The organism is Pseudomonas sp. H3(2019), from assembly GCF_007713465.1.
Lineage (GTDB): Bacteria > Pseudomonadota > Gammaproteobacteria > Pseudomonadales > Pseudomonadaceae > Aquipseudomonas.
The window spans coordinates 1-115343 of the sequence record NZ_VMSG01000006.1; the positions used below are offsets into that span (position 1 = coordinate 1).

Annotated in this window: 93 protein-coding genes, 2 tRNA genes, 1 other RNA gene and 3 pseudogenes (1 of these 99 running past the window's edge); 53 read left to right on the top strand and 46 right to left on the bottom strand. The window is 57.6% G+C overall.

What is annotated here, in order from left to right; translation table 11 throughout:
• Positions 1–209 precede the first annotated feature (209 nt).
• The 3 genes from recC to recD are packed head-to-tail and all read left to right on the top strand — an operon-like array spanning position 210 to position 9432.
• Positions 210–3662, top strand: coding sequence for an exodeoxyribonuclease V subunit gamma (gene recC, locus FPT12_RS08055; RefSeq protein ID WP_145015560.1), 3453 nt, complete (start codon positions 210–212; stop codon positions 3660–3662).
• The gene (gene recB, locus FPT12_RS08060) at positions 3659–7348 is read left to right on the top strand and encodes an exodeoxyribonuclease V subunit beta (protein WP_145015562.1); all 3690 of its coding nucleotides are present in this window, start codon (positions 3659–3661) and stop codon (positions 7346–7348) included. Before recC ends, recB begins: the two co-directional genes overlap by 4 nt.
• Positions 7345–9432 (top strand): exodeoxyribonuclease V subunit alpha, encoded by a 2088-nt coding sequence (gene recD, locus FPT12_RS08065; RefSeq protein ID WP_145015564.1) that lies wholly within the window; start codon positions 7345–7347, stop codon positions 9430–9432. The genes recB and recD overlap by 4 nt, the downstream gene beginning before the upstream one ends.
• A gap of 65 nt (positions 9433–9497) precedes the next feature.
• On the opposite strand, the gene FPT12_RS08070 is transcribed toward recD, so the two are convergent.
• The 4 genes and pseudogenes from FPT12_RS08070 to FPT12_RS08085 form a co-directional block, all read right to left on the bottom strand.
• On the bottom strand, positions 9498–11036 hold the full coding sequence (locus FPT12_RS08070) for an amino acid ABC transporter permease/ATP-binding protein (RefSeq protein ID WP_145015566.1): 1539 nt from the start codon (positions 11034–11036) through the stop codon (positions 9498–9500).
• 99 nt (positions 11037–11135) lie between these two features.
• A complete protein-coding gene (locus FPT12_RS08075) occupies positions 11136–11936 on the bottom strand; it encodes an ABC transporter substrate-binding protein (protein WP_145015568.1) in 801 nt (266 codons plus the stop codon).
• 42 nt (positions 11937–11978) lie between these two features.
• Positions 11979–13037, bottom strand: coding sequence for an isopenicillin N synthase family oxygenase (locus tag FPT12_RS08080; protein ID WP_145015570.1), 1059 nt, complete (start codon positions 13035–13037; stop codon positions 11979–11981).
• A gap of 12 nt (positions 13038–13049) precedes the next feature.
• Positions 13050–13901, bottom strand: a pseudogene (locus FPT12_RS08085) (sugar phosphate isomerase/epimerase family protein).
• 352 nt (positions 13902–14253) lie between these two features.
• Here FPT12_RS08085 and FPT12_RS08090 point away from each other — a divergent pair.
• The 3 genes from FPT12_RS08090 to FPT12_RS08100 are packed head-to-tail and all read left to right on the top strand — an operon-like array spanning position 14254 to position 16603.
• Entirely contained in the window at positions 14254–14829 is a 576-nt protein-coding gene (locus FPT12_RS08090) for a YfiR family protein (RefSeq protein ID WP_145015572.1), read from the top strand.
• Complete coding sequence (locus FPT12_RS08095) at positions 14826–16094, top strand: diguanylate cyclase domain-containing protein (protein WP_145015574.1); 1269 nt, start codon at positions 14826–14828, stop codon at positions 16092–16094. Before FPT12_RS08090 ends, FPT12_RS08095 begins: the two co-directional genes overlap by 4 nt.
• 5 nt (positions 16095–16099) lie before the next feature.
• Positions 16100–16603 (top strand): OmpA family protein, encoded by a 504-nt coding sequence (locus FPT12_RS08100; RefSeq protein ID WP_178098648.1) that lies wholly within the window; start codon positions 16100–16102, stop codon positions 16601–16603.
• Positions 16604–16720: 117 nt separating this feature from the next.
• Here FPT12_RS08100 and FPT12_RS08105 read toward each other — a convergent pair whose 3' ends face one another.
• Positions 16721–17284: a histidine phosphatase family protein gene (locus FPT12_RS08105; RefSeq protein ID WP_145015576.1), complete on the bottom strand. Its 564-nt coding sequence runs from the start codon at positions 17282–17284 to the stop codon at positions 16721–16723.
• A 519-nt stretch (positions 17285–17803) separates the two neighbouring features.
• On the opposite strand from FPT12_RS08105, the gene FPT12_RS08110 reads away from it, so the two are divergent.
• The gene (locus FPT12_RS08110) at positions 17804–18622 is read left to right on the top strand and encodes a cyclase family protein (RefSeq protein ID WP_145015578.1); all 819 of its coding nucleotides are present in this window, start codon (positions 17804–17806) and stop codon (positions 18620–18622) included.
• 7 nt (positions 18623–18629) lie between these two features.
• On the opposite strand, the gene FPT12_RS08115 is transcribed toward FPT12_RS08110, so the two are convergent.
• Together FPT12_RS08115 and FPT12_RS08120 are read right to left on the bottom strand one after the other, a co-directional pair.
• A complete protein-coding gene (locus FPT12_RS08115; protein WP_145015580.1) occupies positions 18630–20516 on the bottom strand; it encodes an ATP-binding protein in 1887 nt (628 codons plus the stop codon).
• 384 nt (positions 20517–20900) lie between these two features.
• On the bottom strand, positions 20901–21848 hold the full coding sequence (locus FPT12_RS08120; protein WP_054594129.1) for a LysR family transcriptional regulator: 948 nt from the start codon (positions 21846–21848) through the stop codon (positions 20901–20903).
• Positions 21849–21998: 150 nt separating this feature from the next.
• Between FPT12_RS08120 and FPT12_RS08125 the strand changes: the two genes are divergently transcribed.
• Together FPT12_RS08125 and mmsB are read left to right on the top strand one after the other, a co-directional pair.
• A complete protein-coding gene (locus tag FPT12_RS08125) occupies positions 21999–23522 on the top strand; it encodes a CoA-acylating methylmalonate-semialdehyde dehydrogenase (RefSeq protein WP_145015582.1) in 1524 nt (507 codons plus the stop codon).
• 10 nt (positions 23523–23532) lie between these two features.
• On the top strand, positions 23533–24420 hold the full coding sequence (gene mmsB / locus FPT12_RS08130) for a 3-hydroxyisobutyrate dehydrogenase (protein WP_145015584.1): 888 nt from the start codon (positions 23533–23535) through the stop codon (positions 24418–24420).
• Positions 24421–24533: 113 nt separating this feature from the next.
• Here the strand turns inward: mmsB and FPT12_RS08135 are convergent, their stop codons facing one another.
• The 3 genes from FPT12_RS08135 to FPT12_RS08145 form a co-directional block, all read right to left on the bottom strand.
• The gene (locus FPT12_RS08135) at positions 24534–24878 is read right to left on the bottom strand and encodes a cupin domain-containing protein (protein WP_071551926.1); all 345 of its coding nucleotides are present in this window, start codon (positions 24876–24878) and stop codon (positions 24534–24536) included.
• A 104-nt stretch (positions 24879–24982) separates the two neighbouring features.
• A complete protein-coding gene (locus tag FPT12_RS08140; RefSeq protein WP_145015586.1) occupies positions 24983–25354 on the bottom strand; it encodes a MerR family transcriptional regulator in 372 nt (123 codons plus the stop codon).
• 53 nt (positions 25355–25407) lie between these two features.
• Positions 25408–25983, bottom strand: a complete 576-nt coding sequence (locus FPT12_RS08145) for an NAD(P)H-dependent oxidoreductase (protein ID WP_178098650.1) — start codon at positions 25981–25983, stop codon at positions 25408–25410.
• A 220-nt stretch (positions 25984–26203) separates the two neighbouring features.
• On the opposite strand from FPT12_RS08145, the gene kynB reads away from it, so the two are divergent.
• On the top strand, positions 26204–26869 hold the full coding sequence (kynB, locus tag FPT12_RS08150; RefSeq protein ID WP_145015588.1) for an arylformamidase: 666 nt from the start codon (positions 26204–26206) through the stop codon (positions 26867–26869).
• The gene (gene kynA, locus FPT12_RS08155) at positions 26866–27735 is read left to right on the top strand and encodes a tryptophan 2,3-dioxygenase (protein ID WP_123584889.1); all 870 of its coding nucleotides are present in this window, start codon (positions 26866–26868) and stop codon (positions 27733–27735) included. The genes kynB and kynA overlap by 4 nt, the downstream gene beginning before the upstream one ends.
• A gap of 65 nt (positions 27736–27800) precedes the next feature.
• On the opposite strand, the gene FPT12_RS08160 is transcribed toward kynA, so the two are convergent.
• The 4 genes from FPT12_RS08160 to antA form a co-directional block, all read right to left on the bottom strand.
• Positions 27801–29201, bottom strand: coding sequence for an amino acid permease (locus FPT12_RS08160; RefSeq protein ID WP_145015590.1), 1401 nt, complete (start codon positions 29199–29201; stop codon positions 27801–27803).
• A gap of 77 nt (positions 29202–29278) precedes the next feature.
• The gene (antC, locus tag FPT12_RS08165) at positions 29279–30301 is read right to left on the bottom strand and encodes an anthranilate 1,2-dioxygenase electron transfer component AntC (RefSeq protein WP_145015592.1); all 1023 of its coding nucleotides are present in this window, start codon (positions 30299–30301) and stop codon (positions 29279–29281) included.
• Between the two features lie 18 nt (positions 30302–30319).
• A complete protein-coding gene (gene antB / locus FPT12_RS08170; RefSeq protein WP_145015594.1) occupies positions 30320–30811 on the bottom strand; it encodes an anthranilate 1,2-dioxygenase small subunit in 492 nt (163 codons plus the stop codon).
• A 2-nt stretch (positions 30812–30813) separates the two neighbouring features.
• Positions 30814–32202: an anthranilate 1,2-dioxygenase large subunit gene (antA, locus tag FPT12_RS08175; RefSeq protein WP_145015596.1), complete on the bottom strand. Its 1389-nt coding sequence runs from the start codon at positions 32200–32202 to the stop codon at positions 30814–30816.
• Between the two features lie 385 nt (positions 32203–32587).
• On the opposite strand from antA, the gene FPT12_RS08180 reads away from it, so the two are divergent.
• Entirely contained in the window at positions 32588–33601 is a 1014-nt protein-coding gene (locus FPT12_RS08180) for an AraC family transcriptional regulator (protein ID WP_145015598.1), read from the top strand.
• 22 nt (positions 33602–33623) lie between these two features.
• Here FPT12_RS08180 and FPT12_RS08185 read toward each other — a convergent pair whose 3' ends face one another.
• A complete protein-coding gene (locus tag FPT12_RS08185; RefSeq protein ID WP_054594119.1) occupies positions 33624–34097 on the bottom strand; it encodes an Lrp/AsnC family transcriptional regulator in 474 nt (157 codons plus the stop codon).
• A gap of 176 nt (positions 34098–34273) precedes the next feature.
• On the opposite strand from FPT12_RS08185, the gene kynU reads away from it, so the two are divergent.
• Both kynU and FPT12_RS08195 read left to right on the top strand, forming a co-directional pair.
• Complete coding sequence (kynU, locus tag FPT12_RS08190) at positions 34274–35524, top strand: kynureninase (protein WP_145015600.1); 1251 nt, start codon at positions 34274–34276, stop codon at positions 35522–35524.
• 73 nt (positions 35525–35597) lie between these two features.
• Positions 35598–37010: an amino acid permease gene (locus FPT12_RS08195; protein WP_145015601.1), complete on the top strand. Its 1413-nt coding sequence runs from the start codon at positions 35598–35600 to the stop codon at positions 37008–37010.
• 36 nt (positions 37011–37046) lie between these two features.
• Here FPT12_RS08195 and FPT12_RS08200 read toward each other — a convergent pair whose 3' ends face one another.
• Positions 37047–37964, bottom strand: a complete 918-nt coding sequence (locus FPT12_RS08200; protein ID WP_145015603.1) for a LysR substrate-binding domain-containing protein — start codon at positions 37962–37964, stop codon at positions 37047–37049.
• Positions 37965–38183: 219 nt separating this feature from the next.
• Here FPT12_RS08200 and FPT12_RS08205 point away from each other — a divergent pair, with 219 nt between their 5' ends.
• Positions 38184–38948 carry a sulfite exporter TauE/SafE family protein gene (locus FPT12_RS08205; RefSeq protein ID WP_145015605.1) on the top strand — a complete coding sequence of 255 codons (765 nt, stop codon included), beginning with the start codon at positions 38184–38186 and terminating at the stop codon, positions 38946–38948.
• On the opposite strand, the gene FPT12_RS08210 is transcribed toward FPT12_RS08205, so the two are convergent.
• Entirely contained in the window at positions 38938–39252 is a 315-nt protein-coding gene (locus FPT12_RS08210) for a putative quinol monooxygenase (protein ID WP_145015607.1), read from the bottom strand. The two genes, FPT12_RS08205 and FPT12_RS08210, sit on opposite strands and share 11 nt — an antisense overlap.
• A gap of 201 nt (positions 39253–39453) precedes the next feature.
• Here FPT12_RS08210 and FPT12_RS08215 point away from each other — a divergent pair, with 201 nt between their 5' ends.
• From FPT12_RS08215 to FPT12_RS08235, 5 genes and pseudogenes are all read left to right on the top strand, one after another.
• Positions 39454–40044, top strand: a complete 591-nt coding sequence (locus FPT12_RS08215) for an NAD(P)H-dependent oxidoreductase (RefSeq protein WP_145015608.1) — start codon at positions 39454–39456, stop codon at positions 40042–40044.
• Positions 40045–40102: 58 nt separating this feature from the next.
• Complete coding sequence (locus FPT12_RS08220; protein ID WP_145015610.1) at positions 40103–41014, top strand: LysR family transcriptional regulator; 912 nt, start codon at positions 40103–40105, stop codon at positions 41012–41014.
• Positions 41015–41019: 5 nt separating this feature from the next.
• A pseudogene (locus tag FPT12_RS08225) lies at positions 41020–41097 on the top strand (MurR/RpiR family transcriptional regulator); the annotation flags it as partial.
• 1 nt (position 41098) lies between these two features.
• On the top strand, positions 41099–42556 hold the full coding sequence (locus FPT12_RS08230) for an amidohydrolase family protein (RefSeq protein WP_145015612.1): 1458 nt from the start codon (positions 41099–41101) through the stop codon (positions 42554–42556).
• 120 nt (positions 42557–42676) lie between these two features.
• Positions 42677–43045, top strand: coding sequence for a glyoxalase superfamily protein (locus FPT12_RS08235; RefSeq protein ID WP_145015614.1), 369 nt, complete (start codon positions 42677–42679; stop codon positions 43043–43045).
• Between the two features lie 95 nt (positions 43046–43140).
• On the opposite strand, the gene FPT12_RS08240 is transcribed toward FPT12_RS08235, so the two are convergent.
• From FPT12_RS08240 to FPT12_RS28295, 6 genes and pseudogenes are all read right to left on the bottom strand, one after another.
• Positions 43141–45963 (bottom strand): RHS repeat-associated core domain-containing protein, encoded by a 2823-nt coding sequence (locus FPT12_RS08240; protein WP_145015616.1) that lies wholly within the window; start codon positions 45961–45963, stop codon positions 43141–43143.
• The gene (locus tag FPT12_RS08245) at positions 45960–50450 is read right to left on the bottom strand and encodes a SpvB/TcaC N-terminal domain-containing protein (RefSeq protein ID WP_145015618.1); all 4491 of its coding nucleotides are present in this window, start codon (positions 50448–50450) and stop codon (positions 45960–45962) included. Before FPT12_RS08245 ends, FPT12_RS08240 begins: the two co-directional genes overlap by 4 nt.
• Positions 50447–54304 carry a neuraminidase-like domain-containing protein gene (locus FPT12_RS08250; protein WP_145015620.1) on the bottom strand — a complete coding sequence of 1286 codons (3858 nt, stop codon included), beginning with the start codon at positions 54302–54304 and terminating at the stop codon, positions 50447–50449. Before FPT12_RS08250 ends, FPT12_RS08245 begins: the two co-directional genes overlap by 4 nt.
• A gap of 33 nt (positions 54305–54337) precedes the next feature.
• Positions 54338–56920, bottom strand: a complete 2583-nt coding sequence (locus tag FPT12_RS08255) for a Tc toxin subunit A (RefSeq protein WP_145015622.1) — start codon at positions 56918–56920, stop codon at positions 54338–54340.
• A gap of 224 nt (positions 56921–57144) precedes the next feature.
• Positions 57145–58008 carry a methyl-accepting chemotaxis protein gene (locus tag FPT12_RS28290; protein WP_371922530.1) on the bottom strand — a complete coding sequence of 288 codons (864 nt, stop codon included), beginning with the start codon at positions 58006–58008 and terminating at the stop codon, positions 57145–57147.
• Between the two features lie 42 nt (positions 58009–58050).
• A pseudogene (locus FPT12_RS28295) lies at positions 58051–59064 on the bottom strand (methyl-accepting chemotaxis protein); the annotation flags it as partial.
• A gap of 258 nt (positions 59065–59322) precedes the next feature.
• Between FPT12_RS28295 and FPT12_RS08265 the strand changes: the two are divergent.
• Positions 59323–59997: a histidine phosphatase family protein gene (locus FPT12_RS08265; RefSeq protein WP_145015626.1), complete on the top strand. Its 675-nt coding sequence runs from the start codon at positions 59323–59325 to the stop codon at positions 59995–59997.
• A gap of 113 nt (positions 59998–60110) precedes the next feature.
• Here the strand turns inward: FPT12_RS08265 and FPT12_RS08270 are convergent, their stop codons facing one another.
• Positions 60111–61565: a glycosyltransferase family 39 protein gene (locus tag FPT12_RS08270; RefSeq protein ID WP_145015857.1), complete on the bottom strand. Its 1455-nt coding sequence runs from the start codon at positions 61563–61565 to the stop codon at positions 60111–60113.
• 167 nt (positions 61566–61732) lie between these two features.
• Positions 61733–63142, bottom strand: a complete 1410-nt coding sequence (locus tag FPT12_RS08275) for a DUF2252 domain-containing protein (RefSeq protein ID WP_145015627.1) — start codon at positions 63140–63142, stop codon at positions 61733–61735.
• A gap of 232 nt (positions 63143–63374) precedes the next feature.
• On the opposite strand from FPT12_RS08275, the gene FPT12_RS08280 reads away from it, so the two are divergent.
• The 3 genes from FPT12_RS08280 (at position 63375) to FPT12_RS08290 (ending at position 65846) form a co-directional block, all read left to right on the top strand.
• Complete coding sequence (locus FPT12_RS08280; protein ID WP_145015629.1) at positions 63375–64286, top strand: YeeE/YedE thiosulfate transporter family protein; 912 nt, start codon at positions 63375–63377, stop codon at positions 64284–64286.
• A gap of 107 nt (positions 64287–64393) precedes the next feature.
• Positions 64394–64963: a type IV toxin-antitoxin system AbiEi family antitoxin gene (abiEi, locus tag FPT12_RS08285; protein ID WP_145015631.1), complete on the top strand. Its 570-nt coding sequence runs from the start codon at positions 64394–64396 to the stop codon at positions 64961–64963.
• Positions 64950–65846 (top strand): nucleotidyl transferase AbiEii/AbiGii toxin family protein, encoded by an 897-nt coding sequence (locus FPT12_RS08290; protein ID WP_145015633.1) that lies wholly within the window; start codon positions 64950–64952, stop codon positions 65844–65846. Before abiEi ends, FPT12_RS08290 begins: the two co-directional genes overlap by 14 nt.
• A 115-nt stretch (positions 65847–65961) precedes the next feature.
• Here the strand turns inward: FPT12_RS08290 and FPT12_RS08295 are convergent, their stop codons facing one another.
• From FPT12_RS08295 to FPT12_RS08310, 4 genes are all read right to left on the bottom strand, one after another.
• Complete coding sequence (locus FPT12_RS08295; RefSeq protein WP_145015635.1) at positions 65962–66216, bottom strand: hypothetical protein; 255 nt, start codon at positions 66214–66216, stop codon at positions 65962–65964.
• Positions 66213–66905 carry a helix-turn-helix domain-containing protein gene (locus FPT12_RS08300; protein WP_145015637.1) on the bottom strand — a complete coding sequence of 231 codons (693 nt, stop codon included), beginning with the start codon at positions 66903–66905 and terminating at the stop codon, positions 66213–66215. Before FPT12_RS08300 ends, FPT12_RS08295 begins: the two co-directional genes overlap by 4 nt.
• 336 nt (positions 66906–67241) lie before the next feature.
• Positions 67242–67499, bottom strand: a complete 258-nt coding sequence (locus FPT12_RS08305; protein ID WP_145015639.1) for a hypothetical protein — start codon at positions 67497–67499, stop codon at positions 67242–67244.
• Positions 67500–67534: 35 nt separating this feature from the next.
• Positions 67535–67828, bottom strand: coding sequence for a DUF6124 family protein (locus FPT12_RS08310; RefSeq protein WP_145015641.1), 294 nt, complete (start codon positions 67826–67828; stop codon positions 67535–67537).
• A 249-nt stretch (positions 67829–68077) separates the two neighbouring features.
• Here FPT12_RS08310 and FPT12_RS08315 point away from each other — a divergent pair, with 249 nt between their 5' ends.
• Positions 68078–68515, top strand: a complete 438-nt coding sequence (locus FPT12_RS08315; protein WP_145015643.1) for a YciI family protein — start codon at positions 68078–68080, stop codon at positions 68513–68515.
• A gap of 84 nt (positions 68516–68599) precedes the next feature.
• On the opposite strand, the gene FPT12_RS08320 is transcribed toward FPT12_RS08315, so the two are convergent.
• Together FPT12_RS08320 and FPT12_RS08325 are read right to left on the bottom strand one after the other, a co-directional pair.
• Positions 68600–69895: an NRAMP family divalent metal transporter gene (locus FPT12_RS08320; protein WP_145015645.1), complete on the bottom strand. Its 1296-nt coding sequence runs from the start codon at positions 69893–69895 to the stop codon at positions 68600–68602.
• 149 nt (positions 69896–70044) lie between these two features.
• Complete coding sequence (locus tag FPT12_RS08325; protein ID WP_145015647.1) at positions 70045–70617, bottom strand: LuxR C-terminal-related transcriptional regulator; 573 nt, start codon at positions 70615–70617, stop codon at positions 70045–70047.
• A gap of 151 nt (positions 70618–70768) precedes the next feature.
• Between FPT12_RS08325 and FPT12_RS08330 the strand changes: the two genes are divergently transcribed.
• The 3 genes from FPT12_RS08330 to FPT12_RS08340 are packed head-to-tail and all read left to right on the top strand — an operon-like array spanning position 70769 to position 74874.
• The gene (locus tag FPT12_RS08330; protein ID WP_145015649.1) at positions 70769–71947 is read left to right on the top strand and encodes a thiolase domain-containing protein; all 1179 of its coding nucleotides are present in this window, start codon (positions 70769–70771) and stop codon (positions 71945–71947) included.
• Positions 71948–71949: 2 nt separating this feature from the next.
• On the top strand, positions 71950–73491 hold the full coding sequence (locus FPT12_RS08335) for a class I adenylate-forming enzyme family protein (protein WP_145015651.1): 1542 nt from the start codon (positions 71950–71952) through the stop codon (positions 73489–73491).
• A 12-nt stretch (positions 73492–73503) separates the two neighbouring features.
• Positions 73504–74874, top strand: a complete 1371-nt coding sequence (locus FPT12_RS08340) for an MFS transporter (protein ID WP_178098653.1) — start codon at positions 73504–73506, stop codon at positions 74872–74874.
• Between the two features lie 96 nt (positions 74875–74970).
• Here FPT12_RS08340 and FPT12_RS08345 read toward each other — a convergent pair whose 3' ends face one another.
• Positions 74971–75825: a DUF1460 domain-containing protein gene (locus tag FPT12_RS08345; RefSeq protein WP_145015656.1), complete on the bottom strand. Its 855-nt coding sequence runs from the start codon at positions 75823–75825 to the stop codon at positions 74971–74973.
• An 88-nt stretch (positions 75826–75913) separates the two neighbouring features.
• Entirely contained in the window at positions 75914–76696 is a 783-nt protein-coding gene (locus FPT12_RS08350) for a helix-turn-helix domain-containing protein (RefSeq protein ID WP_145015658.1), read from the bottom strand.
• Positions 76697–76815: 119 nt separating this feature from the next.
• On the opposite strand from FPT12_RS08350, the gene FPT12_RS08355 reads away from it, so the two are divergent.
• Positions 76816–77700 carry an EamA family transporter gene (locus FPT12_RS08355; RefSeq protein ID WP_145015660.1) on the top strand — a complete coding sequence of 295 codons (885 nt, stop codon included), beginning with the start codon at positions 76816–76818 and terminating at the stop codon, positions 77698–77700.
• A gap of 148 nt (positions 77701–77848) precedes the next feature.
• Here the strand turns inward: FPT12_RS08355 and FPT12_RS08360 are convergent, their stop codons facing one another.
• Positions 77849–78700 carry a LysR family transcriptional regulator gene (locus FPT12_RS08360; protein WP_145015661.1) on the bottom strand — a complete coding sequence of 284 codons (852 nt, stop codon included), beginning with the start codon at positions 78698–78700 and terminating at the stop codon, positions 77849–77851.
• A 121-nt stretch (positions 78701–78821) separates the two neighbouring features.
• Between FPT12_RS08360 and gstA the strand changes: the two genes are divergently transcribed.
• The gene (gene gstA, locus FPT12_RS08365) at positions 78822–79481 is read left to right on the top strand and encodes a glutathione transferase GstA (RefSeq protein ID WP_145015663.1); all 660 of its coding nucleotides are present in this window, start codon (positions 78822–78824) and stop codon (positions 79479–79481) included.
• A 135-nt stretch (positions 79482–79616) separates the two neighbouring features.
• Here gstA and FPT12_RS08370 read toward each other — a convergent pair whose 3' ends face one another.
• The 8 genes from FPT12_RS08370 to FPT12_RS08405 all read right to left on the bottom strand — a co-directional run bounded on the left by FPT12_RS08370 (position 79617) and on the right by FPT12_RS08405 (position 90215).
• The gene (locus tag FPT12_RS08370) at positions 79617–80969 is read right to left on the bottom strand and encodes an OprD family outer membrane porin (RefSeq protein ID WP_145015665.1); all 1353 of its coding nucleotides are present in this window, start codon (positions 80967–80969) and stop codon (positions 79617–79619) included.
• 730 nt (positions 80970–81699) lie between these two features.
• Positions 81700–82093: a transfer-messenger RNA gene (gene ssrA, locus FPT12_RS08375) on the bottom strand.
• Positions 82094–82186: 93 nt separating this feature from the next.
• Positions 82187–82462 carry a hypothetical protein gene (locus FPT12_RS08380; protein ID WP_054594084.1) on the bottom strand — a complete coding sequence of 92 codons (276 nt, stop codon included), beginning with the start codon at positions 82460–82462 and terminating at the stop codon, positions 82187–82189.
• 164 nt (positions 82463–82626) lie between these two features.
• Positions 82627–85437: an FAD-binding and (Fe-S)-binding domain-containing protein gene (locus tag FPT12_RS08385; RefSeq protein WP_145015667.1), complete on the bottom strand. Its 2811-nt coding sequence runs from the start codon at positions 85435–85437 to the stop codon at positions 82627–82629.
• Complete coding sequence (locus FPT12_RS08390) at positions 85434–86105, bottom strand: lactate utilization protein C (RefSeq protein ID WP_145015669.1); 672 nt, start codon at positions 86103–86105, stop codon at positions 85434–85436. Before FPT12_RS08390 ends, FPT12_RS08385 begins: the two co-directional genes overlap by 4 nt.
• Positions 86105–87559 (bottom strand): LutB/LldF family L-lactate oxidation iron-sulfur protein, encoded by a 1455-nt coding sequence (locus FPT12_RS08395; RefSeq protein ID WP_145015671.1) that lies wholly within the window; start codon positions 87557–87559, stop codon positions 86105–86107. Before FPT12_RS08395 ends, FPT12_RS08390 begins: the two co-directional genes overlap by 1 nt.
• Positions 87556–88380 (bottom strand): (Fe-S)-binding protein, encoded by an 825-nt coding sequence (locus FPT12_RS08400; RefSeq protein WP_145015673.1) that lies wholly within the window; start codon positions 88378–88380, stop codon positions 87556–87558. The genes FPT12_RS08395 and FPT12_RS08400 overlap by 4 nt, the downstream gene beginning before the upstream one ends.
• 146 nt (positions 88381–88526) lie before the next feature.
• Positions 88527–90215: a lactate permease LctP family transporter gene (locus FPT12_RS08405; protein ID WP_145015675.1), complete on the bottom strand. Its 1689-nt coding sequence runs from the start codon at positions 90213–90215 to the stop codon at positions 88527–88529.
• A gap of 261 nt (positions 90216–90476) precedes the next feature.
• On the opposite strand from FPT12_RS08405, the gene FPT12_RS08410 reads away from it, so the two are divergent.
• The gene (locus FPT12_RS08410) at positions 90477–91244 is read left to right on the top strand and encodes an FCD domain-containing protein (protein WP_145015677.1); all 768 of its coding nucleotides are present in this window, start codon (positions 90477–90479) and stop codon (positions 91242–91244) included.
• Positions 91245–91392: 148 nt separating this feature from the next.
• Here the strand turns inward: FPT12_RS08410 and smpB are convergent, their stop codons facing one another.
• Entirely contained in the window at positions 91393–91875 is a 483-nt protein-coding gene (gene smpB, locus FPT12_RS08415; protein ID WP_019691770.1) for an SsrA-binding protein SmpB, read from the bottom strand.
• A 118-nt stretch (positions 91876–91993) separates the two neighbouring features.
• Here smpB and FPT12_RS08420 point away from each other — a divergent pair, with 118 nt between their 5' ends.
• The 3 genes from FPT12_RS08420 to FPT12_RS08430 are packed head-to-tail and all read left to right on the top strand — an operon-like array spanning position 91994 to position 94149.
• Complete coding sequence (locus tag FPT12_RS08420; protein ID WP_103318585.1) at positions 91994–93397, top strand: sodium-dependent transporter; 1404 nt, start codon at positions 91994–91996, stop codon at positions 93395–93397.
• 7 nt (positions 93398–93404) lie between these two features.
• A complete protein-coding gene (locus FPT12_RS08425) occupies positions 93405–93839 on the top strand; it encodes a type II toxin-antitoxin system RatA family toxin (protein WP_145015679.1) in 435 nt (144 codons plus the stop codon).
• Positions 93832–94149 carry an RnfH family protein gene (locus tag FPT12_RS08430; RefSeq protein WP_145015681.1) on the top strand — a complete coding sequence of 106 codons (318 nt, stop codon included), beginning with the start codon at positions 93832–93834 and terminating at the stop codon, positions 94147–94149. Before FPT12_RS08425 ends, FPT12_RS08430 begins: the two co-directional genes overlap by 8 nt.
• A gap of 60 nt (positions 94150–94209) precedes the next feature.
• On the opposite strand, the gene FPT12_RS08435 is transcribed toward FPT12_RS08430, so the two are convergent.
• Complete coding sequence (locus FPT12_RS08435) at positions 94210–94737, bottom strand: outer membrane protein assembly factor BamE (protein ID WP_054594074.1); 528 nt, start codon at positions 94735–94737, stop codon at positions 94210–94212.
• A 97-nt stretch (positions 94738–94834) separates the two neighbouring features.
• Between FPT12_RS08435 and fur the strand changes: the two genes are divergently transcribed.
• Positions 94835–95239: a ferric iron uptake transcriptional regulator gene (gene fur / locus FPT12_RS08440; RefSeq protein ID WP_019691775.1), complete on the top strand. Its 405-nt coding sequence runs from the start codon at positions 94835–94837 to the stop codon at positions 95237–95239.
• Positions 95240–95314: 75 nt separating this feature from the next.
• Here fur and recN read toward each other — a convergent pair whose 3' ends face one another.
• The gene (recN, locus tag FPT12_RS08445; protein WP_145015682.1) at positions 95315–96988 is read right to left on the bottom strand and encodes a DNA repair protein RecN; all 1674 of its coding nucleotides are present in this window, start codon (positions 96986–96988) and stop codon (positions 95315–95317) included.
• A 248-nt stretch (positions 96989–97236) separates the two neighbouring features.
• Between recN and grpE the strand changes: the two genes are divergently transcribed.
• From grpE to FPT12_RS08485, 8 genes are all read left to right on the top strand, one after another.
• Positions 97237–97803 carry a nucleotide exchange factor GrpE gene (grpE, locus tag FPT12_RS08450; protein ID WP_145015684.1) on the top strand — a complete coding sequence of 189 codons (567 nt, stop codon included), beginning with the start codon at positions 97237–97239 and terminating at the stop codon, positions 97801–97803.
• A 102-nt stretch (positions 97804–97905) separates the two neighbouring features.
• Entirely contained in the window at positions 97906–99822 is a 1917-nt protein-coding gene (gene dnaK / locus FPT12_RS08455) for a molecular chaperone DnaK (protein ID WP_145015686.1), read from the top strand.
• Between the two features lie 297 nt (positions 99823–100119).
• A complete protein-coding gene (gene dnaJ, locus FPT12_RS08460; protein ID WP_145015687.1) occupies positions 100120–101244 on the top strand; it encodes a molecular chaperone DnaJ in 1125 nt (374 codons plus the stop codon).
• A gap of 10 nt (positions 101245–101254) precedes the next feature.
• Entirely contained in the window at positions 101255–102061 is an 807-nt protein-coding gene (gene dapB, locus FPT12_RS08465) for a 4-hydroxy-tetrahydrodipicolinate reductase (protein ID WP_145015690.1), read from the top strand.
• 259 nt (positions 102062–102320) lie between these two features.
• Complete coding sequence (gene carA / locus FPT12_RS08470; protein WP_145015692.1) at positions 102321–103457, top strand: glutamine-hydrolyzing carbamoyl-phosphate synthase small subunit; 1137 nt, start codon at positions 102321–102323, stop codon at positions 103455–103457.
• A gap of 139 nt (positions 103458–103596) precedes the next feature.
• Positions 103597–106818, top strand: a complete 3222-nt coding sequence (carB, locus tag FPT12_RS08475) for a carbamoyl-phosphate synthase large subunit (RefSeq protein ID WP_145015694.1) — start codon at positions 103597–103599, stop codon at positions 106816–106818.
• A 2-nt stretch (positions 106819–106820) separates the two neighbouring features.
• The gene (gene greA / locus FPT12_RS08480; protein WP_071555727.1) at positions 106821–107297 is read left to right on the top strand and encodes a transcription elongation factor GreA; all 477 of its coding nucleotides are present in this window, start codon (positions 106821–106823) and stop codon (positions 107295–107297) included.
• A gap of 28 nt (positions 107298–107325) precedes the next feature.
• Positions 107326–107730: an MFS transporter gene (locus FPT12_RS08485; RefSeq protein ID WP_145015696.1), complete on the top strand. Its 405-nt coding sequence runs from the start codon at positions 107326–107328 to the stop codon at positions 107728–107730.
• 9 nt (positions 107731–107739) lie between these two features.
• Here FPT12_RS08485 and FPT12_RS08490 read toward each other — a convergent pair whose 3' ends face one another.
• Positions 107740–108048, bottom strand: coding sequence for a YhbY family RNA-binding protein (locus tag FPT12_RS08490; protein ID WP_019691785.1), 309 nt, complete (start codon positions 108046–108048; stop codon positions 107740–107742).
• A 105-nt stretch (positions 108049–108153) separates the two neighbouring features.
• Here FPT12_RS08490 and rlmE point away from each other — a divergent pair, with 105 nt between their 5' ends.
• The 10 genes from rlmE to nusA form a co-directional block, all read left to right on the top strand.
• Positions 108154–108783 carry a 23S rRNA (uridine(2552)-2'-O)-methyltransferase RlmE gene (rlmE, locus tag FPT12_RS08495; protein WP_020299918.1) on the top strand — a complete coding sequence of 210 codons (630 nt, stop codon included), beginning with the start codon at positions 108154–108156 and terminating at the stop codon, positions 108781–108783.
• Positions 108784–108985: 202 nt separating this feature from the next.
• Complete coding sequence (gene ftsH, locus FPT12_RS08500) at positions 108986–110887, top strand: ATP-dependent zinc metalloprotease FtsH (RefSeq protein ID WP_054594064.1); 1902 nt, start codon at positions 108986–108988, stop codon at positions 110885–110887.
• 8 nt (positions 110888–110895) lie between these two features.
• Complete coding sequence (gene folP, locus FPT12_RS08505; protein WP_145015698.1) at positions 110896–111747, top strand: dihydropteroate synthase; 852 nt, start codon at positions 110896–110898, stop codon at positions 111745–111747.
• Positions 111748–111763: 16 nt separating this feature from the next.
• Positions 111764–113101 (top strand): phosphoglucosamine mutase, encoded by a 1338-nt coding sequence (gene glmM, locus FPT12_RS08510; RefSeq protein ID WP_145015699.1) that lies wholly within the window; start codon positions 111764–111766, stop codon positions 113099–113101.
• Between the two features lie 66 nt (positions 113102–113167).
• Positions 113168–113923, top strand: coding sequence for a triose-phosphate isomerase (tpiA, locus tag FPT12_RS08515; RefSeq protein ID WP_145015701.1), 756 nt, complete (start codon positions 113168–113170; stop codon positions 113921–113923).
• A gap of 4 nt (positions 113924–113927) precedes the next feature.
• Positions 113928–114311 (top strand): preprotein translocase subunit SecG, encoded by a 384-nt coding sequence (secG, locus tag FPT12_RS08520; protein ID WP_145015703.1) that lies wholly within the window; start codon positions 113928–113930, stop codon positions 114309–114311.
• 22 nt (positions 114312–114333) lie between these two features.
• Positions 114334–114419: transfer RNA gene (locus FPT12_RS08525), tRNA-Leu, on the top strand.
• Between the two features lie 96 nt (positions 114420–114515).
• Positions 114516–114592: transfer RNA gene (locus tag FPT12_RS08530), tRNA-Met, on the top strand.
• 139 nt (positions 114593–114731) lie between these two features.
• Positions 114732–115190, top strand: coding sequence for a ribosome maturation factor RimP (rimP, locus tag FPT12_RS08535; RefSeq protein WP_024265126.1), 459 nt, complete (start codon positions 114732–114734; stop codon positions 115188–115190).
• Between the two features lie 47 nt (positions 115191–115237).
• Positions 115238–115343: the 5' end (the start) of a transcription termination factor NusA gene (nusA, locus tag FPT12_RS08540; RefSeq protein WP_019691793.1), read on the top strand. The gene runs 1376 nt beyond the window's last position; the window shows 106 of its 1482 coding nt (coding positions 1–106); its start codon is at positions 115238–115240; its stop codon lies beyond the right edge, outside the window.

Here is a 115343-nt window from a genome sequence, read left to right on the forward strand (position 1 = left end):
ATCGCCGATGGTAGTGTGGGGTTTCCCCATGTGAGAGTAGGTCATCGTCAAGATTAAATTCCGAAACCCCTATCTGCGTATGCAGGTAGGGGTTTTGTTTTGCCTGCGAGAAAGTTCGTACGGCAACATCGGACAGCTCCCGGCTGTCACAGTCACCTGACAATGCTAAGGTTCGGCCCTAGCTTTTGCATTTCTCCAAGGAAGCCCTTATGGCGGACGCCTCGTTCCTCAGCGCTGGTTTTATGGTGGTTCACGGCAACCGCCTGGACGAACTGCGTAGCCTGGTGGTCAGTTGGATGCGGCGTTATCCGCTTGCGCCCCTGGAAAATGAAATCGCTCTAGTGCAGAGCAATGGTATTGCCCAATGGCTGAAGCTGGCATTGGCCGAAGACCCTGAAGATGACGACATGGGCGGCTGTGGCATCGCTGCGGCCATTGATGTGCAGTTACCTGGCAGCTTTATGTGGCAACTTTATCGATCAGTGCTCGGGCGTGATGAAATTCCAGCGAAGTCGTTGCTGGACAAGGCCCCACTGACCTGGCGATTGATGCGCCTGTTACCAGAGCTGATTGATCAACCGTACTTCGAACCGTTACAACGCTTCCTGACTCACGATACCGACCTGCGTAAACGCTATCAGCTCGCTGAGCGGCTTGCGGATTTGTTTGACCAGTATCAAGTGTATCGGGCGGACTGGCTGGAGGATTGGGCCGCGGGTCGCCATCAACTGCGTAACGGTAGAGGTGAGAGCAAACCGCTCACACCGGCCAACTGTTGGCAGGCTGAGCTGTGGCGTGCGCTGTTGCTGGATGTTGGTGAGCAAGGCATGGCGCAAAGCCGTGCAGGTGTTCACCAACGCTTCATCGAAACAATCACTGGCCTGGACATCGCACCTAAGGGATTACCTTCGCGGGTGATCGTTTTTGGCATTTCTTCGCTACCCGCTCAAGCCCTGGAAGCACTCGCAGGATTGGCTCGCTTCAGCCAGGTTCTGCTCTGTGTGCACAACCCATGTCGTCACCATTGGGCAGACATCGTCGCCGATAAAGACCTTTTAAGGCATCAGTACAAGCGACAGGCGCGCAAGACCGGCATGCCGGTCGTACTTGACCCACAAACCCTGCATCAACATGCTCACCCGCTGCTGGCAGCCTGGGGTAAGCAGGGGCGCGACTACATCAACCTGCTCGACAGTTATGACGACCCCAACAGCTATCGATCAGCTTTTCGCGATGGACGTATCGATCTTTTCAGCGAAAGCCAGCCGCTGAACATGCTCAATCAATTGCAGGATGACATCCTCGAGTTACGCCCGCTGAATGAAACTCGCCTGCTCTGGCCTGCGGTCGATCTGAAGCAGGACGAGTCGATCCGTTTTCACATTGCTCATAGCGCACAGCGTGAAGTGGAGATACTCCACGATCAGTTGCTCGCACGCTTCAGCGCAGAGCCGCAGTTGCGCCCACGCGATGTGATCGTGATGGTTCCGGACATCGACAGTTACGCGCCACACATCCGGGCCGTATTTGGTCAACTTGAGCGGGAGGATCGGCGCTTTATCCCGTTTACGCTGACCGATCAGGGCCAGCGTGGTCGCGACCCGTTGCTGATCGCGGTCGAGCATTTGCTCAAGCTGCCTGACAGCCGTTTTCCGGTCAGCGAGATCCTCGACTTGCTGGACGTTCCGGCATTGCGCGCGCGATTCGGAGTAGAGGAGCGCGACCTGCCGACCTTGCATCGCTGGATCGAAGGGGCTGGTGTTCGCTGGGGTATGAGCGCGGAACAGCGCGCCGGTCTAGGTTTACCTGATGAGCTTGAGCAAAACAGCTGGCGTTTTGGCTTGCGTCGCATGCTTTTGGGGTATGCCGTTGGCAGTGGCCATTCCTGCGATGGCATCGAACCTTACGATGAAATCGGCGGACTGGATGCGGCACTGATTGGCCCATTGGTAGCTTTACTCGATGCTTTGCAACTTGCTCATAAGGAGCTCTCACAACCGGCATCGCCCGATCAATGGGGTGTGCGTCTGCAAGCATTGATGCAGCTATTTTTCCTGGCCAGCAATGAGCATGACGACTATCTGCTGGCCCAACTCGAGTTGCTCCGCGAAACCTGGCTGGAGACTTGCGAATCGGTTGGCTTGCAGGACGAACTGCCGCTGACGGTGGTCCGTGAAGCCTGGTTGGCCGGTCTCGATCAGGGGCGTTTGTCTCAACGTTTCCTGGCGGGCGCAGTGAACTTTTGTACGCTGATGCCGATGCGTGCGATCCCGTTCAAACTCGTTTGCCTGCTGGGCATGAACGACGGTGATTATCCGCGTGCGCAACCGCCACTGGATTTCGACTTGATGGGCAGCGATTACCGCCCCGGTGATCGGTCACGGCGAGAGGATGACCGTTATCTATTGCTCGAAGCCGTGCTCTCGGCGCGGGATCAGCTTTACATCAGTTGGGTCGGGCGCAGTATTCGTGACAATAGCGAGCGCCCCGCATCGGTATTGATCGGTCAGTTGCGTGACCACCTGGCTAACGGCTGGAAACTCGCCGAAGGCACTAAAGAACTCCTTGAAGCGATGACCCAGGAGCATCCGTTACAACCCTTCAGCGCTCGTTATTTCCATGAAGGCGATCAATTGTTCAGCTATGCCCGGGAATGGCAGCTGTTGCATGAGCAACATGACAACACTCCAGCCTTGGAAGTACTTGATGCTTATGTTCAAGAGGAGCCGCTGAGTCTTGGTCAACTACAGGATTTCCTGCGCAATCCCGTGCGGCATTTTTTCAGTCAGCGTCTCAAGGTGTTTTTCGAAGCGGCTGAAGCGCCTTTGGCAGATGAAGAGCCTTTCGTGCTTGATGCGTTGCAACGCTACAGCCTGAGCGACAGCTTGCTTGAAGCTGCACTGGCTAGTCCCGCTCAACCAGAACAAGCTCTGCATGCACAGGCCAAAAGGTTGCAGGATAGCGGCTTGTTGCCGATGGCCGGTTTCGGCGAGTGCTTGCAACGTGAGTTGATCGAGCCGCTACCGGATCTGCTGCAACGTTATCAACAGTTGCTGGTTTTGTGGCCAACACCGCAAAACAGTGCTTTGCCGGTGACGCTCCAATTGCAGGGAGTGAGCCTGGAAGGCTGGCTCAGCGGTCTTCATCAACGCAGCGATGGCGGGTTGCTGGCTGTCACTACGATCCCCAACAGCATTGGTTCGATCAAGACCCGCAAGTGGCATCGTTTGACTCGTCCTTGGGTTAACCACCTGGTGGCTTGCGCGAGCGGCTTGTCGATGACCACCGGGTTGGTGGCCAGTGACGATACCTTGCTGCTCGCCCCTATCGAGCAAGATGCCGCACTGAAGACCCTGGGTAATCTGTTACAGGCCTGGCAATCAGGTATGCGCCAGCCATTGCCCATAGCGGTAAAAACGGCTTTCGCCTGGCTGGGGCAGACTGATCCGCTCAAAGCCGAGGCTGCCGCTCGCAAGGCCTATGAAGGCGACGGCCAGACCACCGATGGCGAGCGCCGCGAAAGCCCTGCACTGGCTCGCCAGTTTGCCGATTACAACGCCCTGGTTGCCGACGAAAACTTTGTCGATTGGTGTGACGCGCTCTACCGCCCGCTGCTCGAAGCCCCTTGGTGCTCATTGACCAGTGAGGAGTCGCACTCATGACAGCGAAAGTCCCTCTGGCATTAGCCTTCCCGCTTCGCGGTAGTCAACTGATCGAAGCCAGTGCCGGCACCGGCAAGACGTTCACTATTTCCGCTCTCTATCTGCGCCTGGTGCTTGGCCACGGTGACGAGTCTGCCGGTTTTGGTCGTGAACTCCTGCCACCGCAAATTCTCGTGGTGACCTTTACTGATGCCGCGACCAAAGAGCTGCGTGAACGGATCCGTACACGTCTTGCCGAGGCTGCGCGGTTTTTCCGCGACGAAACGCCAGCACCCGACAGCCTGATTGCCGAGTTGCGTGGGCAGTTCAGTCCTGAACAGTGGTCTGGCTGTGCGAACCGTTTGGACATCGCAGCACAGTGGATGGATGAGGCGGCCGTTTCGACGATTCACAGTTGGTGCCAGCGGATGCTGCGCGAGCACGCGTTTGACAGTGGCAGTCTGTTCACCCAAACCCTGGAAGTTGATCACAGCGATTTGCTCGGTGAAGTACTGCGCGATTACTGGCGGCTATTTTGCTACCCGATGCAAGGTGATGCGTTGAACTGGGTTCGCAGCCATTGGGGCGGTCCGGCCGCATTGCTGTCGAGGGTACGCGGATTGTTCGCCAGTGAGCGTGACAGCGATGAAGGGAAAGAACCTGCCGAGCTGATCACGGAGTGCCTGCAAGCTCGACGTGACGCGTTGATGGAGCTCAAGGCTCCATGGCGACAATGGGCGCAGGAGCTGCGTGAGATCTGTCTGCAAGGCGTGGCCAGCAAGTCTGTCGACGGACGCAAGATGCAAGCGCGTTACTTCGAGCCCTGGTTTGAGAAAATCAATGCCTGGGCCGAGGATGACAGCGTTGAGCAACTGGATATCGGCACCGGCTTCAATCGTCTGACACCTGATGGCATGGCTGAGGCCTGGAAAGGTCAGGCACCGAGTCACCCCGGCCTGGATGCCATGCCCGGTCTGAAAACCAGTCTCGATGCATTACCGACCCCTGATGCTGCTGTCCTGAAACATGTAGCACAGTGGGTGGGGGCACGCTTTGAAGAAGAGAAGCGTCGGCGTGCTGAAATGGGTTTCGACGACATGTTGCTGAGGCTCGATGCCGCATTGCGAGCCGAAGGGGGGGAGCGTCTGGCGACGTTGATCCGCGAGCAGTTTCCAGTCGCATTGATCGACGAATTCCAGGACACCGACCCGGTACAGTACCGGATCTTCGAGAGCATCTATCGCATCGAAGACAACAACCCCGAATGTGGGCTGTTTCTGATCGGCGACCCTAAACAAGCGATCTATGCCTTCCGTGGCGCCGATATCTACACCTACTTGCGCGCGCGTCAGGCAACGAGTGGCCGCTTGCATACCCTGGGCACCAACTTCCGCTCCAGTCACGGGATGGTCGATGCGGTGAACCACGTGTTCCAGCGTGCAGAAGCCCGTGAGCAGGGGCGTGGAGCGTTTCTGTTTCGCGAAAAAAACGGCGTAAACCCGGTTCCATTTCTGCCGGTCGAATCGCAAGGCCGTAAAGAGTCTTTGCAGATCAACGGTCAGGCCGTACCGGCGCTGAATATCTGGCAACTGTCCAGCGAGCAACCGTTGTCCGGTGTTGTGTACCGACAGCAACTGGCTGCAGCTTGCGCCAGTGAAATCACTGCATTGCTCAATGGCGGGCAGCAGGGGTGTGCGGGTTTTGTCCGGGGGACAGGGGATCTACAGGGGCTGCTCCCGGCAGATATCGCGATTCTGGTACGCGATGGTAAAGAGGCCCAGGCGGTACGTAACGAATTGTCCGCGCGGGGTGTGCGCAGTGTTTATCTATCGGACAAGGACTCGGTGTTCGCGGCCCAGGAGGCTCACGACCTGTTGAGTTGGCTAAAGGCCTGCGCCGAGCCGGATGTCGAGCGACCGCTGCGTGCAGCGCTGGCCAGCATCACCTTGAACCTGTCACTGACAGAACTGGAGCGCTTGAACCAGGATGAGCTGGCCTGGGAGAAGCGCGTCATGCAGTTTCGCGAGTATCGGGTGATTTGGCGCAGTCAGGGCATCCTGCCAATGCTGCGCCGGTTGCTGCATGATTTCGAACTGCCTCAGGCCTTGATTGCCCGAAGCGATGGCGAGCGGGTACTGACCAACCTGCTGCATCTCTCGGAGCTGTTGCAGCAAGCCGCCGCCGAGCTCGATGGCGAGCAAGCTCTGATTCGTCATTTGTCCGAGCATCTGGCGTTGTCCGGGCAGGCCGGCGAAGAGCAGATTCTGCGTCTGGAAAGCGATGAGCAACTGGTCAAGGTAGTGACCATCCACAAGTCCAAAGGCCTTGAGTATCCGCTGGTTTTTCTGCCGTTCATTTGTTCGGCAAAACCGGTGGATGGCAGTCGCTTGCCATTGCACTACCACGACGCGAACGGGCAAGCGCAGATAACGTTGAGCCCAACCCCCGAGCTGATTGCCTTGGCGGACGATGAGCGTCTGGCTGAAGACTTGCGTCTACTCTATGTGGCCTTGACTCGTGCCCAGCATGCTTGCTGGCTGGGTGTCACCGATCTCAAACGCGGTAATAACAACAGCTCGGTACTTCACCTGTCGGCATTGGGCTATCTGCTGGGCGGCAGCGAGAAGCTGGCCGAATCGACGGCGCTGAAGCGTTGGCTGGAAGACTTGCAGCAAAACTGCAGCGCTTTGAGCCATGGCGAGATGCCTGAAGCCACAACCGAACGTTTTCTCCCGCCACGCAATGAGGCAACGTTGCTCGCACCGCTGATACCGAAGCGCAAGGCGGCCGAGAACTGGTGGATCGCTTCCTACAGTGCGTTGCGCATTGGAGATAGCCTGAGCACTGGCAGCGACGAAGCGCCGGAAAGCCCGCAAGCGCAAAAGCTTTTTGACGACGAGCGACTTGATCCCGATGCGCCACGCGAAGTGCTTGCGAGCGGTGGTGATATCCACTGCTTCCCGCGCGGGCCGAATCCCGGGACATTTCTCCATGGATTATTGGAGTGGGCGGGTGATGAAGGTTTCACCGCAGACCCGAAGTCCATCGAAAACGCCATTGCGCGCCGCTGCAACCGCCGTGGTTGGGAGGGCTGGATCAATACCCTGAGCGACTGGCTGCAGCACTTGTTGCAAGCGCCGTTATGCATTGGTGCCGAGCAACCACCCGTGGTGTTCGAGCAACTGACCGAGTACCGGGTCGAAATGGAGTTCTGGTTTGCCAGCCATAAAGTCGATGTGTTGAAGCTCGACGAACTGGTGCGCCAATACACCCATGCCGGCGCTTCTCGTGTCGTTGCCGAGCCCGTACTGCTGAATGGCATGTTCAAAGGCTTTATCGACCTGACGTTCGAGCACGCCGGGCGTTATTACGTTGCGGATTACAAGTCCAACTGGCTCGGTGCTGACGATTCGGCCTATACCGAGCAGGCCATGGAACAGTCGATGCTCGATCATCGCTATGACCTGCAATACGTGTTGTACCTACTGGCGCTGCATCGCCAGCTCAAGGCGCGACTCGCCGATTACGACTACGACCGGCACATGGGCGGCGCCTTGTACCTGTTCCTGCGCGGCACCCGGGCACCAGGCCAAGGCGTGTATTTCACTCGTCCGCCACGGGAATTGATCGAACGACTGGACCGGCTGTTCCAGGGAAAACCAGAACCCAAGCCTGAACCGGCCTGGGAGCAGGGTGTATTGCTATGAGCCGTTCCTTTGCCGATTTGTTACCCACACCGTTGACGGCCGAGAGCCTTGCGCAACTGACGCCGCTGAGCCGTGCCGAAGATCTGTTGCTGTTGCTCGAACGCTGGGTCGAGCGTGGCTGGCTTCGGGCGCTGGACAAAGCCTTTGTCGCCTTCCTCTACGAACTGGCACCCGATGGAGATCCGCTGGTGCTGCTGGCGGCAGCCTTGACCAGCCATCAATTGGGGCACGGGCATGTGTGCCTTGATCTGTTCGAGACGCTGAAGGAGCCGGACTTCGCGCTTTCCCTGCCGCCTGAAGGCGATCTTCAGACCGGTACCCTGTTGTTGCCGTCGCAATTGCTTGAAGCATTGGAGGGGGCACACTGGTGCAAGGTCCTGGCGTCCAGCAGCCTTGTCGCGCTGGCCGTCGATGAGCGTGACGAAACGCTGCAGCGCCCATTGGTATTGTCCGGCAAGCGATTGTATTTACGCCGTTACTGGACGTACGAACGACGCATCGACAGTGCGTTGCGACAACGTCTTGTCAATCATGAGCCAACGCCTGATGACCTGTCTGAACGCCTGAGCGGCTTGTTTGGCCCGGCCAGTTCCAGCGCGCAGATCGATTGGCAGAAACTCGCCTGTGCCCTGGCCACCCGTGGTGCATTCAGCATCGTCACCGGCGGGCCCGGAACCGGCAAAACCACCACGGTCGTGCGTTTGCTGGCCCTGCTCCAGGCGCCAGCCGTGGAGGCGGGCAAGCCACTGCGGATTCGACTTGCCGCGCCCACGGGCAAGGCCGCCGCGCGACTGACAGAGTCCATCAGTCAGCAAGTGCGCACACTGCGGGTTGCCGATAGTGTCAGGGGCAAAATCCCCTCTGACGTGACCACGGTCCACCGTCTGCTCGGCAGTCGGCCGGGTACCCGGCATTTCCGCCATCACGCCGGCAATCGCCTGCCGCTGGATGTGCTGGTGGTCGACGAAGCCTCAATGATAGACCTGGAGATGATGGCCAACCTGCTTGATGCATTACCGACGCATGCCCGGTTGGTCTTGCTCGGTGACAAGGATCAGCTGGCGTCGGTGGAGGCCGGCGCCGTTCTCGGTGATCTGTGCCGCGATGCCGAGGCCGGTTGGTACAGCCCGCAGACCCGTGACTGGCTGGAGGCCGTGAGTGGCGAAGAGCTCGGTTCCAGCGGTCTGCAGGAAGACACCGACGCCACTCACCCGTTGGCCCAGCAGGTCGTGATGCTGCGTCACTCGCGGCGATTTGGTGAAGGCAGCGGCATTGGTCAACTGGCGCGCTGGGTCAATCAGCAGCAGGCCGATGAGGCCCGCAAGCTGCTGGTTGCCCGCAGTCATGCCGATCTTTTTTCGCTGTCCCTCAAGGGGGAGCAGGACAGGGCGCTGGAGCGTCTATTACTCGAAGGCCAGGGCGAAGGTCCGCAGGGTTATCGGCATTACCTGAGCCTCTTGCGCAACCAGCGTCCGTCCAGCGACTCACGTCCCGACGATCCCTGCTGGATCGAGTGGGCGCGCAATGTCTTGCAAGCCTTCGACGCTTTCCAGTTGCTGTGCGCCGTGCGCAAGGGACCGTGGGGTGTCGAGGGGCTGAATCAGCGGATTACCGGTGCGTTGCTCAAGGCGCGGCTGATCGACAGTGATCAGCAATGGTACGAAGGGCGTCCGGTGCTGATGACGCGCAACGATTATGGCCTGGGTCTGATGAACGGCGACATCGGTATCGCGCTCAAATTGCCTGAGCGCGATGGCCAGGAGGTTGGGCGCCAGGTGTTGCGCGTCGCTTTTGCGCGTAACGATGGTCAGGGCGGTGTCAGGTTTGTTTTGCCCAGCCGACTCAATGACGTGGAAACCGTCTACGCCATGACCGTGCACAAGTCCCAAGGCTCCGAGTTCGCCCACACGGCGTTGATCCTTCCCGATGCGCTGAACCCGGTGCTGACCAAAGAGCTGATCTACACCGGAATCACTCGCGCCAAGAACTGGTTCAGCCTGATCGAACCACGTACCGGGATTTTTGAAGAAGCCGTACGACGCAAGGTCAAGCGCTTGAGCGGGTTGATGCTGGAACTGGGGTGAGCGGGTGCAGTGTGGTGGCGAGAGGTTTTGACCTGTCGCCACCAAGACCAGGTCTACTCCGAGGTCTACTCCGCTGCCAGCAGCATTTCGGTCTGGGCGGTCAGGCCCATGAAGCGCCGGACTCGTTCCCCGGCCCGCGCATTGCGTATGGCGTACGGGCTCGCATCCAGCTGAATATTCCCGTTTTCCATGAAAATCACCCGATCGGAAATCGACATCGCGAAGTCCATCTCGTGGGTCACGATCAGCATGGTCATGCCTTCTTTGGCCAAATCGCGGATCACATTCAATACATCTCCCACCAGTTCCGGATCGAGCGCCGAAGTCGGTTCGTCGAACAGCATGATCTTCGGTTCCATGGCCAATGCTCGGGCAATCGCTACCCGTTGTTGCTGACCGCCGGAAAGCTGATGCGGGTACTTGTGCGCGTGAGCCAGCAGTCCGACCTTGTCCAGCAGCGCATAGGCGCGTTGTTCACTCAAGGGTTTTGCGCTGCCGTGGAAGCGCGGCGCCAGAGTGATGTTGTCGAGAATGCAGCGATGGGGAAACAGGTTGAAGTTCTGGAATACCATCCCGATATGCCGCACGCCACTACGAACCTTCGCGCTGTTGGGGGTGTCGTTGGAACCGATGAAGCTTTCGCCAAATAGCATGATCTCGCCTTGATCAATACTTTCCAGTCCATTGATGGTGCGAATTAACGACGTTTTACCTGAGCCTGACGGGCCGATGATTGAAATCACCTGGCCACTGCCGACTGTCAGGTCGATGCCCTTGAGCACTTCATGATTGCCATAGCGCTTGTGGATCTTCTCCAGTTGTAGAACCGGAACCGCACTGCGGTTGACTGGGAGGCCGGCAGTGCTGGTCAGCGGTTGGGATTGGGCCTTGAGTCGGCTCACGGCGGTTTCGTCGAGGGTTTGCGGCTTGCGTTGGTTCAGATCCAGATGGCGTTCCAGTCGCTGCAAAAACCAGCCGAACACGCTGACGATAAACACGTAATACACCGCTACCGCGGCAAGGGTTTCCATGACCAGGAAGTTCTGTGCGTACAGGCGCTGGCCGACGGTCAGCAGTTCGGTCAGGGAGATCACCGAGATCAGCGACGTCAGTTTCACCACCGTGATGTATTCGTTGATCAAGGTCGGCAGGGAAATGCGAAAAGCCTGAGGAATCACGATCAAACGCTGCAAGCCCAGGAAGCCGATACCCAGCGCGCGCCCGGCCTCTTTCTGACCCTTGGCGACCGAAATCAGGCCACCGCGATGGATCTCTGCCATATACGCCGCTTCGGTGATCACCAGCGCGAACAACCCGGAGTAGAACGGGTTGGACAGGACCGAGCCGGTCATCGGGAATAACTGTGGCAGGTTGTAGACGAAGACCACCAGCACCAGCAGCGGAATACTGCGGAAGAACCAGATATAAGCGGTCGCCGGAAGTCTGAGCCAGACCGAAGTCGACAGTTTGGCCGAGGCCAGCAGAAAGCCAAGAAGCATACCGATGAACCAGGCCAGGGCACTGAGTTCGATTACGGTGACGCAGGCTTGCCAGAAGGCGGAGTCAGCGAACAGGGAGAAAAAGTACGACCAATCGAATTGCATAAGTACCTCGAACCGCATTGAAATCTTCGCGGGTAAGCCGCTCCCGAACAGGGAGCGGTACTTTTGTAAGCGTGTGCTGGCCCGCGAAGGGGCGTCGCCTTAGTTGGACGCTTCTTCCAGGTTGTACTTCTTCAGAATAGCTGCGTAGTCACCGCTTTTTTTCGCGCCATCAAACGCCTTGAGCAGCGCCTGATAGGTCTCCTCGTTGCCTTTCTTGACGAAGATGCCGAGGGTTTGCGGGTAGACTAGATGCTGGGAGGTGACCACTACACGACCGTTGGTGTGTTCGGCGATCATCTTCGCTGCGCCGGCGATTTCCATTTGGGCCTGGATGTTTTTCGACAGCAGGGCCTGGGTCACTTCCGGTGCCGATGGGAACTCGCTGACAGTGATGGCGCCCTTGTTGTTCGGCACGCAGTAGTCGGTCGAGAGTTTCTTCAATTGAGCGACCCAGGTGGTGCCTTGTTCCAGTCCGACTTTCAGGCCGCAGAGGTCTTCTGGGGTTTGTGCATTCAGCGTGCTGTCTTTTGGCGCCATGATTGCCGCGCCCGTTACTGCGTAGCCAATGGTCATGGCTTGAGTCTGACGCTCTGGCGTGATGTACATGCCGGAGATGATCGCGTCGTAGTGCCCGGAGTTCAGGCCGGAGATCAGATTGGGGAACTTGGTATCGACGAACTCCGCCTTCGCTTGCATCTGCTTGGCCAGGGCTTGAGCCAGTTCCGGATCGGAGCCGACGATATTTTTCTGGCTGTCATAGGATTCGAACGGCGGGTAGGTGATTTCCATGCCGATCTTCAATTGGCCCGGTGTGGCGGTGGAAGCCATGCTGGCGGTTGCGCAGAACAGGCTGGCGGCGAGCAGGGAAAAACGGGCAGCACGGTTATTTTTGTAAAACATTTTCGGTGACTCCGATTAGAAAGTAGTGGCCGACAGCAATGATCAGGACGGTTGTGTCTGATTTTTCAGGTGCCCGAAGCTCGAAGGCTTACGCGCCTTCTCCGGCAACGTGATTTCTCCGTTTTCCACCCGCTTGCGCAGGTATTGGTAAGTCTGCAGCGCCTGGCTGTACATGTGTTCGCCAATGGCGATCTGCTCATACTCTTGCCCGGTCTTGGCGAAGCCCGGCAGGGGTTTGATCTGGGTATGGAAGTCGCAGGCATAGAACAGCGGGAAGGAGTAGCGCTCTTCGCTGACACTGCGGACACGGTGAGCCGTCGCAACGAATGCACCCGCGGTCATGACTTCGAGCATGTCGCCGATGTTCACCACGAACGCCCCTGGAATAGGCGGTGCATCGATCCACTGGCCAAGATTGTTCATCACCTCCAGCCCGGGTTTGTCAGCCAGCAAAATGGTAAAGCACTCGTAGTCGGTGTGTGCACCAATCCCGGGTGCATCCTGAGCCGTGCCGTCGAACGGGTAGTGGATCAGACGCAGCTTCGAGGGCGGCCGGGTGACCATGCTGTCGAAATAGTCTTCCTCCAGGCCCAATGCCAGGGCGAAGCCACCGAACAGCCGTCGACCGAGGGCGAAGATCGCGGCGTAGTAGGCCTGCACGGCTTCCTTGAAACCTGGCAGCGCCGGCCATTCATTCGGCCCGAGCAGCGGAGTGTTAGCCAGCACCAGCGGATCGTTTTCCGGGACTTCGAAGCCAATGTCGAAGGCTTCCTTATGATCCGGTTTGCCCTTGGCGTAAACCTCTTCACCTTCCGGGACAAAGCCCTTGTGAGTCTTCGAGGTGCCGATGTAGTGCTGCATCTTGGTTTCCAGGGACTGATCGAAATAGTCCTTGGCTGCCTGGCGCAAGTTGGTGATCAGCTGCGGATCGATGCCGTGGCTGGTGATATAGAGAAAGCCGACGTCACTGGCGGCCACCCCGAGCTGCTCTGCGACGACCAGCCGATGTTCCCGTTCGATGCTGAACAGACCGGCGATATCCACCACCGGAATGCTCTTGAAGTTCGCTTGGGGCGTAGTGTTATTGATCTGCTCGGACATGTTGCAAGCACCTCACGCGAGGGTTGAGTGATTGAAGCGATTGAAGTGCTCGCGCTCTGTGTTGGCCATCCAGATATTCAGCGACCACAGGTCGGCGACCGGCACATTGGTGAAGGGCAAGTGATGCAAATAGCCGTCGGCACCGAACTCAGGCGTCAGGGTGCTGACCTGATAGCCGCGAGCCTGCTGGGAGCGCCAGATGGCTTCCCAGTGCTGTTGATGGAAAACCAGTTCCCGGGCGTATTCCGGGGCCGCAGGATGGGGAACCTGCGGGCCTTGGTCATAGCCGACGCGGGCCTGGATATGGTGTACGCGCTCGACGAAGGCACTCAGATCATCCGCCGGATCATTCAACAATCACTCGCACGTCACGACCCAATGGCTGATATCGCTGGTGAACCGCAGGTCGGGTAGCTGCCGGATCAGTTCAAGCGTCAGCCAAGGGTTGAACAGTGAACGTGAGCGGTGGGTTTCGAAGCTGCAGAATTGCCCGTGCTTGCGTGCAAGCGCCATGGCCTGGCCGAAGAACTCCACCTGCTGCGCCAGCGGCCAACGGTCATTGCCGGCCAGCACATTGACGAAGCGTGGATTGAGCTCGGCAGCCCAAGCGAGTTTTTTGTCCAGATCAAGAAGGTGTTCGGTGGGCGACGCGGATTGTTCCGGCAGCACGTCATAGGCGGTAAACACGGTGCTGATGTAAGCCAGTTCATTGGCCTTTAGAAAGGCGCCGAACTCGGCTCGCTCGCGGGCTTCCAGTGGCAGGCGGGCCTCCATGCCGCCGAAGCCGGCTTCCAGCAACTCATCGAGTGCCTGGGCCTTGCTCGCGCTATAGCCCCAGAGGGTACGGAATATTTCCAGTTTCATCGGTGAACCTCCACGACGCCTTCAACTACTCAAGGCTCGACGCCGGCGCATGACCGAATCGAGCTGTTATGGCAGTAGCAAAAGGTGTTCATGAGTCGGATCTCGGTGGATCCGTTCTCACTTACGTCGCTGTCAGCTTTTATTGTTATTAGGACCGCAGTGCGGGTTACAGGTCACGTTGGCGCCGATGGTAGGCATGGGGTGAAACAGAGAAAAATAGGAAACCCCAAATTGTTACTTCAGGATTTTATAAACAAATAGGCGCCTATCAATGCTCGCTGTTTTCGTGAGCATTTCACCGGATATGCTATCGTTGCGGCATCATCCACGACGATCAACGAGAGTTCCCCGCATGAAGCTGGCTGTCTGGACGACAGAACGCATTGCTGGCTGGAAGCAGCTACTGCTGGCCGGCCTTTTCTGTTTGTGGAGCCTTCCTGTTTTCGCCGAGCCGCAGGCACTAGTGAGCATGGCTGATCAGCGCGCCATGTCGGTCACTCAAGTGGTGTTGGGAATCCTCAGCTACGCTCGCTGGCCGGTGGAGCCAGCGCAATTGCGTCTATGCGTGATCGGTCCCACCGAGTACACCGACGATTTGGTCAAAGGCACCACTCAAGCCACGGGGCGCCCGGTGGTCGTTCGGCGACTGTTGGCCAATTACCCGGCGATCGCCAGTGAGTGTGACGCGATCTACATCGGTAAACTGACCGATGAAGAGCGCAGCACGCTCTTCGCTTCTTTGACAGGCCATCCGGTGCTGAGTATCAGCGAGGGGGGCGATCAATGCACGGTAGGCAGCCTGTTCTGCCTGCGGGTCAGTGACCATCAAGTCTCGTTTGAGGTCAACCTCGATTCGGTGGCGCGCAGTGGTGTACGCATTCACCCCAGCGTCTTGCAACTCTCTCGCCGTAAAGTGGCGGCCCCATGAGCCTGTTCAGGTCCGGCAACCGCCCAACTTTGCAATCGGTCATTGGCCGTGGACACCTGATTGTTGCGCTGGTTGGCGTGGCCATGGCCAGTCTGTCCCTGACCCTGCTTGGGGTACTGGCTTTGCGCGTGTATGCCGATCACAACATGCAGTTGATTGCCCGTTCGATCAGTTACACCGTGGAAGCCTCAGTGGTGTTCAACGACAACGTGGCGGCGACCGAAGCGCTGGCGCTGATCGCGTCCACAGAAGAAGTGGCCGATGCCCAGGTGTTCGATGAAAAGGGCCAACTGCTCGCTCGTTGGCAGCGACCGGAAACCGGTCTGGTTTCCGAACTGGAAATGCAGATCGCCCGATCACTTCTGGAAAAACCGATCAATATGCCGATCCTCCATCAAGGTCAGGAAATCGGCAGCATCCTGCTGACCGGGCATGGCGGCAGTCTGATGCGCTTTTTGCTTAGCGGTCTGGCCGGGATTGTCTTATGTACGGCAGTCAGCGCCTGGGTCGCGTTGTATCTGGCACGCCGTCAGCTACGCGGGATTACCGGCCCACTGCGCAGCCTGGCCGAGGTCGCTCACGCAGCGCGCCAGGAGCGGGTCCTCGATCGTCGTGTGCCGCCAGCACGCATTGCCGAACTCGACAGTCTGGGCAACGACTTCAATGCCTTGCTTGATGAGCTGGAGTCCTGGCAAACCCACCTGCAAAGCGAAAACGAAACGCTGGCCCACCAGGCCAGTCATGACAGCCTCACCGGTTTGCCGAATCGGGCGTTTTTCGAAGGTCGACTGATTCGCGCGTTACGCAATGCCAACAAACACGATGAACGGGTTGCCGTGCTGTTTCTCGATAGCGATAGGTTCAAGGGTATCAATGACAACTTCGGTCACGCCGCTGGCGATGCCGTGCTGATTGCCGTGGCAACCCGAGTCCGGGCGCAATTGCGTGAAGAGGATCTGGTTGCGCGCCTGGGGGGCGATGAGTTTGCTGTGCTGTTGACGCCGTTGCACAAAACCGAAGACGCCGAACGAATTGCCGAAAAGATCATCACCAGCATGGAGCTACCGGTTCAGTTGCCGGGCGATACCCAGGTGTTGACCTCACTCAGCGTTGGCATTGCCATTTATCCGGATCATGGCGCCACACCCGGTACCCTGCTCGATGCCGCCGATGCGGCAATGTATCAAGCCAAACGCCTCGCCCGAGGCGGGCAATACACGGCAGGGTCGGAGCACCTTGTCGCCAACGTTCAAACCAGGAGTTAACAGCCTTGTTTTCACTGACCCAGCGTTCCCTGCGATTCTTTACCTTTACCTTGCTCATGGCCGTGCTGGCATTGACTGGATGCCAAACTGCACCGCAAAAAGGCCTCACACCGGCGCAGGTTGCGGTGCTCAAGCAACAGGGTTTCGAATTGACCGAGGAGGGCTGGGCCTTCGGTTTGTCGGGCAAGGTGCTGTTTGGCAGCGACGTTGATCACCTGAACGCGCAAAGTACCGAAATCGTCGAGCGAATCGGCAAGGCGTTGCACAGCGCGGGAATTGAGCGCGTGCGGGTCGATGGTCACACCGATACATCGGGTAAAGAAGCCTATAACGAGCAGCTTTCCCTTCGCCGCGCCAAGAGTGTCGGCGCAGTGCTGACCAGCGTTGGCGTGCGCGAGGAGAACATTCGACTGCGCGGCCTGGGCAGCGCCGAGCCGGTGGCATCCAACACCACCGTCGCCGGACGCACCGAGAATCGCCGGGTGTCGATCGTGGTGATCGCGGACTAATCGGCGAAGTGCATCGTGCGGGTTTCCCCCATCAATAGCGCCTGATTCTGCTCAGTCACTTCACGGATGCATTTGCATGTCATAAGCCGGGTGTGTCCCGGTTACTATCGACGTGCCTTAACTCTGATTCATTCGATAGACCATTGCGCTCCAGTAACGGCTGCCATTGCGTTTCTCGCGAGTCCATCCGGCAGCCTCCAACTGCTTGGCGATCATTCGATTCATGACTCCATGACCGAGCAACAGGACCGGGCCTGCACTCGCAAGGGATCGAAGTTGTTGAGCGGCCTCGTTGGCCCGAATCTTGGCCTGACGGAAAGACTCGACCGTCCCTGAGAAGCCGCATAACCATGAGACTCGAAGGATAAATGCCCACGTAAACGGTGAAAGACGCGGCAATGTCCAGCGGCCATGGGGCAGCTGCGCCTCGCAGAAAATCGCATCTACCAGTGTGGGCTGAAGGCCCAGCGCCCGAACGGATGTCAGAGCCCGAGGCGCGCTGCTCGATACGATCACTTGGGCGGTAGCGGCCAATTGCACACTCGCCTCCGGGGCGGGCTGGTTGATGATTTCGGATAGGTTGTATTGCTCGATCCAGCGTTTCATATCAAGCGCTGAAACCTTGTTGACCACGGCCAGATTCGGCTGCCCATGGCGCATCAGGATGATCTCCCTGCTCACAGTGTTTACGTCCTTGTTTTACTGCCCCAGGAGTGCAGAGAATGCACCCGGCGGGCATTTGAAGCATGGTAATCGTGCCGGTATAAACCGCACATTGAGGCGTGAGAGTATCATCTGGACGTTAGGTGAAGGGGGCGACAATTGCGGCTTGCGTGAACGAGCCCCATACCCCCAAAGGCACCTGCCACTTCATTTCCCTGGGGGAACACTTCGTTGAGGCGGATAATCACGGCCGATTTTTCCCGGCCACTTGCCGCACCGGCAATGTCGCCAAGTCGAGATCGTCCAGACAGTAGGCGTAGACGCTGTACAGATCAGAGTTCATGCGGCGTCTGTTGAGCGTATAGATTCCGCGTCGTCTGATTAATCGCTTTACGGAGGCCGGTGATGTATTGAAAGGATTGATATTGATACTCTCCAATACAGAAACCTCTTTAAGATTAACGAGCATAGAATAGACGGACACAGCTGGACGCGAGGACTGGAAATCATAAATGACAGGGAGCGTGCGCAATCGTCATGGCTACATCAACGCAAAACAAGCGCTATTTTAAACGGGTGTCTATTGGCATACTGACCGCTTTGCTGTCGGTCGGTGTCGCTGAAAGTTTCGCAGAGGATAAGGGAGACAAAGGAATGCAAAGTATTCAGTTTCGAAAGGTAATTGACCTCAGTCACATCATTACCCCATCCATACCACTTTGGCCTCACGACCCTCCGGTCACATTCGATGTGGTGGCCTCCCAGAAAAACGACGGTTACTACCTGCGGAGCTTTAGTATCGGTGAGCACAGTGCAACCCACATGAACGCGCCCAATAGTTTTCACCCCAATGCTATTGGGATTGATGGTTATCAGCCGGAGTCCCTGGTCCGACCGGCTGTCATGATTGATCTACGAACTCAAACCCGGGATAACCCTGACTATGTGATCGGCATTCAAGATCTCGAAAAATGGGAGCACGATCATGGTCGCATCGACCAAGGTTCTGTTGTGCTGTTTTATACCGGGTGGCAAGCCCTGTGGAACGATCCTAAGCGCTTTATCAATCAAGATGCTCAAGGCCCACACTTTCCGGGTGTCGGCGCCGCAACGGCAAAATTTCTGCTTGAAGAGCGCCAGGTTGCGGGCGTCGGTATCGATACGCATGGAGTTGATCCAGGGCAGGACACGGTATTCGCCACTAATAGCCAGGTTCTGGCGAAAGATGGAATCGTTCTAGAGTGTCTGACTAACCTGGATCAGCTTCCAGCGAAAGGCACAACACTGGTCATTGGCGTGCTTCGGCTGAAAGATGGGTCGGGGTCTCCTGCTTCCGTGATGGCGTTTGTACCCTGAGCCCATTTTAACTTGAGATCATATCAACTACCGGAGTGTTGGCGTGGAACTGCTGTTGGCAGATGGTTGCGCGCTGAAGCACCTTGGTCAAGGTCTGAAAGCTCGCCGGTTTAGTTAAAATATCATTGGCACTAGCGCCCCTAAAACGTTCTGTCTCGCTCGAAAAAGCGCTCGCGGTGAAAGCAACGATGTAGCACGTATCGCCCAGTGGTAGTTTTCGGATTTCACGGATGGCTTCCAGTCCATCCATAACGGGCATGTTGATGTCCATTAAAATGACATGCGGAGTTGAAGTTTTATATGCATTGATCGCCTCTAGACCATTTGACGCAAGGTTGGGCCTATAGCCCAACTTCTGTAACATCGCCATGGCAACTTTCTGATTCACCGGATGATTCTCCACCAGCAGGATATCGAGCGGGTAATGACTGGCAAAAGACGGGTCGAAATCAACCACTGTATGCCCATCACCAATGGGTATTTCTGAGACTGAAAAAGGCTCCATTGGGAGTGAGAAGGAGAAAGTCGAGCCGACGCCCAACTGACTGGTAAAGGATAAAACCCCATTCTGCGCCTCGACCAGATTTTTGCAGATGGAAAGGCCGAGCCCACTCCCTGTAAAGCGTTGATTGGTCGCCCCTTCAAATTGAGCAAAGGGCTTGAACAGACCGTCTTGCAGTTCTGCAGGGATACCTATGCCGGTGTCGCGTATCGAAAAGCTGAGTCGCGCTTGAGGACCGTATCCGCTGGCCGTGACCGAGAGCGCTACCTTTCCGGTTTCGGTGAATTTGAGCGCATTGCCCAGTAAGTTGATCAATATCTGGCGAAGACAATCGGCATCGGTTTTAACCATGAGAGGTACATCCGGTGAGACCTGGACTTCAAGCACTATGGGTTTGTCCTGGATATTTTGTCGGACTATTTCAATACTGGACAAAACCAAGGTTCGCACTTCGAGTACGCGAGGCTTTAATTCAAGTTTTCCCGCTTCGATTTTTGCGAGGTCAAGAATGTTATCAATAAGAGATAGCAGGGTTCGTCCGCTCGTATGAATCGTTTTGAGCAGACTGCTTTGCTCCGGATTCAAGGAGGGGCCAGCCAGCAACTCGCTCGCACCGATGACACCGTACATGGGCGTGCGGATCTCATGACTCATGGTGGACAAAAATCTGGTTTTTGAACGATCGGCATCCTCGGCGGCGTTTTTTGCCTGCTTCAATACCTCTTCGTTTATTTGCAGTTGCTGGAGATGAGCACGAACGCGTATTAAGTCGATCACGAACAAGAGACTGAAGGCGAGAAATACCAGAATGGCCAGGATGATATGGTGCAGGGAGTCCTGATTAAGTTGGTGGTGGTATTCCGCCAACGTGATCTCCGCGCCGGCAATATATGTCGTACCGTCCTGCGACTTTAATGGGATGAAGACGGCGCGAAAGTTTCCCCAATGATCCGAGTAATCGATCCAGGTGGGTTCGGTGCGCTCAAAGCTTTCGACCAAAGCCTGGCTGGCATCGGGATAGGGATCAAAAAAGCGTACGAAATTCTTATCTTGGATCTCTTTTTTTGATGCACTGGAGCTGACCAGATAAGCTACTCCCGAGCGTTTAACTACGGTGTAGACAAAGGCAGTACTCATTGAATCATTAAACTTGGAGAGTCGTTGAATAGCATCCAAATCTTCCGCTTCCGATTTGGACTGTTTATTGATCAAGTTGTCATGGTAGCGGTCGCCAAGGATCGCCGAAGCGCCCAACGCTGCATCCAGCAGCTTGTTGTTAATGTTTTCAGTGAGGAGTCCTTTAGTCTCAACGTAGAGGTAGTAGATATAGCCACTGACACCCATGATATAGACCAACAGTAAAACCCATGTTTTCCGTCTGAGTTTGAACATACATCAGAGCCTCCATGCTCTCAAAGCCCGAGCATCGAAACTGTGCTCTGGGCGTCCATGATGCGGAGCATAATTTGAGTGGTGACGGAAAACCATTTTTTATTTTTCATGGCTTTCCGAGGACGGCAGCCTTCATTTTAGAGGGGAATAGGCTGTATTTTTTGCGGACGTGTCCATAGAGCCTCCTGCCACTACAAATCCAACTGTGTGGTCAGTACGAGCGCAAATGGATGGTCAGATGCAACGCAATTGAGTGGTCAAGTCCACGCCATTACGCAACGAAGACAAACAGATGATCCTTATCTGCCTGAGTTAGGGTTCGATTAGCATAAAGCCGAGCAATTGTGTCCTACTGACGCCACTGCCTGATTCCTTGGAAAACTGTCAGTCAGCGAAGTGCATCGTTCGGGTTTCCCCCATCAATAGCGCCTGATTCTGCTCGGTCACGGCGCGAATGTAATCCCACAGCAATGTGATCCGCTTGAGCTTGCGCAGGTCCTCGCGGCAGTACATCCAGAACTGCCGGGTGATGTTGATTTCCTCCGGCAGCACCGGCAGCAGTCGTGGATCCTGGGCCGCCAGGAAGCACGGCAGAATCGCCAGCGAGCGGCCTTGCTGCGCGGCCACGAATTGCGCAATTACGCTGGTGCTGCGCAGGTTGGCGCTGGCGCCGGGCAGTACATTCGCCAGGTACAGCAGCTCCGAGCTGAATGCCAGATCGTCGACATAACTGATGAATTGATGCTTGCCCAAATCGGCCGGGCGGCGGATGGGTGGGTGTTGGTCGAGGTAATCCTGGGTCGCGTACAGCTGCAAACGGTAGTCACAGAGTTTGCAGCAGACATAAGGGCCGTGTTCCGGGCGTTCCAGGGCGATGACAATATCTGCCTCGCGCTTGGACAGGCTGATGAAGTGCGGCAACGGCAGGATATCCACCGAAATCGCCGGATAGGCATCGACGAAGTGGCTGAGCTGCGGGGTGATGAAAAAGCTGCCGAAACCCTCGGTGCAGCCCATCCGCACATGGCCGGATAACGCCACGCCCGAGCCGGACACCTGCTCGCACGCCATGTGCAGCGTGCTTTCTATGGATTCGGCATAACCCAGCAAACGCTGGCCTTCGGCAGTCAATACGAAGCCATTGGTCCGTGATTTTTCGAACAACAACGTCCCCAATGCACCTTCCAGCGAACTGATCCGCCGTGACACGGTGGTGTAATCCACGGCCAGGCGTTTGGCAGCGCTGCTGGCCTTGCGGGTGCGGGCGACTTCGAGGAAAAACTTCAGGTCGTCCCAGTTCAACGAGCCTAACGATGTGATGTTTTTTTGCATGTTGGACCGGCTTTTATGTGCGTTCTTATTAGAAGTTTGCACATCTATACTCCAAAAACAGTCCGACAACCAACTCGCGACACACGCCTCATTACAAGGCGACTTTTCTCGCCTTGGCTCCCTGCATAACAACAAGTCCAGGAGACCGTCATGAACGCATCGCTCACGCCAGAAACCACTGTGCAAAAGGTCAAGCTGTTGATCGACGGCCAATGGGTCGAGTCCCAGACCACCGAGTGGCACGACATCGTCAATCCGGCGACCCAGCAAGTGCTGGCTAAAGTGCCGTTCGCTATGCCTGCGGAAGTCGACGCGGCGATCAGCGCCGCTCATCGTGCCTTCCAGACCTGGAAGCTGACACCAATTGGCGCGCGGATGCGCATCATGCTCAAGCTTCAGGCGTTGATTCGCGAGCACTCCAAGCGCATCGCCGTGGTTCTCAGCGCCGAGCAGGGCAAAACCATCGCCGACGCTGAAGGCGATATCTTCCGTGGCCTGGAAGTGGTCGAGCACGCGTGCTCCATCGGCAGCCTGCAAATGGGCGAATTCGCAGAAAACGTGGCAGGCGGTGTTGATACCTACACCCTGCGCCAACCGATCGGCGTTTGCGCGGGCATCACGCCGTTCAACTTCCCGGCGATGATCCCGTTGTGGATGTTCCCGATGGCCATCGCCTGCGGCAACACCTTTGTGCTCAAACCGTCCGAACAAGACCCGATGTCGACCATGCTGCTGGTGGAACTGGCCATCGAGGCTGGCATTCCTGCCGGCGTGCTCAATGTGGTTCACGGCGGCAAGGATGTGGTGGACGCGCTCTGCACCCACAAAGACATCAAGGCTGTTTCGTTCGTCGGTTCGACTGCAGTCGGTACTCACGTCTACGACCTGGCCGGCAAACACGGCAAACGCGTGCAATCGATGATGGGCGCCAAGAACCACGCGGTGGTACTACCCGATGCCAATCGTGAGCAAGCCCTCAATGCGCTGGTCGGTGCCGGTTTCGGCGCCGCCGGTCAACGCTGCATGGCCACCTCGGTGGTGGTGCTGGTGGGCGCGGCCAAGCAGTGGCTGCCAGACCTCAAGGCATTGGCGCAAAAACTCAAAGTGAATGCCGGCAGCGAGCCAGGCACCGACGTCGGCCCGGTGATTTCGAAACGGGCCAAGACGCGGATTCTCGAGCTGATCGAAAGCGGCATCAAGGAAGGCGCAAAGCTGGAGTTGGATGGTCGTGACATCAGCGTCCCGGGGTACGAAAAAGGCAACTTTGTCGGCCCGACCCTGTTCTCCGGCGTGACCACCGACATGCAGATCTACACCCAGGAAATCTTCGGTCCGGTGCTGGTGGTGCTGGAAGTCGAGACCCTCGATCAGGCGATTGCCCTGGTCAACGCCAACCCGTTCGGTAACGGCACCGGCCTGTTCACCCAGAGCGGCGCGGCGGCGCGTAAATTCCAGAATGAAATCGACGTCGGTCAGGTCGGCATCAACATCCCGATCCCGGTGCCGGTTCCGTTCTTCAGCTTCACCGGCTCCCGTGGTTCCAAGCTCGGCGACCTCGGTCCGTATGGCAAGCAAGTGGTGCAGTTCTACACTCAGACCAAGACCGTCACCAGTCGCTGGTTCGACGATGACAGCGTCAATGACGGTGTGAACACAACCATCAATTTGCGTTAAGGAGCCGGACATGAAAATCGCTTTTATCGGTCTCGGCAACATGGGCGCGCCGATGGCGCGCAACCTGATCAAGGCAGGCCATTCGCTGAATCTGGTCGACCTGAACAAAGCCGTACTCGCCGAGTTGGCGCAACTGGGCGGCACCATCAGCGCTTCGGCGCGTGAGGCAGCCCAAGGTGCAGAACTGGTGATTACCATGCTGCCAGCGGCGGTTCATGTGCGCAGCGTCTGGCTGGGTGAAGACGGCGTGCTGGCCGGGATCGCCAAGGGCGTTCCCGCCGTGGATTGCAGCACCATCGACCCGCAGACCGCCCGCGATGTTGCCGCCGCTGCGGCCAGGCAAGGTGTGGCCATGGCTGATGCGCCGGTTTCCGGGGGTACCGGTGGCGCTACGGCCGGGACGCTGACCTTCATGGTCGGCGCTACGCCGGAGCTGTTCGCCACCCTGCAACCGGTATTGGCACAGATGGGCCGCAATATCGTGCATTGCGGTGAAGTCGGCACCGGGCAAATCGCCAAGATCTGCAACAACCTGTTGTTGGCGATTTCCATGGTCGGCGTCAGCGAAGCCATGGCCCTTGGCGATGCCTTGGGCATCGACACTCAGGTGCTGGCGGGGATCATCAACAGTTCGACCGGTCGTTGCTGGAGTTCGGAGATGTACAACCCGTGGCCGGGCATCGTCGAAACAGCACCGGCATCGCGTGGTTATACCGGCGGTTTTGGTGCCGAGCTGATGCTCAAGGACCTGGGGCTGGCCACTGAAGCCGCGCGTCAGGCGCACCAGCCGGTGATGCTCGGCGCGGTGGCTCAGCAGTTGTATCAGGCGATGAGTCAGCGTGGCGAAGGCGGCAAGGACTTCTCGGCCATCATCAACAGCTATCGCAAACCCCACTAAGGGTTTTTCCGGGAACCCGCGTCGGGCGGGTTCCCGGTTTTTTATTCGTCGAAAAAAAGATCGCAGGCTACGGCATCTGTAGGAACTGCCGTAGCCTGCGATCTTTTGTTCTATCAGGCGAAAACGAAATACTTGCGCACGGTCTCGACCACTTCCCACGTACCGGTCATCCCCGGCTCAATCACGAAAATATCACCGGCGCGAAGATGGATGGGCTCCATACCGTCGGGCGTGATCACGCAGTAGCCTTCCTGGAAATGGCAGTACTCCCACTTCACATACTCGACGCGCCATTTACCCGGCGTGCAAATCCAGGTGCCCATGATCTTGCTGCCGTCTTCGCTGGTGTAGGCGTTGAGGTTGACGGTGTGCGGGTCACCTTCGAGTTTTTCCCATTTGCAGGCATCGAGCACCGGCAGTGGATGGGTATCGCGAAGAACGGTAATGGGTTTGGACATGCTGACTCCGAGCGTTAGGCAGGACTGAAGTCGCACCCTATAGCGCCCGGCACGGTGTCAGTTGTCTGTGCTCGACACTCAGCTGTCCAGAAACGCGCTATCGATCAAACCCGCTCAAGCGGACACTCAGATTGAGCTTGCATCAGGCTGGCTTCGAATTCAGTCAATTGCACGTATTGGCGGGCCAACGCGGTAATTCTGTCCGCCAGCTCCTGCTTTTTATCGGCAATCGCCTGATGCGCCAGATGCCACGGCAGTGCCTGCCCACGTTGGCCCTGAAGCACCGCCTGCAATTCCTTGAGCTTGAACCCCAGTTGCTGAGCGCATTTGATGAAGGTCAGCAGCTCGACGCTCTGTTGGTCATAGAGGCGGTATTTGCCCTGGCGTTGCGCGGGCGGCAGGAGGCCGATGTCCTCATAGTGGCGAATGCTTTTGACGGTCGTGCCTGACAGCTGCGCGGCTTTGCCGATGAACATGAAAAATCCCTTTTGCGAGTGTCTCCGTTGATGCGCGCAATTATCCGCGAGATTCAGCCAGCACCGATAGCCTGCGCTTGCATGAGCCAGCGTTCCCTTTGATGCTCAGTTGAGCCCAGGACCGGGCCGAAGGTCAGGGTATTGAGTGGCGTGATGCCACAGAACGCCAGTGTGGTTTTGCGCATCTGATGCAGTCCGGGCATGCGATAAATCCAGCGGTAGTACCAGGGCGGGGTATCCATGGTCACCAGCAGGTCGGCCGTGCGCCCGTGCAGGAGTTTGTCCGGGAAGGCTTTGCCCTGGCGGTACTTGAAGGCGAAACCGGGAAGAAATGTTCGGTCGAAAAAGCCCTTGAGTAACGCCGGAATCGCCCCCCACCAGATCGGATAGACAAAGGTCAGGTGTTCCGCCCAGGTGATATCCGCCTGAGCCTTCAGCAGATCGTCTTCCAGCGGCTGAATTTGTTGATAGCCCTCGCGCAATATCGGGTCGAAACTCAAGGTTCCCAGGCGTAACTCACGGACCTCATGTCCGGCGTTTTTTGCCGCCTGTACATAGCGGTCGGTGAGGGCGCCGCAGAAACTGTTGCTTGATGGATGGCCGAGAATCACCAGTATTCGTTTGCTCATCACTTCGTCCCTGGGTAGCAAAACGACAAGGATAAAGTCGGCCCCTTGGGGGAGAGTCAAGCGTCGCCAGGTGCCTGTTTCGCGCATTGAAATTTTCACCCGCTAAACTTCAGGTTCTTGGCATTAAGTGCGAAACATTTGGGTGTTCCCGACGGTTTTCGCAAGAATCTTCACAGGCATCACTCGTATCATTCACGCGAGAGTTGTCGAGAGCTATGCAATGAATAAAACAATGTCGTGGTGGGATATCAGCCCGCCCTTGAGCACCGCAACACCGACGTGGCCGGGCGATACGCCGTTTCAGGAAGAGCGCGTCTGGACCTTCGGGCCTGAATGCCCGGTGAATGTCGGTCGTATCACCCTGTCTCCCCACACCGGCGCCCATGTCGATGCACCGTTGCACTACAGTGCCGACGGTGCGGCCATTGGCGATGTATCGCTGGATGTTTATATCGGTCCGTGTCGCGTCTTGCATTGTCTGGACAGCGATCGGCTGGTTCAGCCCGGGCAACTGGAAGGGCGCCTTGACGATCTGCCCGAGCGCGTCTTGCTGCGCACTTATCAACAGGCGCCGCTAACGGCCTGGGATCCGGACTTCACGGCTGTAGCCAAAGAAACCGTCGACCTGCTGGCGAGCCTTGGCGTGCGGCTGATCGGTATCGATACACCGTCGCTGGACCCTCAACAGTCCAAGACCATGGATTCGCACAACGCAGTGGCCCGCCATGGCATGGCGATTCTCGAAGGCATCGTGCTCGATGACGTGCCGGAAGGCGACTATGAACTGATTGCGCTGCCGCTGCGGTTTGCCAACCTGGACGCGAGTCCGGTCAGGGCTATTTTGCGTCCACTGAACAAACCGCCACTTGAGGAGCCTGCTCAATGAGCCAATGTCCCTATTCATCATCAAATCAGTCATCTTCAAACCAGCCGGAAGAATGGCATAACGCCGAGCTGAATTTTTCCGACTCCATGAGCTATGGCGATTACCTGGATCTGGGGAAGATTCTCAGTGCTCAGCACCCCTTGTCCCCGGACCATAACGAGATGCTGTTCATCATCCAGCATCAGACGTCCGAACTGTGGATGAAGCTGATGCTGCACGAGCTCAAGGCGGCTCGTGAGCATGTCAGGCTGGGTGAGTTGCCACCGGCGTTCAAGATGCTGGCGCGGGTGTCGCGGATCTTCGATCAACTGGTGCATGCCTGGACGGTGCTGGCGACCATGACGCCGACCGAATACCACGCGATCCGGCCGTTTCTGGGACAGTCATCGGGCTTCCAGTCGTTCCAGTACCGCGAGATCGAATTCATCCTCGGCAACAAAAGTGCAACGCTGTTGCGTCCGCATGCCCACCGGCCCGAGCTGTTGGCGGAGCTGGAAAAGGCGATTGCCACGCCGTCGCTGTATGACGAGGCGATTCGGTTGATGGTCAGTGCAGGGTTGGCGATTGATCCGCAGCGCTTCGAGCGCGACCCGGCCAGCCCGACCGCTTATGACGCCTCGGTCGAAGCCGCCTGGCGTGTGGTCTACACCGACCCTTCGCGGTATTGGGATCTGTACCAGTTGGCGGAGAAACTGATCGACCTTGAAGATTCGTTTCGTCAGTGGCGCTTCCGCCATGTCACCACGGTCGAGCGGATCATTGGCTTCCAACCGGGCACCGGTGGCACGGAAGGTGTCGGCTATCTGCGCAAGATGCTCGACACCGTGCTGTTCCCGGAATTGTGGCGCGTGCGTTCGACCCTCTGACCCAAAATACAAAAGCCCCGGCATTCATCGAATGTCGGGGCTTTTTTTCGACTGGCTGAAGGCTATTAAGCGACCGACAACGAGCGCGTCCTGGCCAGGCGAATCCGGTAGAACACAAACAGGATCAACACCCAGACCGGAATGGCATAGACCGACGCACGCACCCCGGGAATCAACAACATCACGTAGATGATCATGGCCATGAACGCCAGGCACAGGTAATTGGTGTACGGCGACCAGAAGGCCTTGAAGCCCGGGACGATGCCGCGTAGGCCCATGGCCTTGCGGAACTTCAGGTGAGTCAGGCTGATCATCGCCCAGTTGATCATCAACGAGGCGACCACCAGCGCGAACAGCAACTCAAGCGCTTCATGCGGGGCGACGTAGTTAACCAGCACGGACAACATCGTCATCAGCGCCGATACGCCCAGCGCCCGTAACGGCACGCCCCGTTTGTTCAGCTTCATCAGTGGCTTGGGGGCATCGCCCTGTTCCGCCAGGCCGTAGAGCATGCGGCTGTTGCAATAGACGCAGCTGTTGTAGACCGAGAGTGCTGCGGTGAGCACCACAACGTTGAGGATCTGCGCCGCGGTGTCGCTGCCGATCAAGGCGAAAATCTGCACAAACGGACTGCCGCTGTAGGCATCGCCGGAAGCGCCCATTGTTTGTAGAAGTTGGTCCCATGGGTACAACGACAGCAGCACGGTGAGTGCGCCAACGTAGAAGATCAATACGCGGTAAACCACCTGGTTGATCGCCTTGGGAATGACTTTTCTCGGCTCGCTGGCTTCGGCGGCGGTGATGCCGACCAGCTCCAGGCCGCCAAAGGAGAACATGATGAACGCCATCGCCATCAGCAAACCGTTGGTGCCGTTGGGGAAGAAGCCGCCGTGGCTCCACAGGTTGCTCACCGAGGCCTGCGGGCCGCCGGTGCCGCTGACCAGCATGTAACAACCGAGGGCGATCATGCCGATGATCGCCACGACCTTGATGATAGCGAACCAGAACTCCATTTCACCGAAGACTTTAACGTTCATCGTGTTGATCAGGTTGACCAGTACGAAGAATACCGCCGCGCTGGCCCAGGTGGGGACCTCGGGCCACCAGAACTGCACGTACTTGCCAACGGCGGTCAGCTCGGCCATGCCTACCAGCACATACAGCACCCAGTAATTCCAGCCGGACAGGAAGCCGGCAAAACTACCCCAGTAGTTGTGCGCGAAATGACTGAAGGAACCGGCGACCGGCTCCTCGACAATCATCTCTCCCAGTTGGCGCATGATCAGAAAGGCGATGAAACCGGCAATGGCATAGCCGAGGATCATCGACGGGCCGGCCGATTTGAGCACGCCGGCGGAGCCGAGAAACAGCCCTGTACCAATCGCGCCGCCCAGCGCGATCAGTTGAATATGCCTGTTTTTCAGCCCCCGCTTCAGCACGCCCTGTTGCAATTGCTCATCCGCCATCTGGATACCTTCTAGTTGTTATGGTCAGGCTTTGTTGCAGGTCGACAGCTTATTCAATTGGCACGCGTTTGTGAGCCTCAGACGTTACTTTCAGTGAACTTTTCGTAATACAGCTGCACGTTGTCCAGGGTTTGATCCTGCAACCAGCTCTTGATCGACTCGACCATCGGCGGTGGCCCGCAGACATACATGTCGACAGCGGCATCACGCAGTTCGCTGGCATCGAAATGCTCGGCGATGTAGCCGCGCTTTCCCTCCCAGCCCGGTGATGGATCGCTGACCACCGGCGTATAGCGAAACCCTGGAATGCGTTGAGCATAGGCACTGATCCGTTCGCTTTCGCACAGATCGGCTGCGTCTCGTACACCGTAGTACAAGTGCACAGGCTGCTCGCAACCGCGCGCGACGATTTCGTCGAGCATCCCCAGCAGCGCGGACAGTCCGGTGCCGCCGGCCACCAGAGTCAGCGGCCGGGCGATGTGGCGAAGATAGAACGCGCCCAGCGGTGCTTCCAGAGCGATTTCATCGCCGACCTGGCAGCGTTCACGAATGTAATTGCTCATCACCCCGTCGGGTAACAGGCGAATCAGGAATTGCAACTGATTGCTGCTGCTCGGGCGGTTGGCAAAGGAGTAGGAGCGCTTGCTCGTGGTCCCCGGAATCAGCAGGCGGGCGTATTGCCCCGGCAGGAAGTCCAGTGGCTGGGTGGCCGCGTCCAAATCCAGATGGAGGATCGCGGTGCTGGCCGAGACCTGACGTACATGCGTGACCGTACCGCTGAGCTGTTCAGGCCCTGCGGCATTGCACAGGCTGGAAGCGAAGTCGAAGTAAAACGCGGCGTCGGACTTCACGCGGGTCTGACAAGTGAGCATCTTTCGTTGTTGCAGGTCTAGGCTGGAGAGGGCTTCCTCATCCACATAATCCTGGCTGTAGTCGCCGGATTCGCAGCGGCCCTGACAGGTTCCGCAGACACCCTCGCGGCAATCCAGCGGAATCTTGATGCCGTTGCGCAGGGCGGCATCGAGCAGTATTTCATTGGCCTGCACGGGAAAAAACAGTGTTTTGCCGTCGGCAAAACTGAACGCAACCTTGTGGTTCATGCCCCGGTCTCCGTAGTTTCAGAGGTGGTAGAAGTCGAGCACCGAGTTGATGGTGTCGTTGAGCAGCAACACGTGTTTGCGGGTGATCACCCAGCTGTCTGCGTGAGGCTTGAGGCGATAGGTCGCGTTCCCGTAGAACTGCTCTGAGGTGGCCAGGCGATAGAACAAGGTGTGCCAGTTCAGCCGCACCTCCAGCTCACTGCTCGCGAGTTCGCTGATCCGCACGTTGTTGATCAGGTGCAGGGTGCGCGGCATCGGCGTGGCCGACGCGGCCTTGCCGGTGCGCAGGCGGAACACGCGGTCTTCCAGGCCCGAGCGATTGGCGTAGTAGATCAACGACATTTCGCGCTTGGGGTCGCGGGTGTAGACGTGCTCGGAGTCCCATTGCGGCAGGTGAAACTCACTCTGCTTGTCGAAGAGCTGGATGTAGGCGTCCCAGTCCTTGGCGTCGCACAGTTCGGATTTGCGGTAGAAAAACTGCTCGATCTGGTACTGCAATTGCGGATTCATGTTCACACCTCACGTAGCTTCAGGGATTTCGCGTCCAGGCCGTCGAGCAAAAACTTCTGCCAGTTGCTGTGCTGGTTGACGTAAAGCCCTTCGTGGGTGAATTCGGTGCCGGTCATGGCCGGTGCGATGCCGATCGCCTCGCTGTTGGGCGTGGCGCCAGTCGCCCATTGGTGGCTGCCACGAGAAATATCGCTCCAGCGTTCCAGTCGAGCCTGGAAACCACGCTGGGCTTCACGGAACTCCACCAGGTCATCCGGGGTGCCGAGTCCCGAGACGTTGAAGAAGTCTTCGAACTGCCGGATCCGGTTTTCCCGATCCGCGTCCGACTCGTTTTTCACACCCAGGCATTGGCTGATGATCTCGGTCTTGTTCCAGGCCACCGGGCGGATGATCCGTAGCTGCGAGCTGATTTGATCGAGGAAAAACAGGCTCGGATAGATGTTCAGGTTGCGCAGCCGATGCATCATCCACTCGGCTTTTTCCTGACCATGCTCCTCGATCAGGCGCGGCATGATCGTCGCGTAGCCGGAACGCACCGTCGGGTTGGGCATATCACTGAACAGCACACTGTGGCCGTTATTGAAGGCGAACCAGCCGTCATCGGTATTGGCGTCGCCGGCCCCCAGTTTGCTGTAGTCGAGCGTGCCGCTGGCGTGGGTGCCGTTCTCAGTGTCGACCTGCTGGCGGTGTTGCACCGTGGCCACATAGTTATAGTGGACCGTGCTGACGTGATAGCCGTCCAGGCCGTTCTCGTTTTGCAGTTTCCAGTTGCCGTCGTAGGTATAGGCCGACTTGCCGGGCAGTACTTCCAGTTCACCGGTAGGCGATTGGGCGATCATCATGTCGAAGAACACTTTGGCATCGCCGAGGAAGTCTTCGAGGCTGTTATCTGCGTGAACATCCAGGCTGATGAACACGAAGCCCTTGTAGCTCTGGATGCGGGCCTTTTTCAAACCGCGTGTGGCTTTGTCGAAACCTTCCGGGTATTCGCCGGGGGCCTTGACCTTGACCAGGCGTCCGTCGCTTTTGTAGCACCAGGCGTGGAACGGGCAGGTAAAGGTCGATTGGTTACCTTTGCCGACGCGGGTCAATGTTGTGCCGCGATGCTGGCAAGCATTGATCAGCGCGTTGAGTTGGCCGTCGCCGTCACGGGTAATGATCATCGGCTGGCGACCGGCGCGCAGGGTGATGAAGTCGTGGTTATTGGCCAGCTCGCTTTCGTGACAGGCGTAGATCCAGTTCTTCTCGAAGATCAGCTCCATCTCCAGATCGAACAGTTGCGGCTCGGTAAAGATATCCCGAGCGATGCGGAATACGCCTTCTACCGGACGGAAGTCCAGGCAGCCTTCAATGAACGCTTTCCACTGCTCGACGCTTTTTTCGCCACTCATGGGTGTGCACCTTTTTTATTCGGGTCAATCGGTGCACTCATTAGAGAGAGTGGGGCGGGCAGGGGTCTATCCGGTTTGTCGACGAAGGCAGTCCACAAAGTTCGAGGGGTAACACCCATGCGCTGTTCTGGGCAGGTAATACTCAAGGCCTTGCACCATTCGATGAACGGCCGCCTCTGTTTGCAGCATTGAGTTACTGTCTTGGGCAGCCTTGAGCGTTGTTCGAAGGTGAGCCCCGGTCCCGGAATCGCCGCGTTATCCACTTAGTCGATGATTGCTATCCACTGGGTTGGCGCAGGCGTTCAGTGGTCTGGAATTTGCTCGACTCAAGTCAGAGGCGCGCCGTCAGAGCGTGCTGAAAAAATATTGCCGTGGGTGCGCCGTGATGAGTAGCAAAGCCGATCCGCAGTTTCGCGATATTCGTATCGATCACTATGACCTTGAGGGCGCGCGGACCTGGATGTCGGGGATCTGCGGGCCGCACCGTCTCGAAACCGCGACGCCTGAGCGGATCCGTTTTCATCACACCGCCAACGTCTTCAAGTCGATGGCCACGACTCTGGGCACTATCGAATACGGCACCGACGTGACCGTCGATATCGAAGACGCCGAGCACTTCAGCAGCTACAGCCTCAGCCTGCCGTTGGTCGGCGAGCAGGAGCTGAGCAAGAACGGCACGCTGCTCAAATCCAATCGCGATCAAGGCGTGATCATCTCCCCGAATGAAAACCAGATGCTGGCGATCTCCGGTGACTGCCGCAAGGTCCAGGTGGTGATCACTCGGGCGGCCATGAGCGAATCCCTTGAGGGGATGTTGCAGCGCCCACTGGATGCACCGCTGCGCTTCGAATCGGTGATGGACGCGGTGGACGGTGCGTCGGCCTCGTGGTGGCGCATGGCGCGGTATTTCATCGGCGAACTTGAGCGCAGCAGCGCGCTCTTTGAGCAGGTCGTCTTCACGCGGGACATCGAAAGCTCATTGATCAAAGGCCTGATCCTCGCCCAGCCGAACAATTACTCCGAGGAGCTGCGGGACGTGTTGGGCGTGAAGTTGCCGCATTACCTGATCAGGGCCAAACAGTACATTCACGACAACGCCCGCGAAGTGCTGCACCTGGAAGACATCGAAGCGGCAGCCGGGGTTTCGCGGTTCAAGTTGTTCGAGGCCTTCAGAAAATACTTCGCCCTGTCGCCGATGGCCTATCTGAAAAAATACCGCTTGAATGCGGTGCGCCAGGACATTCTTGAGCAGGGGCTGGCGCGCAATATCTCGGAGATTGCCATGGGCTGGGGGTTCACCCACATGGGGCGTTTTTCTGCCGAGTACCGCAAGTTGTTCGATGAAGCCCCGAGCGCCACCTTGCAGCGCAACGAGGCCCGGCGCATGCGTGGTTTTTGACGCAGAGGCCGTCAGTAACGGCTTATTTGCGGGCGACCAGATCCAGCAGGTCGTCTCGTTCCTTGATTTTCTGCAGGACGATTTCCGAGCGAATATCGGTGACGCCCGCGGTGCGATTGAGCTTGTTGACGATGAAATCCGAGAAGTGTTTCAGGTTGCGCGCCTGAACCCGCAGCACATAGTTGCTGGCGCCGGTAATCACGTACGCGGTGGCGACTTCCGGCCACTCTTGCACCTTCTTGATAAAGGTCTCGTGCCAGTCTTCGACGTCCTGTCGCAACGACACATGGACGATAGCTTCCAGCTCGATGCCCAGTCGTTCGGCGTTCAACACCGCTCGATAGCCGGTGATGATTCCCTCACTTTCCAGCAGCCGCAAACGCCGCAGGCAAGCCGATGGTGACAGCGCGACTTTCTCCGCCAATTCCTGATTGCTGATACGCCCGTCCTGCTGCAAGTAATGCAGGATCCGCAGGTCTGTCGAGTCGAGGGTCATGGTTTGAATAAATCCGCGTTTTTTGGAGTTTGATTCGAATTATCTTCGAGGTAATTACTATATGGCCGTCCACTTTGCACGAAAATTCTCCAAGGCTTCGTTCATTATTTGCTCATTGTGCCGGCGAAAAAATACCCAAAACACGGCGGCACGCCATCTAAAGAACGGGACCGACAATGATCACAAGAAACGATTGCCTGGCACTTGATGCACAGGATTCCCTGGCGCATTTGCGCAATCAGTTTGCACTCCCCGAAGGCGTGATCTACCTCGATGGAAACTCTCTCGGCGCTCGCCCGATTGCGGCGCTTGAGCGTGCTCAAGCAGTGATCGCCGAGGAGTGGGGCAATGGCTTGATCCGCAGCTGGAACAGCGCGGGCTGGCGCGACCTGCCGGAGCGTCTGGGCAATCGACTGGCCGGGCTGATTGGCGCCGGTGAGGGCGAAGTGGTGGTCACCGACACCACCTCGATCAACCTGTTCAAGGTCCTCGGCGCGGCCTTGCGCGTGCAGGCCACGCGGGCGCCGACGCGGCGGGTGATTGTCAGTGAGTCGAGCAACTTCCCGACCGATTTGTACATCGCCGAAGGGCTGATGGATTTGCTCCAGCAGGGCTACCGCTTGCGTCTGGTCGACAGCCCGGAAGAACTGGCGCAGGCGATTGATCAGGACACCGCGGTGGTCATGCTCACCCACGTCAACTACAAGACCGGCTACATGCACGACATGCAGGCCGTGACTGCGCTGATCCACGAATGTGGTGCGCTGGCGATCTGGGACCTGGCGCATTCCGCCGGTGCGGTTCCGGTCGACTTGCGTCAGGCCGGCGCGGACTACGCCATCGGTTGCACCTACAAGTACCTCAATGGCGGCCCCGGTTCGCAAGCGTTTGTCTGGGTTGCGCCGCAGCTGTGCGATCTGGTCACGCAGCCGTTGTCCGGCTGGTTCGGTCATTCCCGACAGTTCGACATGGCCTCAGGCTACGAGCCGAGTCGCGGCATCGCTCGCTACCTGTGCGGCACTCAGCCTATCACTTCGTTGGCCATGGTCGAGTGCGGCCTGGAGATTTTCGCCCAGACCGACATGGCCAGCCTGCGCCGCAAATCCCTGGCACTGACCGATCTGTTTATCCGGTTGGTCGAGCAGAGCTGCGCCGCTCACGATCTGCAACTGATCACCCCGCGCGAACACGCAAGGCGTGGCAGCCATGTCAGCTTCGAGCACCCGCAAGGCTACGCGGTGATTCAGGCCTTGATCGCCCGGGGCGTGATCGGTGATTACCGCGAGCCGCGGATCATGCGCTTCGGATTCACGCCGTTGTACACCCGCTTCAGCGAAGTCTTCGATGCGGTGCAGATCCTTGGCGAGATTCTCGATCAGAAAACCTGGGCGCAAGCGCAGTTCCAGGTGCGCCATAGCGTCACCTGATCAAAAGATCGCAGCCTGCGGTTTTATCAACGATGTGCTCTCTAAAAAAACACAATATTCAGAGGACAGAGAAATGACCGACACTCTCGGTTTTGAAACCATCTCCAACCGTGAGCATGGCCTCAGGCGCCAGCTCACCTCGGGGCAGATGAGCATGATCGCGATTGGCGGTGCGATAGGCACCGGCCTGTTCATGGGCAGCGCCTACGCCATCGGCTATGCCGGGCCGAGCGTGCTGCTCAGCTATGCGATTGGCGCGGTCATCACGCTGCTGTTGATGGGCTGTCTGGCGGAAATGACCGTGGCCCACTCGACCTCGGGTTCGTTCGGCGCGTATGCCGAGTTCTATGTCAGCCCGCTGGCCGGGTTCCTGGTGCGCTACGCCTATTGGGCGGCGATTGTGTTGGCGGTCGGCACGGAAGTGACGGCGGTGGCGATGTACATGAAGTACTGGTTCGCCAACGTGCCTGAGTGGATCTGGATCGTCTCGTTTTCGAGCATTCTGATCGTGCTCAACGCCATCAGCGTGAAGACCTTCGGCACCTTCGAGTACTGGTTTTCGACCATCAAGATCGGCGCGATTGTCGGCTTCATCATCCTCGCGGTGTATGTGGTGTTTGGCTCGGGCAACCCGGATTACGGCGTGCATCACTACACCAGCCACGGCGGATTTTTTCCCAATGGTTTGCAAGGGATGTGGGTGGCGGTGATCGTGTCGATCTTCAGCTACCTGAGCGTGGAAATGATCGCGGTGGCAGCCGGTGAAGCCGAAGATCCGGAGCGGGCGGTGAAGAAAGCCTTTCGCGCAACCATCGTGCGGCTGGTGGTGTTTTATCTGCTGACCCTGGCCCTAATGCTGGCGATTGTGCCGTGGGTTCAGGCGGGTCATGCGCAGAGCCCGTTCGTCACGGTCATGCAAACCATCGGCATTCCCGGTGCCACCGGGGTGATGAATTTCGTGATTCTGATTGCCGCGTTGTCGGCGATGAACAGTCAGCTCTACATCACCACGCGGATGATGTTCAGCCTGTCCCGTGGCGGTTACGCCCCCAAGGCGATGGGCGCGTTGAGCAAGAGCGGAATCCCGCTCAATGCCTTGCTGCTGTCGAGCTCGGGCATTGCGCTGGCGACGTTGTTGAACGTGATGTACCCGGAAAGCTCCTTCACCTTGATGATGGCGATTTCCATGTTCGGCGCAATCTTCACCTGGTTCATGATCTTCCTCACGCACTACTGTTTCCGTCGCTACCACGAGCGTCACGGTGAGCGGAAACTGTCGTTCCGCATGCGCCTGTTCCCTTACACCACACTGTTGGGGCTGGTGCTGATGGGCGCGGTGATGATCACCACCTACTTCACCGACGCGTTCAAAATGACCTTGGTGTTTGGTGTGCCGTTCCTGTTGATTCTGTCGTTGGTCTACGGGGTGTTCTTCAGAAAAACCAAGGCGTTGATCGGTAATCTCGATAACGCCCCGGCCCCGTAGGAGCAAGGCATGCCCGCGATGGCGATTTTGCGGGTGTCATCGCGGGCAAGCCTTGCTCGGGTTTGTGTCAGTGGTTTCGGATAACGCGTCAAGCAGGGCTTTGGCGTAAAGGGGCAGGCCGTCAAACGAGCGTGCGCACAGCAGCAGTTTTCGCTGGGCCCATGGCTCATTCAGAGCGAGACGTTTGAACGCTTGCCCGCCGGCCCAGCGCTCGACCGCCGCCAGCGGCACAATCGCCAGCCCGGCGCCATGGGTGACCATCCGAATCACCCCGTCGAAGCCATCGGCGCGAATGCGGATCTGCATGCGCAACCCGGCGTGTAGCGCTTGCTCCTCCAGATAGATCGCCAACGCGCTGTTGGCGCTCAGCCCAACGTAATCGTGCGACAAGGTCTGGCTGAAATTCGGTGCTTCCCCTTCGGCCAACGGATGATCACTCGGCAGGATCAGCACCAGCGGATCATCGCGGAATGCTTGGGTGTCGAGGTCATGGGTGTCGACTGCGTCTGAAACGATACCGAGGTCGGCTGCCCCCTGACGCAAGGCATGGGTGATGCGCAGGCTCGGCAGTTCTTGCAGGTCGATGTCGAGGTTGGAGTGTTCGCACAGAAAGTCCGCCAGCAACTCGGGCAGGTATTCAGTGATCGCCGTGGTGTTGCCCAGCAACCGCACCTGACCTTTGACTCCTTTGGCGTAATCCGCCAGATCCTGTTGCATGCGTTCGGCCTGTCGCAGCAGGACCCGGGCATGTTGGGCCAACGCCTTGCCGGCCGGGGTAGGGCTGATGCCCCGGCGTCCGCGCTCGAAAAACGCGGTGCCCAGCGACGCTTCCATCGCCCGGATTCGCGCACTTGCCGCCGCCAGTGACAGATGGCTGCTGGCCGCGCCGGCGGTAATGTTGCCGGCGTCGAGGATGTTCAGGTAGAGCTTGAGATCGATCAGGTCGAAGTGCATGGGAGTTCCTAAAGATCGTTAAAGATCGTTCCCACGCTCTGCGTGGGAATGCAGCCCGTGACGCTCCGCGTCACATTCCGAAGTGGACGCAGAGCGTCCAGTGAGGCATTCCCACGCGGGAGCGTGGGAACGATCAAGTAACTAGGCTCTGTCAAAACAAGAGGCAGGCTCAGTATATGGCAGATTTTCAGGGCCGCCGGGAACGCTCAGGATGACGCCATGAATACACTTCTCGCGTTCTATCAAAATCTCGGTCTTGCCTTGTCTTTATTGGTGATCGCCACCTTTCTGATGGCCGGTATGATCAAAGGGGTGATCGGCATGGGATTGCCGACCGTTGCCATGGGCTTGCTCGGTCTGGCTATGGCACCGACGCAGGCTGCGGCGCTGCTGATCATTCCGGCCACCCTGACCAACGTCTGGCAACTGGTCTTCGGTGGGCACTTGCGTCCGTTGATCAAACGGCTGTGGCCGATGCTGTTGGCGATAGTCATCGGTACCGGCGCAGGCTCGTTATGGCTGGGAGTCGACGGTGGGAAGTGGGTGGTGCGGGGACTGGGCGCGGTGCTGCTGCTCTATGCCTTGAGCGGCTTGTTGCTGCCGACCTTGCGGGTTGGCAGCACCACCGAACGCTGGCTCGCCCCGCTCTGTGGCGTGCTGACCGGCATCATCACTTCGGCCACCGGGGTCTTTATGATTCCGGCGGTGCCCTATCTGCAAGCATTGGGGTTGAACAAGGATCAACTGGTGCAGGCGCTCGGTCTGTCATTCACCGCGTCGACCCTGGCGCTGGCCGCCGGCCTGATGTGGCGCGGTGCGCTGGGTGGCGGCGAGTTGAGTGCGTCGCTGCTGGCGCTGATTCCGGCGTTGCTCGGTATGTTGCTGGGGCAATGGCTGCGAGAGCGGATCAGCGCCGTGCTGTTCAAGCGAGTGTTCTTCGTTGGCGTTGGATTACTCGGCGGCCATCTGCTGATCAGCAGCTAGCCGATGACGGGCTGAGCATGTCGATGCGGCGGATATCGAAATCGCGTTCCAGGTAATCCATGCGGTTCTCGAAAAACTGCTGCATGTGCGGCAGGTTCGCGTGCACGTCCAGATGAGCCCGGGATTGCCAGATCTCGTAGAAGATAAACAGCGTCGGGTCTTGCTGGTCGCGCAGCATGTGGTACTCGATACAGCCAGGTTCGGCGCGGCTGGGTTCGACGTAGGCGCGGAACAGGGCTTCGAAGGCGTCGGCTTTTTCCGGGCGGGTTTTGGCGTGCAGGATGAAACCGTGTTGTTCGCTCATGCAGAACTCCTCAAGTCAGGGTTGAGAAAATTCTATGGCAACAATCAGCTGGTGATTCGTGCGTTTTTGTCAAATGTATTTTGCCGGCTTCGGGCTTATTCATGGGAAGGGTCATCGATACCCTGCCGCCATCACATTTGAAACTTCTCGATCCCGCGACTTATCCACAGCGTGGCGGGTCGGACCCTGATGAGGCTTTCCATGAAAAAAGTTCTGTTGCTCAACGGTGGCAAGAAATTCGCCCACTCCGATGGTCGCTACAATGCCACCCTGCACGAAGCCGCCTTGAGCGTGCTGGATCGCGGCGGTGTCGACGTGAAAGTGACCCATATCGACGAGGGCTACGACGTTGCTGAAGAAGTCGCCAAGTTCCTCTGGGCCGACGTGATCATTTACCAGATGCCGGGCTGGTGGATGGGCGCGCCATGGATCGTGAAAAAGTACATCGACGAAGTCTTCACCGAAGGCCACGGCAGCCTCTACGCCAGCGATGGCCGGACCCGTTCCGATGCTTCGCAGAAATACGGCAGCGGCGGCCTGGTGCAGGGCAAGCAGTACATGCTGTCGCTGACCTGGAACGCACCGCAGCAAGCCTTCGACGACCCGACCGACTTCTTCGAAGCCAAGGGCGTGGACGCGGTGTACTTCCCGTTCCACAAGGCCAATACCTTCCTCGGCATGAGCGGCTTGCCGACCTTCCTGTGTGTCGACGTGATGAAGCGGCCGAACATTGAAGCCGACGTCGTGCGCTACGAACAACACCTCAAGCAAGTGTTCAACTTGGCGGCTTAACCTGCGTTATGCCTCGCATCCGGCTACTATCAAAGCTGTTTTGATTTAAGGGGCATACGTGAAAGCCAGATCCGATGAGTTGCAGATTTTCGTCTGCGTGATCGAGTGCGGTTCGATTTCTGCGGCGGCTGAACAGGTCGGGCAAACGCCTTCGGCGGTCAGCCGCACGCTGTCGCGTCTGGAGGCCAAGCTTGACACCACGTTGATCAATCGCACCACGCGGCGCATGGACCTGACCGAAGAGGGCAAGTACTTCTTCGAACAGGCCAAGCTGATTCTCGACCAGATGGACGAGCTCGAAGAGCGCCTGTCCTCGCGCCACAAAACACCTTCCGGGCGACTGCGGATCAACGCCGCGTCGCCGTTCATGCTGCACGCCATCGTGCCCTACATCGATGAGTTCCGCCGTCTGTACCCGGACATCCAGCTGGAACTCAACAGCAACGACCTGATCATCGACCTGCTGGAGCAAAGCACCGACATTGCGATCCGCATCGGGCCTTTGGCGGATTCGAGCCTGCACGCGCGCTCGCTGGGGGGCAGCCCGCTGCACATTCTCGCCAGCCCCGCGTACCTGGAAAAACACGGCACGCCGACCACCGTTGCCGAACTGGCCGGCCACTCGCTGCTGGGCTTCACCCAGACCGAAAGCCTCAACCATTGGCCGCTGCGTCATGTGCACGGCGACCGCTGGCAGATTCAGCCGAGCCTCAGCGCCTCCAGCGGCGAAACCCTGCGTCAGCTGGCGCTGGAAGGGCAGGGGATCGTGTGCCTGTCGCACTTCATGACCGTCAATGACATCAAGGCCGGACGTCTGACGTTGCTGCTGGCGCAGGCCAACAGTGGCTATCGCCAGCCGATCAATGCGGTGTACTACCGCAACTCGCAACTGGCCTTGCGCATTCAGTGCTTCCTGGATTTCATACAGAGCAAGCTGGCCGGTTATGCGGGCGAGGTGTTTGAAGGCTGATCCTTCAAGAACGTCTGCGGCGGATCAAACTCGCCCTCGACGACTACCGTGGCGGCGATGATCATCTGCCGCTGGGAGACTGACATGCGCTACCACACGCTGATCCGCAACGCCTTGATCATCGACGGCAGCAACGCGCCGGGTTATCCCGCCGACGTGGCGATCATGAACGGGCGTATCGCGCGCATCGGTGATTTGCAGGAGGCCAGCGCCGATGAGGAAATCGACGCGACCGGGAGAGTGCTGGCGCCAGGCTTCATTGACGTACACACCCACGACGACACGGTGGTAATCCGCCAGCCGCAGATGCTGCCCAAACTCAGCCAGGGCGTGACCACGGTGATCGTTGGCAATTGCGGGATCAGCGCCTCACCGGTGAGTTTGCGCGGCGATCCGCCGGATCCGATGAACCTGCTGGGAACATCCGCAGCCTTTGTTTATCCGCGTTTCAGAGATTACCGGGCAGCAGTCGTAGCCGCCAATCCGACCTTGAACGTGGCGGCACTGGTCGGCCACACGGCGCTGCGCAGTAACCACTTGGACGACTTGTTTCGCACCGCCACACCCAGTGAAATTGCGGCGATGCGCGAGCAACTGCGCGAGAGCCTGGAAGCCGGCGCGCTGGGTTTGTCCACAGGCCTGGCCTACGCCAGCGCCTTCTCTGCGTCTACCGATGAAGTCATGCAACTGACTGAAGAGCTGACAGCCTTCGGGGCGGTCTACACCACTCATTTGCGCAGCGAGTTCGAACCGGTGCTGGAGGCGATGGACGAGGCGTTCCAGATCGCTCGCCACGCGAAAAGTCCGCTGATTATTTCCCACCTCAAATGCGCTGGCGCGGGTAACTGGGGGCGCAGTCCGCAGCTGCTCGCGTCGCTGGAACGGGCAGCGAAAACCCACCCGGTGGGCTGCGATTGTTATCCGTATGCGGCGAGCTCCTCGACCCTGGACCTCAAGCAGGTGACGGACGCGTTTCGCATCACCATCACCTGGTCGACGCCACACCCTGAAGTGGGCGGCCGCGACTTGATGGATATTGCCGCCGAGTGGGGCGTGCCGCTGTTGGACGCGGCCCGTCGCCTGCAACCGGCCGGGGCGGTCTATTACGGGATGGACGAGGCGGATGTGCGGCGCATTCTGGCCCACCCGTTATCGATGATCGGTTCCGACGGTTTACCGGAAGACCCGTTCCCGCATCCGCGGTTGTGGGGTGCATTTCCACGGGTACTGGGGCACTTCAGTCGGGATCTCGGATTGTTCCCGCTGCACACGGCGGTGCATAAGATGACCGGGCTGTCGGCGGCGCGTTTCGGCCTGAAGGAGCGCGGTGAAATTCGCGAAGGGCATTGGGCGGATCTGGTGCTGTTCGACCCTCTGACCATTCGCGACGTGGCCGACTTCAATGATCCGCAACGGGCGGCAGAGGGGATTGATGGGGTTTGGGTCAATGGGGTGCGCAGCTATATCGATGGTCAGCCGAATGGACGTCGGGAAGGGCGGTTTTTGGCGCGTGAAGGAAATCTCGGTTCAGGTTTCAGGTAACAGCAATCTGTGGGGTTAATCACAATGATGGCACTGTGCAATTAAAGAATGCCTTCCCCAAGCCGAAGCGCTGTCATGCAACCCACTTAGAGTGGGACCTTTCAGTTTGGGAGTAGCGCAATGAGCTTCGGTAAAACCACCCCGATCCTGCGGATTTTCGATGAAGCCAAAGCGCTGGAGTTCTACGTCGACTTCCTCGGTTTCAAACTCGACTGGCAGCACCGTTTCGAGGCGAACTTCCCGCTCTATCTGCAAGTGTCACGGGGCGAATGTGTGTTGCACCTGTCCGAGCACCACGGCGACGCAACGCCGGGTTCGGCGCTGCGCATCGAGATCGATGAGCTGGAAGCATTCCAGCAGCAATTGCTGGCCAAGGAATACCGCTTCGCCCACCCACAGATTCAGGCCATGCCCTGGGGGAGCCAGGACATGACCATCAGCGATCCGTTCGGGAATCGGTTGGTATTTAGCAATGCGATCAGTGCGTGATTGAGCTCGGTAAAAAGCGAGGTCTATCGGTTGCGTGATAGACCTCGTTGGCTTTTGATCGGGGTTGACCCTGTGTTAAATTTTAGTTGTATAAGTTATCTGCCTAATGATTTGTTGTGTTCATTAAGCCTGAACAATAGTTCCCTCCCTCGCTGTATCGTTGCACGGGTTTTGGTTATCTCGAGTTGTATTTTTGTGCGGCTTAATGTGTTGGAGTCCGCATTACCTACATTGTTGGTAATAAGGTCTTGGGCTTGATTTAGATGTCCTTTCACGCCGTTGGCATAAAATTCCTCTACCCCCAAAGTATCAAAAGCAGCATTGATGGCGTTGGAGTCGTGTTCCAGATGTTCATCGAGTACAAGCAGTGCGTTATTCAATCGTTCGAGTTTCTGCGCGGGGATGCCGTTCAAGGCTTTGGTTGCCTGGGTGGAGGCTTCGAAGTTTGGAGTCCATGCGCCGCGAACCCCTCCTACGAATGCCATAAACGTATTGGTGGCGGCTGTTGATAGGTTTTTTTGTGTTTTATTGTTGCGTGGGTCAATATCTTTTTTGAATTTTTTGAATTTTCCCTTTGGGTTGTCAAGAGTTGCTCTTGCGCTTTTTTCTATATCTTTTGGGGATAGCTCGGTAACTTGTGGATAGATCGAGGCGCTTAGATGTCGCGTGGCATCAAATTTGTTTGCGATAGAGTCAAATGTCAAGGAGATGGCTGTTGCTGCACCCGCTGCTCCGAGCATACTAGGTGCTGCTGCTAAACCGGCGGCCAGAGAGGCCGCGTTCTTGGTTGCATTATAGGTGTAGTGTTGAAAGAGTCTTTTGACTATGCCTTTTTTATCGATGCTGTTGTAGAGTTGGTAATTTAATATATCTACCCTGTTGTGTACTTCGGACAAAATATTCGGGTAGGTCGCGATTTCTTTCTTTATGTTGAACTCTTCTTTATTGTTGCCGTGTTGATCGGTGTAGCGCAGCGGGTTATTCCCCACCATGCAATACAGATTCAACCCATCAACCGTCCCCGCCGGATCGGGACTGATCCAGCGCTGCAACCACGGCGCGTAATACCGGTGCCCGTAGTAATAAAGGCCGCTGGCATCACGCTCCTTGCCGGAATATCGAATGGTTTTGTAATCCGCTTCCACTGCCGAACGGGATGCCGTCCACGCCGTTCCTCCATAGGGCAAGTAACTTTCCTGACTGATCAACCAGGCCTGGTCGTCGAGTTCCAGTGAGCTGGAGCCCAGATGGTCGTCAAGGCTATAGCGCAGTTGACCGGCTGCCGGGATGCCCGACGGCTGGCCTTCGGTCCAGTGCAGGTAACGTACGCTACAGCGACCGGCTTGCAGGGTAATGACCTCCAGACGTTCGTTATTGCGGGTGCGGATTTCCACGCCCGGCAGATAACGGACTTCCCGAGTGTGAGTGACCGACGCCGCATAGGTTGTTTGTATTTTGCGTACGCGTTGGCCGCCGCTGTCGTAGTAGTAACGTTCATTGTCGTTACGACCATCCTCACGCTTGACCAACACCACGCCGGCGAGCTGATTGTGAGCATTCCATTGCAGCGACTGGCCGGGTTGCAGTGCTTGCAAATTGCCGTTTGCATCGAATGTGGCAGCAGCGTCGGGCGTTGAGTCGCCCTGGTTCCAGGACAGGAGTCGATTGCTTGCGCAGGCAATGTTCAGGGTCCGGGTATAGTTATTGCGATCGCGAACATGGCGCAATTCAGTCAGGTTACCGCCGACGTCGTACTCGTAGTGCTCGGCAAAGTTGAACAGTTGCCGGGCGTCAATCGGTGTCCTGCTGGAGGTGGGAAGCTGGGGTTGGCTGTTCGGTCCCGCCGCTTCACGTCCCGTCGCGCTGGTCAGTTGGTAGAGGGTGTCGTAGGTGAACGTGCTGACCGCTTCGACCTTCTGGTTGCTGCCAAATTGTACGGGTTGGGCTTTATCCTCGATTTTCGTCACATTGCCCACGGCGTCATAGGTGTAGTGCAGAGTCTGTAGCGTGCTGCCGGATACGGACGCGGTGAGCGAGGTCAATCGGCCGCTGGCCGGATCGAATACGGCGCGGCTGATAACGTCATTCCCGGCCGTCTGGGATTCAACCTGGCCAAAGGCGTTGTAGGCGAGATCCTTCACCATGGTTTTTTCGGTCTCGGCGCCTTTTATTTTCAGGCTAACGGCCTTGAGCTGGCCGGCGACATCAAACGAGAAGTGTTGGCGGTGCTCACCGGCATCGATCTGCTGGATGGGTTCTCCGAGTGCGTCGTAGCGCCAGATCGTTTTGTGGCCATCCCCCTTTTCAAGCAGGACATCGCGATCCTTCTCCTCTGTTGGCCAATGTGGCTGTTCGGGATCAAAGAGGAAGCGCCGTGTCTGGCTAACCGGTTTGGCGCAGAGCGCATATTCATTGATGAGTAGGGTACCGGCGCTGTCATCGTGGCGGGTCAGTGCACCACACAGGTTGCTCGCCGCGGATGTTGACGAACTATCGCCGTAGAGGAAGCGTTCGACCATGCGTAGTTTTTGGTCTGACGCTTGCTCCTGGATTTCGGTTGGCCTTAGCTGATTGTCGTAGGTCGTTTGCCAATGGCTGCCACGTTGATCCCAACTGCGCAGTGTCTGTCCGGCGTCTCCAGGCAAGTTCAGGCGCCACCCGGCGTCGACGCTGTCCACCAACAGCGGCTTGCCGGACAGGCTGTAGACGGTTGTCAGGTTAGCTTTCGGGGTTTTGTCGAACAGTCGCGGGTCCCACTGCGCAACCTGGCGTCCGGTAGTGTCGTACTGCTGACGGGTAATGCGTGTCTGCGCAGCCTTGGCTGCGTCGTTACGCCAATAAGCGACCTGCCGGACCGTCAGGCCTCGGCTGTCGGCTACGTTGATTGTCGGTGTCTTGCGATTTAATTGCGCGCTCATGCATCACCTCCTGCCATTGAAGGTTCTTTGGGCGTTATTTCCTCGAGCGTATCGTTTTCGTCTTCATCCACGGTGTACCAGGGATGACGGGTGTGCCGCCGCATATAGGAGCGATCACCTTGCTTGGCGAGTTGTGTGTGAGTCGGCCGCCCCAGCGGATCGTAAAACTGCAGATCGCAGTGGCCGAAATGCCGTAAAGACACATCGTTGATGTAGCGGTGTTGATCGGCGAAGTAGGGGCGGTAGGTCCGGATCGCCAATCCCTTGTTGTTGTATTCGACCCGTTCACTGACGCGCCAGCGTTGTGCGGCGACTTGCTGGCGTGCTGTTGATCCATCGAGTGTCAGCTGTCCCTGGTCGTTGACGACATAGGCCACTCCTGGCTCGACCTTTTGTTTGTGTTGCAGCGTCCGACCGAAACCATCGAAGTCGGTAACGCTGATACGGATTTGCCTCTGGTCGTCATCGGGGAACCGATCAGCGATCAGTACGGCAATGTGCACGGGTTCACGTGTCGAGGCATCGAGTTCGTTTTTCAGTTTCACCTCGTCGGCGGAGAGTGTTTGAAGACCCCGCAGCCGGGCTCGGGCCGAAGCGCAGATATGCCCGGTTGGCAGTAAGTCACGCTTGACCACGCAACGCGCTAGCCAGTCTGTGTCTGCCAGTGCTGCGGTCGATACGCAACCCATCCAGCTGAAGGGCGCGTACCAGGTGGCAGTGGCGGCGTCTTGCAGAGCGTCTTTGTCCTGTTTGATTGCATCTGCCGGGCTTTTGAATAACAGTCGTTTGTACTCTGCGACAGGTTTGAAACCGACGAGCGTGTTGCCCTTGTAGCTATAAACGCTGGTGGCCAGCACTTGGCCGAACGCATCTACGAGGGCTTCTTGTACGTTGCCGTTGGGATCGGTCACGCTCAGGGGCAGGAGGGAGCGGTAATCATAGGTGACCTTGGTGACGCAGCCATCGGGCAGTTTGAACCCGCTGATGAAGCAGTGGTGGTTGTCATAGCTGACCTCGGTCAGACCCAGGCTTTTGCTCGCTTGCAAGGTCTGTGGCCGGTAAAAGCCTTCCAGCAGGGCATAGGTCACGAAAGCGCTTTTAACGGACCAGAGTTTTCTGGCGGTCGTGGAGGCCGGGAGAAAATCGCTCATGCGGTGATAGCCACTTCGTTCGAGCAGTTTTCCCTTGGGGCGAGTCGCTTGCGACAGTACGTCGTAGGCTTTCAGGGCTGTTTCGTCCAGCTCGGCTGTTTCCAGATGGTCGGGCAAGGCTTCGAAGTGAGCGACACCGCCCGGCAGGGTTTCTGCGCTGGAGGTGTGCTTGTAGCGTTGTACGGACAGACCTGTCAGCACGCTCTTCGTCGTCCAGCTGGTGTCCTTGACGAGTTCGATGAGCTTTTCGTAAGTGATGTCCTTTGTGTCCAGTCCTTCGGCTTCGGGCACCTTGGGTCGTTGCAACGCATTGGTGCGCTGGCGATAAGGCAGACCCAGCCGCCATCCTTGGGCGCTATCCAGATGAATGAACTCGGCGCGGGTTTCGCCCAGGTAATAGAACTGTTGGGCCGGATCATGAGCATCGCGCCACCATTGTTGCTGGTCGACATCGCGGAACGGCGGGGTATCGCTGGCGGTTTTGCGTCGGGCGTAATGCACGTTCACGCCGTGGGTCAGTGCGCCGTATCTGTCGTGCTGCAGATTGAGGATGTGTTGGCATTGCGGATCATCGGCAATGCCTTCGTACTGATAACGGATGGACTCCAACGGTAGAGGCAACATCCGGGCGTAATGCCGACTTCCCCCTGGGGGTTGTAGCAAACGTACCCGATAGCGGTTTTCCTGAACCGAATAAAGCGTTCTGGTTTTCAGCCGCTTATCGATTCCGAGGGTCTCACTGCGCAGTAAATGACCGCTCAGGGCGCGGGCCATTTCAAGGGTTGTCGCCGTGTCCGGGGAGGTGATGAGTGTGTCGCTCTCGGTCTCAGGCTGGTATTGGCAAAGCAGTGCCTTACCCAGTGCCACGGCGTCTTTGTCAGCACTGTGATAACCGGTTCGGGGCAGGTCCACCGCTTGTCCGGTGTGGAACCAGCTCTTTTTCAAACACGGCATCGTAAAACTCTGCGAGTCGCCATCGCCGGAGTTGGTTTCGCTGTCGGTTTGCCGTAATAGACCGAAGCCGCGAAACTCCCGTTCGATACCGTCGTAGTAGCCTTGGCGATAAGAAAAACTCTGGGTCAGTCGATTGTCGGTAATCTCGTCGAGCTGGGTCTGTTTCGAGACCAGATGCAGGGCAAAGGGCACATGACAGGTGAGGGGCTTGCCAGCTTTGATTTTCTCCGCTTTCTCATCCAGCCACTCCTGCGCTGAACTGCGGTAGCGGATGCTGCCGGTGGCGCCCATGTTGTTATGGGTGCCGGTGAGTAAATACGGTTTTTCACTGATGAAGTCGTAGCGCCAATGCCGGGGAGCCATGTGCGGTACGCTGAGTATCAGGCTGGAGCAACCAAGTCCTTGTAGGTCAGCGACGCTCACCTGGCAGAAACGGTCGTAGCGCACACCCTCAGGCCAGGGCAAGGCAATTGACCGGTCGAAGCCATTGCCACAGCGGTTCATGAAAATCTGCGCATGGTCTGCGTGCAAGTAGATCAGATCGGCGGCGCCGGAGCCGTCCAGATCTGCCAGGCGAATACGTGAAGCGTCGAATGTCTCGTAGTCAAGTTTCGGCGAACCCAGCTCGATCCCTTTACCGAAACGTCCACGGCCCAGATTTGGCCAGCACTTCACTTCGTTGTGGCGAATGCGCACCAGGTGCGGTTGACCGCTGCCCAGCACATCGCTGAAAGCCACCAGCTCGCTGGACGAAGAAGTGAGTGAGGGAAGGGCGTCTTCGTCCTCTTCACGAGCCACTTCGCGCGCTGCGCCAAAGCCTTTTTCTCGCTGATTGGCGTACAGACGAATGCTGCGCGGGCCTATCAGCGTCAAGTCGCTGAGCCCTTCGCCCATCAGATCGGCCAACTGCCCTTGCGGATTGAAAAACTCCGTAGGGAACGCGTCGAGTGTGGCGAAATCAGACCAGCTGCGATCAGGCTTCTGAGAAAAAAATCCATTCAAACCAGGTCGCGCAATCACCCAGTCCAGTCGTCCGTCGCCTGTGAGATCGCTCAGTGACGGCCGCAGAGGTTGGGCAGTGGCAGTGCTCGGGACAGTCGGCAAGGCGCGCCACTGATCGTAAGTCACTTCATTGCTGTTGGCTTTGGCGCGTAGGGGCTCGCGGTAATACCAGGTGTTTTCGCTGGAGTGCAGCACCCCTGGCAGCCCTTCACCGTACAGGTCTACCAGTTGATAGCGTTCGCCGTCGTTGAGAGCGGGCATATTCTGAAACGGCTGCCAGGTGTGGACCTCAGAGGAGAGCTTGAATTCGTTGTAGCTGAATTCAACGGGAGGATGATTATCAGCCGTTGTCGAGTGGCTATACGCCTGATCATGGGCCGCGCTCAGGTGGTGATAGCCCAGCGGTGTCTGACGGTAATCAAGCAGCAGGCGTCGCACCAGAACGGGGGCGGTACCCAACTCAACGGGAAAGCGGTGAAACATCAGCACCTGGCGGCACAGGCGTTCTGTGCGTATTTCAAAGCCATAGGCGAAACTGGAAAACCCGTCGCTCCGGCTTTGCCACTGCTGCCCGGTATACGCCGGTTTTTGTTCGTATCCGGTATTTCGTTCGCCGTAGTCGAACAGCAACTCGAAGTGCCACTGCACAGCGTTCAGCCGGTCTGATTGCCATAGATAGAGATGAGCATCGGCCTTGAAGTTGCCATAGCTCACGTGGCTCAAGTAGCGCTGGGCTGTGGTGCTATCCGCCTTGTACTGATAGAGGATGTGCTCGCCATGGGCGTTGAGACTTTCCTCCAGCAACCATTCGCCGACATGCGTCGAATTCTGCGGATCGACACGACGCGATGCCAGGCTCTTTCCGTACAGGTGAAGGCTGCCATCGGCGCCGTGCACCAGCCAGAAACCCGGTTTGTCGCTTTCCGAGGACCAATGTTCAATTCGCTCGAAGGTGCTTTCGACTCTGGGGAAGTGGCGCACCACGGTATAGGTCGTGCCCAGTTTCAGATCGTTGTAATCGCCGAAGTCAGTTCGAATGATGGCGCCTTTCGAATCGCGTTCGGGCATCCACACGACGCCGTTCGGGCCAACGATCTCGTCATCCTCGGTATAGGCCGGCACACCCTTGCTGGTGCGTCGCGCTACAGCGGGCAATGACATCCCCCAGCCGATACCGAACACGCCATTGCCGACTGAACTGCCATAGCTCAGCGATAACGACGGTGCGAAGCCTCGGCCCGGCGAAATGGGTAACGCAAGCTCATACGAAGCGGCTCCGTGTGAGCCGATGGCGCCCATCCCTTTGCCGATGCTTTGAATGGCGCCGCCTCCTTTGGGCAGCGACGGCGCGCTGACAGGCAATGCGGTTTGTTCACTCATTGCGAACCTCCGCCTGCTCTGGCCGTGTAGCTCACGTGCACGATGATGTCGGTCAGTGACTCCAGCATGACTTGCTGCGCTTCGGGGTTCGGGAAGGTCAGACGCCAGGTGGAGATAGCGCCGGTGTATTCGAAGGGCAGGTAGCGTTCATCGTTGAAGTTCAGGGTGAACAGGCCGTTATCGTCGAGTCCGGTAGAAAGGGCGATTTGCTGACTGGCCCGCAGGTTCTCCCTGCTCGATCCTGAGCTACCTGCGGACATGAACACCTTGCTGGAGGTTTGAGTCAGCGTTGCCCTGACGTTTTCATAGGGCCCCAGTACGGCTGGCAGAGAGACGCTGATGGTCTTGATGCGCCGCAGGTAATGGTTCTGGTCTTTGTAGTCATCCTCGAACATCTTATGGGTCAGCTCGAAATCGCAGGCCCCGTTCTTCAGGTCGATCTGAATGTCTTTCCACTCTTTGTTGATTGAGCCGGAGCTGTCCTTTGCCTTGAGCTGACGCAGCGACACCGTTTTACGAATTTCCAGCTCTCGCTCGTTGCGCTGCATGTATTCGGCCTGCATCTTCAACAGGCTCAGCTTCAACTGCTCGCCGGCTCCAAGCCCACGGTAAGTTGTATTCCAGGCCCCGGGTTGAACAAGCCGCGTGGTGAAATCGGCACGCTCGTATTGCCAGCAGGCTTCGGCGGCCAGGCACAAGGCCAGCGTCGCGTCATAAGCCTGGTAATACAACGCGGCAAACTGGCTGTTCAGCCATTGGTACAGTTGCATTTTGGTAAAGCGCTTACCGAGAAAGTCATAGTTGGCTTTGGTTTGGCTCAATGTTGTTTCAGCCAGGCGCAATTGCAGGCGGGTGGCGGTTTCCTGCTCAGTGAAGTGCGCCAGTTGTGCGTCGATTTGTGCGAGTTCGAGGTGTGCCTGATCACGGGTCAGGGTCCATTCTTCACGGCGTCGGTTGAACTGCGCCGTTCGGTCGAGACTCGAGGCCATGGTACGGTCCACTATCGCCTTGCCTTGAGCAAGCGCAGTGGCAGCGTGCGCTGCTCCTTCCCAACGCATGCCGCCATTGCTCAAGCCAAAAATGTTGGGTGCAACCATCAGGCCGCCAGCGACGACCTGGGATGCCGATGCAGCCACCTCGAATGCACCGCTGCTCAAATACAATTGACCGGCCAGTGTCTCTGTTTCACTGACATCCTTCTCCAGCAGCTGTTGGTAGTGGCTGACTCGGCCCTGGACAATCGCTTTGCTGGCCAGCAGTGCCTGGCGGTTTTGGCGATCGATGCGCAGTGCCTGGGTTTGCAGGTCGACGGAGATTTTTGCCAGGTCCCAGGCTTGCTGTTGTTGTAACTCCTGTAACTGAGCCTGTTCTTTGCGCTCGATCAGCGACAGCAGTGTGGCGCCGAACTGGCTGACGCTTTCCACTGCGCTCAGGGCCAGGCTGTGCATGACAGTGAAGCGATAATGGGGGATCTGCGAGGTCGGCAAACTCGAGGCTACGCCGCTAGAGGCACTCGATGCGTTGGCGGCAAGTAAACCACGCGGGTCCAAGGGTGCCGCGAACAATGGCAAATGCAGCGGTTTGCCGGTGATATCGAGGTTATGCCGCAGGTTGTACAGGCGGCTCTCGGCGATGTCCCAACGCTTGAGCAATTCCGGGTTGAACGGCAAATGCAGATGCGGAGTATCGATAGGTGGCAGTGACGTTTGTGGATTGCCTTCACGGATTTGCAATGGGCCAGTGGTGCTTAAACGGCTCAGAGCGCTCTCGAACGTGCGCAGGTTTTCACTGGGCGTCTCGCTCAATGTTTGCAAGCTGACGGATGACCACTGATCGACCTGTTGAACAACCGGGCGCGGACCCAACAGATCCAGTGCTCGCACATACCAGAGCTTTGCCTCACCGAGACTATCGGGTGTCAACGCGCGGTACGCCGCATCGCCTCGGTTGATCAGAATGTCGAGGTACAGGAAGTACAGCGCCTTGCGAAAGTGCACGGGATGGCTGAGGGCGATCTGGTGGGGATCATGAGGCGCTCGGTCGGAATAGGAGGTGACGCCAGCACCGGTCAAGGGGACGGCCTTCCAGAGCTCGGATTGCTGACGGCCTGGATCGAAGAGATACCCGATCCAGCGTTCAGCCTCGTCGTATTGCTGTTCCGCGTTTAATCGATGGGCGATCAACCACGGCAGGTCGAGGAACAACTCTGTGAAATAGCGGCCGTTGGGGCCATGGAAGTCCATGGTTTTATCGGGATCTGTGCTTGAGATTTTTGGCTCTGGCAGAAGTTGTGTCTCCCGGCTGAACAGTTCATCCAGGCTGTTCTCGGCGCGGTGGGTCATCTCGGTAGCAAGTGAGGTGTTGAGTCTGATGAGTTGGCGGTTGTCCTTGCCGTTATCGCTGAGCGAGATCGTTGAGTCTGAGAAATCGAGAAACTGCACCGCATCCTTACATGAGATTTTTGGAGTTTTGAACCTGGATTCGCTCTCGTTTTTTACTGATGTTGATTGTAAGTAAGTAACAGGGTGGGGTGACTCATTTATGGGGTGTTTAAAAATGCTGTATGTAAGTTTATAAAGGGTGAGCTTTAATGGTTCTTTTACGTTGAACTCCGCTGAGGGTTTCCCTGGCGTGTATTTAAAATTTTTGTCTATGCTGGCGGTGTTCAAAAAAATAGGTGAAAAGTTGTAGCGTTGAGAGCTCTCATTGCCCGAACCATAGATTATAGGAGAATAACCATCTCTTAATAGCAGTAATTCTCTTTGTTCGGGAAACAAGGCAATGGCAATCAATAGAACGTCCTGCGCGTCCTCCTGATGCTGTACGGCAACAGTACCTATCCGCGATTTTATTAAGTCTGGATGCAGCGTGTACAGTGGTGCCTCATCCAAGCTGCGCGGAGCCTGATTGCCCAATGATCCATTTTCAATAAAGCATTTCAAACGTGTTTGTGGCGCACTCCAAGTGTCATTGGTTTTTTTGTAGCAATAACTCACGAGCAGTTGCGGGTTTGATTTTATTGTTGTTGCGTCACCACTCGCATTAGCCGGGTCTGTATGAATGCACTGTGCCCAGATAACGAACAGTCGATTATTGAACCAGACCGGACGAATGGTGTGCTCGATGGCGTCGTCCGGAATAGGGACGTCGGCTTTCTTCCAGTCCGACCACGCGTACGGGTCGGGCTGATCCTGTTTGGTTGAGTTGGCACCTGCGGCTTGCGTTTCAGTGAGCGGCCGCTGGGCCATGTTCAGCGAGCGCCAGAAGTAAGTGTGCTCGGAGCGGGATTTGGCGATGAAGTAGTAGGTGCTGTTGGCAAAGTCCTCGCCATCGATGTAGCCATTGAGGATGTTCAGGTTGGCGACTTCCTCGAATCGCGTCAGGTAGGACAATACGGCTGACTGAACCGCATCGGGCTGGATCCGGTTCTGGTTGAGTTCGTTTTCCAGTTGCCGGAAGTTGTCGCTCTTGTTGTTCCTCAGGCTTGGGTCCAGATACATCGCGGGGAAGTACAGCAGCTTTTGATGGGCGGCCCAGATCGGGTACTGATGCAGCTCGTTGCGCCAGGTCTGCACACGCTCGGGTGTGATCGTTGCCGAGTCGTAGCCGGTCTCCATGTTCATCAGGATGCGATTGATATAGTGCTGCAGGCTGGCAATCGCGCAAGCCACGGGTGTGGTCGGCACATCCTGGCTGACCAGCACATCGAGCAACCAGTATTCGTAGAGGTCCTGGACGGTCTTGAGCTTCAGTGTTTTTGTCGTGGCGTCAGCGGGCACGACTTTGTCCAGGTAGAGCGCCAACAGGGCATCGCGCAGGCTTTCATCAAGCTGCTTTTTTATGGCAACGGTCATATTCAATCCTTGAATGTTGAAGAGGGGGGCGCGTCAATGACGGGCAGCGATCAGCGCTTCACCAACGGCTTTCCAGTCCGATGTCGAGCTGTTGGCTGTCAGGCTGGTGGCTTTAAGCAGGAGTCTTGCTGATAGTCCTGTGCCCTCGCAGCAGGCTTGGCAGCGTATGACCCAATCCACTTCTTCCATTGTCCTGGCATGCTTTTTCTCTAATTGCGCTGTCAGGCAACTCACTTCTTCGATGGTCCAGTTCAGGAGGTTGGCCAGCAGGCCGTTGGCTTCTTCCACTGGTTGTTGCGTCGTATTGGCGAGACGCAAGTAATGCAAAAGGTTTTCTTCTGACTGTGCCTGATGGCGGGCGCAATGACTGAAGCGCTCGAGCAAATACAACGTCTGGGGCGTCAGAGCTCCTGAGCTGTTCGAGGCTAGGCACTTCGGATTGCGCATCAACACCTGTAGCGTGCGGCTACTCAGATGCAGTCCCTGGCAAGCTTTGGCAGCAAGCAGCATCTTCGCCAATGACGGAGGTATTTCACCTGGGGTGAGGTTCCTGATGTCCGCGTAAACCGCTGTTACGGAGGTACCGGCCAATTTCATCACGCTGGGGACGTATTCTGCGGATAAGTCGGCGATGTCGTGCAGCAGGATTTCTACCTGACGCGTTTTCTGGTCATCTGTGGGATTGTCGTCGGCTTGTAGTGCCCTCAGCCGTTTCTGCAAGTCCTGGATCCGCGGTAAGTCGTTCTTTGCTGTATCGAACAGACGACGCAACTGCTCCACATCCCGGTTGCTGTGCTTGAACCAGTCAACTGCCCAATCCATGGCCATCAGCACATCGAGAATGTCGCTTTCCGTGGCCTCCGGATTTCTTATCGTGCCTGTCACCAACAGCTTGCAAAACGTGTCCCCTCCCAGTAGTCGCGCCAGTTCCGTGCATTCGACGGGCGACAGACCAAGCATCCGGGCGATGCGTGCCTGGCGGTAGAGTGAAGAGACTGTGGGTAAATCATGCTTGAGCGAAGAAAGGTGCTCCTTGGTCTGTTTCGCGAGCAGTAACAACGAGTCCTGCGTGACGGGCAACCCTAGTCCGGCACTGAGGTAGCTCAGGGTCGGTTGCGAATCCACGGCCTCGATATCAAGGTCCTGCCCCTGCTTTTGCAGCAGAGGACTCGCGAGCAACTGGGTGCGGTGGAACACTTGATCGAACAACGGGACACGATCACCGCAAGCGGAAGTCGGAATGTTGTGAAGTAGTGAGGCAAACTCTTCGGCTGGGATGCCATAGCGCTTGTTCAGGTATCGATAGACCCCCAAGGTACGCAAGGTGTTAGTGTTGAGTTCCAGTGTTCTGGTGTCTTCTGATTGCCCTGTGTTGACAATCAGTATGTCCAGCTCGACGAGGGGAATACCGGTCCAGCGGTGCAGTCGGAGCATCCGATGCAGGCGGGCGGAACGTTTTTCTGACCCCCCGCTGATGACCCGCTGCGTATCGTTGGCTGCGTTTTTCTGGGGGGCGACAATATTCAGATCATCTCCCGTCTCCAGCCCGTTGATGTAACCAGCCCCATAACGGAGCTGAGGGAACGGTGGACTGTTGGTTGAGGTTCGTGGGCTGTATTTACCCTGCGATAACACCTGCTCAACCTGCTCTGTCGCCAGCCCGGTGCGTTCCTTGAAGAACTCAAGTTCATGCAATCGGTTGATGCTTTTAGTGCCGTAGGCCTTCTCCAATGCCTTGAGGTCGGCATCTGTGACAGGCGACACAATCAGTATCCTCTGCTGCTCCGGACTCAGGCCAGACAGCAGTTTCTGTGCCTCAACAGGGGCGTTCGAAACGTGCCCGTAACCCGTACCGCCCTGCGAGAACGGCAGCTTCAGGCTGACCCGATAATTCAATTCCCCCAGTGCCGGTTTGTCCGCTCCCAGCCCAAGCAAGCATTGTTGGTGATGGAGGTCGTAGGGCAGCGAGAACGGGTAGTGTTCGCTGGCCAGCATCTCGTGAACGGTCTTCGTGGCATTGGTTTTTGTCAGGTGTTGTTGGATATGACTGTTCAAGGTGTCATTGACGATGCTCAGCATGGGCCGCGCAGCGAAGGCACTTTGTTGGTCCAGCATCAGTGCCTTGAGGTCCGGGCGTCGTTTCTCCAGGGTGATTTTGTCCGCTTCTGAGGACGACTTCTCGAGTTGTCCGGCAAACAGATACAGCGCCCGCAGATAAGCCACGGGCGAGTCGATCGCAGCGATATCGCCGTCTTTGCAAAACTGCTCCCAATTTTCGTTGAACAGCGCTTGATAGGTGGCGGGCTCCGTCGTGGAGTCGGAACCAGGGCTGCGCCGGACACGCCGTTTGGCATCGCCGGAAGACACCTGATGCTCCTGATAGAGACGGCTGATCTGTCGGGCGTAGCTCACCGCATTGTCATAAGCCTGCTGCGCATCGGCATCGCTGTGTCGGGCGAGCTCACGGGTGAATTGCTCTTTGGTCATGCGCACGATGTCGAACACTGACTCCAGCCCCATGCGCTGCATGGCTGTCTTAAAGTCGGCGTGTATACCGTCCTGGCTGCCTGGGGAGTCAACCAACCTGTGTAACAGCAAGTCGTTGCTTACGTCCATGTGTTGTCAATCTCCTGTTGGAACGGAATGTTCTTGGGCAGAAGAAAACGTACAGGAGTGGGTAAGGAATGGCGGTAGGTTGGTTGGGAATTGGATTGTATGAAAAAGCAATCCGCTGTTCGGATTTTTCGTCGGGAGGGCGCCGGTATTCAGCCCCATACCAGTTGCTGGAAAGGGGCTGAGCAGGAGAGCGCTACAGGTCGCAAGGACTGCTGGTTAGCAGGTCAGACCCTGAAGTGACTCACCATCATCTGCAACTGGTTACCCAACCGTGCCAGCTCAACGCTGGACGCGGCGGTTTCATCGCTGGCGGCGGCAGTTTGTTCGGAGACGTCGCGCACGTTGATGATGCTGCGGCTGATCTCTTCGGCCACGGCGCTTTGCTGCTCGGCAGCGGCGGCGATCTGCTGGTTCATCGACTGAATGTTCGACACCGTGCGGGTGATGTTTTCCAGTGACACACCGGCCTTGCGGGTCAGCTCGACGCTGCTGTCGGTCAGGCTGCGGCTGTTGTTCATCACCGCGGCCACTTGCTGAGTGCCGTTCTGCAGGCCGGCGACCAGACCTTCGATTTCTTCGGTGGATTTCTGCGTGCGTTGGGCCAGGCCACGCACTTCGTCAGCGACCACGGCGAAACCGCGGCCGGCTTCACCGGCGCGTGCCGCTTCAATGGCGGCGTTGAGCGCCAGCAGGTTGGTCTGTTCGGCGACGGCCTTGATCACGTCCATGACGCTGCCGATCTTGTCGCTTTCCTTTTGCAGCACCGTCATGGCTTCGGTGGAACGCACCACTTCGCTGGCCAGGCGTTCGATCTGAGCGATCGCTTCGTTGACCACCTTATCGCCTTCGCGGGCTTCACCGTCAGCCGCTGCTGCCGCTTGCGACGCTTCTTCGGCGTTGCGCGCGACTTCCTGCACGGTGGCTGTCATTTCGTGCATGGCGGTGGCGACCTGATCGGTTTCGATCTTCTGGCTGTTGACCCCGGCACTGGTTTGTTCGGTCACGGCCGACAGCTCTTCGGCAGCGCTGGCGATCTGAGTGACGCCATCGCGGATGCCGCTGATCAAGTCGCGCAGGGTGACGCCCATCCGTGCGATGCCTTGCTGCAACACACCAAGTTCGTCACGACGGGTGACGTGGACATCATGGGTCAGGTCGCCGCCGGCGATGCGCTCGACCACCGCCAGGGTTTCGCGCAGTGGGCGGGTGATTTGTCGGGTGATGATCACGGCCGCGAGAACGCCGACCAGCAATGCCAGCAACGTACTGATCAGTTGCAGGGTACGTGCCTGAGTGCTTTCGGCGTCACGGCGATCCAGCTGGATCTGATACAGCGCGTCACTGCGCGTAACGATGTCATTGCCCTGGACGGTCATTTCCTGGCGAGCCACAACAGCGTCGTTGTTGGCCGCTTTGTAGGCCTGCAATGCGTTGCGGTAATTGAGCAAGGCGCTTTGCAATTGGCGCAACGCATCTTGCTGGCTGTCGGCGAAATGCGTGTTGAGTGTTTTCAGGTTGGCGATGGCCGTGTCCATTTGGGCGACGGCTTTTTGCTCGGTGGCCGGATTGCTGTCAGCGATGTAACCGCGAACCTCGTAGCGGGCGAGCTGAAACTGTTCCTTGGCTTCGGTGATGGCCTGGAATTGTTCGAAGCGTTGGTCGCTCAACGGCATCTGGCGCACGCGGGTGTCGATGTCATTGATCAGCGTGTTGGCGCTTTCGGCATTCTCCCCCATGGTCTGACGCACGCTGCTCACGGTCCGATAGGCGCTGCGCATTTTGTTCAGCGACTGCTGGTAGGCATCGATGACTGCGCCCTGCTCTTTGAGCAGTTTGAGGTTTTCCGGGCTCTTGAGGCTCGACAGCAGTTTTTGCTGCTGGGCCTTGAAGCCGTCGAGGGCGGTTTGCACGGTCTGCGCCACGGTTTCGTCGCCGTCGGCCAGCATGTACTGCAAACGGGTAACCCGCAGTTTGGTCAGACCCGCATTGAGCTGAGTGATATCGCTCATCCAGTTGCTGCGGTCGATCAGCCCACCCAAGCTGGTCCAGCCGGTCAAGGCGAGAATGCACGTAAGGGCCAGCACCAGGCCGAAGCCCAGGCTCAGCTTCAGGTTGACGCTGATGTTGGCGAACCAGCTATTCATCAAAAAATCCTCCAGGAACGTTGCGCTTCTTATCGTCAGTTGGCTGGAAGATTATTGTTTTTGGAGGCCAGCAGAATGTATTCGTAGAGGGTGTATCGGCGGCAGGCTCGATAGCTGAACCGTTCTTTGTAACAAGAAAATACGGAGGCATGCCCGTCGGTTGAGCATTTTTTCACATTCATTTCACTGGGTACTTACGCATCGACTTTTAATGTTGCCCGTACAATGGGGTATTCGTGTGTCCGAGGCGGTGTGAAGGTGGAGTCAAGATGGGGTCTTGCGGGTATCAAGCGTTCACTGAACTGGGGTGGGCTCACTCGCGCTAAATACATTGCCCTTGCACTACTGGCATCACTCTTTGTTATCGCGTTGGCATTCTGGCTGCTGCGTCCAGTCGGACCGGCGGACCTGGCCCATGGCAACATTGCGGGGGACAAGTCCCTGATGGCCAGTTGGGCCAAGGGCGATACGATTGTGCTGATCCGTCATGTTGAGCGATGCGACCACTCCACTGCCCCTTGCCTGGACAGTGCCGATGGCATTACCGAACGTGCGCGTGCGGTCGCTGCCGGGATTGGTTCGCAATTCGCACGCTTGGGCCTGATTAACGCCGACATCTACAACAGTCCGTTGACGCGGACCGTGCAAACGTCGCGCTACATGTTCAATACGCTCGGCAGTGCCCAGGATTGGCTCTTCAACTGCAAAGGCACGATGCTGCGTGACGTGCTGGCGCACAAGGTTGCCGGCCGTAACCTGGTGCTGGTCACCCACAGCGAGTGCATGGCGGATCTGGAGAAAGAACTGAAGTTGCCAGCATCGACCCCTGGGTATGGCGCCTCACTGTTTTTTACGCTGGATACCGCGCAAACCCAGCCGAAACTACTGGGGCTGATCGAAGCCTCTGACTGGCAATCAGTCGATATCAAGTAAGCCACCCCAAACACAACCAGTCACAGGTATTGGGCTGAGACTCAACGTCGCCACTTTCCCCGGACAATAAAAAACGGCACCTGTATCCGGTGCCGTTGTTTTTGTTGGCCGTCTTAGAGCGTGACGAAGTAGTACACCTGACGCCCCACCAGTATTTGCTTCACTATTTTCAACGGTGCAGTGGGTTCTTTATCGCCGGCAAGCAGCGCCACATTGTTTGGGGAGGCGGCGAGAAACGCCGTCAGCTCGGCGTCGGTTTCCAGGTCCTTGAGCAGGCTATGGGTGTAGAACACGGTCGCCCCGGCAGTCCGTTCGTTCGCCTTGAACAGCGCAACTTCCTGACCGTTGGCCTGCATTGCCTGGATTTGATCGGTCAATGGCAGGAACGACTCTTTGCGGTCAGCACGTGGGAACGCCCATTGGGCCGCGGACAGATAAGCGACGACGAACAGACTGATGATGCCGATCGCAATACCACGACGGTTGCGGGCGATTTTACCGACCAGGGTCGACGCTTCGGTGTGGTGGCGCAGGCGCTCGAACAGCACGGCGGCATATTCCGCTGCGATTACGGCGGCGGCTGGTGTCAGTGACATCAGGTATACCGTGCGCTTGCTCGACGCCAGGGTCAGCATCAAGAACTGTGCAAGCAGCCACAGCGTAAAGAACAACAGATAGCGATTGTTCGCCAGGCTCTTACGGAAATGCCACAGCCCCAGATACACCAGGATGTTCCACGGCAGGAAGGCTTCCGGCAGTTTGGTCAGATAGTAATAGAACGGCTCGTAGTGACCAGCTTGAACGAACGAGCCGTTGAAGCGCCCGACGCTGTTGGTCAGGAGCACTTCGGCCAGTGCCTGCGAGCCACCGCGCTGATAGAGCATGAAGAGCCAGATCACCAAGGGGATCAGCCCGAGCAGGGTTGCCAGTGCCGGGCCTATCCAGCGCGCAAGGCTGAAGCGTTTGTCGATCAGGCTCTCGCTCAGCAGATAGAAGAAGATCACCACGCCCGGCATCGCCAGTCCGAGCACGCCTTTGCTCAACGTGGCGATGGCGATGCCGACAGCGAAAAGCAGCCAGCTGCCCAGGGCTCCACGCTGTTCGGCGTGTTGGCGATGGGCCTGATAGAACGAAAGCAGCGCCAGGGTTACGCCGAGGCTCAGCAGCGCGTCTTCACCGACTCCGCGAACGTTGCCCCAGTAACTGGCCATGGTTGCCAGCATGATCCCGGCGACCAGGGCGATGGTCGTTGGGCGACCGAACCGACGCAGCATGGTGTACAGCAGCATCACACTGAACAAACCAGCGAAGGCCGACGCCAGCCGCACGGCCCATGGCGTGCCACCAAATGCACGAATCGCCCCTGCATCGAGCCACAGACTCAGCGGCGGTTTCTCCAGAAAGGGCTGGCCAAACAGGCGCGGCGTCACCCAATCGTTATCCAGGTGCATTTCCATGGCGATCCCGGCAACCCGGGCTTCGGTGGAACCTTGCAGCTGGTGATTGCCGAGGGCGAAGAAGAACAGCAGGCAGGTGAGTAGAAACAGGAGTGGGGCAGGGCGTGACATAGGCATCAGGCTACCGAAGGATGAGGGCCGAGAGTAAAACAGGACTCGAAAGTATACGAGGCCACTTCTTAACAAATTGTGAATTGGAAACATTATTGGTAAGGGCGACCGGTTTATAGCTCAGTAGAACCGGGTCGGTCACCCTTTGCATTTATTGAGGTGCATGCCTACGGTAGATGATCAGCGGCAAAGTCGGTTTCCGAACGGGCCTGTAGCTTGCCTTTGCGGCAGGCTCGTTGAAAGCGTTCGAAGTCGCGCTCGTTCTGGTCGGAATAGGCCTTGGCGTACTTGAACAGTGCATTGGCCATGTCCTCGCTCTTGCCAATGTATCCGCTGATTTGTGCAGCTTGACCGGAGGCTTTGGCATGGGCTCGAGCCAGGGCTTTACCGCAGATGTGGCCATACGCGGAAAACGTTTCGACATCGAAGGTTTCCAACTCCGCCGATATTTTCATGTCCCGTAGCTGGCGCACGTAGAAGTGCTGGCCGTTGGGGCTGGTGGTCCAACCGAGAAACAGATCGCTGGCCGACTGCATCAGGCGCTGGCCTTCAACCACGCGCTGGCCGTCATGGCGTATCCGCGATTTGGCTTTGACGTAATCGGCAATCACCGACCGGCGTGCTTCCTTGAGCTGCAAAAACAGCGGTCGCTCCTGATCGTCGGTCAGCAGAGCAACCAGGCAGCGCGTCCCGACGCTGCCCACCCCAACGACTTTGAACGCCAGGTCCTGGACCTCGAAGCGCGCCAGCAAATCGCGACGATCGCCCATCAGCGTGGCTCGGTAATCGTGCATGAGGCTGTCGTACGGTAGTCGCCAATCGTCCACGCGCATCCAGTCATCATTGGCGTCCAGTAGCGTGGAGTCTTTGTGCAGATGGAAGATATATGGCAGATCATCACGGATCAGCAAGCGGCCGTGTTTATCGCGCTGGCATATCTTGGGCAGCAGTTCCGCGTGGGTGCGATGCTCAGCTTTGTTAATGGCGTTTTTCACATGCTCCAGCGTGCTGGTGGAGGGTTCCTGTTTGAGCAATTCGTTGTAACCGAGGGCGTCGTACCAGATTTCCAGGGCACTCTGTTCGGCGCATTCGGCCATGCTCTCCTGATAGGCTGAGACCACACGGCGACAGATGTCTTCCTCCACTGACGCAACGTGGCGCAGGTCGCGAATGGCGACCAGGAAGCTTGCCACCAGCCGTTTCAGGTCCCATTCCCATGGACCCGGGTGAGCTTCATCGAAGTCGTTGACGCTGAATAGCAGGTTGCGTTCCGGCGTGCCAAAACCACCGAAGTTCATCAGGTGACAATCGCCACAAATGGTTGAATGCAGCCCCATGTCCGGCGTCCCGGACAGGTCGTGGGCATGCAGCAGAGCGTTGCCACGATAGAAGGCGAACGGCGAAACCAGCATGCGTCCGTAGCGCAACTCGACCAGCGAACGGATTCGCCCTGCACTGGAGGCTTTGATCAAGGGCACTGGGTCGCGATCAGTCTTGCCGAGCAGCGCCTGAGCATTGCGCGAGCACTGCTTGCGCGCATCCTTGCCCTGCTTCAGACGGTCTTTGAGAGTGGTCATGAGGTCCCTTTCGAGGTGGGCTGAATGGCTGGCGCAGACAGAAAAGGCACCGCTGGGCGAAGTGTAGAACTCGCTTGAAAGCTAGCAGGAATCCCGCTGTTAGCCAGTCTTTGCGTTGGCTGACAACATTGAGCGGGTCGATACGATGGCGTAGTTGTCGCCTTGGCGAGCCCACTGAAAAGCCGACTAGTCTTTAATCCATCGATGGGCCTGCCGAGGTGTGAGGAGGCGTGTGCTTTCGTTGCTGATCGCGTTGTTGCTGGCATTCCTGATTGGCTGGGTTTCGCAGCGGATGGGCATGTGCCTGGTCAATGCCAGCGCTTTGCTGCTCAAGCGTCGGCCCACCTTGTTCGTGGCACTGGTTTCCTGCGGGCTGTTCGGCCTGCTGCTGGCACCGATTTATCGCCATTTCGGCATCAGCCAGCCATTGTTCACGCCAGAAGTCGGGTATCCGTTGCTGATCGGTGGCGGACTGCTATTTGGCGTCGCCTCGGTGCTCAACGACGGTTGCAGTGTCGGCACCCTGACCAAACTCACCTGCGGCAATCTCAATAAAGCCTTTACGATTGTTGGCTGGGTGCTGGGGATTGTGCTCTGGTATCGGCTCAACATGTTGCCCGAGCACAGAACCCTGCTGATGCCCGAAATCTCCAGCAGCCACTATCTGCTCACCCTGGGTGTGGTGCTGATGGCGTTGCTGTTTCTGGCTTATGTTCACGGCGACAAACACCTGGTGTTCTCCAGCATGTTGCTAGGGGCGCTGACCAGCGCGCTGTACACCTTCGAACCGCAATGGACGCCCAGCGTGTTCTTCTACCACCTGTCACAGCTGTTCTGGATGCCCGAACAAACGACCATCACCGGCCAGCGCGTCGTGGTGTTCGTGATGTTGCTGGTGGGCATGCTCAGCTTCACCCTGCGCCGCAAAACCTTCAGCTATCAACCCTTCAACCTGTCGAAGGCGAGCACGCATTTGCTGGCCGGGGTGCTGATGGGCACTGGCGCGTCGATGATGCTCGGCGGCAACGATTCACAGATTTTGCTGGTGTTTCCGACGCTGAGTTTGACCTCGACGTTGCCATTGGCCTCGATTGTCGTGGGGATTGTGGGGGCGTTGTGGGTAAAGCGGTGGTGGGTGGGCTGACGGGGGGGCTTTTTGGCTGCTGAGGTAAGATCAATCAAGCAGGTTCAGTTGCGGGCTAGCTCTACAGTAAGTTACATTAAGTGAAACCTTTCGTAGAGTGGTGCTGCATGCAGCCCTATACAAAATCGACGCAGCCCATGGGGCGTCTCTTACGAAAACTGACCAATCTGGCCAGCGAAGAGCGCTATCTTTTTACTCCGGACGACCTCAGGGTTCTTGTGCCGGATATCTCCGAAGGTGCCTATAAAACCTTGTTGAGCCGTGCTGCTTCGGAAGGCCATCTGGCGCGGGTGTGCAGAGGGCTTTACCTGTTTGAAGGGGCCAAACCCTCCAGCGGTCTGGTGTTGTTTCATGCCGCCGCCAGACTGCGTGCCACGCAGTTCAACTACATCAGCCTTGAAACGGCATTGAGCGATTGCGGGGTTATCTCACAGATTCCCATCAACTGGATCTCGCTGATGTCATCCGGGCGCAGCAGCATCATTTCATGTGGACGATGGGGCACCATCGAGTTCGTACATACCCGTCGACAACCCCAGGACCTGGTGGGTCAGGTTCATTACGACGCGCGATGCCGACTATGGCGAGCCACGCCGCAGCAGGCATTACGTGACATGAAAGTTGCGAAACGGAACATGGATTTGATTGATTGGAGTGTCGCCAATGAGTTTGTTTGATGAGCTGGTCGATGAAGCGCTTAAAAACCAGCAAAACCTGGCGCCGTTGCGAGTCGTCGTGGAGAAGGAATTGCTGCACCACGACATCATGCTGGCGTTGAGCTCTGCCGGCATGCTCGCAAAACTGACTTTTATCGGCGGTACTTGTCTGCGTGCTTGCTACGGCTCGAATCGATTGAGCGAAGATCTCGATTTTACCGGCGGGGCTGACTTCAATCGTGAAAGCCTGACCGAACTGGCTCAGGTACTGGTCGATACTCTGAAGACCAAATATGGTCTTGAAGTCGAAGTCGGCGAACCGGTTCGTGAGGAAGGCAATGTCGACACCTGGAAGTTGAAAGTTCAGACCAGACCGGGACGCAAGGATCTACCTGCCCAGCGTATCAACATCGACGTCTGTTCCATCCCGAGTTATCAACCACAGCCCATGCTGCTGCTCAATCCGTACGGGGTCGACATGGGCACCAGCGGTCTGATCTTGCAGGCTGAAACTCGCGAAGAAATCTATGCCGACAAGATCGTTGCGTTTGCCCTGCGCCCTAATCGAATCAAGAACCGTGACCTGTGGGACATGGTCTGGTTGCGCCAGCAAAGCGTAACGCCACAGCTGGATCTGGTGGCAAAAAAGCTCGCTGATCATCACTGCGAGCAGGGTGAGTTCTTGAGACTGTTCAAGGAGCGTTCAGCGGTGCTTGATACCGATCCGAAAATCGTCGCCGAGTTTCGCAAGGAAATGGGTCGGTTCCTACCCGGCGAATTGGTGACACAAACCGTTAATGAACCAGCGTTCTGGACGTTTTTGGTGGGGCATATACGTGATTTGTATGTGAAGACTGAGCGCGTGTTGGGCGGGGATGAGGGGGCTCAGGATTTCAGGATGTGATGGCAGACCTGTAATGGGGGTAATCGATAGTCATTTTTCCGCTCCAACTGAAATGGGCGACCTTGATGAGAGGCCGCCCATTTTCTTTTGTGGATGAAAAGACTAGGGCCGGGCTTTAGATTTTCATCTGATCAAGCTTTCCATGAGTTGCGAACTTCCAAGGTACGCGGAACGCAGCGCCTCCTCTAATCAAGTCTGAGATAACTGCCCATCCACCTTCTTCACTCAATGTTGAAATCCATGTCATATCACTCGTACTCTGCGGGAATTTGTCCCGCAGTGGCGTCACGGTGTGGCCTTCGGATTTGGAGAGTTCGTTAAGGGCGCGGGCCAGAGCGGGAGGGAGGTTGTTGTCCAGCAGGAAATTCAAGCCGCATTCCTAAGCTCGAAATTAACTGCCGCGTCTACCGCGCTGGCAGGTATCTCGTAAAGTTGAGCAACGCGCTTGGCATCGTTCCCTTCGGCTTGATAAGCACTGAAAACAGTTGCTGTGTCGATCCCTGTAATGGAGAGCACAGGTTTCCCAAAGTTTCTGGAAGGGTCGAGAACGATGGCCTTGCTGCGTTTGATCGGATACCAGCGTTGGGCGGCACCTGAGCCTGTGTAATCAATGCCTTCATAGAGCGATGGCGTGATGACCTGTTTGAAGGCGTATTGCCTTTTGACCAGATCGAGCATTGCGTCATCGCCGAGTTCATCGAGAACAGTGGCGAAAATACTCCGTCCGTCGGTTTCGAATCGTTTGCAGGTAAAGGGATAGGCCTGATCAAACATTGCTTTTGCTTGCAGCGAAGCGCTGCGAATAGCTTGCAGGCTAACGCCGTGTTTACGGAAAGCGTGGACGAAGCGAATTTCGAGAAGGTCCTGAAAACCCAGGATGGGCTCACCCAAATCAGCCAGCTCGGAGGGCCACAGGCCAGGATGCAGAGCGCCGTGGGCGGTATACCCGGACAACCAGCGGCGGATGTCAGCGGCCGGAATGCCGGTGTAAAGCGCGGCTTCTGCCGGGGTGTACAAGCCGATGCCAACAAGGTGGCTGGGTAGCGCAGTGCGTTGCATGTGGCCTCCTTGTCAACGGGTAGTGCGGAAGGTGGAGTCTGGTGGCAGTGGCTATCTCGATCAATCGGTTTGAGACGAACCGTCTGTGTCGCCTGCCCAGATTAGGTTTGCAGCTCATCCCGCACAAGTTCACCCACGACGCTTCGGCTTGCGGGAATTGTCTGACCCTGACCACGGAAGGAGCGGTGCCGAGGCAGTTTTACGAAGCGATATCCACGGATTGGGTCGACAGAAAGTTACGTTAAGTGAAACCTTCCGTTGAGTCAGCGGCATATCGTGAGCATCGCCCGGATTAACTCAATTGCTAAAAGTGGCCCGCGAGGGCCACTTTCTTCTTCAAGACGACAAAACCTGCGCCTGCAATCGTCGCCCAACAACGTCCAGCAAATCGCAGCCATCACGCAGTGAAACCACCAACGCACGCGCCAGCTCACTGTGAATCCCCTCGCCGGTGGCAACGTTTTCCAGCAACTGGGTCGCGGTGCGGATGCGATAGGTGGCTGTTTCATGCAGCACGTCGAGCGGCGCCTCGGTGTCGATCAACAGGGATGCGACGGAGCAGTCGATGCCGGTAATGGGCATGTATCGAGCCATGGCAGAACCTCCATTCATGAGCAGAACGTGACTACTCAGTGGTGAGCGGCGGGCTGAGGTTCGTGCGCTGCATCCGGCGTGTCGAAGTGCTCCAGCGCCCGGTTCACCAGCAACTCGCTCAGCACGATCAACTGCTGAATCGCTAATGCGACGTTACGACGCAAGTCTTCGAGCTGGAAGGCCAGGTCGGTGGTCATGGCGTTGAGCGAGGCGAGGGTTTCGGAGGTGTGGATCAGCAGGGTTTCGGTGTCGATGTCGGGACAAAGGGTGAAGAGCTGACGTGCGGGATTGGTGTTTTTTTCGAAAAGATCGGGGGTGAACTTTTTCATGGTGGAACTCCGGTAGTCTCGAGAGGCCTACACGTTTACGGCCTGTCACAACCGGTCGCTCATTTGCAGCAACTGCACAAAGGTATCGTCACGACGAGAGGCTTTCCAGTTCATCAATGACGCCGCAGTGTGCGGGAAATCTCCTAGGATCTTTTGGCGGCGTGGCAAAAAAGAAATGAAGGGCTGTCGATTTGCGGCGCTACCGTTCGACAAGGTAGTGAGTAGTTCACATCCAACGGAGAGACGACGATGCGATTCATGATCATTATAAAAGCCAGCAAGGATTCCGAAGCCGGCGTGATGCCCACCCAGGAATTGTTGACCGCGATGGGCAACTACAACGAAGAGCTGGTCAAGGCCGGCATCCTCCTCGGCGGCGAAGGCCTGCACCCCAGCAGCAAAGGCACCCGCGTGCGCTTCTCGGGTGAGAAACGTACGGTGATCGACGGCCCGTTCGCCGAAACCAAGGAACTGATCGCCGGCTACTGGCTGTGGCAGGTGAAGTCGAAGCAGGAAGCTATCGACTGGGTCAAACGCTGCCCTAACCCGATGCCAGGCACGGAGGCCGAGATCGAGATTCGTCAGGTGTTCGAGGCAGAGGATTTCGGCGCCGAGTTCACGCCGGAGCTGCGTGAGCAGGAAGAGCGTGTGTGGGCGCAGGCGAAAGATCAGGCGAAGAAGTGCTGAAACGAAAAGGGGGGCTGATTTATTTTGATTTGAGGCGAGTGCTCGACAATAAATCTGCCCCCACTGCGTTGGTGCTGAATAGGATCAACCGGCGAGCATTCCCCAAAACATCGCGACGACCGCCAATGCCATCGCCAGCGAACAACACCAGCCCAGAATCCGCAAGCCTGGGTGAATGACGAACTCACCCATGATGTCCTTGCGCGATGCCATGAACATCATGGTGAACATGATCGGTACGGCCATGACGCAGTTGATCACGGCGCTCCACAGCAAAGCCTTGATCGGATCAATGGGCGCAAAGCACAGCAGAACGCCCAACAGCGTTGCCGCCGCAATGACGCCGTAGAAGCCTTTGGCGGTTTTTGGCTCGTCGGCCAGGCTGTTTTTCCATTGAAACGCCCCCGCCATTGCGTAGGCGGCGGAACCTGCCAGCACCGGTATGGCCAGCAAACCGGTGCCGATGATGCCGGCACTGAACAGCCAGAAGGCAAACTCTCCGGCTATAGGGCGCAGGGCACTCGCCGCTTGTTCGGAGGTCTGGATATCGGTCAAGCCGTGCATGTGAAGGGTGACGGCCGTGGTCAGCATGATGAAAAACGCGATGACGTTGGAGAATGCCATTCCAATGATCGTATCGATTCGGATCCGCCGGAAATTGACCTTTGCTTGCTCTGGAGCCTCAATCAGCGAGTCTGCGTCGGGACGAGTCTCCATTTCTTCCACTTCCTGGGAGGCCTGCCAGAAGAAAAGGTAGGGGCTGATGGTTGTGCCGAAAATGGCCACGACGATGGTGATGTATTCCGGCTTCCAGGACAGATGCGGCCATACCGTCTGCAGAGCGACCTTGCCCCATGGGATCTGCACCGCAAAAATTATGCCCACGTAAGCCAGCAATACCAGGGTCAGCCACTTGAGTACGCGCACATAGCGGCTGTAGGGAATGAACATCTGCAGCAGTAACGAAACTACCCCGAAGCCAACGGCGTAGAAGTGAGTCGGCCCACCGATCAACAACTTCGTCGCATTACCCATTGCGGCGACGTCGGCGGCAATGTTTACGGTATTGGCGATCAGCAGTAGCCCGACAATGGAGAGTAGAAAGGGCTTGGGGTAATGATGGCGAATATTGGTTGCCAGTCCGTGACCGCTGACCCGACCGATTTTGGCGCTGATGACCTGAATGCCGACCATCAGGGGGAACGTCAGTAATAACGTCCAGAGCGTGTTCAGACCAAACTGCGCGCCGGCTTGCGAGTAGGTTGCGATACCACTGGGGTCGTCGTCGGCGGCGCCAGTAATCAGCCCCGGTCCCAGTTTTTTCAACCATGAACCATGAGCCCTGACCGCTGGCTTGGAGACAAGCTCTTCGTTGTTCATTGTTGTCGGCTTCGCAGGGCGGCGGGATGCCACATATAGCTGTGACTGGAGGCTTTTGCGGGGAGTTCCCTGAGCGTATTCCTCCACTCTCGACCTCTGCGCGAATACTGAACGGACTTCTGCTTATGGTGTGTCTGGGGGCTCGTCCGTCAACTCACAAAAATAATCTTCGACACCAACTCCGCGCTGTTCTTGGCCTGTAGCTTTTTCATCAGGCGGGCGCGGTGGACTTCCACGGTTCGGTGGGAAATCGCCAGTTTTTTGGCCACTTCCTTGCAGGTCAGGCCGTTGACGATGTGCATCGATATTTCGCGTTCGCGGGGTGTGAGATTGACCGTGGCGTGGTGCGGTCGGTCCATGCGTTCGAAGTGCCAGACCATCAGTTGGAACGGATCGTCGGGGGTCAGGCTATAACCGTGCGACCTGGCCCAGAACACTTCGCCGCTTTTGTGTTGCATGAAGCGTTCGTCGGAATAGGATCCGCTCTGGCTGTTGCGCAACCAGGTCTGGCTGCGATTGCCGATGGCTTTGTAGTCCGCCTGGGAGGGATAGATCAGCAGGGTCAGATGGCCCAGAAGCTCTTCGCGCTGGTAGCCGAACAGTTCCAGAAATGCCTCGTTGCAGTCGAGCATCACGCGGTTGCCGGTGATGAGTTGCGGGGCGGGCGACACCTTGAATGCCAGGCGCTCAAGGTCTTTCAGTTGATGTGCGAAAACGGTCATTGGGCATCCTGCCTCGATTTAAATCCGCTGCTGACGACACCGTGTATCAGTTCGGTTACTTATTCATGTACGTAGTTGCACGAACTGGCGGACGATCCGGACGGTAGGTCATTGTAGGGAATGCCTGATCCAAGCACAGAAGAAAATCACCATGCCTCATGATTCCGTATCCATCGTCGCTGCCGCTCACTCCCGTTTTGGCCGTCTGGAGGATTCCACGCTGGAAGACCTGATCGTTCAGGTCACCCGCGAAGCCCTGGAAGACGCCGCCATTGACGCCTCAGCCATCGACGCGATGTTCCTCGGGCATTTCAATTCGGGGATGGTTGCGGATGGTTTTCCCGCTTCATTGATGCTGCAAGCCGACCCAGGCTTGCGCTTCAAGCCTGCCACCCGCTGCGAAAACGCCTGCGCCTCGGGTTCGGCAGCGATTCACGCGGGGATCAACGCGATTCGCTCAGGCTCAGCGGAACTGGTGTTGGTCGTGGGCGCCGAGAAGATGACCTCCAACTCCACGGCGGATGTCACCAAGGCCCTGGCCGGTGCCGGTTATCAGAACGACGTCATCGATGCCGGGCTCAGTTTTCCGCAGTTGTTCGGCCTGGCCGCGCAACAGTACCGTGACCGCTACCAGTGCCCGATGGCATCGATGGCCGCCATCGCCAGCAAGAATCACTCCAATGCCATGGCCAACCCCTTGGCGCAGATGCACCGGGTCATGGATTTCGAACACTGCAACAATGTGTCCAAGAGCAATCCGTACGTGGCAGACTCGCTGCGCCTGACCGATTGTTCGCTGATCAGCGACGGCGCTGCCGCCATTGTGCTGGCCTCCTCCAGGCGTGCCAGGCGGTTTCGTCGTGACGTGCTGATTCGCTCGGTGACTCAGGTCAACGATTTCCTGCCGATTGCCCAGCGCGACATCCTCGCGTTTGAAGGCCCGCAGCGTGCGATCCATTCGGCCTTGCGCGGGGCCAATATCACCCTGGCCGACCTGAGCTTCGCCGAGGTGCATGACTGCTTCACCATCGCCGAACTGCTGATCTACGAAGCCATGGGCCTGGCGCCTAAAGGCGAGGGGCATCGGGCGCTGGATGACGGTATCGTGTGGCCGTGCGGGCGTCTGCCGGTGAACCTGTCGGGCGGGCTCAAGGCCAAGGGGCATCCTGTGGGCGCTACGGGGGTGTCGATGCACGCTATGGCCTTTCGGCAATTGACTGGCGAGCCGATCGGCTTGGCGGTGCCGAATCCCGAGTTCGGTCTGTTGTTCAACATGGGCGGCATGGCGGTCGCCAATTATGCCTCGGTGCTTCAGGCGCGAAGGGCTTGAGCATGAATATCGCCAACTGGTTGAACGACGCCGGCCGACGCTGGCCAGAACGTCCAGCGTTGTTTGAGGGACCGCAGCAAGTCGCTGACTACGCCACGTTTGCCGTCCGTGTCCGTAGCCGTGCAGCGCAGCTTATAAACGAGCACGGCATTGCGCCCGGCGACCGTGTGGCGCTGTTCATGAAGAACAGTTGCGAATACCTCGAACTGCTTTATGCCGTCTGGTGGGTGGGCGCGGTGGTGGTGCCGATCAACTGCAAGCTGCACCCTGCTGAAGCCGGCTGGATCGTCGATAATGCGCAAGCCCGGCTTATTTTCACCGATGGCGGCAAGGTGTTCTCGCCCGAAGCGTTGCCGCAGGGCTGTCGAGAACTGAATGAAGCGGACCGTCTGGCGTGCGCTTCGGGCGATGCGATGAGGTTGGAAGATCCCTGTCCTCGTGATGCCGATGACCTTGCCTGGCTGTTCTACACCTCCGGCACCACTGGGCGGTCCAAGGGGGTGATGCTCTCTCATGGCAACCTGACGGCCATGTCGCTGTGTTATCCGCTCGACGTTGATCCGGTCAGCCCGGATGACGCAGTGGTGTACGCGGCCCCAATGTCCCATGGCGCCGGTCTCTACAATTTTATCCATGTGCGTTGCGGTGCTCGCCATGTTGTCCCCGTATCCCGTGGCTTCAAGGCCGACGAGCTGTTCGAGTTGGCAAGCGGGCTGCGCAATATCACCCTGTTCGCCGCGCCGACCATGGTCAAGCGGATGGTTGAGCAGGCCCGTCGTCAAGGCTATGACGGTGATGGGATCAAAACCATCGTCTACGGTGGCGCGCCGATGTACCTGGCGGATCTGCAAGACGCGGTCGAGACCTTTGGCGCGCGACTGGTGCAGATCTATGGTCAGGGCGAGAGCCCGATGACGATCAGCGCCTTGTCGCGAGAGCTGATTGCGGATCGCAACCGCCCCGACTGGGCCTCGCTGGCCGCTTCCGTGGGGCGGGCACATTCGTGTGTGGAGATCAGGATTCTCGACCCTGAGCACCGACCATTGCCACCCGGCCAGTCGGGGGAAATCGTCGTGCGCGGACCCACCGTCATGCAGGGCTACTGGCGCAACGACGCCGCGACGCGCGAGACTTTGGTGGATGGCTGGCTGTTGACCGGCGACATCGGCTTTCTTGATCACGCGGGTGTTCTGACGCTCACCGATCGCTCCAAGGATGTGATCATTTCCGGGGGCTGCAACGTGTACCCGCGGGAAGTCGAGGAAGTGCTGGCGCAACACCCGCAAGTCTTTGAAGTCTGCGTGGTCGGCGAGCCGGATGTGCAGTGGGGGGAATCAGTGGTAGCGTTTGTCGTCCCCCGCAGTGCAGGGGCGCTCGACGAGTCTTTGCTCAATGCCTGGTTCATCGAACGCATGGCGTCGTTCAAAAAGCCGAAAAAGTATGTGTTTCGCGCAGAGCTGCCCAAGAACAGTTACGGCAAGATTCTCAAGACCGACTTGCGCCTCTGGTTGAAGGGGGTCGCGAGCGGTACTGCAGTTCCCTGAGATGTGTTTTCCATGGATAGAAATCAGACAGGAGTCCCTCACGTGGGCATTCAACAGAAAAACCCGGCCCGGCAACGGCGCCGGGCGTTTATCGGTGCAACGTCCGGCCACCTGATCGAGTGGTACGACTACGGCGTCTATGGCTTCCTCGCCGTCTATATCGGCAAGGCGTTCTTCGTTTCCGACGACCCGACCACCAGCCTGCTCGCCAGTTTTGCGGCTTTTGCCTTGAGCTTTTTCATCCGGCCGCTGGGGGGGCTGTTCTTCGGTCCGCTGGCGGACAAGATCGGCCGACGCAAGACTCTGATCACGGTGCTGGTGATGATGGCTGGCTCTACCGTTCTGCTCGGGTTGTTGCCGACCTATGCCACGCTGGGTATCGCCGCGCCGATCCTTCTGGTGCTGATCCGCTGTGTGCAGGGCTTCTCGGCCGGTGGCGAGATCGGCACCATCACCAGTTTCATCTCCGAGTACGCCGGGCCCGGGCGACGCGGGTTTGCGACGTGCTGGTTGATGGTAACCGCGGTGCTCGGCCTGTTGCTGGGCGGTGCGGTGGCCAATGGCATGACCTGGGTGATGGGCGCTGACCTGATGCAAGCCTGGGGCTGGCGCATTCCGTTCCTGATCGCGGCGCCGCTGGGCCTGATCTCGATGTACATCCGCCTGAAGCTCGAAGACAGTCCCGAGTTCCTGGCGTTGCAGCGCGCAGGGGAAACCTCCAAAGCCCCGCTGCGAGAAGTCTGGCAGTGGAAAAGGGCGATTGCCCTGGTGTTCTTCATCATTACCCTGCACAGCTCGATCTTCTATCTGGTGCTGACTTTCGCCTCGACCTACATGTCGAGCATTCTCAAGTTCGACAGCGGCACGACCTTGCTCTACGTCTTCGTTGCCAGCCTCTCGGCCGCAGTGGTCATGCCGTTCGGCGGTGCATTCACTGATAAATATGGGCGCAAGCCGTTTTTGTTGGTGATCGGCACCCTGGCCACTTTGGCGATGTATTGGCTGTTCAAATCGGCACCCACGGCGACGCCGGCTTCGTTTATCTACCCGTTGATGGCGGTGGCGATCCTGTTCGGCCTGTATGCCTCGTCGACTTACGCATTGATGAGCGAATTGTTGCCCACCCGCATCCGTTCCACTGGCATCGCGGTGGCGTACAACATTCCGGTGGCGGTATTCGGCGGTAGCGCACCGCTGATTTCTACCTGGCTGATCAAGGTAACCGGCGACATTACCTCGCCCTGGTACTTTTACATCGGCACGGGCGTGGTATCGCTGATCGCGCTGGTGCTACTGCGCAAGGAAGATTTTATCGCCTGCGCAAGTCCCTCCGAAGTGCCGAATACTGGGCGAGCCAATCTGGCGTTGGCGCCCACGCCTTGAGCAGGTAAGTAATAGACAAAGCCCCAGATGCAACAAAGCCCGCACAAGACGGGCTTTGTTGATGAGAGGGTTCGCACAAGACGGGCGAACCAGAATTCATTGACTCTCTGGCACAGATTGCCGCGCTCGTAACACCACGATCCCTGGCGTCTTCGCGATGTAGTCCCTGAAGGGAGAGTCTACGACTTCCCGGTTCTTTTTCTTCGAAGAGGCATTACGCAGCACAGGCCCTTCGTCGTTCTTGATAAAGAACCCGGTATGGGTGACGTCGAGGCCGGCGAGTTGGGTGTAGATGCCAACGTAATCGCCAGTCTGCAAACGGCTGATCACATGGTCGTTAACAAACGCGCTAGGGATATAGGTAATAGTGCGTTCGATCATGGGCACGCCTGGCAAGTAGGCGCTGCCATCGGCTTTTCGGTTGAGGCGCTTAACCACGGTTACCGCATGAGGGCTGATTTGAGCGGTGACGTCGTCGGCGAGTTTTTGCTCGGCCTGCGACCAGTCGGTGAAGAAATGCCGGCGATGCAGGAAATCGAGATTGCCGTTCACATAACGCGTCTGAATAAGGTTTTTGAAGAAGTCCGCTTCATTGTTGGACTTTCTCAGCGCTTCGACGTAATCCAGATAGGTGAAACAGTCCAGGCCCCTGAAGTCGACGACCAGTTCTTCCGGCGTGGTAGCAGAGCCCTGCAACCTGTTCGCAGAATAGGGCCGTCCCAAAAACTCCCGTGAAATCAGATTGTTCATCTGCCCTATGTCTTCGGGGTTGATCGCTGAGCGTTCTTTGAGCAGGGCATCCAGTTTGCTGGCGGTATAACCATCCATGTTCAGTGGGGCGTGCCCATTCGCGGACGCGACGTTCTCCACTGCTTTCGTTTTCTCGACGGGCAGCCCAGTCCCGCACGCTGTCAGCATGGATACCAAAAGAAATACAGCAGACCTGCGCATTCGAGTTTCCATCGTTTTCGGCTGTTACGTCGTAAATGGTAATGTTTATTGATAGGTCCGTGGGGATTTTGAGACTGTCGGAGGAAGTTCAAAGCGTTTTTTTCGGGAAATACCGACTGGGTGCTTCGCCCAGTACTCGACGGAAAACACTGGTGAAGGCACTCGGGCTGCTATAGCCCAGATCAGTTGCCACCCGCGTAATTGCCTCTCCATTACCCAAGCGCACCACGGCCGCCAACAGACATGCCTGCTGACGCCATTCGACAAAGCTGATACCGGTTTGTTGGCGAAACAGCCGGGTAAATGTGCGGCGGCTCATCCCGACTTGCCGGGTCATATCATCAATTCCGGTTTCCAGCGACGGTTGCTCCAGCAGCTTTCGACAGACGTGCACCAGCCGTGGTTCGCTCGGAAGAGGCGCATTGAGCGATAAGGGCGACATGCCGGCTATTTCGTGGAGCAGCAAGGTCATCAAATGGCCGTCCAGATCTTCCTTGGCATACAGTGCCGGAACGTCCATGGCCCGGATCAGCAGTTGTTTGAGCAATGCCGAGACGCCGAATACCTGGCAGTGCGCAGGCAAACTGAGTCGAGCGGCGGCGCGGTTACGGATGTAGGTATTAAGCATGGTCACCGGTCCGCTCATGCTCATCTCATGGGGGACGCCCGCCGGTACCCAGATAGCTCTTTGTGGGGGGACGACCCAGTTGCCCTGGCGAGTGAATACCGTGATGACGCCACAGGCGGCGTAGGCAAACTGGCCACGTCGGTGCGTATGCAGAGCAAAGTGTTGGCCATCCAGATAGTTATTGGCCGTGACCACTGCATCGCGGGGAGTGTTTTCGTAGGGATCTATTTCAGTTTCGCGCATGGCCCGAATTTAATGATCTATGACCTGATAGTGCAAGCGAGCCATTGCCCCTGTTGCGCATAGTGACGTCGTGGTTGGGGCATACAGCTGCCGGCCCGGCATACTGGAAATAGAACTTCATGCAGAAAAAACACCTTATCCTGGCCGTGTTGGTGACGGCTGTCTGGGGTCTGAACTTTCCCATCACCAAACTGGGTCTGGCGGCAATTGATCCACTGCTGTTGACGGCTCTTCGCTTTACGCTGGCGGCGTTGCCGTGGGTGTTTTTTGTCCGGCGACCGTCGATCGCCATGGGGTGGTTGGCCGCCTATGGATTGATTTTCGGGGTCGCGATGTGGGCGTTGATCAACCTGGGCATCGAACTGGGTGTGCCACCAGGGACCGCAGCCCTGTTGATTCAGTTCAGTGCATTTTTTACCTTGGGTTGGGGTGTGTTGCTGTTTCGCGAGCATTTGAGTTTTGGACAGATTCTTGGAGTGGGGCTTGCAGCGCTGGGTTTGATCAGCATTATTTTCAACAGCCCCGGCCATGCGACAACAGTGGGTTATGGCTTGTTGCTGGTGAGTGCATTTAGCTGGAGTGTCGGCAACATCATCATCAAACAGTCAAAGGTTCGGGAGATGTTTGCCTTTGTGGTGTGGGCCAGCCTGTTTCCACCGATTCCATTACTGGCACTCACCTGGCTGGCACACGGTTCCGCTCCGTTTACCTCCCTGGTCACACACCTTGAATGGGTGTCAGTGTTCTCGCTGTTGTTTCAAGTCTACGCAGCGACGCACTTCAGTTATTGGGGCTGGAATCTATTGCTGCGAGAGTACCCGGTTTCCAGGGTCGCGCCGCTGTCTTTGCTGATACCGGTATTTGGCGTCGCAGGCTCGATGCTGATGCTTGGGCATCGGGTTGATTTCAACGAAGGGATTTCGATTGCGTTGATCCTGTCGGCGCTTGCGGTGGGGTTGATGAAGGGGCGCGAGCCGGTGCGGATTGCACAGGCTGGTGAATAGGCGCGGGGGAGCTGGCGATGTTTGAACGAACGCCATGAAAGACAGAACACCGTTTCCGGGCTCCCATTTCGGTAGGTCAGGTGTCTCGACACAATCGCACCTGACGACAACGTGCCGCTACGAATCTGAGTTAACCAAGCTCCAGCACCTACCCCAGTTCATGGCCCAGTAGATCGATAAGATGATCCATGGTGACGCGAACAGCGGGGGAGCGCCGTACGTCAGCATGAACAGACATCCAGATATCCCGCGCTGTCGGTTCGTCATCAAGCTCAATCTTGGCCAGCGCCGTGTCTCGATCAGCGAGAAAACAGGGAAGTATCGCCACGCCGATGCCTGCTCGTGCGGCAGCTAGCTGCGTTGCGACATCGCTACTTTGAAGCACGAAGGGGCGCCCATCTGCAAAGCGTTGTATCCAGCGCTGTTGGGGAATTTGATGGAGCGCCTCCTCAAAGCCAATGAATGTCCAGGTCGGTGAGGGCCTCAACGCATACGCTGGGCTGGCATAGAGGCCGAGCTTCATTGAGCCTACCTTGCGAACAATGCGACCGGATGTTTCAGGTCGTACGAACCCGATGGCGACGTCTGACTCCCCCTTTTCAAGCGAAGCAACACCTGAGGCCGCGCTGAGAATGACCTTGAGGGCCGGATAGTGCGAGCGCAAGCGGGTGAGACTCGGTGCTATCAATGCACTAGCCAGAATTGGGAGGGCGCTCAGTCTCACGGTCCCTGACAAAGGAGCCGTACCACGTGCATGACGGCCTATCGCATCGGTGATGGCTTCCATCGGCATGGCAATCGCTGCCAGCGCCAAGCCGTCCTCCGTGAGTCGCGATGAGCGTGGCAGACGCTCCACCAGTTTCATCCCGAGAGATGTCTCAAGGGCCGTAATACGTCGTCCCACTGTTGCGTGATCGACGCGTAACTCTTTCCCCGCGGCAGTGAATGAGCCGAGGCGAGCAACGACAACAAAATGGTGCAGATCTTGCCAATTCATCATGAGTGCAATTTCGCACACTTGAGTTGCGCCAGCACGCGTTTTCCGGTTTTCCCCGTAACCCTATAGTCCCTGCATGCATCATCAGGCTTACCGCCCTGTGAGCAAATACGGGAAGACAATCATGATTCTGTTCTACGCGGCTGGGGCCAGTTCCCTCGCTCCTCACATTCTCCTGCGCGAAGCAGGCGCCTCCTTTTCGCTTGAGAAAGTTGATCTGATGAGTAAGCAGTGGTCCGGCGGAGATTACGACCTGATCAATCCGAAGTCGTACGTGCCGACCCTGAAAACAGATGATGGGGCGATCCTGACCGAGTGTGCCGTCATTCTGCAGTACATTTCGGATCTGCACTCGGAGCGCAATCTTCTCCCGGCTCAGGGGCGCTTTGAGCGCTATCGCGTACTGGAATGGCTTGGCTTCATTTCGACTGAGGTACACAAGAACTTCATCACGCCCGAGCGGCATGGCGGGGTAAGCGCAAACTTTCTGGCGAAGACGATCGAAGGGCAGAGCGCGACGCGGCGCTTGGTTTCGCCACGGTTAGCATATGTCGATCATAGGCTGCGCGAGAGGGACTATCTGATGGGGGACGGGTTTTCCGCCCCTGACGCCTATCTGTTCACAATGCTAACGTGGGCCAAGCGATTAGAAATCGATCTATCGGCATGGGACAATTTGCAGGCCTATTTCCAGAGGGTCAGTGCAAGGTCGGCAGTGGGCGAGGCATTGAAGGTTGAAGGGCCTCCACATTCTTTGCGTCCTTTACATAACGTTTCCCCCTAACCGCTCCTGGCAAGGAGTCGAGTGGTGTCGTTCAAACATGGGCCAGCCCCGGCGAGGGCGCTTACGCGCAACGCGCCATGCCTGGCACACGTATAAAAAAGCCCGCATTTGCGGGCTTTATTGCACTATCAGTGCTTACCAAAGCGGTATGACATAACTCACGTAGAGCCGGTTTTCATCCTGCTTGGTCTGGCCCGTCAGGCTCGGGTTGGCTTGGGCGTTTTTCCAGGTCACGCCCAGTCCCTTCAACTTACCATCAGGCACCTGGTAGCTCAGCGCCAAGTCGCGCTCCCATTCGCTGTCGCCGCCTTTAGTTACTTTGATCTTATCGCCGTGCGCGTAGGTGGCCAGAAAGCCAAGGCCTTTGATGCCCAACTGACCGAAGTCGTATTTGTATTGAGCCATCCAGGTTTCTTCGCCAGCATGCTGGAATTTGTTCAGTTGCAGGTTGGTCAGTGCCGGTGTATCAGCGCCGGAGCCAGGACCTTGTCGGGCATCGCCACTGTTAAGCCCGGAGTCCAGGTAAGGGAAGTCACTGTCACCGGTGTTTTTCTGGGCCCCCAAGCCAATGGTGTGGCCCGCCAGGCTGTAGCTTTCCATCAGGCTGATAGTGGACTGGTTAATACGCCCCTTGGTCAAGCCGTCACCGTAAGAACCCGCGGTGGCAAAGTCGCTGTCGCCATTCGCGTTGCCGCCTACGCCCAGGCTGCGGTAGGCGCGAAAATCACTGAGGAGGCTACCGACCGGCAGCGCGGTGGTGTGCTTGGCGCCGATGAAGGCTTGTTGGTAGTAGTCCTGAAGATTGGAGTACCACAGGCTTAAGGTGGTGTCGGCCAGGCCTGTATAGTCAGCACCGCCATAGAGGAAGCGGTCGCTGAGTTTCGCACCGCCGCCAGTGGTCATGTCACTGTCGTTGCTTTCATTGCGAATTTTCGTCCGGATGATGTCGCCACCCGTGAAGGTGAAGTCGGACAGGTCTTTCGACACCAGTTGCACGCCGGTGTTGGTCTGGTGGTACAGACGCCCATCGGTGTTGGCCAGCATCGGGTTATTTTGGCTGAGCATACCAACGCGCAACTCATCCTTGAGGAAGCGCATCTTGAAGGTCGGGCTCAAGACACTAAAGTCATTGGCGGATTTCCCATCATCCAGCGGGAACATGCTGCCGGGATAACGACTCTGGTGATCCTTGTTATTCAGGTCACCACCAGAGTCGAGCTTGAGGCCGTAAAACGCCTCAAGATCGAGGCCGAAACCCACCGCACCGTCGGTATAACCGGAGCGGAAATTGAACTGGAAACCCTGTCCCCAGTCGCGGTAACTCTTGGCCTTGGCGGTGCTGCCCACCACGTCACGGCCTTGTTGATTGAGGTAGCGGTTGAGCAGGGTCAAGTCGGCATGGCTGTCGTCGATGAAGTCCGCATGGGCAGGCAACATCGCGCCTCCCAGCAAAGCGCCAGCGAGGGATACGGCTAGTTTCTTGATCATCATGGATCTCGTTCACAGGGTAATTCACCCTGCCGACGGACTTGTTCATCCAAGGCAATCCGTTACCCATGCATCGGCAGTTTTGCAGCGCTGATGCCAAACATTTGAATCGCTGCAATATTTTGAAACGCATTAGGGGCTTCGAATATGACAATTCGGTTACGCGATCTTTAGATGTTCGTTGCATTGACCTGCGTATAAAAAAGGCGCTAAAGAAGAAAACGAAGTGACAGGATTTTCATTTGATAGCGCTTTAGGCCGCATGTATTTTGGAGAAGGGAACAGGTTTATTTTTGGCGCGTGTCCCCGATGGAGTTCAGCTAGGGCGTAGCCAGGAAACAGGTTTGGACTGCGCAGCGAATGACACCGGTGAATGCGGTAATCGATCATTTCTTTTGCTGACCAGGTCTGGCATCGCGAAGAGCACGGCGTAACCAGTTTCAAATGCAGTGGTTTATGAGTCGCGGCGTAGCCTTACTTGCTCGCATTCGGGTTGCGGAGGATATCGAGGGGTGAGGTGGGAGCTGGCTGGCGAGCTGAAAGTTGTTTTCAAGCTGGGCCTGATCCGGGGTGAGTATCGCGAGGTTGAGCTGCTGGCACGGAATGGAAAACAACGTAATGTCGCGTTCCGGGGTGGCTTTCAACAAAGAGGGCTTGCGCAACAAGCTAGAAACCCCAAACCCCAGATGCAACAAAGCCCGCGCTAGGCGGGCTTTGTTGATGCTTCGTTTGGTGGAGCCGGGGGGATTTGAACCCCCGTCCGCCAGTACTCCGCTGTCGGTACTACATGCGTAGCCGTGTCTATTAAGTTAACCCTCAGCGACCCGACGGGCAGGGTGCTTTGGGCGAGTTGTGTAAGTTTTAGCCGCTTCGTCCACAACGTACTGCACGGCGATTCTGTTCTATATGACAATCACTTTGGGTTTACAGACATCCCCTGATGATTGCTGGACCCGAAGGTACCAGGAGGGAAGGGCTAAGGCTGCTTACGCAGCGAGAGCGTATTCCCCGTAGGTTTCGTCATTGGCAACTATAGGAAGTTGCAACAGTGGATTTACGAGTTCTGTTACCAACTCGGCATGCACCTAAAGTTTCGCAACCGGCGTCGAATCCTAAACGGCCCCGAACCTGCTATGTGTAACCAGCAGGTGAACACAGTGTACGCCAATGCGTGGAGCGAGTCGACCTTCTGTCCGCGCTTGCGTGTCAGGGCCGGGTTACTGGCTGTTCTTGTGGCTTTGAACCGATTGCAGCGCCTGCTGCGTCAGGGCTACGCATTCCCGATCGTTTTTCGCGTCATAGGCAGATTTGGCTTGCTGGAGTTTGCTCGTGGCGTCGCTTTGTGTGGCGGCATCGAGCTTGGTCGCATTGGCCAGTTCGCTGGTGAGTGTTTGAAGGTTCCTCGCGCACATATCGCTCTCGTTTGAGGCAAAGGCGTGGGCGGTTGTCAGTGTTGCGCAGATAAGCAGTCCGGCCAGGGCGGATCGCTTCATGGGGTTTCTCCTTGAACAGCGTCGGGAACCAAGGGGCTTGGGCTTAACAGATAGACTGTGGCGGCGCACAAGGGTTCTTGTGGTGTGGGAAAAATAGCGTTGTATTTCGTCGGCAGGAGAGTACAGCAAAGGGGCAGAGTGCCCCTTGCTGGATTGCGTCGATTTCAGATCGTTTTGGCTTGGGTCACCCGGTCCACCAGGTAAACCAGCCCGTGGTAGTCGATCCCGCCATGCTGGCTTAGGCCGATTTCACAGGTGCGGCTGGTGGAGATGCCTTCGCTGCAATGCTGCACGGCGTCTTTCAATGTGCGCAGTGAGTGAGCGTTCAGTTCAGGCGTGGTGAAGCCCTTGTCGCCGGCAAACCCGCAGCAGTGAATGCCTTCCGGAATCACCACGTTCTTACTGCAACGTCGCACCAGATCGATCAACGCCTGGCTCTCGCCGAGGTGCTGAGTGCTGCAGGTGACGTGCACTGCAATTGGCGCTTCCTGGGGCGTGAAGTCCAGTCGGTCGATCAAATGCGTGCGAATGAAGCGCACCGGGTCGTACAGGTCCAGGCGCACGTCGCCGAGGTCCTGCACCAGGCGCAAGGTGCAGGGGCTGGTGTCGCAATAGATCGGGTCGAGCCCGCCGCGACTGGCGTGCAGCAGCGCGCCGATCAGCTCCTGGCGTTTGTGTTCGGCTTGTTCGGCATAGCCTTTGGAGGCGAATGGCTGACCGCAGCAGAGGTTGTCCTGATTCTCCGGCGAAACTACTTGGTAGCCAGCTTTTTCCAGTAAACCGCGGGTCTTGTCGTAGAGCGACATTTGCTCCTTGTCACCGGCCGCCAGGCCCATCACCCTCGACACGCACGCAGCCAGATAGACCACGCGCGGGCGCTCGTCGGTCACTGTCGGGCTGAAGCGTATCGCGCGTTCAGGCTGTGGCATGGCGTTGGTCCACTGCGGGATTTGCCCTTTCGACAGCTTGGTCAGCGCAGCAGAAATTTTCGTCAGCCGTGGCGCGCCCAGCAGCATCCGCGCACCGTTGGCCACGTGCAGCGTGAAGCGCGCGCCTTGCAGTGCAGTAGCAAAATTTCCTTCCAGCCAGTTGGCGGTTTTCGTTCGGGTTGCGGTGCGGCTACGGAGTTTTTTCACCAGTTCGCCGGTGTTGATTCCGACGGGGCAGCGTTGTGCGCACAGTCCGGTGGCGGCGCAGGTGTCGAGACCTTGATATTGATAAGCCTCTTCCAGCTGGGAGGTATCGATGCCTGCGCGTTTTTTTGCCTGAATGTCACGCCAGATCACGATGCGCTGGCGCGGGCTCAAGGTCAGGCCCTTCGATGGGCAGACCGGTTCGCAGAAACCGCACTCGATGCACTTATCCACAATTTCGTCGGCGGCCGGCAGCGGTTTCAGGTGCTTGAGGTGGATCTGCGGATCTTCGCTGAGCACCACGTCCGGGTTAAGAATGCCGTTCGGGTCGAGCAGGCGCTTGAGCTGCCACATCAACTGATAGGCATCGCTGCCCCATTCCAGTTCGACGAAGGGCGCCATGTTGCGTCCGGTGCCGTGTTCGGCTTTCAGCGAACCGCCGAACTCGACGGCGACCAATTGCGCCACGTCGTCCATGAACGCCTGGTAGCGTGCGACTTCTTCCGGGCTGTTGAAGCCTTGGGTGAAGACGAAGTGCAGATTGCCTTCCAGCGCATGACCGAAAAGTATCGCTTCGTCGTAGTGATGTTTGTCGAACAGCTCGATCAAACGGTTCACACCAGCCGCCAGTTGCTCCACCGGGAAGGTCACGTCTTCGATAATCACTGTGGTGCCGGTTTTGCGCACCGCGCCGACGGCAGGGAAGGTGTCTTTGCGGATCGCCCACAGCTTGGCGTTTTCTGCCGGGTCTTGCGTGAAGTCGATCTGTTTCTCCACCGGGAACGCGGCCAGTGAATTCATGATCTGCGCCAGCTGTTCGTGCAACAACGCAGTTGATGCAGCGCGGGATTCGATCAGCAAGGCGCAGGCGTTGGCCGACAGTTGCTGGACGAAGGCCGGCATTCCGGGTTTGTCCTGCACCGAGCGCAGGCTGCGACGGTCGAGCAATTCCACGGCCGAGACCGGTTGGGTTTTCAGCACCGTCACGGCGTTGCAGCAGGTTTCGACATCCGGAAAGACGATCAGCGCCGAGGCTTTGTTCGGATGGTCGATCACCGTGTCGTAGGTCACCGCACTGATAAACCCCAGCGTGCCTTCGGAGCCCACCAGCAAGTGGCTCAAGATATCCACAGGCTCGTCGAAATCCACCAAGGCATTGAGCGACAGGCCGGTGGTATTTTTCAGACGGTATTTGTGGCGAATCCTTGCGGCCAATTCGGTATTGGCGCGGGTCTCGCGGCCGAGTGTCGCCAGACGTTCCAGCAGCTCAGCGTGGCTGTTGCGAAAAGCCGCGACACTGGCGGCGTCCTCGGTATCGAGGCGACTGCCATCAGCCAGCACCAGGCGAATGCCGGCCAGCGTGTGGTAGGTATTTTGCGCGGTACCGCAGCACATGCCGCTGGCATTGTTGGCGACGATGCCGCCGATTTTACAGGCATTGATTGACGCCGGATCGGGGCCGATCTTGCGGCCAAACGGTGCCAGCCAAGCGTTCGCCTGTGCGCCGATCACGCCCGGTTGCAGGCGGATTTGTGTGCCCTGACTGCGGATCTCGCGACCGTTCCAGTTGTCGCCAAGGACGATCAGCACCGAGTCGCTGATGGCCTGGCCAGAGAGGCTGGTGCCTGCGGCACGGAAGGTCACCGGCACCCGGTCACGCTGGGCCAGTTTCAGCAGGGCAACCACTTCGTCTTCAGACTCGACACGAATCACCAGCTTCGGGATCAGTCGATAGAAACTCGCATCGGTGCCGAAGGCCAGGGTCGAGAGCGGGTCGTCGAAACGCCGGTCCTGTGGAATCAGTTGCTGCGCATCGTGCAGGAACGCGGCCGGTAGACTCATTGGTCCTCCAGGATCAGCACCACCAGGTCTTTCGGGCCGTGGGCACCGTAAGCCAGGACTTGCTCGATGTCGGCGGTTTTCGACGGGCCGGACACCAGCAAGGCGTTGGTCGGCATGCCTTGGGCCCACTCGTACTCTTGTTGGACCTGATAGAAGTTGTCGCGAATTTCACTGGCCTTGAGCAGGGCGAAATGTACCGGCGGCACCAGGCTCATCAGTCGTGGTTCTTCGCGGGTCGGCCAGATGATCAGGCTGCCGGTGGCGGCGATCGCTCCGAGGGTGGTGGTCAGGCTGGTCGGGGTGTCATTGAACAGCTCGGCTTTCCATTCTTCTACCGGACGGTCGTAGGCCTTCAGCGTGGGCAGGTCAGGGTTATTCGCCCAATGCTGTGTGACACGTTGCCCGTGCGGTGTAGTCGGTGCGATCAGCAGGCTCGGCAACTGACGGTCGCGCAGCAATTGCGCGAGCAACTCGGGCCAGCCTTGCTCGCTGGTCAGGTGGATTTCGGTGTGCACCGCTTCCATCAGTTTGCGCAGTTGCGGGATGCGTTGTTCCGGGGTGTAGGTGTAAGGCTCGGTCACCAGCGCTTCATCGAAGTTGTCAGGCACTGGCGTGGTGCCGGTCAGACTATTGCGCAGTTTGGCGAGGATGTTTTGCTTGGCGCTCATCAGCGATCTCCCTGTTTGGCCAGATGCTCGCGGGCCATGTCGTGCAGTGAGCGAGCGGCGGGTTTCGGTGCGCTGTGGTTTTGCGTCCACGGGCCGATGTTGCTTGGTGTGAGGGCGCGCAGGCGAGTGGCGAAGAAGCCGAACAGCCGATACAGCGTCGGCGAGCTGTTGAGCTTGGCCCAGGCGTTCCAGATGAAGCGCTCTTTGCGCGAGTACTTGCTGCCCTGGCCGCGCATCACTTGATGAGGGCTGTCCGGGGCTTTGACGTTTTCTTCGCGTAGGCGGCGCAGCAGTGCCGGAATCGGAATTTTTACCGGGCAGACCTCACCGCAGGCGCCGCACAGCGACGAGGCGCTTGGGTGGTCCGGGACTTTCGCCAGGCCAACCATGTGCGGGGTGATGATCTTGCCGATCGGCCCCGGATAAACCTCGCCATACGCGTGGCCGCCGATGCGTGTGTAAACCGGGCAATGGTTCATGCAGGCGCCGCAGCGAATGCAGTTCAGGGTCTGGCGCAATTCACTGTCGGCAAACGCCTGGCTACGACCGTTGTCGAGCAATACCAGATGCATTTCTTGCGGGCCGTCGAGTTCATGTGCCTTGCGCGGGCCGGAGATCATGTTGACGTAAGTGGTGATCGGCTGGCCGAGGGCCGAGCGTGTCAGCAAGGAGAGCAGGGGTACAACGTCGCGCAGGTTTTCGACGACTTTCTCGATCCCGGTGACGGCAATGTGTACCGGCGGCACGGTGGTCGACATGCGGCCGTTGCCTTCGTTTTCCACCAGCAGCAGGGTGCCGGTTTCGGCCACGGCGAAGTTGACGCCGGAGACGCCGATGTCCGCTTCGAAGAATTTCTGCCGCAAGACTTTGCGACCGATCTGAATGAGTTGGTCAACGTCCTTGGTGTATTCCACGCCAAGTTTGTCGTGGAACAAGGACGCGACCTGACCGGCATTCTTGTGGATCGCCGGCATAATAATGTGTGAAGGCTTCTCGTGGTCGAGCTGGACGATGAACTCGCCCATGTCCGACTCAAGGCATTCAATACCTTGTTCAGCGAGGACATGGTTCATCTCCATTTCTTCGCTGACCATCGATTTGCCCTTGATCACTTGCCGCGCCTCGTGAGCACGGATGATCGATAAGACGATGCCATTGGCCTCGTCCACCGTTTCCGCCCAGTGCACTGTCACACCGTTGCGGGTCAGGTTCTGTTCCAGTTGCTCGAGCAGGTCGGGCAACTTGGATAACGCGCGGGCACGGACTGCATTGCCCAGGACGCGTAAGTGTTCTCGCTCAAAGGCATCGCTGAAAGACGCTGCCCGCTTTGCCATCAGTGAATCCATTGCGCTGCGGAAGTTGTTTCGCAGTTGCTTGTCGCCCAATGCCTCGTGAGCCCGGGTGCGAAAATCTTCTTCAACCGCTACCGTTGGAATCAGCGTGGAAGTGCTCATTTTGCACCTCCGGTTCGCTGCCAGAGGAAGCTGGCCAAGTGTTGGCCGCGCAACACTTCATTGTGTTTTTCCAGCGAACCGTTGATGTTCATCAAACAGCCGCAGTCGGCACTCAGCACTGTGTGTGCGCCGGATTCCTTCAGGGCTTTGGTCTTGTCAGCGACCATCGCACCGGAAATGTCTGGCATTCGGACGCTGAATGTCCCACCAAAGCCACAGCATTCACTTTCGTGGCTGTGGTCGACCCGTTCCACGTTACTCAGTTGCGACAACAATTCGCGGCCATGCAAGTGAGTGTTCATCTCACGCCGTGCCGAGCACGAGGTGTGCAACGCCACTTTGACCGGCTTGCCGCCATCCTTGAGCTGCACCTTGCAGACGAACAGCAGAAACTCGGCCAGCTCATAGGTCCGTGCCGCCAGGGCCTGAACCTGTTTCAACGTGTCCGGCTCGTCCTTGAACAAGTCGGCGTAATGTTCACGCAGCATGCCTGCGCAGGAGCCCGAAGGCACCACCACCGGATAATCCCCGGCAAACAGCGCCAGTTGCGAGCGCGCCACGGTCCGGGCCTGTTCGGTGTAACCCGAGGTGTAGGCCGGTTGTCCGCAGCAGCTTTGCCCTTGCGGGTAATCCACGCGAATGCCTTCGCGTTCCAGCAGGTGAATCGCGTCCATCCCGGCTTCGGGATAAAACAGGTCGACCACACACGTGCCGAACAGGTAGACCCGCTGCGGTTTCTCGCTGGGGTACTGGCGCGGTTCAGGCAGTGGCGGGGCGACACGGGTCGCGTTCGGCACAGCGTTGTAAAAAAGCTCGCTCATCAGGCGTGTCTCTCGGCCGGTTATCCGTCCGCTGAGGCTGCTGACTATAAAGCGGGACGCTTTCAGCAGCCTTGCAGACCGGGTGGTGAGTCGCTGACGCCAGGGCCAAAGCCCGGCGTCGGTTTTTTCGATGTTTCGCGTAGCGTTTAGTGCACCAGCATGCCGGTAAACCAGTAGGCCTGGGCCAGGGTAATCAGGCCGACGATAGTGGCAAAGAATAGGCTGTGCTTGAGAGTGAAGCGGAACAGGTCGGATTCCTTGCCCACCAGGCCAGTCGCGGCGCAGGCCACGGCGATCGATTGTGGCGAGATCATTTTGCCGGTCACGCCACCACTGGTGTTCGCTGCCACCAACAGCACGTCGTTGACGCCGATCTGGTGTGCGGTGGTCGCTTGCAGCGAGCTGAACAGTGCGTTGGACGAGGTGTCCGAACCGGTCAGGAACACGCCCAGCCAGCCAAGGAATGGCGAGAAGAACGGGAAGGCCGCGCCGGTGGCTGCCAGTACCAGCGCCATGGTTGATGACATGCCCGAATAGTTGGTGACGAAGGCGAAGGCCAGCACCATGCCGATCGACAAAATAGGCCAGCGCAGTTCAAAGAAGGTTTCTTTAAAAGTGGTAAGACCAATTTTGAAGTTGATCTTCAGGATCAGCATCGAGATCAGCGCGGAGAAGAAAATCGCCGTGCCGGTCGCCGAAATCGGATCGAGTTTGAACACCGCCGGAATGGCGGTCGGGACGGCTACGATCGGGGCCGTCTTGATCACCAGTTGGTCCAGGTGCGGGATGGCGAAGTTGAACACCCAGCCATACATCGAACCGCCAGTGGCGAACATCGCCTTGAAAGGTTTCAGGGTCCAGAGGGTCACCAGCACGGTGAGGATCAGGAATGGCGACCAGGCTTTGAAGATCTCACCGAAGCTGAACGGCGAAGGCTGGGTCGTACGCGGTTGGCCGAAACCTCCGGCGCTTCTCACGGTTGCGGCACCGACGCTGGCGGTCGCTTCGGCGAACGAACGCTTGGGCTGCCAGACCTTGAGGAACAGGGTCAGGGAGACCAGGCTGACCAGTGCCGAGGTGATGTCCGGCAGCTCGGGGCCGATGAAGTTCGAGGTGAAGAACTGGGTGACGGCAAAACTCAAGCCGGCTACCAGCGCTGCGGGCCAGGTTTCCCGAACGCCGCGCAGGCCGTCCATCATGAACACCAGCCAGAACGGCACGAATAGCGACAGCAGTGGCAGTTGGCGACCCGCCATGGAGCCGATTTTGAACGCGTCGATTCCGGTTACCTGGCCGGCAACGATGATCGGAATTCCCAGTGCGCCGAAGGCTACCGGCGCGGTGTTGGCAATCAGGCACAGGCCGGCGGCGTACAGCGGGTTGAAACCCAGCCCTACCAGCAGCGCGGCGGTAATCGCCACCGGTGCGCCGAATCCGGCGGCACCTTCCAGGAACGCGCCGAAGCAGAAACCAATCAGTAGCACTTGCAGGCGTTGGTCGTCGGTAATCGACAGCACCGAGCTACGGATCACTTCGAACTGGCCGCTCTTGACCGTCAGTTTGTAGAGGAACACTGCGGCCACGATGATCCAGGCAATCGGCCACAGTCCGTAGGCGAACCCGTAGCCCGCCGCGGCGAAGGCCATGTCGACAGGCATCTGGAAGGCAAAGATCGCCACCAGAATCGACAACGCCAGGGTAATGCTCCCGGCGACGTGTCCTTTGAGGCGGAACACGGCCAGAGCCAGGAAGAAAAATACGATGGGGATAACGGCCGCGAGTGCGGACAAGCCGAGGCTGCCGAGCGGGCTGTAGAGCTGTTGCCAGGTTTGCATATGGGGTGGCCCCTAATTGTTGTTGGTCAGGCACTGGTCAGCGTTTTTGGTTAATTGGTAATACCAATTTACAATCGCTGTCGGCTAGGGTAAAAGCCTTGGGTGTGGTGTGTCAATTTGCCGCCCTGAAACTTTCGTCGAATGAGCGGTGCAGAGGTCATCTGATCTGTTCGATCAAACGCCGCCTGGTAGGTGCTGGCGCAACGCCAATAGGCCAGAATAGAGAGCCCGGCGAGCCGTCGGGATCGTGGAGAATGAGTTATGGGGTTTGATCAGATTCGTCAGCGCCGTTTGTCTGACGATATTGTCGAGCGGCTCGAGGGGATGATCCTTGAGGGTACGCTGAAGTCCGGTGAGCGATTGCCGGCGGAGCGCGCTCTGGCGGAGCAGTTCGGTGTGTCGCGCCCTTCATTGCGTGAGGCGATCCAGAAACTGACGGCTAAAGGGCTGCTGGTCAGTCGCCAGGGCGGTGGCAACTATGTGATTGAATCGCTCGGTTCAACCTTTAGCGATCCGTTGCTGCACCTGCTGGAAAGCAATCCCGAAGCCCAGCGTGATCTGCTGGAGTTTCGCCATACGCTGGAAGCTTCATGCGCCTATTACGCTGCATTGCGCGCGACGGATGTTGATCGTGAGCGACTGACTGCGGCATTCGAAGAGTTGCAGGATTGCTACTCGCGGCATGATCAGGTGAGCCGTGCGGAAGAGGGGGCGGCGGATGCGAACTTTCACCTGGCCATTGCCGAAGCCAGTCACAACGCGGTGCTGTTGCACACTATTCGCGGGCTGTTCGATCTGCTCAAGCGCAACGTGGTGACCAACATCGGTGGCATGTACAAGCAGCGCTCCGAAACCCGCGACATGCTGATCAGTCAGCACCGGGAGTTGTATCAGGCGATTATCGACGGGCGTGCAGAGCAGGCGCGAGAAATTTCCAGCCGACACATTTTGTATGTGCAGGAAGTGCTCGAAGAAGTGCGTCAGGAAATGCAGCGCATGGCTCGGGCGGAGCGGCGCAAGGGGATGTAGTCAGAACTGATCGTTCCCACGCTTTGCGTGGGAATGCCGCCATGGACGCTTTGCGTCCGCTCCGGATGTGACGCAGAGCGTCACGGGATGCATTCCCACGCGGAGCGTGGGAACGATCGGCGACAGTGGTCGCGTTCAGGCTGGAAAATTAATCTTCCTTGCCCTTGTTCCGCACCGCACGCTGCAACTCGCGACCGGCATCGCGTTCGCGTTCGGTATCACGCTTGTCGTACTCCTTCTTGCCCTTGCCCAGAGCGATCTCGCACTTGATCAAGTGCTTGCTCCAGTACAACGACAGGCAGACGCAGGCGTAACCCTTCTGTTGCACGGCGGCAAACAGCTTCTCCAGCTCGCGCTGGTTGAGCAGCAGCTTGCGCGTGCGCGTCGGGTCGGCGATGACGTGGGTGCTGGCGGTGGTCAGCGGAGTGATATGACTGCCGAGCAGCCACGCCTCGCCATCCTTGAGCAGCACATAACTGTCGACCAGTTGTGCCTTGCCTGCACGCAGACTCTTTACTTCCCAGCCGGCCAGGACCATGCCAGCCTCGAATCGATGTTCGATGAAGTAATCGTGTCGCGCCTTTTTATTCTGCGCGATGGTCCCTTCGGGGTGTTTCTTCTGTTTAGCCATAGGGGCGGCATTATAGGGAGTTGCGCGCGAGTCGGCTACGGTGAACCTGTGTGCTTGAGCGCATTGAGTGAATCCCGGACAATGCGCCCTCTTTTTTGATCGGTTGGGCGTGTTCAGGATGTCGTCAGACAAGGTTTCAGTCCACGGTAGTTGGGCTAGCCGTTGGGTTTTCATACTCGCTGCGACCGGTTCAGCCGTGGGGCTGGGTAGTATCTGGAAGTTTCCCTACATGGTCGGCGTCTATGGCGGCGGCGCGTTTGTGTTGGTGTTTCTGGCGTGTATTGCGCTGATCGGCGTGCCGGTGATGCTGGCCGAAACCCTGATCGGTCGTCGTGCCCGGCAAAGTCCGGCAAATGCCTTGAAGGTGCTGGCGCTTGAAGCCGGGCACTCGGCGAAATGGTCCTGGGGCGCGTTTGCCGGGATGATCACGGCACTGCTGATTCTGTCTTTCTATAGTGTGGTGGGCGGTTGGTCGCTGGATTACATCATCGACATGGGGCGTGGTGACTTCCAGGGCGTGACGGCCGATCAGGTCGGCGCCTATTTTGGCGGGGTGATCGCCGACCCTTGGCGTCTGACGCTGTGGCACACCCTCTTCATGTTGCTGTCGGCGTTCGTTATCGCCAAAGGCGTCGTCGCGGGGCTTGAGCGCAGCCTGCGGATCATGATGCCGTTGCTGTTCGTGATGCTGGTGATTCTGTTGGGCTACAGCCTGACCACCGGGCACTTCATGGAAGGCGTGCATTTCATGTTCGACTTCAACCCGGACAAGTTGCTGGACGGCTTGCTGCCAGCCATGGGGCATGCGTTTTTTTCCCTGAGCGTCGGTGTGGGCTCGATCATGATCTACGGTGCTTATATGCCTAAGCATTCGTCGATTTCCGGGACCATCGTCGGCGTTGCGTTACTGGATACCTTTGTTTCGTTGTTGGCCGGCCTGGCGTTGTTTCCAATTGTGTTTGCTGCCGGTTTGAACCCAAGCGAAGGGCCAGGATTGATGTTTGTCAGCCTGCCATTTGCCTTTGGTAACGTCGCATTCGGCCAGTTGATGGGGGTGGTGTTTTTCGTGCTGGTGGCCATTGCGGCCTGGAGTTCGGCGATTTCCTTGCTGGAGCCGATGGTGGCCTACCTGGTTGAACGGACCAACATTCGTCGTGGCTGGGTGACGTTCTGGCTGGCATTCAGTTGCTGGTTTGTTGGTTTGGGAACGGTGTTTTCCTTCAATATCTGGAAGCAGGCCAAGTTTTTCGTCAATGATGGCGGTGCGTTTCACCTCTACCAGTGGGGAGCGCAAAATGGTCTGGATTTCTTTGGCGTGATCGATTTCTTCACCTCGCGGATCATGTTGCCGCTCGGTGGTTTGTGCTTTGTGGTGTTTGCAGGTTGGGTGATGGGCCGTGAAGCGGTGCGCGACGAACTGTCGATGCGCAGCCCGGCATTGTTTGCTCTGACATTGTTCTTGATGCGCTATGTGGCGCCAATCGGCATTCTTGTAGTGTTTGCCGCCCAGCTGTGGAAGTGACGCTGACATGACGACACATATTCAACGTTCGGCCCTGTTGCCGTATCCGGCACAAGCGCTGTATGACCTGGTCAATGACGTGGCGCGCTATCCGGAGTTTTTGCCTTGGTGCTCCGAGGCTGAAGTGCTGGAAAGCTCTGCCGTGCACATGCGTGCAAGCGTAGGTGTGGCCAAGGGCGGGTTAAGCCAGCATTTCGTGACGCGCAACACGCTGGTGCCTGGGCAGTCGATCGAGATGAATCTCGAAGAGGGCCCATTCAATCAGTTGCATGGTGTCTGGGTGTTCAAGCCGTTGGGCGAGAAAGCCTGCAAGATCAGCCTGGACCTGTCGTTCGATTATGCCGGGCCGATTGTTCGGGCGACCCTGGGACCGTTGTTCAATCAGGCGGCTAACACGCTGGTGGACGCGTTCTGTCAGCGCGCCAAGCAGTTGCATGGTTGAGTCGGTGATAGACGTCGAGGTGGTGTATGCCGCCGTCGATCGCCAGATGTTGCTCAAGGTAGCGGTGCCCATGGGCACTACTCTGCGAGCGGCATTGGCTGAATCAGGCATCGCCGAGCAATTCCCCGAGTTGGATCTGGCAACGTGTCCGGTAGGGATTTTCGGCAAGGTGATTGCCGATCCCGAGAACCCCCAGGTTCAGGCGGGTGACCGCATCGAGATTTATCGAGCGTTGCTGGCGGATCCAAAAGAGGTACGTCGGTTACGTGCGGCCAAGGCTGCGGCGCAAGCCAAGGCCCGGGATCAGTAGATTTCCCAAATGACAGGCAACAAAAAGCCCGGCATGCCGGGCTTTTTGTTGTGTCGCAATTTATTGCGGCGATGTGTCCAACGGTGTTGGCGTCGGGACCGGTACGGTTTCGACCTTGTCGACGTCTTTCTGGATCTGGTCCAGCAGCGAACCCGGTTTTACCGGTTTCTCTGGCTTCGGCTTCTCGGCGTTTTCGGCAGGGGCGGTTACAGTGGTGCCGCTGTTCTTGCCGAGAATCGCTTCGTCACGGCTCACGCCAGGCATGAAATCGCCCGACAGGCTGACAAGCTGGTCGTTAGGGTTGAAGATAACGCTGATGCGTTCCTGTTGGCGTTCACCGCCGCCTGGCTGCAGGCTATACAAGTAATCCCAGCGATCGGCATGGAACGTGTCGGTCAGCAGAGGGTTGCCCATGATAAACCGTACTTGCCGGCGGGTCATTCCCGGGCGTAACTGGTCTATCATGTCCTGCGTGACGACATTGCCCTGCTGGATGTCGATTTTGTAAACCCCGGGGAATGAACAACCGGCGAGTGCGAGCAGTCCCACAAAGGTGAAACTGGTTAGCAAGAGCTTGGTGTTTTGCATCGGTGGGCGACTTCCACTATCTTGGCTGGGACAACGTAAACGCCGATCATACCCGCATTAAGAGTAGCTGCGAAGCAGCATCGCGAGAAAGCTGACCATGGTTGAAAATAGCGAACTACGCAAAGCCGGCCTCAAAGTGACCCTGCCACGGGTCAAAATTCTGCAAATGCTCGATTCCGCCGAGCAACGTCACATGAGTGCTGAAGATGTTTACAAGGCGCTGATGGAAGCTGGCGAGGATGTCGGTCTGGCCACGGTTTACCGTGTACTGACCCAATTCGAAGCGGCTGGTCTGGTGGTCCGTCACAATTTCGATGGCGGCCACGCGGTCTTCGAGCTGGCTGACGGCGGTCACCACGACCATATGGTTAACGTGGAGAACGGTGAAGTGATCGAGTTCTTCGAGGAAGAAATCGAAAAGCTTCAGAAGGCGATTGTCGAGAAGCACGGCTTCGAGTTGGTGGATCACAACCTGGTGCTGTACGTACGCAAGAAAAAGTAAGCATGTCGCGCGGATTTCTGTTCCGCGATACGAACGAAGGCGACCCAAGGGTCGCCTTCGTGCTGTCTGGAGACTTTAAATTTTTGCCGTCACGACCATTTTCTTTGCGTGGGCCAGGGACTCCTTGGTCAGGTCGATCCCTCCCAGCATTCGCGCCACTTCTTCAATTCGTTCATTTTTACTCAGCTTGGACACGGCGGTGTGCGTGGCATCTTCACCGCGCACCTTGTGGACGAATAGATGCTGATGGCCCTGGGAGGCTACTTGCGGCAAGTGAGTGACGGTCAGCACCTGTCCGCGCTCCCCGAGTCGGCGCAAGAGCTGGCCGACAATTTCCGCCGTCGGGCCACCAATGCCGACGTCGACTTCGTCGAACACCAGTGTTGGTACTCGCGAGGTTTGTGCAGTGATCACCTGGATGGCCAGGCTGATTCGCGACAACTCGCCCCCCGATGCGACTTTGGCCAGTGCCTTGAGCGGTTGCCCGGGGTTGGCGCTGACCAGTAGTTCTACCTGTTCAAGGCCGTTGGGCAGCAGTTCATTGCTGGTGTTGGGGCGTAGTTCAATGGTGAAGCGGCCGCCCGGCATACCCAGGCGTTGAATTTCCTGTTCGACGGCATTGGCCAGGCTGGTCGAAGCCTGATGACGCAAATCGCTCAGCTCCCGGGCTTTTTCCTGGTAGTGCCGGGCGAATGCACCCAGCTCTTCGCTCAGTCGTTCGATGGACTCGTCGTTGGCATTCAGTGTTTCGATTTCGTCCAGCAGTCGTTGCTGAAGCTCCGCGACTTCGGTGGGCTGAATCCGGTGTTTGCGTGCCAGGGTGTAGATCGAATCCAGGCGTTCTTCGAGTTGCTGGAGGCGTGCCGGATCGGCATCGAAATGGTCGAGAAAACGGTTCAGTTCGCCGACAGCTTCTTCCACCTGAATCTGCGCGCTGGTCAGCAGATTGGTTGCTTCGCCCAGGGCGCCGACCGAGTTGTTCACGCTCGACAGGCGATTGAGGCTGGCTGTCAGGGCGTTCAGTACATTGCCGGAATCGCTTTCGCTGCACTGCTCGACCACTTGTCGGCAAATCCCCAGCAAGGTTTCGGCGTTGGTCAGGTTTTTGTGTTCCTGCTCCAGCTGCTCCAGCTCGCTCTCGCCGAGGCCGAGGTTTTCCAGCTCTTCGAGTTGGTAGCTGAGCAATTGGTGGCGAGCACGCTGCTCGTCGCCGGAGTTGGAGAGGCGCTCCAGCTCCTGGCGGGTCTGGCGCCAGCGCTGGGCGGCCAGTTGCACCTGGCGGGCGAGGTCCGTGGCGCCGGCGTATTCGTCGAGCAGTCGACGGTGCGTGTCGGTTTTCAGCAACGATTGGTGTTCATGCTGGCTGTGGATATCGATCAACAGTTCGCCAAGGGCTTTAAGGTCGCCCAGCGGGCAGGGGCTGCCATTGATGTAGCCGCGCGAGCGACCTTCGGCGGTAATCACCCTGCGCAGGATGCACGGGCCGTCGGTATCGAGGTCGCGCTCGGCCAGCCAGGTACTGGCTTCCGGGATATCGGCCAGGTCGAACGTGGCCAGGATGTCGGCCTTCTCGGCGCCTGGGCGAACCACGCCGCTGTCGGCGCGATCGCCAAGGGTCAGGCCCAGGGCGTCGAGCATGATCGACTTGCCGGCACCGGTTTCCCCTGTGATCACGCTCATCCCGCGATCGAGTTCCAGATCGAGATGTTCAACGATGGCGTAGTTATGTACGGACAGGTGCACCAGCATAGAGGCCGCTCCCAAGCTTTAAGTCTGGTTATTTATACAGTGTTTTGTTTCTGGCTGACAATGCCCATGTTTAGCTCGATTTGCTTGGGAAATGGATTTTTTTAAAACCGCTGGGATATTAAATCAGTCGTTTTGTAAGGGTAATGGTGTTCAGCGCTTCGGCAGCCCTTGAACCTGGAATTTGCGACCCCATATACCGGGGCAGAAGCGCGAGTCGAGTTCGCGCACGATTTTGAAAGGAGAAATCTATGGCTGACGAACAGACGCTGGATACGCAAAATCCAGACGCCAATCAGGCTCCCGAAGCATCGGGTGAAGACCTGGCGGCTCGTGTACAAGTGCTCGAAGAGCAACTGGCTGGCGCGCAGGATCAGTCTTTGCGTGTTGCTGCCGATCTGCAGAACGTCCGCCGTCGTGCTGAGCAGGATGTAGAAAAAGCTCACAAATTCGCGTTAGAGAAGTTCGCCAACGACCTGCTGCCGATCGTCGACAGCCTGGAGCGTGGTCTTGAGCTGTCCAACCCGGACGACGAAAGCATTCGCCCTATGCGTGAAGGCATCCAGCTGACCCTGAAAATGTTCCAGGACACCCTGAAGCGTTATCAGCTGGAAGCGATTGATCCTGAAGGCGAACCGTTCAATGCGGCGCATCACCAGGCGATGGCCATGCAGGAAAGTGCCGAGGTCGAACCCAACAGCGTGCTGAAGGTGTTCCAGAAGGGCTACATGCTCAATGGTCGTCTGCTGCGCCCGGCCATGGTCGTGGTCAGCAAGGCGCCAGCGCCGGTTTCGCCTTCGATTGACGAACAGGCTTGAAATCCGCCGTAAGGCCCCCATTTAGTTGTCAAGCGTTTAAGTGCTACCGCAGTTAGCCACCACTGCTGCGGCAACCAAATCCAAAGTTTCGGGAGAGTGAACATGGGCAAAATTATCGGTATCGACCTGGGGACTACCAACTCCTGCGTCTCCGTGCTGGAAAACGGCGTAGCCAAAGTTATCGAAAACGCTGAAGGCGCGCGTACTACGCCGTCGATCATCGCTTATGCCAACGATGGCGAGATCCTGGTGGGTCAGTCGGCCAAGCGTCAGGCTGTGACCAATCCGCACAACACTCTGTATGCGGTGAAGCGTCTGATCGGTCGTAAGTTCGACGAAGAAGTCGTACAGAAAGACATCAAGATGGTCCCTTACAAAATCGCCAAGGCTGACAATGGCGACGCTTGGGTTGAAGTGAACGGCCAAAAAATGTCGCCGCCACAGATATCGGCTGAAATCCTGAAGAAGATGAAGAAAACCGCCGAAGACTACCTCGGCGAGACCGTGACTGAAGCGGTCATCACTGTTCCGGCCTACTTCAACGACAGTCAGCGTCAGGCGACCAAAGACGCCGGCCGTATTGCTGGCCTGGACGTAAAACGTATCATCAACGAACCAACCGCAGCCGCTCTGGCCTACGGTATGGACAAGGCCAAGGGCGATCACACCGTGATCGTTTATGACCTGGGTGGCGGTACTTTCGACGTCTCCGTAATCGAAATCGCCGAAGTCGATGGTGAGCACCAGTTCGAAGTGTTGGCCACCAACGGTGACACCTTCCTCGGCGGTGAAGACTTCGACATTCGTCTGATCGACTACCTCGTTGACGAATTCAAGAAAGAAAGCGGCATGAACCTCAAAGGTGACCCGCTGGCCATGCAGCGCCTGAAAGAAGCCGCTGAGAAAGCCAAGATCGAGCTGTCTTCGAGCCTGCAGACTGACGTTAACCTGCCGTACATCACTGCAGATGCGACCGGTCCTAAGCACTTGAACGTGAAAATCTCCCGCGCCAAGCTGGAAGCGCTGGTTGAAGACCTGGTTCAGCGCACCATCGAGCCTTGCCGCATTGCCCTGAAAGACTCGGGTATCGACGTTGGCGCGATCAACGACGTGATCCTGGTCGGCGGTCAGACCCGTATGCCATTGGTTCAGAAGCTGGTGACCGAGTTCTTCGGTAAAGAAGCCCGTAAAGACGTTAACCCGGACGAAGCGGTTGCCATGGGTGCTGCTATCCAGGGCGCAGTATTGGCCGGTGACGTGAAAGACGTTCTGCTGCTCGACGTCAGCCCGCTGACTCTGGGTATCGAAACCATGGGCGGCGTGATGACTGCGCTGATCGAGAAAAACACCACGATTCCTACCAAGAAATCGCAAGTGTTCTCGACTGCCGATGACAACCAGGGCGCAGTGACCATTCACGTGCTGCAAGGCGAGCGCAAGCAAGCTGCCCAGAACAAGTCCCTGGGCAAGTTCGACCTGGCCGAGATTCCACCAGCACCACGCGGCGTGCCACAAATTGAAGTGACCTTCGACATCGACGCCAACGGCATCCTGCACGTAGGCGCCAAAGACAAGGCCACCGGCAAGACTCAGTCGATCGTGATCAAGGCCAACTCCGGTCTGTCCGAGGAAGAAATTCAGCAGATGATTCGCGATGCTGAAACCAACGCTGACGAAGACCGCAAGTTCGAAGAGCTGGCCACCGCCCGTAACCAGGGCGACGCGCTGGTTCACTCGACGCGCAAAATGGTCGCTGACGCTGGCGACAAAGTGACTGCTGAAGAGAAGACCGCAATCGAAGCCGCCGTGGTTGCCCTGGAAGCCGCTGTTAAAGGCGACGACAAGGCTGCTATCGAAGCCAAGGTTGAAGAGCTGTCGAAAGTCTCCGCTCCAGTGGCGCAGAAGATGTACGCCGAACAGGCCCAGCCAGCTGAAGGTGCGGCACCGCACGCTGAAAAAGCTGAAAAGGCTGACGACGTTGTCGACGCTGAGTTCGAAGAAGTCAAAGAACACAAGTAAGTTGTTGGTCGGCCGGTTGACTGCCTTTGTGCGGTGACTGGTAGGATGTCGCCGCGCGGGAGCTTGCTCCCGCGTTGGCGTGTCTGGAGTAGACGAATTTTTACAGCATGCGACAGCGTTCGGATGCTGGCGGTGCGGACGGGGATGCTCCTGCTTTCCGATCCACAGGTATCGCATCGAATCAAAGACCAGGATCGTTGAATTGACGTGAGTTGGGTCCGGGCCTGTATTGGGGCTCAACGAGTTTGGCGAAGCTCAGGAGGGGTTTGCCGAACGTCCTTAAGAGTGCAAAGACTTATGGCAAAGCGTGACTATTACGAAGTGTTGGGTGTTGAGCGTGGCACGAGCGAAACGGACCTGAAAAAGGCCTACCGTCGCTTGGCAATGAAGCACCACCCGGACCGTAATCCTGACGACAAAGCGTCGGAAGAAAAATTCAAGGAGGCCAACGAGGCCTACGAAGTACTGTCCGATTCCAGCAAGCGCGCGGCGTACGATCAGTACGGTCATGCCGGTGTCGACCCAAGCATGGGTGGCGGCGGTGCTGGTTTTGGTGGTCAGAACTTCTCCGATATCTTCGGTGATGTGTTCAGTGACTTCTTCGGTGGTGGTCGCGGCGGTTCCCGTGGCGGTGCTCAGCGCGGTAGCGATCTGCGCTACACCCTGGAGCTGAACCTGGAAGAAGCGGTGCGCGGCACAACCGTGAATATCCGTGTTCCGACACTGGTCAACTGCAAGCCGTGCGACGGTTCGGGAGCCAAGAAAGGCTCTGCGCCGGTCACCTGCCCGACCTGCGGTGGTATCGGTCAGGTACGCATGCAGCAAGGCTTCTTCTCGGTGCAGCAAACCTGCCCGCGTTGCCATGGCCAGGGCAAGATCATTTCCGATCCGTGCAACTCCTGCAATGGCGAAGGTCGCGTCGAAGAGTACAAGACCCTGTCGGTGAAAGTGCCGGCTGGCGTTGATACCGGCGACCGCATTCGTCTGTCTGGCGAAGGCGAGGCGGGGACTCAAGGTGGGCCGACTGGCGACCTGTACGTGGTGATCAACGTGCGCGAGCACACGATCTTCCAACGTGACGGCAAGCATCTGTTTTGCGAAGTGCCGATCAGCTTCGTCGATGCAGCGCTGGGCGGCGAGCTGGAGATTCCGACCCTTGATGGTCGGGTCAGGCTGAAGATTCCTGAAGGCACGCAGACCGGCAAGCAGTTCCGGGTGCGTGGCAAGGGCGTGGCACCGGTTCGTGGCGGTGGCGCGGGCGACCTGATGTGCAGTGTGGTGGTCGAGACCCCAGTCAATCTGGGGCGTCGTCAGCGCGAATTGCTGGAAGAGTTCCGCAGTTCCCTGGCGGACGACAACAGCCATTCGCCGAAAACCACCGGTTGGTTCGAAGGCGTGAAGCGCTTCTTCGGCGATCTGTAAGGAGTCGGGCATGCGACGTATAGCTGTGATGGGCGCTGCCGGGCGCATGGGCAAGATCCTGATCGAAGCGGTGCAGCAGCGCGCACCGCTCACCGGGCTGACGGCGGCAATCGTGCGCCCTGGCAGCACGCTGATCGGCGTGGATGCCGGTGAGCTGGCCTCGCTGGGGCGGATCGGTGTACCGCTGTCCGGTAACCTGGAAATGGTGGCGGCTGAGTTCGATGTGTTGATCGACTTCACGCTCCCGGAGGTCATGCTTAAGAACCTGGCGTTCTGCCGCAAGGTGGGCAAGGCCATGGTCATCGGCACTACGGGGCTGGATGCCGCGCAAAAGCAGTTGCTGGCCGAGGCAGGGAAGGACATTCCAATTGTCTTCGCGGCCAATTTCAGTGTTGGCGTGAACCTGTCGCTGAAGTTGCTCGATATGGCGGCTCGGGTGTTGGGTGATGATGCTGATATCGAAATCATTGAAGCCCATCATCGAAACAAGATCGATGCGCCTTCAGGTACGGCGTTGCGCATGGGCGAGGTGATCGCCAGCGCACTGGATCGTGATCTGCAGAAGGTTGCGGTCTATGGGCGCGAAGGCCACACCGGTGTGCGCGAGCGCGAAACCATTGGTTTCGCCACGGTTCGCGGCGGTGATGTGGTCGGCGATCATACGGTGCTGTTCGCCTGCGAGGGCGAGCGACTGGAAATTACCCATAAAGCGTCCAGTCGCATGACCTTCGCCAAGGGCGCGGTGCGTGCCGCGTTGTGGCTGGATGGTCGTGAGCCGGGTCTTTACGACATGCAAGACGTGCTCGACCTGCGTTAAGATGCCCCCGAAATCGGGTTCAAACACAGCGTTTGAGCCCGATTTATCCCGCCAAGCGACGTCCTGTCGCATTCCCCGGCCTTTTAGGCTCATTGGCGGTAGACCAAAAAAGCCTTTTTCTGTAAGCTACAGCTTTAGTGTGTCCACTAAAAGCGCGCAGAATAATTCAGTGAAGAAGCGGGGTGACGTGTCCATACGTCACTCCGCTTTTTTACAACCTGCGATCGCCCTTTCAGGCTTTTATTTACGGGAGGTCTTCTTGACTAAGCCAGCCATACTCGCCCTTGCTGATGGCAGCATTTTTCGCGGCGAAGCCATTGGAACCGACGGTCAAACCGTTGGTGAGGTGGTGTTCAACACCGCCATGACCGGCTATCAGGAAATCCTTACCGATCCTTCCTACGCCCAACAGATCGTTACCCTGACTTACCCGCACATCGGCAATACCGGCACCACGCCGCAAGACGCCGAGTCTGACCGCGTCTGGTCTGCAGGTCTGGTGATTCGTGACCTGCCACTGGTTGCGAGCAACTGGCGTAACACGATGTCCCTGTCCGACTACCTGAAAGCCAACAACGTTGTGGCAATCGCCGGTATCGACACCCGCCGCCTGACACGCATCCTGCGTGAAAAAGGCGCGCAGAACGGCTGCATCATGGCTGGCGACAACATTTCCGACGAAGCTGCGATTGCAGCGGCGCGCGGCTTCCCGGGACTGAAGGGCATGGATCTGGCGAAAGTCGTCAGCACCAAAAAGCAGTACGAATGGCGCTCGACTGTCTGGGATCTTAAAACCGACAGCCACGCGACCCTCGACGCTTCCGATCTGCCGTACCACGTGGTTGCCTACGACTACGGCATCAAGGTCAACATCCTGCGCATGCTGGTCGAGCGCGGTTGCCGCGTGACCGTGGTGCCAGCTCAAACGCCGGCTGCTGACGTCCTGGCTCTGAAGCCGGACGGTGTGTTCCTGTCCAACGGCCCGGGTGACCCTGAGCCATGCGACTACGCGATCCAGGCCATTAAAGATGTGCTGGAAACCGAGATTCCGGTGTTCGGCATCTGCCTCGGCCACCAACTGCTGGCCCTGGCCTCTGGCGCCAAGACCCTGAAAATGGGCCACGGCCACCACGGTGCCAACCACCCGGTTCAGGATCTGGACACCGGTGTCGTCATGATCACCAGCCAGAACCACGGTTTTGCGGTAGACGAAGCGACTCTGCCAGGCAACGTTCGGGCGATCCACAAATCGCTGTTCGACGGCACCCTGCAAGGCATCGAGCGTACCGACAAGAGCGCGTTCAGCTTCCAGGGTCACCCTGAAGCCAGCCCTGGTCCGAACGATGTGGCGCCGCTGTTCGATCGCTTCATCAACGAGATGGCCAAGCGACGTTAATCGCCGGGCTTGAGCATGTAGCGAGAAGTCCCTGAGGGTGGCCCCGGTAACCCGGCGGTCCCTGAAGGGCTTCAGAGATTGATCAAGACGGCTTCTCCTCGGGGATTGCCGTCGGACCTGCGGATTTGAGTGACTACCCATGCCAAAACGTACAGACATTAAAAGCATCCTGATTCTCGGCGCTGGCCCGATCGTGATCGGCCAGGCTTGCGAATTCGACTACTCCGGCGCCCAGGCTTGCAAAGCCCTGCGCGAAGAGGGTTACCGCGTCATCCTGGTGAACTCCAACCCGGCCACCATCATGACCGACCCGGCCATGGCCGACGCCACCTACATCGAACCGATCAAGTGGCAGACCGTTGCCAAGATCATCGAGAAAGAGCGTCCGGACGCGCTGCTGCCGACCATGGGTGGCCAGACCGCTCTGAACTGCGCCCTGGACCTGGAGCGCGAAGGCGTTCTGGAGAAGTTCGGCGTAGAAATGATCGGCGCCAATGCTGACACCATCGACAAGGCTGAAGACCGTTCACGCTTCGACAAGGCGATGAAATCCATCGGTCTGGATTGCCCGCGTTCCGGTATCGCCCACAGCATGGAAGAGGCCAATGCGGTTCTCGAGAAGCTCGGCTTCCCGTGCATCATCCGTCCGTCCTTCACCATGGGCGGCACCGGTGGTGGTATCGCTTACAACCGTGAAGAGTTCGAAGAAATCTGCGCTCGTGGTCTGGACCTGTCGCCGACCAAAGAGCTGCTGATCGACGAATCGCTGATCGGCTGGAAAGAGTACGAAATGGAGGTTGTCCGCGATAAGAAGGACAACTGCATCATCGTTTGCTCGATCGAAAACTTCGACCCAATGGGCGTGCACACCGGTGACTCGATCACCGTTGCTCCGGCACAAACCCTGACGGACAAGGAATACCAGATCATGCGTAACGCCTCGTTGGCGGTACTGCGTGAGATCGGCGTTGAAACCGGCGGCTCCAACGTTCAGTTTGGCATCTGCCCGGACACTGGCCGTATGGTCGTGATCGAAATGAACCCGCGTGTATCCCGCTCTTCGGCACTGGCCTCGAAAGCCACTGGTTTCCCGATTGCGCGTATCGCTGCCAAGCTGGCGATCGGCTACACCCTGGATGAGTTGCAGAACGAAATCACCGGCGGCGCTACTCCTGCGTCCTTCGAGCCGTCAATCGACTACGTCGTGACCAAGCTGCCACGCTTCGCCTTCGAAAAATTCCCGAAAGCCGACGCCCGCCTGACCACTCAAATGAAGTCGGTCGGTGAAGTCATGGCCATCGGTCGGACCTTCCAGGAATCCCTGCAGAAAGCCCTGCGCGGTCTGGAAGTAGGCGTTTGCGGTCTGGACGAGAAGCTCGACCTGAGCAATCCGGAAAGCATGAGCGTGCTCAAGCGCGAACTGACCGTGCCGGGCGCCGAGCGTATCTGGTACGTGGCTGACGCCTTCCGTGCCGGCCTGTCGGTCGAAGACATCTTCGGCATGAACATGATCGATCCTTGGTTCCTGGTGCAGATCGAAGACCTGATCAAGGAAGAAGAAAAGGTCAAGACCTTGGGCCTGTCGAAAATCGACCGTGACCTGATGTTCCGTCTCAAGCGCAAAGGCTTCTCCGATCAGCGTCTGGCCAAACTGCTGGGTGTTACCGAGAAGAACCTGCGGACCCACCGTCACAAGCTGGAAGTGTTCCCGGTCTACAAGCGCGTCGACACCTGCGCGGCCGAGTTCGCCACCGACACCGCTTACCTCTACTCGACTTACGAGGAAGAGTGCGAAGCCGCGCCGTCGGGTCGTGACAAGATCATGATCCTGGGCGGTGGTCCAAACCGTATCGGTCAGGGCATCGAGTTCGACTACTGCTGCGTACACGCGGCACTCGCGCTGCGCGAAGACGGGTACGAGACCATCATGGTCAACTGCAACCCAGAAACCGTTTCCACCGACTACGACACCTCCGATCGTCTGTACTTCGAGCCAGTGACCCTGGAAGACGTGCTGGAAATCGTCCGCGTCGAGAAGCCAAAAGGCGTGATCGTTCAGTACGGCGGCCAGACCCCGCTGAAACTGGCGCGTGCTCTGGAAGCTGCTGGCGTACCGATCATCGGCACCAGCCCTGATGCCATCGACCGCGCTGAAGACCGTGAGCGCTTCCAGCAAATGGTTGAGCGTCTGAACCTGCGTCAGCCGCCGAACGCCACCGTGCGCAGCGAAGACGAAGCGATTCGTGCTGCCAGCAAGATCGGCTACCCGCTGGTAGTGCGTCCGTCCTACGTGTTGGGCGGCCGGGCGATGGAAATCGTCTACGAAGAAGAAGAACTCAAGCGTTACCTGCGTGAAGCGGTTCAGGTGTCCAACGACAGCCCGGTGCTGCTGGACCACTTCCTCAACTGCGCCATCGAAATGGACGTGGATGCGGTGTGCGACGGTACCGACGTGGTGATCGGCGCGATCATGCAGCACATCGAACAGGCAGGCGTTCACTCCGGTGACTCCGCGTGCTCGCTGCCGCCATACTCGCTGCCTGCGCACATCCAGGACGAGATGCGTGAGCAGGTCAAGAAAATGGCCCTGGAGCTGGGCGTGGTCGGCCTGATGAACGTTCAGTTGGCGCTGCAAGGCGAAGACATCTACGTCATCGAAGTCAACCCGCGCGCTTCCCGTACCGTACCGTTCGTGTCCAAGTGCATCGGTGTTTCCCTGGCAATGATCGCGGCTCGCGTGATGGCCGGTAAAACCCTGAAGGAAATCGGTTTCACCAAGGAAATCATTCCTAACTTCTACAGCGTGAAAGAGGCGGTGTTCCCATTCGCCAAATTCCCTGGCGTTGACCCGATCCTTGGCCCGGAGATGAAGTCCACCGGTGAAGTGATGGGCGTGGGCGACACCTTCGGCGAAGCCTTTGCCAAAGCTCAGATGGGTGCCAGCGAAGTGCTGCCGACCGGCGGTACTGCCTTCATCAGCGTGCGTGATGATGATAAGCCACTGGTTGCAGGCGTAGCCCGTGATCTGATCAACTTGGGCTTCGAAGTGGTCGCCACTGCCGGTACTGCCAAGCTGATCGAAGCTGCAGGCCTGAAAGTGCGCCGTGTGAACAAGGTGACCGAAGGTCGTCCACACGTGGTCGACATGATCAAGAATGACGAAGTCACGCTGATCATCAACACCACCGAAGGTCGTCAGTCGATCGCTGATTCGTACTCCATTCGTCGTAATGCCTTGCAGCACAAGATCTACTGCACCACCACCATTGCTGCTGGCGAAGCTATCTGTGAAGCGCTGAAGTTCGGTCCCGAGAAGACTGTGCGCCGCTTGCAGGATCTACACGCAGGATTGAAGGCATGAGCATAACCAAGTACCCAATGACCGTTCAGGGCGCGAAGGCCCTGGAAGAAGAACACGCTCACCTGACCAAGGTCGTCCGTCCGAAGCTCAGCCAGGACATCGGTACGGCCCGCGAGTTGGGTGACTTGAAGGAAAACGCCGAATACCACGCTGCTCGCGAGCAGCAGGGTATGGTCGAGGCGCGGATCCGTGACATCGAAGGCCGCATGCAGAATGCGGTGATCATTGATGTCACGAGCATTCCTCACACCGGCAAAGTGATTTTCGGTACCACCGTTGAAATCGCCAACGTCGAAACGGATGAAAGTGTCACTTACCACATCGTGGGCGAGGATGAGGCTGACTTCAAACTCGGCAAGATCTCCGTCAGTTCGCCACTTGCTCGCGCCTTGATTGCCAAGGAAGAGGGTGATGTGGTGGCGGTCAAAACGCCTAGCGGCGTTATCGAGTACGAGATTGTCGAAGTCCGCCATATCTGAGGGCCGGCGCCTGCTGCGTGCGGGCGCCATGCTTTGGCAGCTGACTCAGATGTTGTGGGTTGGCGGCCTGTGGTTGTTGCACATTGGTCTGCTGCCGGTGCTGGGCCGTATTGGCCTGGCGCCGCTGTTGATCGAAGAAATTTCAAGCATGCTGAGTGCGCTGCTGGTCGGGTTTTCAGCGGCGTGCGTGGTTTTTCAGGTTTTGGTGCTGGTTCAGGCCAAGGGCCTTGTCAGTCTATGGCGCGATATTCGCGGGCAACTGCTGTTGATGGCGCTCTACGCGAGTGCGATGTACTTCGTCGTGCGAATCGACTGGCCGCAGGCGCAGCAATGGTTGTTGTTCAGCTATCTTGTGCTGGGTTTTTCCGGGTTGCTGCTGGTTTTGCAGCCAGTTCCGGGATGGGGTGGCAGGGTGCGCGAAGCACACCCTTGACCCGTATTATCACTTGAAGCGATGGACGTTCGACAGCTGCTTGTTGACGCTGAAGTTCTTGCGGTAAATCAGCGCCATCTTGCCGATGACTTGCACCAGATCCGCTTTGCCGGCCTTGCACAGTTCTGCAATGGCTGCCAGGCGCGATTCGCGATCGAGGATGCTGAGCTTGATCTTGATCAGCTCGTGATCGCCCAATGCGCGTTCCAGTTCGGCTAAAACACCTTCAGTCAAACCGTTATCAGCCACAGTCAAAACTGGTTTCAGATGGTGGCCAATGGACTTGTACTGTTTCTTCTGCTCTTGAGTGAGCGGCATAATCTGACCCCTGCGTCTGATCTTGTAAAAAGCGGCGGCCAGTTTACCCGAGCAAGTCCGGGACCGCCCAGTTAATCGCGACTCGTTTATTTTTTGAGGTGGCCCGTGGCCCGTTCCAAGACAAGCCTTAAGTGGCTGCAAAGACATGTCAATGATCCCTATGTGAAGCAGGCGCAGAAAGATGGTTACCGCTCGCGTGCGAGTTACAAGCTTCTGGAGGTCCAGGAGAAATACAAACTGATCCGTCCAGGTATGAGTGTTGTCGACCTGGGAGCGGCGCCCGGCGGCTGGTCGCAGGTCACTAGTCGGCTGATCGGTGGTCAGGGGCGTCTGATCGCCTCGGACATCCTGGAAATGGACAGCATTCCGGACGTGACTTTCATCCAGGGTGACTTCACCCGGGACGACGTGCTCGCTCAGATCCTTGAAGCCGTTGGTAATTCGCAGGTGGACCTTGTGATTTCCGATATGGCCCCCAATATGAGTGGTACGCCTGAGGTGGACATGCCGAAAGCCATGTTTCTATGTGAGCTGGCTCTTGATCTGGCGGCTCGGATACTCAAACCGGGTGGTAATTTCGTGATCAAGGTGTTTCAGGGCGAAGGGTTTGATGCTTACGTGAAGGACGCTCGTCAGAAATTCGACAAGGTCCAGATGATCAAGCCGGACTCTTCCCGTGGCAGTTCCCGCGAGCAATACATGCTGGCTTGGGGCTACCGCGGCCGTAGTGAGTAAATCGAGGTTTTTTTGCGGGTCGATAGGTTTTTCGTATTTCGCCCCGTGAGCATTAGCGAATATTGTGTAGTAAGTGTTTCACAAAGGGTTACAGACGGCGCCTGCCAGAGCTGTAGGTAATGTAGTAAGTTAGGCCGGTGAATATCATGCGAAGCGCGCGCCAGTAGCGGAGCTTGCTTCAGAGGGTAGTTAATTGAACGATATGGCAAAGAATCTGATCCTGTGGTTGATCATCGCGGCTGTCCTCGTGACGGTGATGAACAACTTCTCCAGCCCTAACGAGCCACAGACCCTCAACTATTCCGACTTCATCCAGCAGGTCAAGGATGGCAAGGTCGAGCGCGTAGCCGTGGACGGCTATGTCATTACTGGCAAGCGCAATGATGGCGACAGCTTCAAGACCATTCGTCCGGCCATTCAGGACAACGGTCTGATCGGCGACCTGGTGGATAACCACGTAGTCGTTGAAGGCAAGCAGCCTGAGCAGCAAAGTATCTGGACTCAGCTCCTGGTCGCAAGCTTCCCTATCCTGGTGATAATCGCCGTCTTCATGTTCTTCATGCGGCAGATGCAGGGCGGTGCTGGTGGAAAGGGCGGGCCGATGAGCTTCGGCAAGAGCAAGGCGCGCCTGCTCTCCGAAGATCAGGTGAAAACCACCCTGGCTGACGTTGCCGGTTGCGACGAAGCCAAGGAAGAAGTGGGCGAACTGGTCGAGTTCCTGCGTGATCCCGGCAAGTTCCAGCGCCTGGGTGGTCGTATTCCTCGCGGTGTGCTGATGGTGGGGCCTCCGGGTACCGGTAAAACCCTGCTGGCCAAAGCCATTGCCGGTGAAGCCAAAGTTCCGTTTTTCACCATCTCCGGTTCCGACTTCGTCGAAATGTTCGTCGGTGTGGGTGCCAGCCGTGTTCGCGACATGTTCGAGCAGGCTAAAAAACACGCTCCATGCATCATCTTCATCGATGAAATCGACGCTGTCGGTCGTCACCGTGGTGCTGGCATGGGTGGTGGTCACGATGAGCGTGAGCAGACTCTCAACCAGTTGCTGGTAGAGATGGACGGTTTCGAAATGAATGACGGCATCATCGTCATCGCCGCAACCAACCGTCCTGACGTACTTGATCCTGCGCTGCTGCGTCCGGGCCGTTTCGACCGTCAGGTTGTCGTAGGGCTGCCGGATATTCGTGGTCGTGAGCAAATCCTGAAAGTCCACATGCGCAAAGTGCCGATGGGTGATGACGTTGCTCCGGCGGTTATCGCGCGTGGTACGCCTGGTTTCTCTGGTGCCGACCTGGCCAACCTGGTGAACGAGGCTTCGCTGTTCGCTGCCCGTACCGGCAAGCGCGTTGTCGAGATGAAAGAGTTCGAGCTGGCGAAAGACAAGATCATGATGGGTGCTGAGCGCAAGTCCATGGTCATGTCCGAAAAAGAAAAGCAGAACACTGCCTATCACGAAGCGGGGCACGCGATCGTTGGTCGTGTGGTTCCCGAGCATGATCCGGTCTACAAGGTCTCGATCATCCCGCGCGGCCGAGCGTTGGGTGTGACGATGTTCCTGCCGGAAGAGGATCGCTACAGCCTGTCCAAGCGTGCGTTGATCAGTCAGATCTGCTCGCTGTACGGCGGCCGTATTGCTGAAGAGATGACCTTGGGCTTCGATGGCGTGACCACGGGTGCATCGAATGACATCATGCGTGCCAGCCAGATTGCCCGAAACATGGTCACCAAGTGGGGCCTGTCGGAAAAACTCGGTCCTTTGATGTATGCCGAAGAAGAGGGTGAAGTGTTCCTCGGTCGCGGCGGCGGTGGTCAACATGCCAGCTTCTCGGGCGAGACTGCCAAGCTGATCGACTCGGAAGTGCGCAGCATCATTGACCAGTGCTACGGCACGGCCAAGCAGATCTTGACGGATAACCGCGACAAGCTCGATGCCATGGCCGATGCGCTGATGAAGTACGAAACCATTGATGCCGAACAGATCGATGACATCATGGCTGGTCGCACGCCGCGTGAGCCTCGTGACTGGTCGGGTGGTACCGGTACTCCTCCTGTCGTACAGGAAGAGCGTCCGGAAACTCCCATCGGTGGCCCGGCCGCCGACGTCTAAGGTTTGAAATGACTCTTGTACAGTCCTCAACCCGGTTGCCTTGCGGTAACCGGGTTCTTGATTTGGCTCATGTGCATGTCATGGGCATTCTCAATGTCACTCCCGATTCCTTCTCCGATGGTGGTCGCTTCAGTCGGCTCGATGCTGCTCTGCGGCACGCTGAGGCGATGGTGGCTGCCGGTGCGACCCTCATTGATGTAGGCGGCGAGTCGACCCGGCCTGGCGCACGGGCGGTCTCGCTGCTTGAGGAACTAGAGCGCGTGGCGCCGATCGTCGAGCGTATTCATCGCGAACTGGATGTGATTATCTCGGTCGATACCTCGACGCCTGCGGTCATGCGTGAAACTGCTCGCCTGGGGGCGGGTCTGATCAATGACGTGCGTTCGCTGCGTCGAGATGGCGCGCTGGATGCGGCAGCAGCGACCGGATTGCCGGTGTGCCTGATGCATATGCTTGGTGAGCCGGGAGATATGCAGGACAACCCGCATTATGATGACGTGACGAAAGAGGTTAGTGAGTTTCTTGTCGAGCGTATGGCGTCATGTGCTGCGGTCGGTATTCCAGCCGAACGGATCATTCTTGATCCGGGCTTCGGGTTTGCGAAAAACTTGCAGCACAATTTGAGTCTGTTCAAGCATATGGAAGCCCTGCATGCCTTGGGGCGGCCCCTGTTGGTCGGGGTTTCGCGAAAGAGCATGATCGGGCAGGCATTGAATCGCCCGGTGGGAGAGCGGCTGCATGGCGGCCTGGCTCTCGCTGCGTTGGCTGTCGTCAAGGGTGCGCGCATCTTGCGCGTGCATGACGTGGCCGAAACAGTAGATGTGGTACGGATGATCGCAGCAGTTGAGTCAGCCGAATAAGAATGATGGAGCGCTTATGACTAAGAAATATTTTGGCACCGACGGCATTCGTGGTCGGGTCGGCGAATATCCGATTACCCCTGAATTCATGCTCAAGCTTGGTTGGGCTGCGGGCATGGCCTTTCGCAGCAAGGGCGCTTGCAAGGTTCTTGTCGGCAAGGACACTCGGATCTCTGGTTATATGTTCGAGTCGGCACTGGAGGCCGGGCTTACCTCTGCCGGGGCTGATGTCATGCTGCTGGGGCCGATGCCTACTCCGGCTATCGCCTATTTGACGCGTACCTTCCATGCTGAGGCTGGCATTGTGATCAGCGCTTCGCACAATCCTCATGACGATAATGGCATCAAGTTCTTCTCCGGTCAGGGCACGAAACTGCCGGACGATGTTGAGCTGATGATCGAAGAATTGCTCGATATGCCGATGACCGTGGTTGAGTCGAGCAAGATCGGCAAGGTCTCGCGAATCAACGATGCCTCTGGTCGTTACATCGAGTTTTGCAAAAGCAGCGTGCCAACCGGCACCAATTTCGCTGGTCTGAAAATTGTGATCGATTGCGCGCACGGTGCTACCTATAAGGTGGCTCCAAGTGTTTTTCGTGAGCTGGGTGCGCAGGTGACGGTGCTTTCGGCCCAGCCTGATGGCCTGAACATCAATCACAATTGCGGTTCGACCCATATGGGGCAATTGCAGGCAGCCGTAGTGGCTGAGCAGGCAGATCTGGGCATTGCCTTCGATGGTGATGGCGACCGGGTGTTGATGGTTGATCACACCGGTGCGATCGTCGATGGCGACGAGTTGTTGTTCATCATCGCGCGCGATCTGCATGAGCGAGGCAAATTGCAGGGCGGTGTTGTTGGAACCTTGATGAGTAACCTGGGGCTGGAATTGGCCCTGGCGGATCTGGGAATTCCTTTTGTGCGGGCTAACGTCGGTGACCGCTATGTAATCGCCGAACTGCTTGAGCGTAACTGGCTGGTGGGTGGTGAAAACTCCGGTCACGTTGTGTGCTTCAGTCATACCACCACGGGTGACGCGATTATCGCTGCGTTGCAGGTGTTGATGTCTCTGAAACGTCGTTCCGAAGGTCTTGCTCAATCGCGTCAGGCACTACGCAAGTGTCCTCAGGTATTGATCAACGTGCGTTTCGGCGGCGGCAAAAACCCGGTCGAGCATGCGACTGTCAAAGAAGTCAGCGAGCGCGTCACCAAGGCTATGGCCGGGCGTGGTCGCGTGTTGTTGCGCAAGTCTGGCACAGAGCCGCTGGTGCGGGTCATGGTCGAAGGTGAGGACGAAACACTGGTTCGCGGTTACGCCGAAGAGCTGGCAAAACTGGTTGCTGAAGTTTCTGCCTGATTTCGGCTTGCCAGTAATGATGTGGTTGGGTAACATCTGCGCCCACTTTGACCGACGAGGTACAGCATGCGTCGCCCTATGGTAGCTGGTAACTGGAAGATGCACGGTACCCGCGCCAGCGTCGCTGAGCTGATTAACGGCCTTCGTCATCTGGCCTTGCCGAGCGATGTTGAAGTCGCGGTATTCCCGCCTTGCTTGTATATCAATCAAGTGATTGATGGCCTGGAAGGTACGTCGATTTCGGTCGGCGCGCAGAATTCTGCAGTGGAAGCCATGCAAGGTGCATTGACCGGTGAGATTGCACCGAGTCAACTGGTGGATGCAGGTTGTTCCTTGGTGCTCATTGGGCACTCGGAGCGTCGCCAGATCATCGGCGAGTGTGACGAGGTGCTGATTCGCAAGTTTGCAGCAGCGCAGGCATCTGGCTTGATTCCGGTGTTGTGCATAGGGGAGACCCTTGAGCAACGTGAGGGCGGAAAAACGCTTGAGGTTGTCGGGCGTCAGCTGAGCAGCATTATCGATGAGCTGGGTGTTGGTGTATTTGCAAAGGCAGTAATCGCTTACGAGCCGGTCTGGGCCATTGGCACCGGGCTGACTGCTTCGCCGCAACAAGCGCAGGATGTGCATGCAGCCATTCGTGAGCAGTTGGCGGCAGAGAATTCTGAAGTCGCACAAGGTGTGCGGCTTCTATACGGCGGCAGCGTGAAGGCGGCCAATGCGGTCGAACTGTTCGGCATGCCGGATATCGATGGGGGGCTCATTGGTGGAGCTTCCCTGAATGCAGATGAGTTCGGTGCGATTTGTCGCGCCGCGGGAAACTGAAAAAATGCTGGAAACAGTCGTAGTCGTTTTTCATCTGCTGGGTGCACTGGGCGTAGTTGCTCTCGTATTGCTGCAGCAGGGTAAAGGTGCGGATGCTGGCGCGTCTTTCGGAGCAGGTGCTTCAAATACTGTGTTCGGAAGCCAAGGTTCCTCTACCTTTCTTAGTAAGTTTACTGCTATACTTGCCGCAGGTTTCTTCATAACCAGCTTAGGGTTAGGTTACTTTGCTAAAGAGAAAGCTCATCAGCTGACTCAAGTAGGTTTACCAAATCCAGCGGTGTTGGAAGTTCCAAAGCAAAAACCGGCTTCTGATGATGTCCCGGTGCTTCAAGAGCAAAAGTCGGCAACCAATGCGACTGACGTGCCTTCAGCTCAAGAGCAAAAGTAAGAAGGGTTTCAAACGTAGTATTGCCGAGGTGGTGGAATTGGTAGACACGCAACCTTGAGGTGGTTGTGCCCATAGGGTGTAGGGGTTCGAGTCCCCTTCTCGGTACCAATTATCAGGAGAGCCCGCTGTTGCGGGCTTTCTTGTAGGTGGAAGGTTACATTGACCCTGTTAGGGATCGGTCGTATACTTCCGCCCCAGCTTTGTCGCGGGGTGGAGCAGTCTGGTAGCTCGTCGGGCTCATAACCCGAAGGTCGTCGGTTCAAATCCGGCCCCCGCAACCAGTTTCAGGAGCCCCTTTTCAGGGGCTTTTTGTTAGCTGGACACTTTATAACGCCGCTGTTCAACGGCGTTTCAGGGATGGGCGTTTCGCCCATTTTTTTATTTTGCATAGCATGCATTTACATGCACGAGGGGGTTCAGGTGTCGAGCAAGCTAGAACAGTTGCAGGCCTTGTTGGCCCCGGTGGTCGTGGCCCTTGGCTATGAATGCTGGGGTATTGAGTTTTCGGCTCAAGGTCGCCACTCACTGTTGCGCGTTTATATCGATAAAGAAGGCGGTGTGCTGGTGGACGATTGTGCCATCGTCAGCCGTCAGATCAGCGGTGTACTGGATGTTGAAGATCCGATCTCCGTTGAATACACCCTTGAAGTTTCCTCGCCTGGCATGGAACGCCCGCTGTTCACGCTTGAACAGTTTGCAAAGTTTGCCGGTGACCAAGTGAAGATCAAGCTGCGCTCGCCTTTTGAAGGTCGACGCAACTTTCAGGGCCTTCTGCGCGGTGTAGAAGAGCAGGACGTCGTGGTGCAGGTTGAAGACCATGAATTCCTGTTGCCGATCGATATGATCGACAAGGCCAACATTATTCCCAGTTTTGACTGAGACGCGGATCCCGCGGATCCAATGGCTTGCGAAAGGCGAGGCGTACGATGAGCAAAGAAGTACTGCTGGTTGTTGAGTCGGTATCCAATGAAAAGGGCGTACCGGCAAACGTAATTTTTGAAGCGCTGGAGCTGGCTCTGGCCACTGCTACCA

Excerpts from the sequence above, each read along its gene's own strand:
- recC (WP_145015560.1), top strand. The coding sequence starts at position 210 with ATGGCGGACGCCTCGTTCCTCAGCGCTGGTTTTATGGTGGTTCACGGC.
- recB (WP_145015562.1), top strand. The coding sequence starts at position 3,659 with ATGACAGCGAAAGTCCCTCTGGCATTAGCCTTCCCGCTTCGCGGTAGT.
- recD (WP_145015564.1), top strand. The coding sequence starts at position 7,345 with ATGAGCCGTTCCTTTGCCGATTTGTTACCCACACCGTTGACGGCCGAG.
- FPT12_RS08070 (WP_145015566.1), bottom strand. The coding sequence starts at position 11,036 with ATGCAATTCGATTGGTCGTACTTTTTCTCCCTGTTCGCTGACTCCGCC.
- FPT12_RS08075 (WP_145015568.1), bottom strand. The coding sequence starts at position 11,936 with ATGTTTTACAAAAATAACCGTGCTGCCCGTTTTTCCCTGCTCGCCGCC.
- FPT12_RS08080 (WP_145015570.1), bottom strand. The coding sequence starts at position 13,037 with ATGTCCGAGCAGATCAATAACACTACGCCCCAAGCGAACTTCAAGAGC.
- FPT12_RS08090 (WP_145015572.1), top strand. The coding sequence starts at position 14,254 with ATGAAGCTGGCTGTCTGGACGACAGAACGCATTGCTGGCTGGAAGCAG.
- FPT12_RS08095 (WP_145015574.1), top strand. The coding sequence starts at position 14,826 with ATGAGCCTGTTCAGGTCCGGCAACCGCCCAACTTTGCAATCGGTCATT.
- FPT12_RS08110 (WP_145015578.1), top strand. The coding sequence starts at position 17,804 with ATGGCTACATCAACGCAAAACAAGCGCTATTTTAAACGGGTGTCTATT.
- FPT12_RS08115 (WP_145015580.1), bottom strand. The coding sequence starts at position 20,516 with ATGTTCAAACTCAGACGGAAAACATGGGTTTTACTGTTGGTCTATATC.
- FPT12_RS08120 (WP_054594129.1), bottom strand. The coding sequence starts at position 21,848 with ATGCAAAAAAACATCACATCGTTAGGCTCGTTGAACTGGGACGACCTG.
- FPT12_RS08125 (WP_145015582.1), top strand. The coding sequence starts at position 21,999 with ATGAACGCATCGCTCACGCCAGAAACCACTGTGCAAAAGGTCAAGCTG.
- mmsB (WP_145015584.1), top strand. The coding sequence starts at position 23,533 with ATGAAAATCGCTTTTATCGGTCTCGGCAACATGGGCGCGCCGATGGCG.
- FPT12_RS08135 (WP_071551926.1), bottom strand. The coding sequence starts at position 24,878 with ATGTCCAAACCCATTACCGTTCTTCGCGATACCCATCCACTGCCGGTG.
- FPT12_RS08140 (WP_145015586.1), bottom strand. The coding sequence starts at position 25,354 with ATGTTCATCGGCAAAGCCGCGCAGCTGTCAGGCACGACCGTCAAAAGC.
- FPT12_RS08145 (WP_178098650.1), bottom strand. The coding sequence starts at position 25,983 with ATGAGCAAACGAATACTGGTGATTCTCGGCCATCCATCAAGCAACAGT.
- kynB (WP_145015588.1), top strand. The coding sequence starts at position 26,204 with ATGAATAAAACAATGTCGTGGTGGGATATCAGCCCGCCCTTGAGCACC.
- kynA (WP_123584889.1), top strand. The coding sequence starts at position 26,866 with ATGAGCCAATGTCCCTATTCATCATCAAATCAGTCATCTTCAAACCAG.
- FPT12_RS08160 (WP_145015590.1), bottom strand. The coding sequence starts at position 29,201 with ATGGCGGATGAGCAATTGCAACAGGGCGTGCTGAAGCGGGGGCTGAAA.
- antC (WP_145015592.1), bottom strand. The coding sequence starts at position 30,301 with ATGAACCACAAGGTTGCGTTCAGTTTTGCCGACGGCAAAACACTGTTT.
- antB (WP_145015594.1), bottom strand. The coding sequence starts at position 30,811 with ATGAATCCGCAATTGCAGTACCAGATCGAGCAGTTTTTCTACCGCAAA.
- antA (WP_145015596.1), bottom strand. The coding sequence starts at position 32,202 with ATGAGTGGCGAAAAAAGCGTCGAGCAGTGGAAAGCGTTCATTGAAGGC.
- FPT12_RS08180 (WP_145015598.1), top strand. The coding sequence starts at position 32,588 with ATGAGTAGCAAAGCCGATCCGCAGTTTCGCGATATTCGTATCGATCAC.
- FPT12_RS08185 (WP_054594119.1), bottom strand. The coding sequence starts at position 34,097 with ATGACCCTCGACTCGACAGACCTGCGGATCCTGCATTACTTGCAGCAG.
- kynU (WP_145015600.1), top strand. The coding sequence starts at position 34,274 with ATGATCACAAGAAACGATTGCCTGGCACTTGATGCACAGGATTCCCTG.
- FPT12_RS08195 (WP_145015601.1), top strand. The coding sequence starts at position 35,598 with ATGACCGACACTCTCGGTTTTGAAACCATCTCCAACCGTGAGCATGGC.
- FPT12_RS08200 (WP_145015603.1), bottom strand. The coding sequence starts at position 37,964 with ATGCACTTCGACCTGATCGATCTCAAGCTCTACCTGAACATCCTCGAC.
- FPT12_RS08205 (WP_145015605.1), top strand. The coding sequence starts at position 38,184 with ATGAATACACTTCTCGCGTTCTATCAAAATCTCGGTCTTGCCTTGTCT.
- FPT12_RS08210 (WP_145015607.1), bottom strand. The coding sequence starts at position 39,252 with ATGAGCGAACAACACGGTTTCATCCTGCACGCCAAAACCCGCCCGGAA.
- FPT12_RS08215 (WP_145015608.1), top strand. The coding sequence starts at position 39,454 with ATGAAAAAAGTTCTGTTGCTCAACGGTGGCAAGAAATTCGCCCACTCC.
- FPT12_RS08230 (WP_145015612.1), top strand. The coding sequence starts at position 41,099 with ATGCGCTACCACACGCTGATCCGCAACGCCTTGATCATCGACGGCAGC.
- FPT12_RS08235 (WP_145015614.1), top strand. The coding sequence starts at position 42,677 with ATGAGCTTCGGTAAAACCACCCCGATCCTGCGGATTTTCGATGAAGCC.
- FPT12_RS08240 (WP_145015616.1), bottom strand. The coding sequence starts at position 45,963 with ATGAGCGCGCAATTAAATCGCAAGACACCGACAATCAACGTAGCCGAC.
- FPT12_RS08245 (WP_145015618.1), bottom strand. The coding sequence starts at position 50,450 with ATGAGTGAACAAACCGCATTGCCTGTCAGCGCGCCGTCGCTGCCCAAA.
- FPT12_RS08250 (WP_145015620.1), bottom strand. The coding sequence starts at position 54,304 with ATGACCGTTGCCATAAAAAAGCAGCTTGATGAAAGCCTGCGCGATGCC.
- FPT12_RS08255 (WP_145015622.1), bottom strand. The coding sequence starts at position 56,920 with ATGGACGTAAGCAACGACTTGCTGTTACACAGGTTGGTTGACTCCCCA.
- FPT12_RS28290 (WP_371922530.1), bottom strand. The coding sequence starts at position 58,008 with ATGGGCGTCACCCTGCGCGACTTGATCAGCGGCATCCGCGATGGCGTC.
- FPT12_RS08270 (WP_145015857.1), bottom strand. The coding sequence starts at position 61,565 with ATGTCACGCCCTGCCCCACTCCTGTTTCTACTCACCTGCCTGCTGTTC.
- FPT12_RS08275 (WP_145015627.1), bottom strand. The coding sequence starts at position 63,142 with ATGACCACTCTCAAAGACCGTCTGAAGCAGGGCAAGGATGCGCGCAAG.
- abiEi (WP_145015631.1), top strand. The coding sequence starts at position 64,394 with ATGCAGCCCTATACAAAATCGACGCAGCCCATGGGGCGTCTCTTACGA.
- FPT12_RS08290 (WP_145015633.1), top strand. The coding sequence starts at position 64,950 with ATGAGTTTGTTTGATGAGCTGGTCGATGAAGCGCTTAAAAACCAGCAA.
- FPT12_RS08300 (WP_145015637.1), bottom strand. The coding sequence starts at position 66,905 with ATGCAACGCACTGCGCTACCCAGCCACCTTGTTGGCATCGGCTTGTAC.
- FPT12_RS08305 (WP_145015639.1), bottom strand. The coding sequence starts at position 67,499 with ATGGCTCGATACATGCCCATTACCGGCATCGACTGCTCCGTCGCATCC.
- FPT12_RS08310 (WP_145015641.1), bottom strand. The coding sequence starts at position 67,828 with ATGAAAAAGTTCACCCCCGATCTTTTCGAAAAAAACACCAATCCCGCA.
- FPT12_RS08315 (WP_145015643.1), top strand. The coding sequence starts at position 68,078 with ATGCGATTCATGATCATTATAAAAGCCAGCAAGGATTCCGAAGCCGGC.
- FPT12_RS08320 (WP_145015645.1), bottom strand. The coding sequence starts at position 69,895 with ATGAACAACGAAGAGCTTGTCTCCAAGCCAGCGGTCAGGGCTCATGGT.
- FPT12_RS08325 (WP_145015647.1), bottom strand. The coding sequence starts at position 70,617 with ATGACCGTTTTCGCACATCAACTGAAAGACCTTGAGCGCCTGGCATTC.
- FPT12_RS08330 (WP_145015649.1), top strand. The coding sequence starts at position 70,769 with ATGCCTCATGATTCCGTATCCATCGTCGCTGCCGCTCACTCCCGTTTT.
- FPT12_RS08335 (WP_145015651.1), top strand. The coding sequence starts at position 71,950 with ATGAATATCGCCAACTGGTTGAACGACGCCGGCCGACGCTGGCCAGAA.
- FPT12_RS08340 (WP_178098653.1), top strand. The coding sequence starts at position 73,504 with ATGGATAGAAATCAGACAGGAGTCCCTCACGTGGGCATTCAACAGAAA.
- FPT12_RS08345 (WP_145015656.1), bottom strand. The coding sequence starts at position 75,825 with ATGCGCAGGTCTGCTGTATTTCTTTTGGTATCCATGCTGACAGCGTGC.
- FPT12_RS08350 (WP_145015658.1), bottom strand. The coding sequence starts at position 76,696 with ATGCGCGAAACTGAAATAGATCCCTACGAAAACACTCCCCGCGATGCA.
- FPT12_RS08355 (WP_145015660.1), top strand. The coding sequence starts at position 76,816 with ATGCAGAAAAAACACCTTATCCTGGCCGTGTTGGTGACGGCTGTCTGG.
- FPT12_RS08360 (WP_145015661.1), bottom strand. The coding sequence starts at position 78,700 with ATGATGAATTGGCAAGATCTGCACCATTTTGTTGTCGTTGCTCGCCTC.
- gstA (WP_145015663.1), top strand. The coding sequence starts at position 78,822 with ATGATTCTGTTCTACGCGGCTGGGGCCAGTTCCCTCGCTCCTCACATT.
- FPT12_RS08370 (WP_145015665.1), bottom strand. The coding sequence starts at position 80,969 with ATGATCAAGAAACTAGCCGTATCCCTCGCTGGCGCTTTGCTGGGAGGC.
- FPT12_RS08380 (WP_054594084.1), bottom strand. The coding sequence starts at position 82,462 with ATGAAGCGATCCGCCCTGGCCGGACTGCTTATCTGCGCAACACTGACA.
- FPT12_RS08385 (WP_145015667.1), bottom strand. The coding sequence starts at position 85,437 with ATGAGTCTACCGGCCGCGTTCCTGCACGATGCGCAGCAACTGATTCCA.
- FPT12_RS08390 (WP_145015669.1), bottom strand. The coding sequence starts at position 86,105 with ATGAGCGCCAAGCAAAACATCCTCGCCAAACTGCGCAATAGTCTGACC.
- FPT12_RS08395 (WP_145015671.1), bottom strand. The coding sequence starts at position 87,559 with ATGAGCACTTCCACGCTGATTCCAACGGTAGCGGTTGAAGAAGATTTT.
- FPT12_RS08400 (WP_145015673.1), bottom strand. The coding sequence starts at position 88,380 with ATGAGCGAGCTTTTTTACAACGCTGTGCCGAACGCGACCCGTGTCGCC.
- FPT12_RS08405 (WP_145015675.1), bottom strand. The coding sequence starts at position 90,215 with ATGCAAACCTGGCAACAGCTCTACAGCCCGCTCGGCAGCCTCGGCTTG.
- FPT12_RS08410 (WP_145015677.1), top strand. The coding sequence starts at position 90,477 with ATGGGGTTTGATCAGATTCGTCAGCGCCGTTTGTCTGACGATATTGTC.
- smpB (WP_019691770.1), bottom strand. The coding sequence starts at position 91,875 with ATGGCTAAACAGAAGAAACACCCCGAAGGGACCATCGCGCAGAATAAA.
- FPT12_RS08420 (WP_103318585.1), top strand. The coding sequence starts at position 91,994 with ATGTCGTCAGACAAGGTTTCAGTCCACGGTAGTTGGGCTAGCCGTTGG.
- FPT12_RS08425 (WP_145015679.1), top strand. The coding sequence starts at position 93,405 with ATGACGACACATATTCAACGTTCGGCCCTGTTGCCGTATCCGGCACAA.
- FPT12_RS08430 (WP_145015681.1), top strand. The coding sequence starts at position 93,832 with ATGGTTGAGTCGGTGATAGACGTCGAGGTGGTGTATGCCGCCGTCGAT.
- FPT12_RS08435 (WP_054594074.1), bottom strand. The coding sequence starts at position 94,737 with ATGCAAAACACCAAGCTCTTGCTAACCAGTTTCACCTTTGTGGGACTG.
- fur (WP_019691775.1), top strand. The coding sequence starts at position 94,835 with ATGGTTGAAAATAGCGAACTACGCAAAGCCGGCCTCAAAGTGACCCTG.
- recN (WP_145015682.1), bottom strand. The coding sequence starts at position 96,988 with ATGCTGGTGCACCTGTCCGTACATAACTACGCCATCGTTGAACATCTC.
- grpE (WP_145015684.1), top strand. The coding sequence starts at position 97,237 with ATGGCTGACGAACAGACGCTGGATACGCAAAATCCAGACGCCAATCAG.
- dnaK (WP_145015686.1), top strand. The coding sequence starts at position 97,906 with ATGGGCAAAATTATCGGTATCGACCTGGGGACTACCAACTCCTGCGTC.
- dnaJ (WP_145015687.1), top strand. The coding sequence starts at position 100,120 with ATGGCAAAGCGTGACTATTACGAAGTGTTGGGTGTTGAGCGTGGCACG.
- dapB (WP_145015690.1), top strand. The coding sequence starts at position 101,255 with ATGCGACGTATAGCTGTGATGGGCGCTGCCGGGCGCATGGGCAAGATC.
- carB (WP_145015694.1), top strand. The coding sequence starts at position 103,597 with ATGCCAAAACGTACAGACATTAAAAGCATCCTGATTCTCGGCGCTGGC.
- FPT12_RS08485 (WP_145015696.1), top strand. The coding sequence starts at position 107,326 with ATGCTTTGGCAGCTGACTCAGATGTTGTGGGTTGGCGGCCTGTGGTTG.
- FPT12_RS08490 (WP_019691785.1), bottom strand. The coding sequence starts at position 108,048 with ATGCCGCTCACTCAAGAGCAGAAGAAACAGTACAAGTCCATTGGCCAC.
- ftsH (WP_054594064.1), top strand. The coding sequence starts at position 108,986 with ATGGCAAAGAATCTGATCCTGTGGTTGATCATCGCGGCTGTCCTCGTG.
- folP (WP_145015698.1), top strand. The coding sequence starts at position 110,896 with ATGACTCTTGTACAGTCCTCAACCCGGTTGCCTTGCGGTAACCGGGTT.
- glmM (WP_145015699.1), top strand. The coding sequence starts at position 111,764 with ATGACTAAGAAATATTTTGGCACCGACGGCATTCGTGGTCGGGTCGGC.
- tpiA (WP_145015701.1), top strand. The coding sequence starts at position 113,168 with ATGCGTCGCCCTATGGTAGCTGGTAACTGGAAGATGCACGGTACCCGC.
- secG (WP_145015703.1), top strand. The coding sequence starts at position 113,928 with ATGCTGGAAACAGTCGTAGTCGTTTTTCATCTGCTGGGTGCACTGGGC.